Below are 113451 nucleotides of genomic sequence, written 5' to 3'. Positions count from 1 at the left end.
TATCGTACATATCCATTTAGGAAGCGCCTCCTTCAATTTCCGTTTTGTCACACAGTTCGAACAGCACCTTGTGTGCGGAAGAAGGATGAATAAACGCAATGGAAGCACCGCCGGCACCTTTTACCGGTTCTTCCTGAATCATTTTGATGCCTGCATTTTTAAGCTCACCGATCCGCTCTGAAATTCCTTCCACGCCAAGGGCGACATGATGAACCCCCTGCCCCCGTTTTGTGATGAATTGCCTGATCGGGCTCTCTTCACTTAACGGTTCAAGCAGCTCGAGGCGGCTCTCACCAATTTTGATAAAAGCCACCTTTACGTTTTGTGAAGGCACTTCTTCAATAGCTTCAAGTTTCAAACCAAGCGTGTTCACGTAAAACGGAAGTACTTCGTCCAAGGATTCAACTGCTATTCCAATATGATCGATTTTTTTGGGAGGCTCCATGCCGATTGAAGCGGGATAGCCGTCCCGGGCACGAACCGCGGCTTCAATGAACTTTGCCGTTTCAATAGTGGGTGTGCCAGGAGTAAATATTTTTTGGACGCCTGCCGATTCTAGAAACGGGATATCCTCCCATGGAATCACACCTCCGCCAACGACGATGATATCACCCGCTCCGCGTTCCTTTAAAAGAGCCATCACTTCCGGAAACAGTTCATTATGGGCACCTGAAAGACATGATAATCCAATGGCATCCACATCCTCCTGCACGGCGGCTGCCACGATTTGCTGCGGCGTCTGACGAAGCCCTGTATAGATAACCTCCATGCCATAATCGCGAAGAGCCTGAGAAATAACCAGCGCTCCCCGGTCATGCCCATCCAGGCCTGGTTTCGCAACCAGCACACGTATTTTCTTATTCATTATTCATCCACTCCTGTCTGTCTATACTCCCGTATACTCTCCAAACTCTTCCCGAAGAATGCCGCAGATTTCTCCAATTGTGCAATAATCACGAACACAGTCCACAATAAGCGGCATCAGGTTTTCTGTCCCCTTTGCTCCTAGACGCAACGCTTCCAACCGAGCGCTCGCTCGGTTTTGGTCCCTTGAGTTCCGCAATCGCGTCAGTTTTTCCTTCTGCTTTTCACCGAGGGTCGGGTCTACACGTAAGAGTTCCGGCCTCACTTCATTCTCAAGGGTGTACGAGTTCATCCCGACAATGATTTCTTCACCTTTTTCGATCGCCTTTTGAGTTTCATAGGCTGTATGATGAATCTCCCGCTGCATGTATCCTTGCTCGACCGCGGCCACTGCTCCGCCAAGGGATTCAATTTTCTCGAGATATTTTCCAACCTCTTCTTCCATGACATCGGTCAAGTGTTCCACAAAGTACGAGCCGGCAAGCGGGTCCACCGTGTCTGCCACGCCACTTTCATGAGCGATGATCTGCTGCGTCCTGAGCGCAATTCTCGCAGAATCTTCGGTAGGAAGGGCGAGGGCCTCATCCCTGGAATTGGTATGCAAACTTTGTGTTCCTCCCATAACCGCAGCCAGCGCCTGCAGGGTAACCCGAACAATATTATTGTCAGGCTGCTGTGCAGTCAAGGTGGATCCCCCCGTCTGGGTATGAAAGCGAAGCTGCCAGCTTTTCGGATTTCGGGCGCCATATGTATCCTTCATCAATTTTGCCCAGATTCTCCTGGCAGCACGGAATTTGGCAACCTCTTCAAAAAACTGGTTATGAGCGTTAAAGAAAAAGGCCAGTCTCGGCGCAAAATCATCAATGTTCAAACCGGCTTCAATCGCGGCATCCACATAGGCTTTGCCATTGGCAATGGTAAAGGCAAGCTCCTGAACTGCATTAGCTCCTGCTTCCCGAATATGGTAGCCTGATATGCTGATCGTATTCCATTTCGGCACCTGTTCTTTACAATATGCAAAAATATCGGTAATCAGCCTCATGGAAGGCTTGGGCGGAAAAATATACGTCCCTCTTGCAATATATTCTTTTAAAATATCATTTTGAATAGTACCAGATATCGTTTCCGGCGAAATTCCCTGCTTTTCAGCCACCACGATATACATGGCAAGGAGCACGGATGCCGGAGCATTGATCGTCATCGACGTGCTCACCTGGTCAAGGGGGATCTCCCGTAAAAGCGCTTCCATATCTTCGAGCGAATCAATGGCAACTCCTACTTTCCCCACTTCTCCCTTGGACATGGAGTGGTCGGAATCGTAGCCAATCTGTGTTGGCAAATCAAAAGCCACGGAAAGACCGGTTTGCCCTTGCTGCAAAAGGTAACGAAACCGCTTGTTCGTCTCTTCGGCTGATCCGAACCCGGCATACTGCCTCATGGTCCAGTAGCGAGCCCGGTACATGGTCGGCTGTATTCCCCGCGTATATGGATATTCGCCAGGAAGTCCGAGTTTTTCTATATCATAGTTTTCCTGTTCTGCACCGTAAAGTCGGCTGATTTCAAATTTGGAACTGGTCTCGAATCGTTCCTTTCTCTCTGGAAACCGCTGCATGCTTTTCTCTGTGGCCAGCTTCCACTTTTTCACTCGCTCCTGATGTTTTATCATATGGTTGCCTCCTGTCACCTATCATTCGACATTATCTTCCCTATGATTACTTTCTTTTTGAAAACGCTTTTTCCTTCTTTTTCTCTCAAAATAATGAGAAAACGCAGGAATCCTTGTAACATGGTTCAAATCTTTGTACAATAACAGTGGATAAGGAGGGTTGGTATGTCCCAAAAAGTAATCAAGACCGTCGTTTTTATCATGCTGGCATCCTTGCTGCTGACAACCTTGATGGCCGGAATCAGCGCTTTCTTTTAATAGTAGAGATAAAAAAAAAATAAGCCTTGTCGGCTTATTTTTTTATTATATGTCGCTTTTCTTGAAAGCTTTTTTGATCAGAAGGTAGCGTTCGATTTCGTTCAGGAGATGATGAAGCTTGGAGCGGGTTTCAAATTCCGCCCGGTTTTTTGGCAGATCCATCTCACGGAATTTATCTCTCATCTTTTCAATGCTGTCCAGGTAAATGACCGCCGTATTTCCGGGATGAACCGCTTCGCTCAGTTCACCAAAGAAGTCTCCGAGAATATAGCCCTGTATATACCGCTCATCAATGGATGACAAAATGGGGATCATCCGTTCAATCAGCTCCAGTTGTTTTTCCCTCATTTTGAAATAATGATAATACTCATTTTCATAACGAACTGTATGATTCTCCACGTCACGGAACGCAAGGTCTTTCCCTTCATCAATCAGCTGTGCCGATCTCGTGATCTCTTTTCCGTCCCACAAATGCTCATGATCATACAAATAGGCACGAAATTCAAGAAAGATGGCTTTAAACTGATCCTCAAGGTCCCCTTGAATCTTTTTGAGTGTAAGCTCCATGCTTGGCATATAGAGGTTAACCAGCAGTGCCATACCGATTCCGATGGTGATCAGCGCCACTTCATTTCCGGCCGCCTTCCAGCTGATATATTCAAGGGTATACAAATGAAGGATGATAACCGAGCTTGTAATGATCCCCTCTTTTAAATTCAACCCGACAAGTACGGGAAAAAACAGCAGGATCAAAAGTCCAATGCTCCAGGGATGGTAACCAAGTACGGTGAAAAAAATGGCCGCGAACACAATGCCGATGAGACAGGCGGCAAAACGCTCCCAGGAGGTGATCAGGGATCTCTTCTGGGTAACTTTAACGCATAGAATCGTCAGAATTCCTGCCGAGCTGTAAAACTCAAGACCGAGCCATTGAGCGATTCCGATCGCCAGTGCCGTTCCAATTGCTGTTTTTATTGTTCTGTAGCCGACTTTAATGGCTGGCATAGCTGTCTTCCTTTCTTACATTCTCCGTTACACAATACTTATTATCTTGCAGGACAAACATAAAAAGCGCAAGTTTCTTTGAGGCCTAAATATAAAAAAGAAGAGACCCTTTAAGGTCTCTTACAGTACTTTTTCAAGAAAAGCTTGTGCTCTTTCGCTTTTTGGCTTAGCGAAAAATTCTGCCGGTATGGCATCTTCCACGAGGATACCGCCATCAAGAAACAATACCCGGTCTGCCACTTCCTTCGCAAATCCCATTTCATGGGTCACGATAGCCATGGTCATTCCGCTTTGGGCGAGTGATTTCATGACATCGAGCACCTCTTTTACCATTTCGGGATCTAGTGCAGAAGTAGGTTCATCAAACAGCATCACCTCAGGGTTCATGGCCAGCGCCCGGGCGATGGCCACACGCTGTTTTTGTCCTCCGGAAAGGCGGCCAGGATATTCTCCTTCTTTGTCCGCCAGTCCCACTCTTTTCAGCAATTCGCGGGCCGCAGCTTCCGCTTCTCGCTTTGCCGTTTTGTTCACAGTAACCGGCGCATACGTCAGATTATCCAGAACGGTCATGTGCGGAAACAGATGAAAATGCTGAAAGACCATACCAATCTTCTTGCGCACCTGCTGGATTTTGGATGCCTGGGTTGTAACCTCTTGGTCTTTGAACAGAATCGTTCCTTCTGTTGGTTCCTCCAGCATATTAATGCAGCGGAGAAAAGTAGATTTACCGGATCCCGATGGCCCGATCACAGCCACGACTTCTCCCTGTCCGATTTCAGTTGAAATGCCTTTAAGGACTTCGTTTTTTCCAAATGTTTTATGAAGGTTTTCTATTTTAATCACCGCGGCTCATTCTCCTTTCAAGCATGCGTCCAAGAACCGTTAACGCCATCACCATTAAATAGTAAATGATCCCCGCCGTAATCAGCGGCTCAAAGTAACGATAGGTGTCTGCACCTACGATTTGGGCACGTCTCATAATATCCGTCGTACCAATTACGGCAATAATGGCCGATTCTTTGGTCAGCGTAATAAACTCATTCATCAGCGCCGGCAGTATATTTTTTAATGCCTGCGGTAAAATGATCTGGCGCATCATGGAGCCGTATGAAACACCGAGCGCCATGGAAGCCTCGCGCTGTCCTTTATCCACCCCGTTGATTCCTGCACGGATAATCTCTGAAACATAAGCTGCAGAATTCAGTCCGAACGTCAGCACACCGGCCAGGAATGGCTCGATTTTATAGCCGGTCAGCTGAGGAGTGGCATTGTAAATAATCAAAAGCTGAAGAATGAGCGGTGTTCCCCGGAAAATCGAAGTATAAGCATCGGCTCCCCAGCGGAGAACATTCACTTTGCTGATTTTAAACAGCGCAAGGATTGTTCCGAGTACAAACCCCAATAGAATGGACACGACCACAAATTTAAGTGTGGTCAGAATTCCTTTTAAGATGTAGGGAATAGAAGGCATGATGGTTGAAAAATCGACGATTGATTTCTTTTCTGCCTTTTTCTCTGTTTTAGGTTCAAACCATTTCTTCGCGTATTGATCGAGCTCCCCGTTCTTCTTCATGGCTGCAATTTCTTTGTTGAACTTCTCCGTCAGGCCGCTGCCTTTTTGGAGGGCTACCGCCGAACCCGCAGAAGCAGATCCGGGGATGACAAACGAACTGAGATCTGGGTTTTTGTTCAAATATTCAATGGCGACTCCGTCTTCGATGACAGCGGCATTAAATCGTTTAGACATAATTTCCTGTACTAGATCTGGAACTTTATTTCTTTTTTCAATGGATACATTGTCCACTTTGTCCGCGATTTTCTTTGCTTCTTTTTCCTGTATGGAACCGAGCTGCACACCAATCGCTTTTCCTTTGAGGTCCTCAATCTTCTTGATTTTCGGATCGTTGGTAACGATTAGTTGTTTCGCTTTATAATAGGTATCGGAAAAATCCACTTTCTGCTTACGTTCGGCATTGGGCGTCATTCCCGCCATGACGAAATCAACCCGCTTTGCATCTAAAGCAGGCACCAGACCGTTAAAATCCATATCTTTAATCACGAGATTATAGCCGAGCTTGTCCGCAATATGTCTGGCCACATCGACGTCAAAACCAATAATTTTGTTGCCTTTCACCGTATCGATATACTCATATGGCGCGTAATCAGCAGATGTTCCCATGACCAGCGTTTTATTGTGTTTCTCCTTAGCTGCCGCCTGATGCTGTCCTGGCAGTACGTTCCCAGCCAGACTGAAAATGAGCAGCAACGCCAGCGTCAGCAGCACGTGCGTTTTTTTTAACATTCGTTATCCCCCTACTCTCTGATTGATCTCTATTTGAAATTTATACATTCATATTTATTCAATATAATGCATTTTAACACAAAAAGTGAGGAAAGTAAGTTTTTTGATAATTCCGAATGTATTTCTATACATTGCTATGTATAATTTACGCATAAAAACGCCCCCGTGGTTTTTCCAAAAAAAACCCCTGTCCCGGAAGTTCGGGACAGAGGTTTTTTTATCTTATTTACAGTAGGTGTTAAATGCATCAATCAGCTTGTTGACGACTTCCATTGGTTCATGGCCTTCAATCTCGTGGCGCTGCACCATCATTTGAATCTCTCCGTCTTTCATAAGTGCGAACGAAGGAGAGGAAGGAGGGTAACCTGTAAAATAAGATCTTGCATGCTCTGTTGCTTCTTTATCCTGTCCGGCGAATACGGTAACCAGCTGATCCGGACGTGCACCTTGCTTTACGGAATAGGAAGCAGCAGGACGCGCAATACCGCCGGCGCAGCCGCATACTGAGTTGATCATCACAAGAGTAGTTCCTGATGTGGCAAACGCCTTATCAACATCGTCAGGTGTCGTTAACTGGATATATCCAGCTTCCACGATTTCCTGGCGGGCAGCTTCCACAGCATCATTCATGAAAAAGTTAAAGTTTAAGTTCATTGAAGACTCCCCTTTCTGTTTTTATTTTACCCGTTTTCTTCCGGAATACAAAGAAAAGACGCTTATCCGAAGCGTCTTTTCTTTAGGGGGTTATGGGGTATGGAGGTGTTGATAGTTATTACATACCCTTTTACCCTTTCCATAAACCCCTATTTTAATAAATCGATGTATTGTCCGGTGTAATGCTCTCCAGCCGTTTCTTGAGGGAGGCGAGGAATCTGCCGCACACTAAACCGTCAAGTACACGGTGATCGAGAGACAGGCAAAGATTAACCATGTCCCGTACCGCGATCATTCCGTTGTTCATGACAACAGGGCGCTTGACAATCGATTCTACTGAAAGGATGGCAGCCTGAGGATAATTTATGATTGGTGTAGACATGACAGAACCAAAGGAACCTGTGTTATTCACCGTAAAGGTTCCGCCTTTCATATCGTCAGCACCGAACCGGTTGCTGCGGACCTTATCCGCCAATTCTTTCACTTCCCGGGCAACGCCTTTAATGCTTTTTTCATCCGCATTCTTAATAACCGGAACGTAAAGAGCTGTTTCGGTTGCTACAGCAATGGAAATGTTGATGTCTTTCTTCTGGATGATTTTATCCCCTGCCCACATGGAATTCAGCTGAGGGTATTCTTTGAGGGATTCTACCACAGCTTTGATAAAGAAAGGAAGAAAGGTCAGATTGTATCCTTCTTTCGATTTAAACTCGTTCTTAACACTATTGCGGTATTCAACCAGATTTGTGACATCCACTTCAACCATCGTCCAGGCATGCGGTGCTTCATGCTTGCTTCTCACCATATTGGCCGCGATCGCTTTTCTGACGCCTGTGACCGGAATTTCTATATCACCAGGCAAACTTTCAATAGATGGTGCAGATTTAGGAGCCTGCTGTTGAGGAGCAGGTGTTTGTGCTTCAGGGGCCTTGACATTTGCCGCTTCCTGAATTGGTGCTTCAGCTGCCGGAGCCGACCCAGGTACTGGAATCGATCCTGATTCAATCAGTTTTAACAGATCTTTGCGGGTAATGCGTCCGCCCATTCCTGTCCCTTCCACCTGGTTCAGGTCAATGTTATGTTCGTCTGCGAGTCGGAGCACGGCAGGAGAAAAACGGCTTCCTGATTTTTCGCGTTTCGGACGGCTTTTTTCCTCAGCGTCCGCACCCTTTTCAGGGTGGGTAACCTCTTGTTGAACAGGTGCAGCTGCTGTTTCCTCTTTCGGTTCAGCCTGGGCATTTCCGCCTTCTGTATCGATATAACAGATCAGCTCACCTACAGCCAGAGTTTCCCCTTCCTGCGCAACCAATTCTTTTATGGTTCCGGTAAAGGAAGAAGGTACTTCGGCATTCACTTTATCTGTCATCACTTCAGCCAGCGGGTCATACTTTTTCACCTGATCGCCTGGCTGAACAAGCCATTTGCTGATGGTGCCTTCTGTTACGCTCTCCCCGAGCTGGGGCATTACAATTTTTTCAGTAGCCATGTGTTCACCCTCCTTGGCGCTGCTGTTTAAAATTCAGCAAGTTCCCTCATTGCTTTTTCTACCTTTTCAGGATTCATCATGAAGTATTTTTCCATAGTTGGCGCATAAGGCATCGCTGGCACATCCGGCCCCGCAAGCCGTTTGATTGGCGCATCAAGCTCAAACAAACAGTGCTCTCCAATAATGGCTGCTACTTCACTCATAATGCTTCCTTCTTTATTGTCTTCAGTAACGAGCAATACTTTCCCTGTTTTGGAAGCTGCTTCAATGATCGCTTCCTTATCCAGCGGGTATACAGTACGCAAATCAAGAACATGCGCTGAAATACCGTCTTTTTCCAGTTTTTCGGCAGCTTGCAATGCAAAATGTACACATAATCCATATGTAATAACGGTGATATCATCACCTTCACGCTTTACATCCGCTTTTCCGATTGGCAGTGTATATTCTTCCTCTGGCACTTCTCCTTTAATCAGCCGGTACGCTCTTTTATGTTCAAAGAAAAGAACCGGATCCTCATCGCGGATAGCAGATTTAAGGAGACCCTTTACATCATATGGCGTAGAAGGCATTACAATTTTCAGGCCAGGAACATTGGCAAATAAGGCTTCTACGGATTGAGAATGATAAAGTGCTCCATGCACGCCGCCGCCATAAGGAGCACGAATGGTAATGGGGCACGTCCAGTCATTGTTGGACCGGTATCTGATTTTTGCCGCTTCCGAAACGATCTGGTTCACGGCAGGCATGATAAAGTCAGCAAACTGCATTTCTGCAATCGGCCGCATTCCGTACATGGCAGCTCCTATTCCTACTCCTGCAATTGCGGATTCAGCAAGCGGCGCATCAATCACGCGGTCCTCGCCAAATTCTTCAATAAGCCCGGCGGTAGCACGGAATACGCCTCCGCGCACACCAACGTCTTCTCCAACAACAAATACTTTATTATCACGCTGCATCTCTTCGCGGATGGCCTGTGTTACGGCATCGATATAAGAAATAATCGGCATAACTTCTCCCCCCTACTCTGCAAAAACATGGCGCATGGCAGATTCAGGATCTGCATAAGGCGCTGCTTCTGCATAGTCAGTTGCTTCATCAATAATGGCTGCAATTTCCTCATGACACAGTTTTTCATATTCATCGGAAAGAATGCCAGCTTCTTTTAAATATTTAGCGAAAGTAAAGATTGAATCCTTTGCCTTTGCTTCTTCCACTTCTTCTCTTTTGCGGTAAGCCCGGTCATCGTCATCACTGGAGTGAGGAGTCAGCCGGTAAGATACAGCCTCGATCAACGTAGGTCCTTCCCCACGGCGGCCCCGGTCTGCAGCAGCCTTCACTGCTTCGTATACGGCAAGGGGATCGTTTCCATCCACGGTTACACCAGGAATTCCGTAACCGACGGCCCGGTCGGACACATTTTCGCAAGCGAGCTGTTTTTGAATCGGGATAGAAATCGCATACTTGTTGTTTTCGCACATAAAGATGACCGGAAGCTTATGTACACTCGCAAAGTTAATACCCTCGTGAAAGTCTCCCTGATTGGATGATCCTTCTCCAAAGGTTGTAAAAGTGACAAGGTCTTTTCCTTCCAGTTTACCGCCAAGCGCCATTCCTACCGCATGAGGAACCTGAGTCGTTACCGGGGACGATCCTGTAACGATGCGGTACTTCTTGCCGCCAAAATGCCCCGGCATCTGCCGGCCGCCGCTGCTCGGATCTTCGGCTTTGGCAAAACCGGAAAGCATGAGGTCTCTGGCCGTCATGCCAAACCAAAGAACGACTCCCATGTCACGGTAATAAGGAAGTACATAGTCTTTTTCACGGTCAAGCGCCATTGCTGCTCCCACTTGGGCAGCTTCCTGACCCTGGCAGGAAATGACGAACGGAATCTTGCCCGCTCGGTTGAGCAGCCACATGCGTTCGTCAATCTTCCTTGCCAAGAGCATTGTTTTATACATTTCGAGGACATTTTCGTCCGTTAATCCTAATCTTTCATGTCGGTTTTCACCCATGATAGCTTCCCTCCTGTTTTTAGAAATGAATCGCCTTTCCATCCACAGCCAATGCCGCCTCTCCAAATACTTCGGACAGCGTTGGGTGAGGATGAACCGTTTGGGCAACCTCCCAAGGTGTAGCGTCAAGCACCCTTGCAAGCCCCGCTTCTGAGATCATATCAGTGACATGAGGGCCTATCATGTGGACGCCGAGCAGATCATCAGTTTTTTCATCCACAACCAGCTTGACAAACCCATCCGACTCACCGTAGACAAGTGCCTTCCCGATGGCTTTGAACGGAAACTTTCCAATCTTGACGCTATATCCTTTTTCTTTGGCTTCTTTCTCAGTATATCCAACACTGGCCATTTCAGGATTAGAGTAGATGCATTTTGAAACCATGGAATAATCCAGCTTGTGAGGCTTCTCGTTGGAGAGATGCTCAACAGCAATCATTCCTTCGTGCGAAGCCACATGAGCCAGCTGGAGGCCACCGATTACATCACCAATCGCATAAATATGGCTTTCTGCGGTTTGATAATATTCATTCGTTTCGATGAAGCCTTTTTCCAACTTTATGCTGGTGTTCTCAAGGCCGATGCCTTCCACGTTGGCCTGTCGTCCGACAGAAACAAGTATTTTATCCGCACTGAAGGTTTTCTGACCGTTTTTATGTTCGGCCTCAATTTGCAGGCCGCCTTCTTTTTTCAGTGTTTCAGGCAGAACTTTGGCACCCGTAACCAGTTCAATTCCTTTTTTCTTCAAAATGCGCGCAGCTTCTTTGGAAATTTCCTCGTCTTCAGTAGGCAGAATGCGGTCCGCGTATTCCACCACCGTAACCTCGACGCCAAAATCATTCAGCATTGAAGCCCATTCAATTCCAATGACGCCTCCCCCAATAATGAGGATGCTGGCTGGGAGCTCTTCCATTTTGAGTGCATCATCGGAGGACATGACATGTGTTCCGTCAAGGACCAGACCCGGAAGGTTGCGCGGCCTTGAGCCGGTCGCAATGATAACATTTTGCGGAATCAGCATCTCGTTTTCATCACCGTTGTTTAATTCCACCGAAACGGTTCCCGGCATCGGAGAAAAAATGGAAGGACCCAAAATACGTCCAATGCCTTCATACACCTCAATTTTCCCTTTTTTCATCAGATGTTTGACACCGTTATGAAGCTGGTCCACGATTTTTTGTTTACGCTCCTGGACTTTCATAAAATCAAGCGTAACACCCTCAATGGATACACCGTATTCTGCTGCTTTCTTTGAAGTAGAATACACTTCGGCACTTCTCAGCAGGGCTTTGCTTGGAATGCATCCTTTATGAAGGCAGGTACCGCCAAGCAGCCCTTTTTCAACCACTGCTACTTTTTTCCCAAGCTGAGCGGCGCGAATAGCGGCCACATATCCGCCTGTTCCGCCTCCAAGGATGACTAGATCAAAATCAGTTGCCATACAGTTCTCCTTTGTATCGTTAGTTTGGACTTAATACACCTGTTGCGCCGTATTCTTTGGCTTGTTCCTCGCCTCTCAGGACACGGAGTCCTCCTTCAGCGAGCGCCTGAAGTTCGTTTTCTCCTGGCTGTACAATGACATCCGCTATCCATTCTACACGTTCCATAATTTTTTTCACAAATTCTTTGCCATAAGCAAGTCCCCCAGTGATAATGATGGCGTCCACTTTACCGCCAAGAACTGTGCTTTGAGCTCCTATTTCTTTCGCTACCTGGTAAGCCATTGCGTCATAGATCAATTTGGCCTGTTCATTTCCGCCAGCAATCATTTCTTCTACTTTTACCGCATCATTGGTACCCAGATAGCCGACCAGTCCGCCTTGTCCCACAAGTTTTTTCAGCAGTTCTTCTGCATAGTATTCCCCGGAGAAGCACAGCTCTACCAAATCACCGATCGGCACCGTTCCTGCGCGTTCCGGTGAAAAAGGGCCTTCGCCGTGAAGGCCGTTATTTACATCGATGACTTTGCCCAGCGCATGGGCGCCAACAGTAATGCCACCACCCATATGCGTAACAATTAAATTCAGATCATGGTAGGAACGTCCAAGCTGTGCAGCCACTCTTCTGGCCACGGCTTTTTGGTTTAAAGCATGGAAAATACTTTTACGCTCAATATCCGGGATTCCGGAAATCCTTGCGACTGGCTGGAGCTCATCGACAACAACAGGGTCAACGATCAAGGCAGGAATGTTTAGTCCTGAAGCGATCTCAAAGGCAAGAATGCCGCCCAGATTGGATGCATGCTCGCCTGCGTATCCCTCCCTCAGATCAGCAAGCATAGTCTCATTCACATGATAGGTACCGCCTTCAATCGGCCGAAGCAGCCCGCCGCGGCCAACCACGGCATTCAGCCTGGAAATATTGATCCCTTCATGATCAAGAGTTTCCAGTATCGTTTGTTTGCGAAAAGTATACTGGTCAATAATTTGTTCAAATAAAGCAAGACAATCGCTGTCATGGCGAATTGTTTTTTCAAATACGGCACGTTCATTGTCGAAAATCCCGATTTTGGTAGAGGTTGATCCCGGATTAATGACAAGCAGACGATGTTCTTTCAAAGGCACCATATAAACCTCCAATTCACTAACGCGATTAACGAGTTCTGCTGGACAAAATATGACGTTCATTGAGAAGGAACTGGCTTCTTGAATTGCGCATTCTCTCAATGCGTTCCTCGGCCAGACGGTCTGCCGCCAGATAAGTCGGAATGTGATCGCGCTTTGAGATTTCGATAACTTTGGCAATGTTGTCATAAATGGTTTCTACTTTTTTCATTGCACGGTCCCGGTTGTATCCGTTCAGTTCATCTGCTACGTTAATTACTCCTCCTGCATTGATCACGTAATCGGGTGCATAGACGATTCCCATTTCATGTATGGCATCCCCGTGGCGTGTTTCACGCAGCTGGTTGTTTGCCGCACCTGCGATCACCTTTGCTTTAATTTGGCCGATGGTTTGATCATTGATGATGGCTCCAAGTGCACAAGGTGCAAAAATGTCACATTCCACTCCGTAAATCTCATCAGGATCAACGGCTGTTGCCCCAAACTCTCCCACAACACGGTCAACAGCTTCTTTATTAATATCCGTTACAATCAGCTTTGCACCTTCTTCATGCAGGTGGCGGCAAAGATTATAAGCAACGTGTCCCACACCCTGAACAGCAATAATTTTGCCTTCCAAAGAATCTGTTCCAAATGCTTCGTTCGCTGCAGCCTTCATTCCGCGGTATACGCCATAAGCGGTAACAGGTGAAGGGTTTCCAGAAGAGCCAAACGCCGGAGAAACGCCTGTTACAAAAGGTGTTTCCTGATAAATGATATCCATGTCCTCAACAGTTGTACCAACGTCTTCTGCAGTAATATAACGGCCATTCAACCCTTGGATATAGCGGCCAAAGGCGCGGAACATTTCTTCGTTTTTATCTTTTTTCGGATCTCCGATGATAACCGTTTTTCCGCCACCCAAATTCAGTCCGGCTGCGGCATTCTTATAAGTCATTCCTCTTGCAAGACGAAGTGCATCTTCCAGTGCGTCTTCCTCGGATTTGTACGTCCACATTCTTGTGCCGCCAAGGGCCGGTCCAAGCGTTGTATCGTGAATCACGATAATCGCTTTTAATCCTGATTGTTTATCCTGACAAATCACCATTTGCTCATAATCGTACGTTTCCATGTATTTAAAAATTTCCATTATAATTCCTCCTAGATGTTTTTATATTGTAATGTCTTCACCGCAAGCGCGATGGAGAATAATTTACTTTCTGCACTGTCGGCTCTTGAAGTTAGCACGATGGGTGCACGGGCGCCTGCAATGACTGCACCGACTTTTGCTCCGGAAAAATAAATGAGAGACTTGTACAGGGCGTTGCCCGTTTCAATGGCCGGGACAAGCAGGATGTCCGCCTTGCCCGCCACTTCACCTGTAATTCCCTTATGTTCTGCCGCTTCAGGTGATATGGCATTATCCAAGGCGAACGGTCCTTCAACGATACAGTAAGAAATTTGGCCCCGCTTGTTCATTACAGTCAATGCGCTTGCATCAAGCGTTGCCTGCATGGAAGGATTTATCGTTTCAACCGCTGCGAGAACAGCTACTTTCGGCATCACCACTCCAATTCCTTTGGCAATCAGGGCTGCATTTTCAATGATTTGTGCTTTTTGCTGCAAATCAGGATTAATATTCATGCCTGAATCGGTCACAAAAATCAGACGGTCATAGCCAGGAACCTCAAACGCAGCCACATGGGATAATATTTTACCCGTGCGAAGACCAGCTTCTTTATGAAGAACGGCTTTCAGCAAATCCGAAGTGGGAATCATCCCTTTCATCAGAATGTCTGCTTGTCCGCTGCTTACTCGTCTGACCGCTTCCAATGCTGCCTGATCAGGACTTGCTTCAATGACCTGCAGGTCCGATGCCTCCCCGAAGCTATGCTGTTCCAGCAAAAATTTTATTTTTTCAGCATTCCCGACAAGGATAAAGGATGCGATACCCCGTTCGTAGGCCTGTTTGACAGATGCAATAACTTCTTCATCTTCTGCAGCAGCAACTGCAACTGCTTTCTTATTTTCTGCAGTTATGGAGTTCAGCAGATGTTCTAGTTCCAATGTTCAGCCTCCTTTATGCCGCCCTGCTTATATATTGCAAGAACCGTGCCAAAAAATAAATGTTAATGTATATGGTTTAAATTTCATTTACCTATGAATAGTATTGCACACTATGAAATTTTTTGCATGCAACACACTTCAGTCTTCTGTTTGAATTCCATATTTCTCAAGTTTGTAATACAGATTTCGAAGCGATATACCAAGAGCTTTTGCACACTTTGTTTTATTTCCATCAACCTCCGCAAGCGAGTCAGATAGTATTCTTTTCTCCACTTTGTCCATTTGTACAGATAGCGATTCTATGTCTTTTGGCGAAATCATTCTTTTGTGCGAATCTTCTTGTTTGATTTGTGACGGCAAATCAATATGAACGCCGTTGATTTTTTGTTCATGCGGTTCCATATGAATCATGGCTCTTCCTAAAACGTTCTCCAGTTCCCTTACGTTGCCGGGCCACTCATACTGTTTTAGTATTTCTTCCGCCTGCTCTGTTATTTCTTCAATATTTTTTCCATAATCCTGATTGAGCTTTTTGATCAGATGCTCAGCCAGCATCCGGATGTCCTGTTTACGTGCTCTAAGTGGCGGAATATAAATTGGCATGCGATTCAACCGGTAGTACAAATCCTCGCGAAAAGCACCATCAGCTATCTTTCTTTCAAGGTTAATGTTTGTCGCTGCAATTACCCTTACATTAATGGAAATGGACTTGGTGCCCCCTACTCTCCGAATTTCTTTTTCCTGAAGCACCCGAAGCAGTTTTGCCTGCATCGCCGGTGCCAGCTCCCCGATTTCGTCAAGAAAGATACTTCCTCCATTCGCCTCTTCAAACAAGCCTCGTTTTCCACCGCGGAGCGCTCCGGAAAACGCGCCTTCCTCATATCCAAACAGCTCGCTTTCAAGCAGCGATTCAGAGATGGCTGCACAATTGACTCTTATAAATTTGTTGTATTTTCTGCTGCTTCCGTTATGGATGGCATGAGCGAAAAGCTCTTTTCCCGTACCGGATTCCCCCCTGAGCAGGACAGTGGCAGGTGTGGAAGCAGCAAGTCTTGCCTGTTCCACCGCAAATGTCATTTCCTCGGATTCGCCTTTTATGTCTTCAAAAGTATATTTCGCTTCCAAAGTCCGGATAATCTGGCGGGCACGGCTCAATTCTTCTGTCAAAGATTTAATCTCCGAAACGTCGTGAATGACACCCACACTGCCTTTTAGCACCCCGTCAACGATAATGGGAGCCACATTCACTACAACGTCCCTTTTTTGCGGTCCAACCTTCAAACGGGCTCCCCTCACAGGTTTTCGGGTTTTCAGCACCTGCATATGTATACTTTCTCCTTCTGAAATATCAATGGTTGCAGGTTTTCCAATCACCTGATCGGATTTCAGGCCTGTGAGCTTTGTATACGCAGGGTTTATCATGATTCCCTTGCCTTCTTCATCCACGACAGAAATGGCTTCTTCTGATGATTGAATAATCGCATGAAGCATGGACTGAATGCTTTTTAAATTGGTAACCTCCTCAGCCATGTTGATCATTTCCGTGATATCCTTAAACACGGCAAAAGCACCCATTTTATTTCCATATTCATCGATGATCGGAATGCGGGTGGTAATGATTTTGGTACCGTTATCCAATATTTGTTCCTGATTGATTTCTTCTTTCCCCTCGATCATGACACGCGGCAGCTGGCTGGAAGGAATGACATCCTGTACCGGTTTGCCCAACACTCGTTCTTGATCCTGCCCCGTCATTTTCGCTGCACTTTTATTAAACAGCGTGACGTTAAACTTATCATTTATTGCAATCATTCCATCATGCGTCGAATCCAGAATGGTGTTGATTTTATGAAGCTTATTACGGTAAGAAGGAATGGACCCTTCGCCGCCGGACAAGGAGTGAAAGAATTGCCAGGCGGTGGAAGATGTTACAATGCTAACATTGTTTTTAAAAATATTTTTTGTATCATGATGATCCAGCCGGCCGGAAAAATCGATCACAAGCTCAACATCGGAAGCTGCTGCTTCGGAAAGCGTCTCCCTGATCGGAATATCATACTGGTCTGCCAGGCTGCTCAATTCTTTTGTAGATTTTGCAACGATCGAACAAAGTTGCAGCACATGGGAAGATGCGAGTAACTGCACCAAGGATTCAAAATGCTCTCCTGTCCCATAAATGACAGCTTTTTGCATAGGCAACTCCTTCTCTTTGCAATTATTTTCATACTTTTATCATACTGGTTTATGAAAAGGTTTGCAATATCAGTCTTTCCATGTGTACAACCCTTCCAATCTAAAGTACAATGAGGATGGAAAAGGAGAGGACGTTATGCAGCGTTATATCGCCCTGTTGATTATGGTCATTCCAGGTGTTGCCGGAGTGATTGGTGTAAAACTGATGAGAGATGTCCTGTTTGGCATTTTGCATCATGGGTTTTTCGCCCTCTGGTTTCAGTTTCTGGGCGGATTGGTTCTTTTTGCAGCTGGTCTTTCGTTTGTCGGAGGCTTCATTTTTTATCGGGACCGGAAGCGAAACAAGGTTCAAAACCGTTTTCAACGCAAATAGTCCGCTGAAGATCATTCTTCAGCGGACTATTTATTATGGTGTGTTTGATTATATAAGATAGGGAAGGAATACTGGATTAGGATAACTAACTTTTGGGATTATACGGTCATCCCTGATTTATGCTCAATTCTTAGCTTATCTGCAACCATCGCAATAAATTCGGAATTGGTAGGTTTGGCTTTGGACATGGAAACGGTATACCCAAACAGCGATGAAATGCTGTCAATGTTGCCCCGGCTCCAGGCGACTTCAATCGCATGCCGTATGGCCCGTTCCACCCGGCTGCTGGTGGTGTTAAACTTTTTGGCAATGTCCGGATAAAGAACTTTTGTAATGGATCCAAGAAGCTCTATGTCATTGTAAACCATGGAAATCGCCTCACGCAGATACATATATCCTTTAATATGCGCAGGAACGCCAATTTCGTGAATGATACTTGTAATGCTCGCGTCCAGATTACGTGGCGGCTTGGAGGAATTCACCGATGCTGACGATCGTGCTGACGCCGGACGCTGGACAAACGAGTGGTCCGTTCCACAAATTTGGCGGATCTGGCTTGAAAGATTATCCATATCAAACGGTTTCAGGATGAAGTAAGATGCTCCCAGATCCACTGCCTTTTTAGTCACATCTTCCTGACCAAAAGCCGTCAGCATGATAACATTAGGTTGTGGAAGATGTTCACTTGAACGGATCCTCTCAAGAACGGCGAGACCATCAAGATGAGGCATGATGATATCCAAAACGAGAACATCAGGCTGTTTATCTTCAAGGACATTCAGGCATTCCTGGCCATTATAGGCCACACCAATCACTTCCATATCATCCTGGTTTGCCAAATACTCTTTCAGCAAACTGATTAATTCGCGGTTATCATCAGCCAAACAAACTTTTATTTTTTGCACGAATATTCCTCCCTATCCAACATTTTCTCTTTTACACTTTAAGATTTCCACAAAAAACCTGTTTTCCCTTTATTTTTTCTCAAATTATTAATTTTGGTTACTATAGCACATTTTCTCTTCAATTATCTTCGGTTTTCGACATCCTTTTAATTTTTTAACCACGCTTGTCGAATTTTCTTTATACTCACTATTGTACAAAAAATTCATAAAAAAGTCTATGTGCCTTCCGATGAAACGAACAGAAAAAAGCAGAGGCGGATTAGCTCGCCTTCTGCTTTTGCTTTCCATATATATCAATCCCGGCTTCATCAAGCATCCATTCAATGTGAACACCATATCCTGATGTGGGATCATTGACAAATACATGAGTAACGGCTCCAATTAGTTTGCCGTTTTGAATGATCGGACTTCCGCTCATCCCCTGTACGATTCCGCCGGTTGCTTTAAGCAGCCTTGGATCGGTAATTTTAATGACCATTCCTTTTGTAGCTGGAAATTTCTGAGGAATAGAACTGACCACATCTACTTGAAAGGCTTGAACTTTGGTGCCGTTCACGACCGTAAGAATCTTAGCTGGCCCTTCCTTTACCTCATGCGAAAGTGCGACAGGTAATGGTTTGTTCCAATTTCCATTGGATAACCCTTCACTAAGCTTTCCGAAAATCCCAAAGGGACTGTTTCGGGAGATGCTTCCAATGCTTTCGTTTTCATCAGTGAACCGTGCGAGCTTTTCGCCCGGATGTCCGTTGCTTCCCTTTTCAATGCTTGTTACTGTTGACCGGAGTATTTCTCCTTTATTGACGACAATCGGCTGCTTCGTATCCATATCTGAGATCACATGACCGAGAGCTCCGTATTTTTGTGTATCCGGATGATAAAATGTCAGTGTGCCCACACCTGCTGCAGAATCCCTGATATACAAGCCGATGCGATAGGATAAATCATGCTTATCCTGAAGAGGCTGAAGCTGTCTATGATACGTTTTTTTGTTGCGGATCAGTGTTACATCCAGCTTGCTCCCTGTTTTCCCCGCTTGTCTTACGAAAGGAGCGACATCACCCATCCTGGCAATACTTTCTCCGTTAATTTTGGTGATAATATCACCAATTTCAATATTTGCGATTTCACCTGGTGACTTTTGTCCTTTTTTCGTGTCCACTAGATGATGGCCTACGACCAATACACCCAGCGTGTTTAATTTAACCCCGATGGATTGCCCCCCGGGCACAACCCGCAGCTCCGGCAATGCGTTTACCCCAATTTTCTTTAACGGAAAGCCCCCTGCTTCAACTGTGACCACAGAATCACCATCCTCTACTGCATGAACAGAAAATGAGTGCTGGCCTTTTGATTTACCGACCGAGAAAATCGCTTCGTTCTTATCGGATGATACAACATCAGTCCCAGCAGGGAGGTGAGGAACCGCACGTTCCTGCCCATTGAATACCTTTATGGCTGAAGGAAGACCAACATAGTCCTGAACCGGCTTCAAAAAACCGATTCCCACCAGGCATCCAAGGAGAATCACACCAAAAATCCGCCTTATTTTATCTTTAACCATCTTTCACTCTCCTCGCTCCTTACCCACACCTCCAACATGGCTGTACTACTAATTTTGCCTTAGAACTGTAAGATTATAACCGCATAAAAAGAAAAAGCTATCCTGAAATGGATAGCTTTACATACGTATAACAAGAAAGAGCTATGAGGTTTTTTTTATTTCATCCGCCAGATCAAGAAGCTCCCTTGCATGCTGTTTGGTCAATTCGGTAATTTCCACACCTGAAATCATCCGGCCAATTTCGTTGACCTTTTGACTGGTTTCCAGTGATACAACATGAGTGGTGGTGCGCTTGTTGGTGGTTTCTTTTGAAATATGCAAATGGGTATCCGCCATGGCAGCCACCTGCGGCAAATGCGTAATACACAGAACCTGAGAGCCTTCGGACACCCTGAAGATTTTTTCAGCAATCGCCTGTGCGACTCTTCCGCTGACACCGGTATCCACTTCGTCAAAAATGATGGCTGTGATGCCCTGATGCTCTGAAAAAATGGACTTTAATGCAAGAATAACCCGGGAAAGCTCCCCGCCCGATGCCACTTTGGCAAGGGGCTTTAATGGTTCACCGGGATTCGTTGAAATGAAAAACTCTGCATGGTCGCTTCCATACTTTCCAAAATCCTGCTCACGCACTGCACCTTCCTCCCCTAAAGAGGAAATCCTTATGTCAAACACCGTTTTTTCCATATAGAGTGATTTAAGCTCCTGATGAATATCTGCGATCAGGCTTTCTGCAAGTTTTTTTCGTTTTTTACTTAACTTCATCGCGTTTTTATGCAGCTGCTTTTCTTTTTTCTGCAGCTCCTTACGAAGGCTTTCAATATTACCGTCCTTGTTCTGGAGCATGTCGAGTTCTTTTTCAATTTTAGCGGCATAGTCCAGGATCTCATTTACACTGTTGCCGTATTTTCTTTTCAGCTTGCTGATCTCATTTAGCCTTGTTTCAATAAAATCCAGCCTTGCCGGATCAAACTCCATCGTTTCAAAGTAATTGCGAATGGTAAACGCCGCTTCTTCGAGCGCATAAAAGTGATTGGCGACATTTTCCTGCAGCTTATTCAGTTCGTCATCCAGATCGGCCACATTCTGCAAATGGCTTAATGCGACAGATACATTCTCAATCCCTTTGTTTTCTCCGTACAGAGATTCATACGAATCCTGAAGACTGTTGAACAGCTTTTCGTAATTACCGAGCTTCAGCTTCTCTTCCTGCAGCTCATCATCTTCATTCGCAAGAAGTTCCGCACTGTTGATCTCCTCCAGCTGGTATTGGATTAAATCCAGCCGCTGATTCATCTGCTGTTCATTTTCAGTCAAGTTCCTCAACTGCTTATGAAGATCCTTATAGTTTGCATAAACCGACTGATATTGGGCGATCAATTGCTCCATTTCTTCGCCGCCAAAGCTGTCCAAAAGCGACAAATGCATCTCCGGCTGCATAAGGTATTGGGTTTCATGCTGTCCATGGATATCCACCAGCGATTGCCCAATATCTTTCAGCAGCGTAAGCGTCACAAGCTTGCCATTGATCCGGCATACACTTTTTCCTGATTCCATAATGTCTCTTTTTAAGACCACCATGCCGTCGGGAATATCAATTCCCAACTCTTCCGCCTTCGCATAAACAGGATGCGGAGCATCCACCAAAAACAGGCCTTCGATCTCCGCTTTGGCCGTTCCATAACGCACGAATTCAGAAGATCCTCTTCCTCCTATAAGCAAACCAATAGCGTCAATAATAATGGATTTACCTGCACCTGTTTCACCCGTTAAAACCGTTAATCCTTTATTAAATGAAATGGTTAATGCCTCTATAATCGCAAAATTGCGGATGCTTAATTCTGCCAGCAATACTATCACACCTTACCTTCTATGCTTTTTGCGCCAAATGGCGCCGGGTCGCTACAGCATGTCCAAAAACCGTTGCGAAACATCCGGAGAAACATCCTTTGAACGGCAAATCACGAGGATCGTGTCATCTCCGCAAATCGTTCCCATAATGTCCTCCCAGTCCAATTTGTCGATGAGCGCACCGATGGCATTTGCATTCCCCGGAAGCGTCTTCATAACAATCAGATGGTCAGCCTGATCAATGCTCACAAAGCTGTCAATTAATGTTCTTCTCAGCTTTTGAAGCGGATTGAACCTTTGGTCAGCGGGGAGACTGTATTTATACCTTCCATCCGACATGGGTACCTTTACGAGATGCAGTTCTTTAATATCACGGGAGACCGTTGCCTGCGTCACATTAAAATGAGCATTGCGAAGCTCCTCGACCAGGTCATCTTGTGTTTCAATTTCTTTATGTGTAATGATTTCCCTTATTTTAATATGACGTTGGCCTTTATTCACATCTTTCACCTCATTTACGAACAAATCTGCTCATATTCTTAAGTATCTGCTCTTATCTTATAATATTGTCACTAACTTGTACATTCTTTACAGCTATCCTTACCTTAACCGGTATTTTAGAAAAAAAACCCGTATCACATGTTTGTAATACGGGTTTTGTGCATTATTCGCCGTCGTCTGCTTTTTTGAACTGTTGATGAGCTTCTTCCACGACGCGTGAAATCTCTTTCGTTGAAAATAGTTCACCGTCCACTTCTTTTGCTTTAAGATGTACCAGAAATTCGATGTTTCCTTCGCCGCCGGTGATGGGAGAGTGGGAAAGACCGCTGACGCTGTACCCTTCATTTTGCGAAAACTGAATAATCTCCTCGATAACCCTCCGGTGAATAGCAGGATCCCGTACAATGCCTTTTTTCCCAACGTCCTCTCTGCCCGCTTCGAACTGCGGTTTGATCAGCGCCATGACGCTTCCACCAGGCTTGATGATGTTTTTCAGGACAGGAAGAATCAACCGTAACGAAATGAAAGAAACATCAATGGATGCAAAATCTGGAAGCCCCTTATCCAGATCCTCCGGCTTTACATATCTAAAGTTCGTTCGTTCCATAACAGCAACCCGGTCATCCTGGCGAATCTTCCAGGCGAGCTGGTTATAGCCTACATCCAGGGCATACACAAATTCAGCACCGTTTTGCAGGGCACAATCTGTAAATCCGCCGGTTGAGGCTCCTATATCGAGCACCGTAAGACCCTTCAAATCAAGATCAAAAACTTTAATGGCCTTCTCAAGCTTCAGCCCACCCCTGCTGACATAGGGAATAACATTTCCCTTTACCGACAGAGGGGCTTCCACATCAATCTTTACACCAGGTTTGTCTAAACGTTCACTGCCGGAATAAACCAGTCCCGCCATGATGGAACGTTTTGCTTTTTCTCTTGTTTCGCTTAATCCACGCTCTACGAGCAAAACGTCGATTCGTTCCTTTTTCATGTATACAAACCCTTTTTCTTTTTATCGGAAACCAATTTTTTTGTCCGCTCAACAACAACCTCGGTCGTCATTCCAATTTCTTCGAGAAGCTTTGTCACGCTCCCGTGTTCAATAAAGCAATCCGGAATTCCCATTCTGTCCACAATGGTGGAATGGAATTGATGATCATTGGCATACTCCAGAACGGCGCTTCCAAAGCCGCCCTGCAGCACCGCTTCCTCAATCGTCAAGATGGGAAGGTCCTCCTGCAGGATTCCCATCATCATCTTATGATCAAACGGCTTGATGAACCTTGCATTGACGACTCTCACTGAAATCCCTTGTTTTGCAAGAATCTCCCATGCTTCAAGTGCCATCGGAATGGTCGTTCCAAAGGTTAGAATGACAGCATCACTGCCTTCTTTTAACACTTCCCAGCTGCCAATTGGAATTTCTTCCAAATCAGGATCCATTTCAATGCCTATGCCGTTTCCCCGCGGGTAACGAATTGCAATTGGGCCGTCATCGTATTTTACAGCAGTATTGACGAGATGCTGAAGTTCATTCTCGTCTTTCCCCATCGCAATGACCATATTCGGCACATGGCGCATAAAGGCAATATCAAAGACACCCTGATGAGTTTCTCCATCGGCACCCACAAGTCCGGCGCGGTCGATCGTGAGAATAACGTTCAAATTTTGTCTGGCTACGTCATGCACAAGCTGATCATAAGCCCGCTGAAGGAACGTGGAATAAATCGAAAGCACAGGCTTCATGTGTTGCGTGGCCATCCCGGCTGCCATGGTCATGGCATGTTGTTCCGCAATTCCGACATCAAAAAGCCGGTCTGGGAATTTTTCTGCATATCCCTGCAACTGTGACCCCAAAATCATGGCTGGAGTAATAACGACAATCCGTTCATCGGTCTCAGAGAGCGTGCAAAGCGTATCGCTTACGAGCCTGCTGTAAGAAGGCGCTGCCTGTTTTGCCTTGATTTTCTCACCGGATTCAATCTTGTAGGGCCCTACACCGTGCCAGTGATCAATGATATCCTGTTCTGCGGGTTTGTACCCTTTGCCCTTTTTGGTTAGTACATGAACGATTACGGGACCTTCTGTCTTTTTGGCATAGCGGAGGTTCTCCTCCAGATCTTCCAGATCATGCCCGTCCACTGGTCCAAGATAGGTGTAGCCAAGTTCCTCAAAGAACATGCCAGAAACGAGCATATATTTCAGGCTGTCCTTCACACGTTCGGCCGTGGCTGCCAGCTTCCCGCCAAAGGCAGGAATCTTGCGGATCAGTGATTCGAGTTCATCCTTGGCCTTATTGTACTTCTTGGCGGTTCTCATACGTCCGAGCACACTGTGAAGCGCACCCACATTTGGCGCGATGGACATTTCATTGTCATTTAAGACCACAATTAGGTCTTTCTTTTCATGACCGATATGATTTAAAGCTTCAAGGGCCATGCCTCCTGTTAACGCACCGTCCCCGATGATCGCAACTACCTTTTCATCGGTTCCTTTCAAGTCACGCGCAACCGCCATGCCCATCGCAGCAGAAAGCGATGTGGAGCTATGACCGGTTTCCCAGACATCATGCTCGCTTTCAATGCGTTTCGGAAAACCGCAAAGGCCTTTATACTGGCGTAGTGTATCAAACTGGCCGGTTCTTCCGGTCAGAATTTTGTGGATATACGCTTGATGGCCAACGTCCCAGATCAACTTGTCCTTTGGGCTGTCAAAAATTTTATGAAGAGCAAGAGTCAGCTCAACGACCCCTAGATTTGCCCCAAGATGCCCGCCGGTTACGGATAATTTGCTGATTAAAAACTGCCGAATCTCAAGCGCAAGTTTTTTAAGCTGTTCTTGATCATAATTCTTTAAGAACTGAGGGTTTTGAATCTCTTCCAGTTTCATGGAAAATCCTCACTTTCCAATTTAGTTCCTTCTCTTTCCTCTCTTAGAAGAAGTACCAAATAATCTAATCTTTAATTTTTCCTCAAAAAAATATAATAAACGGCCCACTTGAAAAATAATGGCTGTCGCATGATGGATGGCATAGGACTTGCCGAACGCCTTGCCTCCAACAGTTATGGCCGCAATGATTCCTGTAAATAAAATGGATATGGTATGTTCAAACAACGTTCCCTCTCCATGCCCGAGCGTCATCGTTAATTCAATGATAACCGCTGCGGAGGCCGTACCACTGATAATTCCCGAAATATCGCCGATGACATCATTGCAAAAGTTGGAAACCCTGTCCGCATTCCGGGTGATCTGGATCGCGTGCCGGGAGCCTGGAACTTTTTCTGAAGCCATGGCATGAAAAGGCACTTCGTTGGCTGCTGTGGACGCTACTCCAATAATATCAAAAAACACACCTATAAGAACAATAATTAACACAATCACCATACCCATGCCCCATGATACACCACTTAGCATCAAGGTGGAAGCCACTGAAAAAATTGCCGCTAACACTAGGGTGATAACGGCAATGCCTGTACTCCATTTTATCGATTTATGAAATGAATGCTTCATAAAAAACTCCCGGATAAAATGAATGCCTTACGCTTAACCAGGCGTAAGGCCTCATTTGAATTATGTATGAGGAGTGGTCATTCAAAAAGTAAACGCTGCGGCTTAGGTCCAGTAGGTTTTCCCAAGAGGAAACGAATTTGTCGCCAAATTCGCGGTTTCCCTTTACTTCCTCCTTAACGCAGTCGCCTGGCGTTAGACTGGATTGCCACTTAGTCCGCACTATAATCCTTTTTGAATGTCGGTGGGAACAGTCTAGGAGTTTTCCTCAACAGCCCTTCCCCATTTCCCTAGCCTCTTTTGCAGAGCTGATTTCATATGGCATAAACAAAGATCCAGCGGCCAACCGTCACCCGTTTCCATGTCCATAATCCCCTCAAACTCCACTCAAGGCAGGCTACGCTGCTTGTTTCCGCTCAAGGATTGAGCAGAACAAAAACAGGTTCAAACCCCATTTCACAGCAAGGTATTAGAACACAAGCCGCAAAGATGGGGGCCTCCGCGGAAGCAGGGTCATCGCCCACATGCCATTGTGGATCGCCCTGCGACCTTAACTCCCAGCGTCAACCCAAGGCTGGGCGCCTCAAGCCGGCACCAGGAACTTCATCGATGTGCCCTTTGGCGGATTTTTAGGCCCGCCTTCAGGAATGGGAGACTGACTAGAATACTGCACCACTCCAAAATATTTCTTATCATACCATAAAATCGGACAGCCAACAATAAGCCCAAAACCTTAATGGTTTCTATTTACAATATAATCAGCTATGCCTTCAAGTATGACTGGATCTACATCCGCTTTTCTCAGATTTTCTTTGGAGAGCATAAGATGGCGGGCAAGCTGTTCTTTAGCACCGTCAAGTGTGAGCAGCTTCGGATACGTACTTTTCATATTGTGCTCGTCACTTCCTGCCAATTTCCCCATCAGTTCTGAGTCCCCCATCACATCGAGGATATCGTCCTGAATCTGAAATGCGATGCCAAGATGTCGGCTGAACGCCCTAAGCTGTGCCAAATCGTGTTCGGAGGCATTGGCCAAAATGGCGCCAAAAAGGACGGACGCCTCAAGAAGACGGCCCGTTTTTCTTTCATGTATGGATTGAAGCTCATCGAGAGTAAGATCCATGTTTTCCGATTCCATGTCCACGGTCTGACCCGCCACCATTCCTTCAGCTCCGGCTGCTTCAGCCAATAAGGAAAGAAGTTCAACTTTATGACCGGAGGTATACGTGCTGCTTTGGGCAATCAACTGAAAACTCATGGTCAAAAGGGCATCACCGGCAAGAATAGCGGTCGCTTCTCCGAACATTTTATGATTTGTGGGTTTTCCCCTTCGTAAATCATCATCATCCATGGATGGGAGATCATCATGGATCAAGGAATAGGTATGAACCATTTCAAGCGCACACGCCGCCTCCATCCCTATTTCAGCTCTCTGTCCGAAGGCTTCCAGCACGGAGAGCGTTAATATGGGGCGAAGCCGTTTCCCTCCAGCTTCAAGCGAGTAAAGCATGGCTTCCTTCAAACGGGATGGAATGGCTTTATCCTTTATATAAGAAGGAAGGTATTCATCAATCAAATGTTTTTTGTCTTTCAGGTAATCTTGTATCTTCATCTATTGTTCATCGTCCTTAACAAGAAAAGGTTCGGACTCTCCATTGTCTTTCATGATTGTATCCATTTTCTTTTCGATGTTCTGCAATTTGGAATGGCAGACCTTCGATAAAGCCATCCCTTGTTGAAACAAATCGATGCTTTCTTCCAATGGAACGTCTCCTTCTTCCAGACGCTCGACGATTTGCTCCAACTGTTCCATCGCTGCTTCAAATGTAATATTTTTTTGTTCAGCCATTGTTTTTCTCCTCCAATCCCCATACCTGGCAATCCAGTTTTCCATCCTGAAGCCTTACAGTCACTTTATCTCCAGGCTGGACTTGTCCCACACTCTTTACAAGTTGTTCTTCTTCTGTATAGACAAGACTGTAGCCCCTCTCCATAACAGCGAGCGGGCTAAGTGCGTTCAAACGCGACAGCTTCCCCTGGAAGCCTGTCTGGCTGTTTTTTAATTGCTGCAGCATCGAGCGTGAAAGCGATCTTCCCAGCTTCGATTGTCTTTCTTTCCATTTCTGAATCTGATCCGCCGGTGAAAAATAAGAAAGCTGTTTCTGACGCTCACTTATCTTGTTCTTTTGGAAATCAATATTCCGCTGGACTTCACGTGTCATGGATTCCATCACCCGGTCCAGTTCTACCTCTTTTTGCTTGATGAGTTGATCTGGATAGCGGAAGGCATACGATTTCTGCAGCCGTGACAGCTGTGTTCGGTATTGGGCAATCTGCTCACCCATCGCACGCCTGAGCCTCATCGTCCGCTGCGTAAGCCTGTCTTGAAGTTCATCCATATGGGGCACCGCTAATTCCGCTGCCGCAGTAGGTGTAGGGGCCCGCAAATCCGCGACAAAGTCGGCGATTGTAAAGTCGGTTTCATGGCCGACTGCCGAAATAACAGGGATCACTGACCGGTGAATCGCTCGCGCCACCACTTCCTCATTGAAGGCCCACAGCTCCTCGATTGAACCTCCCCCGCGCCCTACAATAAGTACATGCGCGGAGCCGGCATTCGCCTTTTCAATCGCTGAGGCGATAGAAGCAGCTGCTCCTGCCCCCTGGACCAAAACCGGGTATACCGTCACCTTGGTCACGGGAAATCTCCTCTTGATGGTGGTAATAATATCCCTTACCGCAGCACCGGTCGGCGAAGTAATAACACCAATTTCAGAAGGAAAGGATGGAATTTCTTTTTTGAAGTCAGCATCAAACAGACCTTCTTCTTCCAGCTTCCTTTTCAGCTCTTCATAGGCAAGAAAAAGGTTCCCCACACCATCCTTCTTCATCGATCTGGCATAAAGCTGATACTGTCCCTGAGGTTCATAAACCGACATTTCACCCTGAATCAAAACCTTCATCCCGTTTTCTGGCTGGAAGGAAAGAAAGCGGTTGTTGCCGGCAAACATGACAGCATTCACTCTGCTGTGTTCATCTTTCAGCGTGAAATACAAATGGCCGCGGCTATGTCGTTTCACATTGGACAGTTCTCCGCGGACCCAGACATTATTGAGATTTTGGTCTTCTTCAAATACCCGCTTAATGTAACGGGTAACCGAACTTATCGTTACATAACGGTCATTTTGCACAGAAATGTCTCCTTATTTTGAAAAATGCTGTACGACTTTGACGAGCACGCCATTAACAAAACGCCCTGACTCTTCTCCACCGAAGACCTTTGCAAGTTCAATCGCTTCATTCATGGAGACATTAACCGGAATATCATCAAGAAACTGCATTTCGTAAACAGCGAGACGCAATACCGCTTTTTCCACATTTGCCAGCCGTGAAAAACTCCAGTTTTCCAGATGGCTGGAAATCAGTTCGTCGATTTCCTTTTTGTGTTCCATTGTTCCAAAAACAAGATGGTGAAGGAATTCGTCCTCTCTTTCTCCTTCTTCCAAAACATGCTTTATGGCAGCTTCCGGTTCAATATCACTCACTTCGATTTGAAATAAAGACTGAAATGCCTTTTCTCTTGCAAGTCTACGTTTCATCTTTTACGTCCTTTCTGCTTCGTACCTTAATATAAATGAAATCATATCACATGTAGTAAAAGGTTAACAACGCAGGTTCCAGATTTACTGCAATACAACTCATTTTTCTCAAAAAAATAAAGGGGATATAAGAATCCCCTTCCTCAATATGCTTCAGGTGCTTCCAGCGTCTTCTCTTTGGCTGTGTCAAATTGCACGCCAACGACAAAAATGTTGATTTCACTGGCTTCAAGGGCCGTCATATTCTTCAATCCCTGACGGATATGATCCTGAATATTCTGAGCCACTTCCGGAATGGAAACCCCATAGTTCATGATCACATAAACACTGATGGCGATTCCTTCTTCACCAAGCTCAACTTTCACACCCTTGCTGTGGGACTTCTTGCCGAAACGTTCCGCTACGCCGGTTGCAAAATTCCCTCTCATGGATGCAACACCTTCAACATCCGAGGCTGCAATGCTTGCAATCACTTCAATCACTTCAGGTGAAATTTCCACCCTTCCAAGTTCTGAATGATGTTCTTCCATCTCAAATGTAAGCTCACTCATTGATTACACCTCCATGCCTAATTAACCGACTTTGACGTCAAATCATGAATCTCTAAAAACTTTGTATTAAAGTCGCCGTTTACAAACGTCGCGTGGTTTAAAAGACGCAAGTGGAACGGAATTGTTGTATGCACGCCTTCAATGACAAATTCATTCAACGCCCTTTTCATGCGATCGATCGCTTCCTGTCTCGTTTTTCCGTAAGTGATCACTTTCGCAATCATGGAATCATAATAGGGAGGTATGGTATACCCCGGGTAGGCGGCAGAATCAACCCGGACACCCAAGCCACCGGGAGGAAGATACATTTCGATTTTCCCTGCTGATGGCATAAAGTTTTTATCCGGATTTTCCGCATTGATACGGCATTCAATCGACCATCCCTGAAACTCGATATCTTCCTGTGTAACACTTAGATGTTCACCTGAAGCGACACGAATTTGCTGTTTGATAAGGTCAATGCCTGTTACCATTTCTGTAACGGGATGTTCCACCTGGATCCTTGTGTTCATTTCCATGAAGTAAAAATCACCGGTATTATGGTCAAAAATAAATTCTACTGTGCCGGCACCTGAATAGTTAACAGCCTCTGCAGCCTTAACCGCGGCCGCACCCATTTCTTGGCGTTTTTCAGGAGAAATCGCCGGTGATGGTGTTTCCTCAAGAAGCTTTTGCAGTCTTCTCTGGATGCTGCAATCCCGTTCTCCAAGGTGGATCACGTTCCCATAGTTATCTGCCAGCACCTGGATCTCAACATGGCGGAAATCCTCAATGTATTTTTCAATATAAACTCCCGGATTACCGAATGCTGTAGCGGCTTCCTGCTGGGTGATGTTGATTCCCTTCACCAGTTCAGCTTCTGTTTTCGCAATACGGATTCCTTTTCCGCCTCCGCCGGCTGTTGCTTTTATAATTACAGGATACCCAATTTCTTCCGCAAGTTCAATGGCTTCATCTTTTCCGGAGATGATGCCTTCAGAACCCGGAACAATCGGCACACCTGCTTCTTTCATGGTCGCTCGGGCAACGTCTTTTATGCCCATCTTATTAATGGCATCAGCGCTCGGTCCTACAAACTTCACATTACATTCAGCACAAATTTCCGCGAAATCGGCGTTCTCCGCCAAAAATCCGTAACCCGGATGAATCGCATCGCTACCTGTCAGCATTGCTGCGCTCATGATGTTGGTAAAGTTCAGATAGCTGTCCTTGGATGATTTCGGACCAATGCAATACGCTTCATCGGCCAGGCGGACGTGAAGCGCATCTTTGTCCGCTTCCGAATAGACAGCCACCGTTTCGATATTCAATTCCTTACATGCTCTGATAATCCGGACAGCAATTTCTCCCCGGTTGGCAATTAGCAGCTTTTTAATCATGTTGGACACCTCTATTCCGCTTTAACTAAAAAGAGGGGCTGTCCATATTCAACGAGCTGCCCGTTTTCAACAAGGATTTCAACGATTTCCCCATTTACTTCTGCTTCAATTTCGTTAAACAGCTTCATCGCTTCAATGATGCAAACGATGGAGTCTTTGCTGACCTTATCTCCTATTTTCACATAGGCAGGGTTTTCTGGTGAAGGTGATGCATAAAAGGTACCTACCATCGGAGATTCCACTTTATGTAAATTCGCATCTTCCTGTGTCTTTTCCGCAGCTGAAGCCTCAGGCGTTTCTTGGGGGGCTGGCTGTGCCGGTACGGATGGCGCCGTTTGTGCTGGAGGCGCAAAAGGAACTGCGGCAGGAGCTTGCGGTTCAGCAGCCTGCTGAATTTTTACTTCATTTTTCTTCAGGACAATTTTTTCTCCGTCATTTTCAAATTGAAATTCATCAATACTGGATTTGTCAATTAGTTTAATCAATTCTCGGATTTCTTGTATCTTCAACACGCTACTTCCACTCCTTTGTTCATCTATAAACGGTGTTGTAAGCTTTGATTTAGTACCTTCTTTTGTTACCTGGTACTAGCAAAGCATATCATAATCGAGGATCAAATAATAGTTTTAATCGCTCTACAAGTACATACTACACGAAATCAAGCTGTTTTGTAAGCGTTCCCTCCTCATTTTCTCTATTAACAGCTTGACCAACGTTCCGCTTTCACATACCCTGTATAAGAATGGAAAAAGAAAAGCCGGGGATCATTTCCCCGGCTCATTTTGATTTACTTTGAAACTCTACTGCTACCTGTTTGTTGCCCAATTGTTCTTCTGCCTTCTTCATAATGGCTACTGCTTCTTTGGAAGATTTCTTGCCCTTTACTATGATTCTTACTTCATTATCCATCGTATTGACCAATGCATCGTCATATCCCATCGTCTTGATCAGCGTTTCCAGGGTGGATTCCTTCATTGTAAGTGACTGAAGCTCGGAAATCTTGGCAAGCGCTTCTGCCTGAACTTCTGCAGATGCATTCGGTGAGGCAATGGCCGCCGTATACTGGCTGCTCAACTCATCACGGCTTTCATCCCTTTTCATGCGCAACGCTGTAAACAAGTCATCACTGGCAGCAGAGGTGACCGCCGCATCGGAGTTTTTCTTCGATTTTGCTCCCTGCTCCTGCTTGGCCGTGTTTTTCCCTTTTTCAAGGTAGGCCAGATCATCCCCTGATCCCGGGGCCGTAATATAATAGACGGACAAAACAATGATCAAACTGAGCATGGTCAGCAGCCAGACGGTTTGTTTTTTTAATAGCATTCCTTATTCCCCCTCAAATTTTTTCGGTATGACCGAGACTTTGTCGCTTCCAATATCAAATACTTTGGTTACAGCATCGATGATCATTTCCTTGACGCGCAAATTTTCAGCGCCTTCTGCCGCAACGATAACTCCTCGAACCTTTGGTTTCTCTGTTGTAATCACTATGGGTTTTTCTTCATCCCCACTTTTTATGGTCACTACTTCTTCATCGGTTTTATAATCGTTAATTGTGCGTTCTCCCCCGTTTTTATCGGATTCTTTTGTTGTCTGGTTCTGCCTCCTCTCATTCTTTTGAATTTCTTTGATTTCTGTCGTGTCAAGCGTTACCATAACTTTGACTTTTTGCACACCGGATATCTGTTCAAGAATGTCCTTCAGCTGTGTGGCATAAGTGTCTTCAAAGTCCCTGAACTTTTTGGCGGAAGAGGTTCCTGATGATTTAAAGACTGTCTTTGATTCATCCGGCTTTGTTACGGACATGGCAGGAAGGTTGGCCTGATCCCCGGAAGATGGAGTAAAAAGCTTGCTGGCAATCATAATGGCAAATCCCAAGAGCAGCAAAATCCATATATAAGGAGGAGGCCCTTTATTGCTTTTGACTCCCGGAAGCACGTCCATTAATTTCTGAAGCCATCCTTTACTTTTTTTCTCCATGCTCTTCTCCTCCTTCCGTAAAGATCACTACATTTTTTTCTTTCATCTGCCATTTTTTCGCCAGGAACGCTTGCACAGGCTTGGACTGAAATGGTGCCCGTTGTTCCTGGACAGGTTGTTCCGCATTGATTTCCACATTCTTTACAGCAGGAACAGTAATCTGTTTTTCGTTCGCTGCCGCTGCCAGGGTAACCTGAACCGACTGGATATCATCAGGATTCGATGTGTTGCCGGCAGTCTTTTTCGGAACCAGAACAAGATCGGAAATGGTTACTTCATAGCGGGCCTTCAACTCCTCTTTCACCAGGTTCTCCATGTGGACACGCGTTTGTTCTAAAATATATGCAGACTGAGAGTCTTGTATTTCTTTTTTCTTTGTATCTATCGAATTTTTTATCTCGCTCTCTTTGACTTTTGAATCAATGCCAATCTTCTCGAACACCTTGTCGACGTTGGAACCGGCGACTTTCAGGAGTGGATTAAGAATGGCAAGAATGAGAAGAAGGCCGACTACCATTTTGATATATTTCTGAAAGCCATTATTCGGCAAAAGCAGATCGACGATGACAGAAAGCAGAATAATCAGCACGATATTCGAGATCCAGTCGGTCAAAAATTCCATACCCGCCTCCTGCTATCGAATCATTAATGATAGATTGCCCGCAGCGACAATAACAGTAACAGCGATAAAGAACATGATGGATACTGTCGCAAGTGCCGCAAAGATATAAAATACGCTCTTGCCGATAATGCCCAGACATTCAATGATCGGCCCGCCTCCCAGCGGCTGAAGAACGGCGGCTGCAAAGCTGTAGATCAAACCGATGGCCAGCACTTTGATGGCCGGAAACACAGCCAGCAGAAAAAGAATAGCCACACCGGCGATGCCGACTGTATTTTTGAGTAAAACAGATGCGCTCATTACCGTATCGGTCGCATCGGTAAACATCCGCCCCACCACCGGAATAAAATTGCCTGTGATAAACTTTGCGGTTTTCACCGTTATGCCGTCTGCTACAGCCGTCGTAGCCCCCTGAACAGAGATCACACTGAGAAATACGGTGAAAAACACAGCCAGCGCCCCCATGCCAAGAGACCGGAGCAGCTTGGCCAGCTGAGTGACTTTATGGTGTTCGGACAACGTGCTTACAATGCTTAAAAGGGCCGAAAGAAACAACAGTGGAAGTATAAAGCTATTGATCAGAATGGAGCTTGAATTTACGAGAAACACAATAATGGGATGAAAAAAGGCAACGGATGTAATGCTTCCCACCGTTGCCATGAGCGCCAGCAGGAGAGGCACAAGCGCCATCATAAAGTTCATCATGGTTTCAATGGCTTCCTTGGAATACTGCATGGCAACATGAAAGCTGTTCAGGGCCAGGATGATCAGAACCATATAGATAATTGCGTAAGCAACCTTGCTGACACTGTGATGCTCAAAGGCATTTTGGATCGTCTGCAGCAGCATGCTGAACACTGTCAGCAGAATAAGCGTTCCGAGCAGCTTTCCCTGCACAAGAATTTCATAGAATAAATATTTTAAAATGCCAATGGCCCACGCCTTGATGCTAAACTCTTTTTCTCCTTTCACAAATTCGAGCAAGGTGCCCTTTTGTGTCTCCGGCAGAAACCCTCCATATTCATTCATAATGGTTGTCCAATACTCTTTAATATCATCTATCCCAAGCTTGGACAGCTGTTCGTTCATAATGTTCTCGGTCATTGAGGCTGCCTGCACAATTTCCCCGCCGCTGTTCCACAGGTAAAATCCCAAAAGCAAGCAGAGCAGTACAACCACCTTTTTAGGTTTTGTTTTTAACCATGCCGTCTTCCTCACCTCCTATCTGGGGATCAAGTTAATGACCGTTTCAATAATGATAGATAAAATCGGCAACGCCATCACCAGTATCAAAATTTTCCCTGCCAGTTCTATTTTTGCTGCTATAGCCCCCTGGCCCGCATCCTTTGTAATTTGCGCGCCAAATTCTGCGATGTACGCAATGCCGATAATTTTCATGATGGTTTCTACATACATCAAATTAATATGGGCTTCCTCCGCTAGGTGCTGAAGCATTCGTAGTACGAGGGCAATCTGATCGATTAAAAAAAGAAAAATGGAAATTCCGATAACGAGTGTCAGTAAAAAGGCAAAGGAAGTCTTTTGTTCTTTCAGAATGAGGGCAAGAAACGTACCGATCAGGCCTAATCCGACAATTTGAAGAATTTCAATGTTGGATACCCCCTTCAATTTTGAAAAAGAAAAACGCCCTTCACTTTTTGAAATAAATCACTCAAGAGCGAAATGACAATAAAAAGTGCGACGATAAAGCCCAGCAGCGTAACCCAATTCGCATAATCTTCCTTACCCACCATTTTTAAAACACTGTGAAGCATCGCTACCACGATGCCAAGACCGGCGATTTGAAAAACGACATTAACGTCAAAACCCATCTGTTTTCCTCCCATGCCTACACCAATAGAATTATGATCAGCAGCCCCAACAGGATCCCCAGGCTTTTATACATCTTTTCGTGTTTCAGTTGAGCTTCATTCGCTTCAGCGAGTTCCCGCTCCAGGTGAGCCAGCGCGAGCCGGATCTGTTTTTGCTGATTTTCCCGGTCATGCCGTCCCAGCGTTGCTCCAAACTGTCTGAGAATTTCAATCTCTTCTTTTTTAAATGATGAGGCCGCTGACAAGTGAGACAAGCCGTTTTCCCATGCTTCCTGGACCGAAGATACGGACGCTTCAAGCGACTTGCCCGCATGAAGGAAAAATTCAGCCACCGGCCCACTGAGCTGCCTGCTGAGATGCAGAAACGCTTCATCCAGAGGGATAAGCCCGTACATGATCTCAGCTTCCAGCGATTGAAGGCCGACTTTCAGCTGCCTGAGCTGCTTTGGCCGCTCACGCACTTTTTTAGCCAGTTCGAAGCCAATCCATGTGGTTGAAATAAAAATACAGACAGCACCTAGCCAGCTCATAAGCTGCTGCTCCTTTTTTCCATCGGAAGCGGCTTCCTGTCCCTGTCGTAAACTCCCTGAACCGTGCCGGGTCTGCCTGTCCGAGTCAGTTCCACATACCGGTCAAACAATTTCATTTCCGCAAGAGGAAAAATTGCGGGTCTCCTCAGGGCTTCCTCAAGTGAGTAACCATGCACGGTCATCATCATTTGCACACCCGCATTCATTGCTTCAAGGATGGCGTCAACATCTTCTTTTCTGCCGATTTCATCCACAATCAACACTTCCGGGCTCATCGAACGGATCATCATCATCATTCCCTCGGCTTTCGGGCAGGCATCAAGAACATCCACCCGTTCACCCAACACGAATTGCGGGATCCCTTTTACGCTTCCTGCAATCTCGGACCGTTCATCCACAATGCCGACTTTGCTTGAGGGAATATTTTTCGTACGGCAGCCGGCACTGGCCGTTCTGGCCAAATCCCGAAGCAAAGTGGTCTTACCGGTTTGCGGAGCTCCGACAATTAACGTATTAAGCCAGTGTCCATCTTCATAAAGTCTGGATACCAGGCGATCTGCACTTCCGATTTTTTGTCTGGCGATACGGATGTTGTAGGAACCGATATCCCGTATCGCTTTCACTTCTCCTTTTTCTGTGATCACCTTTCCTGCAAGTCCGACCCGATGTCCCCCCTTGATGGTGATATAACCTCTTTTCAGTTCCTCTTCAAGGGCATAGAGGGAATACCGGCTCAGTTTATTAAGAAGCTGTACCCCGTCTTCTGGCTGTATAATATATGGGCCGTCACCTGCAAGGAGAAATTCCGGCCGTCCATTGATAATGAGTTCAAGCGGTTTCAGCAGGCGGAACCGTATTTCTTCGATCCGCTCCTTACGCTCCTCCGGAAGCTGCATGATAAGCTCTCCAACCGCTTCCGGCAATACGGCTAATACCTGTTCCAAGTGCACCACCCCAAAAAGAAATTGCTATTATACCTTATGGCTTGTCATCCCCCAATATGACTCTCAGCCGCAAACAAAAAAGCTTCACTCCCTTTAGGGAATGAAGCTTTAGATTTTTCTTTTTCTATGCTCTTGAAACGTAATCTCCAGAACGTGTATCAATGATTAACCGGTCTCCCTGATTTATGAAGAAAGGCACCTGAACAATTAAACCTGTTTCAAGCGTAGCCGGTTTTGAACCGCCGGAAGCTGTGTCTCCTTTGATGCCAGGCTCGGTTTCCGTTACTTCCAATTCAACCGTGTTTGGCAGCTCAACACCAATGGTTTCTCCTTGATATTGCATGATTTGGACCACCATGTTTTCAAGCAGAAACTTCAATTCGTGCTCAAGCTGTGCAGAGGAAAGCTCGGTTTGCTCATATGATTCGTTATCCATAAACGTATGTGTGTCACCGGAAGCATACAAATATTGCATCTTTCGGTTTTCAATGTGGGCTTTGGCTACTTTTTCACCGCCGCGGAATGTTTTTTCCTGAATGGATCCTGTACGAAGGTTACGAAGCTTGGAACGTACAAACGCCGCTCCTTTTCCTGGCTTCACGTGCTGGAACTCCATTACCTGCCAGATTCCGCCGTCTACTTCAATGGTCAAGCCTGTTCTAAAATCGTTTACTGAAATCATCGTTTTTCCTCCTGATTATCTATCCTAAAATAAGAAGCTCTTTTGGAGAATGTGTCAGTGATTCGTTGCCTTCTTTCGTAATCACCGCATCATCCTCAATTCTTACACCGCCAAGACCAGAAATATATATGCCTGGTTCTACAGTTACAATCATTCCCGGCTCCAATACCACTTCCGAATGGATTGCCAGACTTGGTCCTTCATGGACCTCAAGGCCAATCCCGTGTCCGGTGGAATGACCGAAATGCTCGCCGTAGCCTTTTTCCGTGATATAATCCCTTGTTAAGGCGTCTGCCTGTCTGCCTGTCATTCCCGGTCTAATTCCCTGCATACCCCTTGCCTGTGCTTCATAAACCGTTTCATAAATGGTTTTAAGCTCTTTGGTGATCTCACCAACAGCAACGGTCCGGGTAATATCTGAGCAATAGCCTTTATAGTATGCACCAAAGTCTAGGGTGACCAATTCTCCTTCGCTGATTATCTTCTCCGATGCCCTGCCATGGGGAAGCGCGGACCGGAAGCCTGAAGCAACTATAATATCGAAAGAAGAAGAATCAGCGCCATTTTTCCTCATAAAGAATTCAAGTTCATTTGAAACGTCCAGCTCAGTGACTCCGGGTTTTATGTATGACGTGATATGCGAGAATGCCGCATCCGCAATTTGCGCAGCTTCCTTTAATATCTTAATCTCTGAATTATCCTTAATCAAGCGTAATTTTTCAATGAGACCCGAAACCGCTACAAGCTCTGTCCCAACACCGACTGCATACTTTTCGTACGTTTTAAATCCTGCAAAGGTAAGGTGATCCTGTTCAAACCCTGCTTTCTGGATGCCCATTTCCTTCAGCGTAGCAGCCACTGTTTCCTGAATGGACGTGCTGTGTCTGATGACTTCAAAATCTTTGGCTTGCTCTGCCGCCTGATCGACATATCTGAAGTCAGTGATCAGCCTTGCTACTTTTTCGGAGATCACAAGAACACCTGAACTTCCAGTGAACCCGCTGAGATACCTTCTGTTAATCGCGGATGTGACAATCAATCCATCGATCTGATGGTTTTCAAAACCATTTCTGAGTTTCTCCAGTTTTGACATGCCTTTTCCTCCCTGCCTCTATTTAATCACACGCCAAGAAGCGCCAATACAGCAAGTTCGTAGCCCTTTACACCCAGTCCTGCGATCTGGCCCGCTGCGACAGGTGCGATGACGGAATGGTGGCGGAACTCTTCTCTTGCATGAATATTTGAAATATGTACCTCAATAACCGGGATATTCACACTGGCAATAGCGTCACGTATTGCATAACTATAATGAGTAAACGCGCCTGCATTCAGCACAATGCCTTCAAACTCGTCCTCTGCAGCGTGAATCCAATCCAGAATATCGCCTTCATGATTGCTTTGCCGGCAAACTGCGGAGGCCCCGTTTTCTTCCGCAAACGTGATCAGACGCTCTTCAATGGAGGCCAGGTCATTCTTGCCATAGATGCCGGGCTCTCTTTTGCCAAGCCTGTTTAAATTCGGGCCATTTATAACTAGTATCCGTTTCATCGATTGTCCCCTCAAAAAAATAGAATGTTCCATGAACATTCTATCACACCCCTATTTTTTTGAATAGTTAGGTACTTTGTCCGTTTTCGGCTTCTTGTCGTTCCTGATATTCAAAGGAAATGGAATAGCCTACAAATACTCCATACAAAATGTACAGGCACAACGTGGTGGATATCGTATTCCTGCCTATTTTATTCATTGGCTCAAGGTCAGGGAAAATGGGATGCAGCAAATAGAAAACGAGTACCCAAAGAAGAACTCCGAAGAAAATACCGGCAAACTTACTTTTTATCCGAGAAAAAAGAAACCGGTAAACAATAGCGACCAAAATGGAAAGCAGCGCAATGACTACTACACCGATCAATTGCCCTAACCACTGGCTTTTCCATTTTCCCAATGCCCAGGGAGCGAGGATCAATGCCGGTCCAATTTTGGACAAGTTTAAGTAGTATGCAAAAAAGCCGATGAACCCCCAGAACAGGCCGCCAAAAAAGCCCACACTCACCACCCTGCCCATGAAAGAACTTGGTTCATCCCGCTTGTTTTTATCTCTGTTCATCTCATACATTTATAAAGTACACCTCCATTTTTAGTATGTCCCTTTTTCTTCATCTCTTATCACTATAGGATCTATTAATATTCCGTGTTAAAACTGTATAAAATGGGAAAAATAAAGTTAAAGCACGATTGCCTAGAGGTTTATAGCGTTTTCCTGTAGAATTAAAGTTATAAACAATAAGGTAGAGGTGTAGAAATGACAGATCAGAAGAAACCGGCATACGGCGGCCAGGCCGTCGTCGAAGGGGTTATGTTTGCCGGCAAGCACACATACGTCACCGCCATCCGCAGAAATGATGACAGCATTGATTATTACGAAGTGCTCAAGCCATACAACCCTTGGATGAACAAAATAAAAAAGATTCCTTTCCTCCGCGGAATCGCAGCGATTCTGGAAGCCAGCTCCAACGGCACCAAGCATCTGAACTTTTCCACCGAGCGCTACAATGTAACACCGGGAGAGGAACTAAAAAAGGAAGAACCAGCTTCATCCAAGGCCATGTTCATTTTTAGCCTCGCGGTTGTCGGGGTACTGACTTTCCTCTTTGGAAAATTTGTTTTCACTCTTGTACCCGTATTCCTGGCAGAAGCTTTCCGGCCTTGGGTTCAAAGCCATGTTGGCCAAAACCTGCTGGAAGGATTATTCAAGTTTCTTTTTCTTCTCTCTTATATTTACTTTGTGTCGATGACTCCTACTGTAAAACGGGTATTCCAGTACCATGGGGCCGAACACAAAGTCATTAATGCCTATGAAAACGGCTATGAACTTACCGTGGACAATGTCAAGAAGCAGTCACGTCTGCATTACCGGTGCGGCAGCAGCTTTATACTGTTTACGGTAGTCGTTGGAGTTGTTGTCTATCTGTTTGTACCGTCTGACCCTTTGTGGCAGCGTGTGATATACCGGGTCGTCCTGATCCCTGTGGTCCTTGGCATCTCCTTTGAAGTCCTGCAGATCACAAACAAACTAAGAAACATTCCTGTGTTGCGTTATCTCGGATATCCGGGATTATGGCTTCAGCTTCTCACAACAAAGGAACCTGACCGAAAGCAGACGGAAGTAGCGATTCTTTCTTTTACCGAAATGCTGAAGCGGGATGAGGAGCATGAAAAAAGTAAAATTGAAAACACTACTAAAATCGTTTAATTTTCCAAGGAGGTGAACCTGTTGCACCGAAGATCATTTCATCCAGTGATTTGGGTTATTATCGTGTTGGCAGTAGTTGGACTTGTTTCACAATTGTTTACTTCACCTCGAAATTTATTTACGCAGCTGCTAGTGGCCGGTTTGGTCATAGCTGTCATCTATTTCATTTTCCAGCGGTTCCGCCCGGGGGAAAATGGAAAATATAAAAAGGCTGTCAAGCAGTCCAAACGGAAATACAGCCAAAGCGTTGTTCCGGTCAAAAAAAATACTTCGCCCAATAAACCGGCCGCGTTTAAAAAGCGGAGAAGAGAGCATAACCTTACCGTTATCGAAGGAAAGAAAAATAAGAAAAAAAATCGAGCTTCGTTCTAAGCTCGATTTTTTTGTGGCGTCCATATTTTTTTGCCTGCAATCCAACGGTTCAAAAATGCTGCTCCCTGCAAATAACCAAAATCCATGAGCGCATTTTTGGTTTCTTCCGTCAGATCAAAGTCAACCACGGAAATCTCTTTTACCGGTATGAAAATAATATCCCTGGCATCGTAGTTGGAAATATGCCGGTTATCGTGCGCCTCCATCATTGTCTGAAACAAGGCCTTAAACAGGTTAAACGCGTTGTTTACCTGATGGGCCTGGACCTTTCCATAGGAGCTGCTAAGCTGAAACCCGAGGACAGGCCGCTCTGATGTCCGGTCTTTGCGCTGAAACAGCCACATCGGGAAATTGCTCAACACACCCCCATCGACAATATAGCTTTTTTGACCAATCCGGTTGTATAGCTTGATTGGGTAAAAAAAGTATGGGATGCTGCAGCTCATCCGTACCGCACGGGCAATTGGAAACTTTTCTTTTAGCAGGCCGTATTCCTGGAGATCATCTGGCAGCACCACCAGCCGGCCACGAGTGATATCTGACGCTACTATTTTCAGTGAACCTTCGGGAATATCAGCAAAGGTCTCAATGCCCTTTGCCTTTAACAACTCTTTAACCCACTTTTCAAGTGCATCCCCTTTGTACAACCCCAACTTCCAGTATACCTTCAGCCAGTTCATGAATGGCACCGGCACCAGCGATTTTTTTTCGTCCATAAATTGCTTGAGGTCGGCTGTATGAATCAATGTTTTCATTTCACTTGAACTGTACCCTGCGTTCAACAGACAAGCAACCAGCGCCCCTGCACTTGTTCCGGCAATCCGATGGAACGAGATTCCCCGTTCTTCTGCTGCCTGAATGGCTCCGATCAATGCGATAGCTTTAATGCCACCGCCCGAAAATACGCCGTCAACCTTCATCATGCACTCCCCCCATCATTATCCTAATCATGAGGGGAAGTACAATATTCGATAAACGGCGAAATAAAAACAACCACAACAGAGTTATGATTGTTCCTGATTTCTTTGCTGCACTTCTTTTAGTGCTTCAATGCGTTTCGGATCTTCTTCAAAATACTGCAAAAGGTCTCCGATCCTGTCAATGGCATTCCAGCTCAAATGATGCTCGATACCTTCCACATCTTCAAAAATATTCTCTTCATCGACGCCGATGACCTTGAGAAGCCCTTCCAGCAGATCGTGCCGATAAACAAGGCGTTTTCCTAGTTTTTTTCCATTTGGAGTTAATACAAAACCGCGATACTTCTCATAAACGAGGTATTTTCCTTTATCCAGCTTTTGGATCATTTTCGTAACGGAGGAGGGGTGGACTTCCAGGCTTTCGGCAAGATCTGAAACCCTTGCGTATCCCTTTTCTTCAATTAACGCGTATATTCGTTCGATATAATCTTCCATGCTCGGTGTTGGGGGCATGCTGTTCCCTCCGATTCATTCTTTCACTGTTCTGTCTAAAATTTTACTATACAAAAGATAGTGTGACAAGGGAGTTTGGATTTTATGAGTCCCCTCATAAAAAAAGAGGCAGACCCGTGGGTCTTGCCTCTTCAATAAACGTACCGTTTACAGTCCGCATTTCAGCTGCGTGTTGCAGTTTGTGCAAGTATTGCAGCCGCCGATTTCTTTAACTTTTCCTTTTCGGCATACAGGGCATGTATTGCCCACTTCGTTTCCGACCGTAACATCGGTGGAGCGAAGATCCGTAATGGTGTCCACCAGAACGACCTTGCTCTTTTCCTCTTCGCCGAGATTCATCTCGGTTTGCTCAAAGGATTCTTCCGCTTTTAGGGTAAGCACCTGTGCATCACGGCTTCCGTCTACATACACCGTTCCGCCTTTTGCTCCGCCCTTGTAAAGGCGCTCATACACTTTTTTCACCTGGTCCACAGAGTAGCCTTTTGGCGCGTTCACTGTTTTACTGATCGAGCTGTCCACCCAGTTTTGGATGACACATTGAGTATCAGCGTGTGCTTCCGGTGAAAGTTCCATGGCTGATACAAAGAATTCAGGCAGGTTGTTTTCATCCGCCTCCGGATTGTTGGCCAGGTATTCATTTACAATGTCAGCCTTCACTTCAATAAATTTGCCCAAACGTCCGCTTCTGAAATAAGAGAAGGAGAAGTAAGGTTCTAATCCTGTGGAGACTCCAACCATGGTTCCTGTGCTTCCAGTTGGCGCCACAGTAAGCAAATGGGAGTTCCTGATGCCGTATTTCAAGATTCCTTGATGGATATCTTCCGGCAGTTTTTTCATATAACCAGTTTTGATAAAGTTTTCACGAAGCTGTTTGGTTTCTGCTTCTGTCTTGCCCACCAAGAATGGAAAGCTGCCTTTTTCTTTGGCCAGCTCAATCGATGTGCGGTAAGCGGTCGTTGCAATAGTTTCAAATATCTTATCAACCATAGCACTTCCTTCTTCAGACCCGTACATCGTTTCGCAATAGATGAGAAGATCGTGAAGACCCATGACTCCAAGACCGACACGGCGCTCGCCAAGAGCCTGTATACGGTTCGGCTCAAGGAAGTACGGAGTCGCATCGATTACGTTATCCTGCATGCGTACGCCAACTTCAACGGTGCGCTCCAGCTTCTCAAAGTCAATCGTTTTATTCACTTTGTCCGCCATGTTGCCAAGGTTAACTGCAGCAAGATTGCAGACAGAGTATGGTGCGAGAGGCTGCTCGCCACATGGGTTTGTTGCGACTACCTTCTGGCCGTAAGCAACGGCATTGGTCTTGTCGTTGGCATTATCGATAAAGAAGATACCAGGCTCAGCAGAATAAGTAGCACAAATGTTAATCAGGTTCCAAAGCTCTCTTGCCTTAATGCGCTTGTAAACACGGATGCTGTAGCCTTTTTCTTCCCAGACACGAACATCTCCTGTTTCATGCCATTCTTCGTTGTAGGCTCTCATTTCTTCCGGTGTGTAATTTTCAACATTTGGGAAGCGTAAGGCATATTCCGCATCCTTTTCTACGGCTTCCATAAAATCTTTAGTAATGGTTACAGAGATGTTTGCCCCAGTAAGGAAATCCGGATTATGGACGCTGTATGTTCCGCCGTCACGAAGCATACGCTCCGCTTCGCGATGAACATCCGCATCAAATCCGCCTGTCCCCGGGATTTCCTTGTAACGGAGAATTCCCTCGTACATTGCTTTTTCCGTTGGAGTAAGCGGCGTAAATTTCAGCTTGTCCTGAGCGACCTGCTTAATCTTTTCATCCTCGGTGTTTTCAATAAGGTAGCGAAGAATTCTTGGGTTTTGCATTTTTGAAATGATGAAATCAATAATATCAGGGTGCCAGTCCGCGAGCATGATCATCTGTGCACCTCTGCGAGACCCGCCCTGCTCTACCAAATGCGTTAGCTTCGCAATATCATCCAGCCATGAAACCGAACCGGACGATTTTCCGTTAACTCCGCGGGCAAGCGCGTTTTTCGGACGGAGGGTGGAACCGTTCGTTCCAACACCGCCTCCGCGGCTCATAATCTCCATCACCTGCTTGCGGTGATCTGAGATTCCTTCACGGGAGTCTCTCACGTATGGCATCACGTAGCAGTTGAAGTACGTAACGTCCGTTTCCGCCCCGGCACCGTACAGAACACGGCCGGCAGGAATGAAGTTCATCTCGGAAAGTTCCTTATAGAACTTCTCAAAGGATTCCAGGCGCTTTTCCTCGGTCGTTTCGACGCTTGCGAGCCCTGTTGCATTCCTCTTGGCAATCTGCTCATAAAAAACCTCAAGCGGCTTGTCCATCACATCAAGCGAACGGTTAATGATGCCTGATTCCGCTTCTTCCGGCTTGTCGAGCACCGCTTTAAATTCATCTTCCACACGCACACGAGCTGTTTTCGCTTCCCAATCGATGCTAACGATGTATCCAAGCCCTCTTGCCGGGAATTTCGGATCTTCTTTTACCGTCAGAACGACAAAGTCTCCTTCCTTTAACGTTTTTCTTTCGGTATCTTTAAAGCTGTATCTGTCCAGCATGACGAGCCGTGATACACCCTTATGTGCTGTTTTCATGTCGCTGGTTACCGGATGTACTTGAGGAAATTGCTCAATATCCTTATTCAGCATTTCAATGTTGATTCCTGAAGGGTCACTTACTGCTACTCCCATCATTCTCCTCCTCGTAAGTAAAATAGAAGACTCTATCTATATGTTGTATGTAGTTTAGTTACCACTATACTATATATAGGTAAACCTGTTGTCAAAATATTTATGTTGTCAAACTTGGAAAACCACGCTTTCGTAAGAAAAACAGTGAATGAATTGTTTTTCTTGTCTCAAACCACCTTAAATCCCATAGATTTAAAGATTGAAAAATGTCCGCTTTGGAAGAACGTTGAAACCACAGGCTTTTTGGAGTTGGGTCAAAAAAAGCCCTGAAATTTTTTTCCGTCTTGACATCCAAAAATAAAAACCGAGACAACAAAATCTTGTCCCGATTTTCGCCTTATCTTCTGAACGTCCACTCTTTGCTTCTATATCTAGTTTCTGCAATCTGTTCAACTTCTCGTTTTTGCTCGTCGCTTAACTGATACGGCTGCAAATCAAGATTCAAACCGGATTCAAAGCCGGCATGAAAAGCTTGTTTAGCCTCATCAGGCGTGACCGGTTTTTCACGGAGCTCATTCATCGCCACCGCTTTGCTTTTAAATGCTCTTTGCATTCTCTCCCTCACCCGGTCGCTTGGATAGACAAACAGGTCAAACAACTTGTCTTCGTCAAGATCCAGCAAGATGGAACCGTGCTGGAGGATCACACCTTTTTGTCGGGTTTGGGCACTGCCGGCGACTTTTCGTCCTTCCACCACGAGCTCATACCAGGAAGGAGCGTCAAAACAGACGGCAGAGCGGGGATTTTTCAAGCCCGCTTTTTCTTCTTCCGTACGGGGAATGGCAAAATAGGCTTCGAGGCCAAGATTACGGAATCCCTGCAGAATACCTTCAGAAATGACACGGTACGCTTCAGTTACCGTTTTTGGCATGTTAGGATGCTCTTCACTCACGATCACACTGTATGTAAGCTCCTTGTCATGGAGAACGCCGCGTCCGCCGGTTGGCCTGCGCACAAAACCAAGTCCGTAGTGTTTTACCGCCTCAAGGTTGATTTCCTTCTCAGCTTTTTGAAAATAACCAATGGACAAGGTTGCGGGATTCCATCCGTAAAACCGGATAACAGGGGGAATCTTTCCTTCGCTGTGCCATGTCAGCAACGCTTCATCCAACGCCATATTGTAGGCTGGATCGCAATTTCCTGAATCAATGAATAACCACTTTTCTCTTTCCATATAACTATCTCCTTTTTGATACCTTACTAGTTTATCAAAACTATACCTTCTGTCAAAACACAAAGTACTGCCAATTTTTAATATTATTCTTTTGATTCTGGCGGTCGGTGAAGATATAATTAAAGGAGATATAAAAAAGGAGTGCAAGCATATGGAATGGATTATCGTTCTTGTTATTTTGGCAGCCATACTTGTTTATCTCGTAGTAACTGCCCTGAACCAAAAAAGATTCTTGAAGACGTTGAGTGAAGAGGAATTTAGAGCTGGCTACCGAAAAGCCCAGCTGATTGATGTGCGTGAACCGGATGAGTTCAAAAAAGGGCATATCCTTGGCGCTAGAAACATTCCCCTTACTCAGATGAAGCAGCGAAAAATGGAAATTCGCCCGGACAAGCCGGTTTATCTATATTGCGAAAGCGGCATGCGCAGCGCCAGAGCGGCCCAATTCTTGCGAAAAAACAAATATACAGATCTTTCTCACTTACGAGGCGGATTTAAAAAATGGACAGGCAAGGTAAAATCTTCATAAACGTAAATAAAAGGTTCGGGATCATTTCCCCGAACCTTTTTTCTATTACTCTCTACTTAACATATCGTAATACCGGTTTACGGGCAGCCATTGCTTCATCCAGCCGCTTAACGACAGTGGAGTGAGGCGCTTCCTGTACAACCTCCGGTGACTCTTCTGCTTCTTTTGCGATTTGGATCATAGCATCGATGAATTCATCGAGCGTTTCCTTGGATTCGGTTTCCGTCGGCTCAATCATGATCGCTTCTTCGACAGACAGCGGGAAATAGATCGTAGGCGGGTGATATCCGAAATCAAGCAGGCGTTTCGCCATATCCAAGGTTCGAACGCCAAGCTTCTTCTGCCTTTTTCCGGACAAAACAAACTCATGCTTACAATGCTGGGTGAACGGCAGATCAAAATGCGGCTCAAGCCTTCTCATCAAATAGTTGGCATTCAGCACCGCATACTCGGACACCTGTTTCAGTCCAATCGGTCCCATTGTGCGAATATACGTATACGCCCGAACATTGATGCCAAAGTTTCCATAATACGGTTTTACCCGGCCAATGGACTGTGGACGGTCGTATTCAAACGTAAAACCTTCCCCTTTTTTCATCAATACCGGCTTCGGAAGGAATGGAATCAGATCCTTTTTCACCCCAACAGGTCCGGATCCCGGTCCGCCCCCGCCGTGCGGTCCTGTAAAGGTTTTATGCAGGTTAAGATGGACAACATCAAAGCCCATATCCCCCGGACGGGTATAACCCATAATTGCGTTCATATTCGCACCGTCATAATACAGCTTTCCGCCTGCTTCATGAACGATTGCCGCCATCTCAAGGATGTGCTCTTCAAACAAGCCGAGCGTGTTCGGGTTCGTCAGCATGAGTGCAGCTGTATCTTCCCCGACCACACGTCTCAGATCATCAAGATCCACCAATCCGCGGTCATCTGATTTTACAGTGATCGAGTCAAAACCGGCGACTGTTGCTGATGCAGGATTAGTTCCGTGTGCGGAATCGGGTACGATGACCTTCGTGCGCTTTTGATCTCCATTGGCTTCATGGTAGGCACGGATCATCATCAGCCCGGTCCACTCCCCATGGGCACCGGCAGCAGGCTGAAGCGTCACTTCATCCATTCCTGTAATTTCGGCCAGTGACGTTTGCAGGTTATACATCATCTCCATGGCACCTTGAACTGTTTCTTCTTCCTGAAGCGGATGAATTTGTGCAAAACCGGCATAACGGGCCACATCTTCATTGATTTTCGGATTGTATTTCATCGTGCACGAGCCGAGCGGATAAAATCCTGAGTCAACGCCATGATTACGTTTGGAAAGCGCGGTATAGTGACGCATGATTTGCAGCTCGGAAACTTGCGGCAGCTCGGCATGTTCGGTGCGGACGTAATCATCCGGCAGCAGCGAACTGAGGTCTGCTTCCGGAACATCGAGAGCCGGGAGACTGTAACCCACTCTGCCTTCTTTCGATAGTTCAAAAATAAGTAACTGATCTTGAGTGTTCATTATAGCCCCTCCAATACGGTTGCCAGTTTATCAATCTCGCTTTTTGTTCGCAGTTCGGTTACGGCAATCAGCATATGATTTTCGAGTTCAGGAAAGTCCCTTCCAAGGTCATAGCCGCCGATCATTCCGTGTTCAAGCAGCTTTTTATTGATTTCTTTGACCGGACCATTAAGCTTCACGACAAATTCATTGAAAAATGGCGCTTCATATGGAATGTTGAATCCTTTTTCCGAGAGAATGTTTTTGGCATAGTGTGCTTTTTGGATGTTTTGAACAGCAACCTCTTTTATTCCCTGCTTGCCAAGGGCTGTCATGGCTACAGATGCAGCCAGCGCATTCAGCGCCTGGTTGGAACAAATGTTGGACGTCGCCTTATCACGGCGGATATGCTGTTCACGCGCCTGAAGGGTTAAAACAAAACCGCGTTTCCCGTTTTCGTCCACCGTTTGGCCGACAAGCCGTCCCGGCACCTTTCTCATCAGCTTTTTGGTTACAGCAAAATAACCGCAGTGCGGGCCACCGAACCCCTGAGGAATTCCAAATACTTGTGCATCACCTACAACAATGTCCGCTCCGAATTTTCCAGGAGGCGTCAATACACCGAGAGAAAGCGGATTGCTTGAAACGACAAACATCGCTTTTTGGCTGTGAACGATTTCTTCGATGTCCTTTAGCGGTTCGACCTGACCAAAGAAGTTCGGATATTGAACGAGAACACAGGCTGTTTCATCGTCCACCGTGTTTTTCAATTCTTCCAGATCCGTCAATCCATTCTTGGTGCCCACTTCCACCACTTCAAGTCGCTGTCCGTTGGCATACGTTTGAAGCACTGCAAGTGATTCGGGATGGACACTTTTGGATACGATGATTTTTTTGCGTTTTGTTTGTCCTGCAGAAAGAAGAGCAGCTTCTGCAAAAGCGGTTCCGCCATCATACATCGAGGAATTCGCCACATCCATGCCTGTCAGCTCACAGATCATTGTTTGAAATTCAAAGATTGCCTGCAGCTCCCCTTGCGAGATTTCCGGCTGGTAAGGAGTATAAGCGGTATAAAATTCAGAACGCAATGTCACATGGTTTACAATAGAAGGCGTATAGTGATCATACACCCCGGCTCCCAAAAAGCTTGCATACTCCTTGGTGTTGATGTTTTTTTGCGACAGCATAGACATATATTTTACAAGCTCCGGCTCAGGCAGTGCAGGTTCGATCTGCAAATCGCCTTTAAAACGAACGTTTTCTGGAATGTCTTTAAACAGTTCTTCTGTGGATGAAATGCCGGCCGCTTCCATCATTTCCTTTTTGTCTTGCTCGGTCATTGGCAAATATCGAAATGTCATAACTGTGTCCTCCCTTTGGGGCTTTGATTAGCTGCGTTTATAAAATGGCGATTTTACAACAACCGCCTTCAAGCGTTTTTGTCTGATTTGCACGTCGACTTCGGTTCCTAATTCGGCAAATTCCGTTTTTATGAGCGCGAGGCCCAGATTCTTCTTCAAGGTTGGTGATTGTGTTCCGGTTGTAACCTCACCAATCCGTTCGCCATCCTTGAACACTTCATAATGAGAACGCGGAATCCCTTTATCAATCATCTCAAGCCCGACCAGTTTTCTTGGTGCTCCTTCTTCCTTCTGTTTCTTCAACACGTCTTTGCCGATAAAGTCAGTTTCTTTATCCGTTTTTACCGCAAAACCGATCCCTGCTTCGATCGGAGTAATGTCTTTTGTGAGCTCCTGTCCGTAAAGCGCAAGTTTTGCTTCAAAACGGAGAGTATCACGTGCACCCAATCCGCAAGGAACCACACCCTCTTCTTTGCCCGCTTCAAGAATCATATCCCAAAGCTTGACCGCCGCTTCAGGAGAACAATAAATTTCAAATCCGTCTTCGCCTGTATAGCCCGTGCGCGATACGAGCGCATGGATACCCTGAAGGCTGACATCACGTTTGAATTTAAAAAAGCCAATGGAGGACAGATCGGTCTCTGTCAGCTTTTGCAGAACACGTTCCGCGAGTGGTCCCTGCAACGCAAGCTGGGCCGTTTCTGCAGAAATATTGGAAAGCTCGACCCCTTCACCAAGATGGGACTGTAGCCAGTCAAAGTCCTTTTCGATGTTGGAGGCATTGACAACAAGCAAGTAGTGCTGGTCGCTGTACTTATACACCAACAGGTCATCTACGGTGCCGCCGTTTTCGTAGCACATCACGGTATACTGAGCGCCGCCATCCTTTAATTTGGAAAGGTCATTAGTAAGCATGCGCTGCAAAAAGGCGCTTGCCCCTTCTCCTTTTACTTCAAATTCTCCCATGTGCGAAACGTCAAACAGCCCCGCTTTCGTACGAACCGCTTCGTGTTCCTCACCAATACGGGAAAACTGGACAGGAAGCTCCCAGCCTCCAAAGTCAATCACTTTTCCGCCATGCCCTTTGTAAATGTCAAAAAGTGGTGTGCGCTTTAAGTCCCTCATTACGTTTCCTCCCTTTCATCCATCATTGGTAATATTCGAAAAATTCCAAGTAAATAAACCATCGCCTGCAGAATATGGAAAATACAAAAAAGGACAGAGAAATACCATTAGTCAGGTATCCCTCTGTCCTTCAACCAGTAAGTTTGGAAAGGGGCATGCCCCTTCGTTTCTTCGTTGGTGGTCCATAGTGGACGCTCTCCAGAGACGCGTCAAACAAGAGTCTTTTTGCCTGAGAGTTTCGCTCCTGCTTGCTCCTTCGGCGCTACCGAAATAGTCTCTCCTCTTGCTTTCATTCGCAAGTATGTTATTTTTGTCCGTCGTCCATACTAGTAAATAGGTTTTGCCTTGGAAACACATTATTATCCTATCATTATTTTAGTTTAAAAAGCAACGCAATTTTGAGAATTGAAAACCGCAGTGTGCAAGCGGATTATGATACATAGAAAGGAAAGCGGCCATGAATCTTAATATCAACTTTAACCGGGAATGGCATGACGAATTTATTAAACGGATGGATGATGATGGCCCCTGGACAAAATGGGAGTTATATAACCTTGCGCTTGAAGCGGAAAAGAATTTATCCATCCCTGATTTTCTCGGTCTTCAGGCTCCGGGACATCTTCCGCAGCTTACCTTCCTTCCCCATCAGCTTGAGGTTGCAAAAACCGTGATCGAAAAAATGAACGGCAAAGCCATTCTCGCCGATGAGGTCGGGCTTGGAAAAACGATTGAAGCCGGGCTGATCCTGAAGGAATACATGATCAGGGGACTTGCCAAAAAGGTCCTTATCCTCGTACCCGCTTCCCTTGTTCTGCAATGGACAGGAGAATTAAACTCCAAGTTTTTCATTCCTGCGGTGGCGCAAAAAAAATCATACGTTTGGGAGCAGTGCGAGGTGGTCGTATCCTCCATCGATACCGCAAAACGCCAGCCTCACCGTGACATTGTCCTGAACCAGGATTATGACATCATCGTGATCGATGAAGCTCACAAGCTTAAAAACAAAAACACGAAAAACTATGAATTTGTTCAGCATTTAAAAAAGAAATTCTGCCTTCTTCTCACCGCTACACCGGTTCAGAACCGGGTAGAAGAAATCTTTAATCTGGTTTCCTTGTTAAAACCAGGACATCTTGGCAATCAGGAAAACTTTGATAAAGACTTCAGGAACGACAAGCATTCCTTGAAGAACGAGGAAAAGCTGAAGCAGCTCGTAAATAAAGTGATGGTCCGGAACCGAAGAGAAGAAACAGGGCTAAAATGGCCCAAACGGTTTGTTAAAACCATTCCGATCACCCTTTCAGAAACTGAGCGTAATTTGTACAGCAGCATTTCCGAACTTAAGGAATTGCCTCAGTTCAGCCGAAGCAAATTTTCTGTGCTTACCCTGCAGCGCGAAGTCTGCAGTTCTAGAGAAGCCTGCTTCATGACACTGAAGAACATGCTTCAAAAAGACCCTTATTCCGAACATACCATTGTTCCTGTCATGAAAAAAATAGAAGAGGTCACCCAAAATTCCAAGGCGATGAAAACGCTCGAGCTCGTGCAATCGATCAATGACAAAGTGATTATCTTTACCGAATATCGGGCCACCCAGCTCTATCTGCAATGGTATCTGCAGCAGCATGGCATCTCTTCAGTTCCGTTTCGCGGCGGATTTAAACGGAGCAAAAAAGAGTACATGACCCATCTGTTTAAAAACCATGCACAGGTGCTTATCGCCACAGAAGCCGGCGGAGAAGGAATTAACCTCCAATTTTGCCAGCATATCATTAACTACGACCTGCCGTGGAATCCGATGCGCATTGAACAGCGGATCGGCCGGATTCACCGGATCGGACAAAAAGGCGACGTTCATATTTATAATTTCGCAACAGAGAATACCATTGAAGAACGGATATTGAACCTTCTCTACAACAAGATCAATCTGTTTGAAAGCGTAATTGGTGAGCTCGATGAAATACTGGCTAAATTTGAACTAAAAAACATTGAAACTTACATTTCTGATATTATGCTGAACTCGGAAAGTGAAGGGGAGATGAAAGTGAAAATGGACAATCTTGCCTCGCTGATCAATCTCGGCGGAGGCATAAAAAAGAAAGGCTGGGAAGAACATGCAGCAGCACGAGATTCATCATTTTCTTGAACGGTATTTTGAAGCCAATGAATGCACGGTGGAAGCAAGACATCCCAGTTATATGAAGATTCAGCTGACCGTGGAACTCGATAAGCTATTGATGAACCGACCGTTTTACTGGCATTACCTGGAGAAAACCGGGGGCGTTCCCAATCCACTGACCCTCACACTTGTAACGGGCCAGCAAACGCCTCCCGACGGCGGCGGAGAGTTTATCCATTTTGGTTCCCCCCGGCTACATCAAATTTTTGCTTCCACCAAGAAACTGGGGTCTTTCATTCGGATGTATGAATCCATCACCCAGCATTCCGGGCAAAACATTGCTCTTCATCCGTGGCTGTGTGTGAATATGAAAACCTCTTATCAGTGCGACCGCAAAAAAGACCGTATTTCCTCCTATGGCATCCATCTCATTACGGGACGCATGGTAGAGTCTTTTCATGAGAAGCTCTCAAAGCTTCCGCTGACCCGCAAGATTCCTGACTTCTGTTACACCCTTTCCCCCTTCATCCGGCCCATTAGCGGGTTAAAACGGATCGAATCTCTTGTGGAACAGGAAATCAAGCAGGATGACCACAGCTGGGCGGAAGATGCGAAGGCAAGATGGCGTGAAGACGAAGACCTTTTGGACCGCTTTTATGAAGATGAAGAGGAAAAGCCGGAGTACTACCACGTGGAAAAAGAAGCACTCCGTACCCAGTATGAGCCAATAATCAGCGTGGATATCATAAACGGCGGATTGTTTTATTTGTCTGAGACAGCCCTGTCATAATCGTGGAAACCAAAAAGGAGGCTGCAATCAGCCCCCAATGTAAGACATCTCAATTTTCTTTCTTGTGGCCGCGCCCTCCCGGCGTTCGTCGGAGTAACGGTCAGTACGGTTTTTCCAAATTCGGGAAATAAGTGCATCCAGTTCTAGATCTGTTGCCCCTTCTCGAAGGGGTGTTTTTATGTCGGTTCCGTTCGAAGCAAATAGGCAGGTGTACACCTTGCCGTCAGCAGACAGCCTCGCTCTCGTGCAGGAGGAACAAAAGGAATCGCTGATCGATGAAATGATGCCAATCTCATTTTCTCCATCAGCAAACTGATAGCGGGAAGCAACCTCACCATAATAGTTTTCCCGCACGGGTTGAAGAGGCAGTTCGCTTTGAACGTTCTTAAGAATTTCTTCCTTCGTCACGACTTCTTTCATGTTCCATCCGTTCGTTGTCCCTACATCCATAAATTCAATAAACCGAAGAATATAAGGAGTGGATTTAAAATACTTGGCCATAGGGAGAATTTCCTGTTCGTTCACTCCTTTTCGGACCATCATGTTGACTTTCACTTGCAGGCCCGCTTCATGAGCAGCCCTCATACCTTCAAGCACCGGTTTCACCCCGATTCCCCTGCCGTTAATTCGGCCAAAAAGATCGGAATCAAGAGAATCAAGGCTGACGGTCACGCGATCCATTCCGGCTTTCTTCAGGTCATGGGCGACACGAGGCAAAAGTACACCATTTGTTGTAAGAGCAAGATCTTCGAGCCCCTTGAGCTGGTTCAGTTCCCCAATGAGCTCCGGAAGGTTCTTTCTCATCAGCGGTTCACCGCCCGTGATTCTCAGCTTGGTCACACCTGAAGCAACAAAACGCTCAGCAACCTTTATAATTTCATCAAAGCTTAAGAGCTCTGTCTTTTCCAAAAAAGGATAATCCTTGTCAAAAATTTCTTTCGGCATACAGTACGAACACCGAAAATTGCATTGGTCTGTTACTGAAATCCGCAAATCTTTCAGAGGCCGTTTCAGCCGGTCCAGCAATGTTTTTTCATTTCCCATCATTACCACACTTCTTCATTTTTAGGTTAATTCAACCCTATCATATAATTTTAAAAATGAACAATGTTAGGATTGTGCAGGCAAGACTACTTTTTGTTCTTTTTAAATACCATTCCAAGCGATAACGGAAGCATTCCAAAAAGCGAAACGAGAACTGGCTGTTTTCGCTCCGCTTTTTGCTCTTTCAAATACAGTTTTTCCTCTTGTGTCCGGCTCAGCCGTTTAACAAGAGACTCGATCAAAAATTTAAAATACGCGTTCACGGGAAACCACACCTTTTTTATCGTTTGTCCCCAGTGTATCCCATTTCAGAGCGCTTTAACCTTGCTGCAATGCGTTCGGCCGCTTCCTCTGGGTGGCATCCTCCGGTCTCGAGCGCCCAGTGGCAATCCCGGTAAATCGGAAGCCGCGATTCATATAGCTTTTGCATTTCCTTCTTTTTTTCCTGGTTAAACAGTGGACGGCTTGTGTCTTCTTTCAGCCGTTCAAAAATAGTTTCCAGGGAACAGCTCAAAAAAATGACAAATCCGTTCTCCATCATAAATTTCCGGTTTTCCGCGGAAACCGCAAGACCTCCGCCTGTCGTAATGACGGCATCTTCCTTTGGCAGTTCAGCAAGAATGGCAGCTTCATAGCTTCGGAAAACTGCTTCACCATCTTCGGCGAAGATTTCGGCAACCGTCTTACCGTATGTTTCTTCAATCAAACGGTCCGTATCAATGACCGGCAAGTCCAGCTCTTCACCGAGCAGTGAGCCCACTGTCGTCTTGCCGGACCCCATGAATCCTGTTAAAAATATCGGCTTCAACTTGTACCCTCCACCCACTTGGTAATCGTTTTTGTCTCGCTATTATAATATATAATCACGCTTTTTGTCTGAAGGTTTTTCAAAATGGCCGATAATTTTAGCTCAATCACAGGAAGGCCTGTCTTGTTCATCTGACAGTCCACTACTCCTTCACGGAACTCAAACCGGCTTGCCGGTACATTGTCCTGCTTCAAAGTCAGGAGGAGTTCACTGCTTGTTTTCTCAATCATCTGATCGAGCTGAAAGCGGTGTTTCTGGTCCGCTAAAAATTGCTTTTCTCCCAAATACATAAAGAGCTGATGAGCAGTCAGCATGGAAATGATCAGACAGAACACCAGCACCACCGGAAAAATATATCCTTTTTCATTCATGGAGACAGCCCCGTCTTTCGGACAAAAACGCGCTTATACACATGGGAAGCCGTATCGATAATCACCAATGTAACAGCCGAATCTTTTATGGAAGGCCGGAATTGCTTGACGGAAAACAGCCACGTCTCATATCCTTGTCCATTGATTTGTTTGCGAATTCTGTTTTGATAATAAGAAAAGCTAATCTGCTGGCCGGATTCTGACGAAAGAAGCAACCGGTCAGCATTCGCTGTAACTTGATTGGCTTCCCGGATCAACGGGCCAATGGACATATAGAAAGATTCCAGCTCTTCTGCAGGAACCCTGTTCTCCATTGGAGGGGAAAGAACCTTTATTAAAAGGGGAGAAAGCAAGGCAAGCATCAGAAAAATAGCAAGAGCAATTACCGTTTCGATCAGGGTAAAGCCATTTGGTTGACTCTTTTGATTACACCACATTCACTGTACATCCTTTTATTTTTACCGGTAAATGCAATACAAGGCGCTCCTTCCCGGAAATCCCATTTGAATTCCCCTGTTTCTCCTGCCACTGCCCCTTCTTCCACCTCACTTCCATCACTAAGCTTATTGGCCAGAAGCTCTAACGCTTCCCTTTGCTGCTGAAGGGTGAAGCGTTCATGATAAATCCGGTAAAGCACGGGAGCGGCGGCACCGATCACGATCGAAAGCACACTCAAGGCAAGCAGTGTTTCCAAGAGATAAAAGCCATTACAATCTCTCCACATAAAACCGCCCCTTTCCCAGCAAAAACACTAGTCGGTATTTCCCGGCATCCGTTTTAATCAGCAATGTGCCCGATGAACTGATGTTTCCGTTTTTCGTGTACGTAATTTTCATCGTCATGGTGGAAGATTCCACATCAACCTGATCCGCATATATTATCTCTTTGAATACACTGCTCGTCCCGCTGCCAACCACATAACGATGCTGATCAGGGTAAATATGCAAGAAAACAACCTTTTGCTGCACCACAGCTTGGCGCTGTGTAAAGTACAGATCTCTTTTCAACTGTTCCAGGAAAAAGTGCACCTCCCTGCTTTTGTAGTAGCTTTGCAATGAAACTGCGGTTACTCCAAGCAAAATGCCACCGATCGATAATACGATCAACAGTTCAACCAAGGAGTATCCGTTTACTTCAGTTGCCCGCTTCAACCACTACTCCGTTTTGAAGTTCCAATGCTTTGCCGCTTGGACACTTTACTGTATCTACATAATCTTCTGTTACCAGTGTGCTAAGGTCAGTCAGTTTGGTCCCTTTTTCCGCTTCATATGCGCCAACCTGCCCCTGAACAAGATCAATCGTCGCCTTGCAGCCAATATCCTTTGCAACACCCAGATTCTTTGCCATGCTCGGTAAGGCGATCAAAAGGAGTACAGAAATAATGAGGAGCACAATCATCATTTCGATCAGGGTGAAACCATCTTCGCTTAATTCTTTCATTAACCCACCTCTTTTATTGAATGGAATCCATCATGTTAAACATCGGGAGCAGCATCGACACAAACATAACCAGAATGGTGCTGCCGATAAAAAGGAACAGTACCGGCTGCACGATGACAATGTACCTGGACAATTTTTCTTCTGCATAACTCATCAGCATTTCACTATAGTCTATCAACTCTTTGCCAAGCAGCCCCGACGTGTGACCATGCGCAACAATGACAGAGAGTTCCGGAACAAAATAACGTCGCTGTGCAACAATGTCCTCAAACTTTAAACCGTTCAGCAGATCCTGCTTCATCTTAGCGGCCTCATACCGAAAAAAACGCATGTATTGATTATCTTCAAGGATGACGAGCGCATCATTGATCGCCAGCCCGCCTTTCAAAAGACTTCCAATCTGTACGGAAAATTGATGGGTGATCCATACAGCAAGAAGTTTATTAAACAGCGGAATACGGAGAAGAAAGCGGATTTGTCTCGATGGGTGCATATTTTTTGATATAAAAAAATAAACCGTACCAGTTGCTGCAGCTCCTGCTAACATCCATCCCAGAAAGAATGGAAGCTTTTTTAATAAATTGATCATGAAGGTTGTAAACCAGGGGAAATCAATGTTCAATGAGGAATACAGAGAGAGAAAATGAGGAATAAGCAGGCGGAACATTATGAAACAAACGGATAGAACAATAAAAAACAGAAATACAGGATAGCGCACAGCCTTTAAAAACCGTTCTTTTATCTCTTCTTTTTTTCTGAGCATCTTGCCGCCTTCCATTACACTAAAACACAAATCACCATGCTTTTCGGATAGCTCCAAAAACCCTAAAACTTCACTTGAAAACTTTTCTGAAGCCAGTGCTTCATGAAGAGAATATCCTTTAACAAGAGAATCATACACCCGGTACAATCCCTTTTTCATCCACTGATGTTGATGAAGTTTGAGAATGCTGATCGCCTTGGGAAGTGTGTAGCCCTGTTCGAGCAGCCGGCCCAGACGGAGCAAGAAATCTCCCTGCTGCTTTTTGGTCCAACTTCTTTCCCTTTTTCTCATCGGTCCACTCCCCACCTGTGAAGAGTGTTCATCGGCAGAAATCCAAGCGCCATTCCCTGTTTCATAAAATAATTCAGTGTTCGTAAACCATCCGGCCGATCCGAGTTGCCCCGGATCCATTCCATCCCTTTTTCCAGCCCGGATTCTGACAATAATTCATATAACCCCATTCGTTTGTCATGTCTTCGCATAAAGCAATATGGCTCACAGCGGGTTCCGCAATACGGACAGGTTAGCGAAAGCAGCCGCTGGGAAACAATGCCAAGCAATGTTTGCTCAATTTCCTGGACCGAAAGCCCAAATTCGACCAACCGGTACAGGCAGCCGAGTGCATCTTCCGCATGCACGGTAGACAAGACCAGATGCCCGGTCATTCCCGCCCGGATGACCAGCTTCGCTGTTGTTTCGTCCCGGATTTCTCCGATCATGATCACATCCGGATCATGGCGAAGCAGTGATTTAAATCCTTCACCGTAAGTAATCCCTGCTTTTTCATTTACTTCCATTTGCAAAAAAAGATCCATTTTCTTTTCTACCGGATCTTCAAGCGTCAAAATATTTATGGTGTCCTTGGTTTGAAGGTATTGAAGAAGAGAATACATAATTGTAGTTTTGCCCGAGCCGGTAAGTTCCGACAGTAGGGAGAATTCTATAAACCAAAAAAAATAACGTCAATTGGACGTTATGGTCATTAAGTATTCCGCTAATAATTGCAGGCTTTCTGGTGTCGGTTCGCCTTCAGTTGTTACGATGATTTCCTTTATTTTTTTCATTTCCGTTCCTCCACGCTTCTTTGATGAAACGTATTGTATTGAGGAAATCTGAAATGTAAGGTTGATTTTAAAATTTATTTTTTGAATATTCATATTCAATTTTAAACGCTATAATACATATAAAGGAAATTATCTTGAACGAAGGACGGAAAATATGCAAAGCAAATATTTAACTTTTAGTTTTTCAATTTCAATTTTAATAGTAGCTTTTGCTCGAGTCAGAGGAATGGACGTTAGTCCTGGTGTTATGGTCGGTTTCACCATCATTTCTTACTGTTTCATACTTGAAGAATTTTTTAATTTTGGTGCCAATCGTTTTCCGTGTTTAAAATATGGGGAAGGGGCTGCTATAATTAGCGCTCTTCCTATGGCTCTTATATTTGGATATAAATACAATGATAGCCCTGTAGCTCCACAATTTATTGACGGTTTATCACTTATAGCATTAGCATTAACTTTCTTACTGTTATCTCTAAAAAAATAGCCGCCAACCATTTTGGACAGCGACTACTTTCAATAAATTACCACATATTTAATAGAAGTTTAAGGAGACATAAACAAAAAAAGACCGAGCCCAAAAGGACTCGGTAAATGTTACTTATTGTTAAAAATTCTTGGTGGCGCTTTGGGATTAGTATCCCAACCTGCAAATGGAATGGCACATCCACTGTTAATGTATATAGTGGCTTTAGCATCGTCCAATGTATAAATATTTCCATATGCGTAGCTGTATGAGGGTTGATTGTAACCGCCACCTTCGACAAGGGATGTGATAAAAATTACTTTCGTAGCCATTTGGCTTCCTCCTATAAATTTCTCATGAAATGGTAATTTTATTAGAATTTAAAACAAGGAGCCCGTTAATGGACTCCCTGCTTCATCAAGCTTTTGATTTTTTACGTTGCTTTGGTTTATCCTGCGTAACAGGTTTAACATCGCTCAGTGCTTCAGCAGATGCGGTAACTACGTTTTCCTGTTTGTCTACTTCTTTAACTGGGTTCTCCACTTCTTTAACAGCTTCAGTAGCTGGTTCTGAAGATGCAGTTACTTGTTTTACATCAAGCCGAACAAAGCAATCTTTATTAATTACTTTTCCTCCAACATATGCATCCATCTGATATACTGGTTTGCCAGCTGCTTGCCGGTTTGAATCTGTTGTTTTAAACAAATCAAATGAACGAACTTCTTTATTTATTTTATTTCCGTAGATATCCTGAGTAATTTTCTTCAGTCCTTCAGAAATAATTGTTTTATATCCTTCGAACAAATTACCAAGTAAGATACGTTTTGTATCGGCATTATCGTTTACAAGGATTGGATAACCGCAAAGAAAATATAGATTTTTACCGCTAAATTCATCCTTAACCAATTTCAAATATTCAGAGGGAAATTCTGTTTTATTAATTAAAATTTGATTGAATACATTTGTGTGCATGATAAAAACAGCACCTTCACGATATTCTTGATTCAACTTGCTTATCAAGGTCAAAACATCAACTAATGAAACAGCATCTGTCCCCACTGTCGAAATAATGTTATAAACAGAATTATCATCGTTTAAATTATCCATATTTCCTTCTGGCGTAAGCATGCAATAATTTATACTGTCTTCAATTCGTCCAATTAACTTTCTTTCAAAGCTTTTCTCTTGGTCTTCCAGAACTGATTTTTCTAAAAGCAATTCGGAAACTTCGATAGCATGACCGATACGGTCTGTTTGTATAGCTACTTTTGTTGCTGTAAAATCACCGAGCTTTAAATCTACCATTTCGCCTACAAATAAATTTTCCTTGTAATTTTCTCCGTCTTCAAGCAATACTTCGATTTTACCGCCACTTTGGACTACAATATCAGTTCTTGTAACGAGAGAATGTTTTCCGCCCATTTGTTTAACCTTTTCACGAATCAAATTAATTGGCATGATTTTTAGTGCTGTTGAACTGTTCACTGTCATTGCCCGCTCTTCTTCTTTTTCTTTTACTTTAGTTGCAGTTGCCTCTTTTAATTGCGATTCCATTTGAACAATTTCTCCTTTAAGTATATTAACCAGTTCAATTGCTTCGTTATCACCATTAGCGACTAACATTTCAGCTAGTTTTAAACTGCTTCTCGTATTTTCAATTTTTTCCGACAATGGTTGTTCATCTTTACGTTCTTCGTCCTTCTTTACTTCAATTGGTATTTCAACGTCTTCAACGACTTCAATTGAACGAGCAGCGATAGTCGACTGAACATAAGCAGGATTTCGAACAGCAGATACTTCACCAAGGTAAATATCGCTAATTGAACGTTGATACATTCCATCACTCATTTTCTTCCAGCTATCCTTAATTACTTGCATACCAAAGCTCATGTTTTGAATGATTCCATCTTTAATGAGCGTGTGATAGTCACGACCCCAACTGGTATCGCTGATTATTGCTTCCATATACAACCCTTGGTCATCTTCTCGTAAAGTTAACGAGCCATTTTTGGTAGATGAAAGAATTTTTGCATTATCATGTTCAGCTAAAAAATGAATTTCATTTCCATTTTGAAGCGCTTTACGGAAAGCACCTGGTTCAATTTTTTCAATAAATTTTCTTCGGCTACCCAATGGTTGACTCCATTGGTTTGTTTTATTCACATAGCCAGAAACTTTAAGCCCTTCATCGGTGCTGTCTAATTGAAGCTCATTCAATCTGACTTCCATTTTTTTAATCGTCATGTAAACAATCTCCTTATAAATTTAATTTCAAATAAAAAAGCAAGGCCATCTGGCCCTGCTGTTAGTTTTGGAGGAGTGACATGAAGAATCATGTCACGGTGGAAATTATGTTTCTTGAAAGCGTGTTGTGTTAAAAAAACACCAAGCTACACTGTCATTGTTCAAAATAATATGGAGTACCATTTTGCTTTCTAAGCGGAAAAGTTTTTGACAGTGTACCTTGCTGTCTTTCGACAACAATATATTACTTCTTCCAATGATGTCTTACGCAACCGATAGTTACTGGTGGCTTATCCCATTCTTCAAGCACTTGATTTAAAAATACAAGTGTTTCTTTTTGTGTATATTTATCACTTTGACAAAGCTGAACAACCGCTTTCTTAACTTCCGATTGGACATTTCTTTTGCTAGATTTGTTCTCTACTTCTGTTAATTTATTTAATACTTGAATTAAGCTATCCATTTTCCTTCTCCATTCAATTTCATATTATTAAAGATGTATAAGAGATGTCGAAACATCTTCTTAATATATATACAGTGCTAACAACAAAGTAAGCTATTATTTTTAATTTTTTTTACATTTTTATATTTAAAGCCAACCGATATAATGGAAATATAATGTAATTGGAGGAATGTAAATGAGCAACCGTTTGGACTATGCAGATTATCCAACTCATGAACAATGGAATAGGTTATTTGACAGGAAAGGAGCTTCTTTTCGAAAAATACTACTGAAAGAGAAAAGCGGTAAACAAACATATTCCATCCTTGGAAGTGAAGGAATTATGAATTTACAGCTAGATTTTTGGATAAATGAATACAATCAGAAAGCTTTTGATTTAATTAATAACTATATTCTTGTAATGCACCATTACGGGAAAGGGATTCCAGACACCGAATGGGTTGCTAGCAATGAAAACGGTGGTGTTACATACTTCCCGCATTTCGAAGAAAAGCATGAGCATATTATCTATTGGTTTCACTTTTATATGGACAGTTATTACCCGAGGTTTTCAAGTTTGCTTGATACTATATACCATATTATTAATGTTAAAAATTACTTAGGAATTGAGCCGGTGATGGGATTTAACAGTAAAGTTTCAAAAGCATTAAAACCCATTGATGAAGAGCTACATAATTATCTTCAAAGTATTCGACAAAATGATATATACAAATCAGTCGAACACTTTCGTAATGATATCACCCATAATTTCAAACCAAATCATGTTAACTCAGGGATTACACAAAGAAATGAAAATGGACAGCTCATTATTTCAGGTGGTGTAGGTACCTATACAACTACTACCGATTTTGTGGTAAACATTGAAGCTAGTATTGATTTGCTGGCAGAAATAATTGATACCATTAGAGATAAATTACAAGCCGACTAAAATGAAAAGGATAGCACAAGTGGCTATCCTTAACTATTTTCTTTTAAAAGCATGAGTAATGGGTCTTCCGCTTCTTCTTTAGCTTTTGCATTTAATTCACCCAATTGGGCGTTTGACAATGTCGATAAGCCAAGTTGACTACAACATGATTTATATGCTTTTCTCAGTTTGTCCTGCGTTCTAACGGTTGGATGCTCTTTTGGATTTCCTTTATGGTCAAAAATCAAAATACCATCACGGTTTAATATTTCATTACATTCATACAATTGGCTCAAACATTTAGCAGTTATCGCAAGCAACATAATGTCTAAATCACACAGTAAACCACTTGCTTCCATTTCCCTGACCAAAAATTTATAATACGCCTTTGCCAATGAGTCAAGATTCTCTGGAGGGTCTTTAACTTTATCCGTACTCCCCATTAATTTCCGTTCAGCTTCATTACGAATTTTCAGTTCAGCTTTATTTTCTGAACGACCTTGTTTCAAAGATGCGGGTTTTCTTGGTCTTCCTACTTTGTAATACATAATTAATCGTCCTTTCAATTTTGTTAAAAAAGTTAATTTAGGGAGATGTGGTGTGAGTGGAGAGGCAACTGGTCCTCCATTCTTCAAAAGCATTTTCCAAATTGACCTCAGGGGGCTAGCCTAATCAAATAAAAATACCAGCATTGATTTATAACACTGGTTCAGCTTCAAGCTAATTTGATATTTGTTCTGCTCGGCGTATGATTTGTTCCCAAACCAAGCTGTCCTTCTTAAAAGCATCATCAAATGCCTGTCCTTCTCCTGTATCAAATCGTTCATGGGCATCCATATAATGAATAGCTTTAACAACACGAGCCAATGATACATACCTTTCATCAGCTGAGAACTCATAGCGCTTAACCAAGAAGCGACTGATTAGCTCCATATTGTTGTTATTGGAACTGAAAAGGATTTTACTAACCTTATTGAAGACCTGGATTATGTTTTTCCATTGTGTCTCCGTGCCAACGAACTCCATTTCAGCTGTAAATTTACCTTCCGTGACAGCTTTAATCCACAACAGCGCTCGTTCAATATCTTCTTCTTTCTTTGCCTGTTTTTCGGCGAAAGATAATCTCTTATCATTGGGTAATACAATATACGTTTTCATTAAAATGACTCCATTCTCAATATTTGTTTTAGTTTGCATGGTTCGTTTATATCAGTACAGTATGTGTACGTACTGAACAAAGGAGTAAGGTGATTTTATAAATATTTCGAGTATTTTATTTCCTGCTCTCTCATCTGTCCTTCAGGCGTTTTATAATACTTGAGCCGTTCAAGGTATTTAGCGTCTCTGTAGCTTTGTCTTTCTTTCATGTAATAATCTGGAGTGTATATCCTTCGTTCCAGTTCCTTCATATCGTACAGGTCGCCATTTTTCAGACGACCCTCCATCTCTTTCTGCTCTTTGCGTTCTTGCCTTGCTTTGATTATATAATCAGGCCATTCACGCTTCTTGTGTTTATATTTGATTGTTGTTACTTCCATTAATTTTTTCCTCCATAGTATATTGGCAACCACGTTTGTCGCTCCGCTGCACTTTTCTTGGCACACTTGTCCACCACATAATCACGAGAAATGAGTGTACATTCATTTTTAGCACGTGTTATCGCTGTATACATCATATTGCTGGTGAGCATTGCTTCCACTTCATCAGTGACAATGGCAATTACAGAATTGAAACCTGAACCTTGCGATTTGTGGACGGTGATTGCGTAAGCGAGTTTTAATTTTCTCCAGTTTTCGCTTTCAATTCCAACTTCGCCTATCCCAGCAAAATCAATTACCATGTATTCTTTATTGATAAGTTTTACAATCCCGATATTTCCATTAAATACAGGGTCTCCGCCATCTTCGCCATCAGCATTTAAATTTTGATATAGATTTTCAGACAGCATGACTTTAGAACCTTCGTAGATTTTAAATTTAACGCCTCGGTCTTTGCTCTCGTAAAAGTTTGGCGAGAATATTTCCAAATGCTTTTGAATGCTCACATTGATTTTCGCAACGTCTGCATTTTTTAAAGCAATGATTTGAGTTTCCAATATATTTCCATTGTTGTTTTTGAGCATCCTGTCAAATTCTTCAATAATTTCTGGTCCTTTGGCAGAATGTAAGTGTTTAAAATCTTTCCCAAAAGTGTTCAACTTGGGCATGAAATTTTGATTTTGGCGAATCATAGTTGCGGCTGCTAATGTTCCCGACTCACTTGCTTGTCGATAAACTTTGGTTAACTTTTTCGATGGGATATTTCCAAAATTCAGCAAATCAGTAAATGCCTGTCCAATCCCGATTGGTGGCAATTGAGCATCATCACCAACAATAATGAAATGTTTAATTTCAGAACTTTCACTCAATATCTTTAAAATATTGAACATGATTGTTCCACCGACCATGGACGCTTCATCCAAAATTAATACGTCCTTTTTCATATCCATATTCGTGGCATTTAAGTACGGATTGGAAATATCATGCTTGATTAATTTAAATTCGCTATCATCATCATCCTCAACATCATCAGTGTCCATTTTTAAGAAATCAATGCCATTGTACCAACGATGTATGGTCTTCGCTTCCAACCTTGTTGTTTCTTCAATCCGAAGAGCTGCCTTACCTGAAAGCGCCACTTGGTCAATACCATAATTCATTCGCTTAAAGATTTTTGTGATGATACCCAATATTGTGGATTTACCTGCTCCTGCATTACCTGAGATAACAGATACACCATTTGTGCATGCCATGTACACTGCTTCGCGTTGCTCGTCAGATAATTGAATTGGTGAAGAATTTATCACATCTTCAATAATTTCCGCTGGTGTTGAAATCCTCGGTTTCAGGTTATCAATCAATTCGGTGATAATTTGATAAATTCCAAACTCAACATCATGAGCAACTTTCAATCCCATTTTATTTGGTACTTTGTGAATCGCTTTTTTAAAACTCAAATAACTTAGCGCCGATTCAAAATGCTTTTGATTAAAACCTTCGCCACAGTTGTTAATCAAGTAAGGAATAACATAAGTGTCGATTTGATTAAATGTGAAGTAGGAATCGTCTTGGAACGGCTGGTTATAGTAAGCAACGATTAATGACGCAATCCTTTTTTCATTTAAGAAATCAATGCTCCGAGCACGACCTATTTCTTCTGCTTCATGGAAACTTAATACGCCATCCAGATAAAAATCGTACATGCCAGCGTTATCGAGCATTTCCATTATCAAGTCCATGTCGTTATATTGGAAATAAATGTCTTTTGCTTGTCTGGGTGTAAACCCTAAAGGCGTTAACTTCATTATTGCTTCTTGCCCCTGAATCCTTTCCCCATAAAGATGATAGTAACTTTTCAGTTTCCCCTCGGTCATACCCTTGATGTTCATAAATTCAATTGAATATTTATTTTCAAAAGCCTCGATAACTGCTTCAGGCGTTTTAAAATATTCAATCATTCGCTCTGCCATTAGTTCGCTCATGATTAACCCTAATGCTTGTTCAAGACCGTCCAGTGTTTTGGTGTTGAGTACCATTTCCATTTTTTGTACTACGAATTGTTTTCCGTATTTTCCATTTTCGTAATATCCTTGAAGATTGTATTTCGCTTTGGTGTCAATTCCCGTATTGACTGTTGCATCTGCAATGAAACCAAAACTTTCATATTTACTTTTCTTTTTTACCCCAGTGGATATTGTGCCAACTGTCCACGTTCCTGCTTCCACTACTGTTAATCCGCCTTTCGGATAATTAATTCTGTTGAATCGTACATTGTTTAGTTCTTCCATTTTTTTGTTGTCCTCCTGTTTTTCAGATAACAGGATTGTATTGACTTTTTTTCGAAAAGCAGGTCGACTTTAGTCCTATTTTTTTAACATATTTTTCAAATAACGTGTTTCTTCATTAAAAGGCAACATAAACAATCTTGTTTTAAAAATAAATTTTGATTTTATCCTTACTTCTCAAAAGGACTTCAATATAACAGTAGTATCAAATCAAACGGAGGCGTTACATATGTACACGAAAGCGTATTATGAGATGCAGTTGGAGACTTTTAAGAAGCTCAAGGAGAATTGTACGAATAAGGGGACACTCGTTAAATTAAATCGAGTCATTAGCAAATATGAAAGCTACATCGAGAAGTATGATTCCACAAGTCAGTCTGTTCCTGAAGAAGAGTGTCATTGTACATTGTGCGTTTTGCAAGGATAAAAACGCTACAGAATCAATCTCCTATAGACTTATATATCTATAGGAGATTGAACTTGTAGCGTTTCTAAAAATCAATCATTCAAGGAGACCCAGTATGAAAATTATTTTTGAAGACGGTATAACCAAAACTGTATTAACGTATCAGGAGTACGTTCACCTCAAAGGTAACGAATCTCAAATTAAAAAATTTACTGTAGACGGAAAATTGCCCACCAATCAGCTGAGAGCAATCACGACTCGCTTTTTGGAAGAATACACTTCTGTGGAACCTCAAGGGAAAGGAAAACAGACTGTTTTCATCTTGGGAGAAAAACGTCAAGTACCTGTGCGGCTCGATAAACGTCAAGATAATAAAGGTAATGAATACCAAACCCCAATAGCCAAGCCTGTTGAAAATATGATTGTACGTATGCTTTTGGAGAATGAAAAAACATACAAAGGCGCCATGAGCAACATTATGTTTCATTCAGGATTAGCAGGACACTTCATTAGCTATTCGAAATCTCCAAGCAATGCACCGACTTTCATGAAAATACTCGGAGAAGCCAAAATAATTGATAAGCATCCGTTTTTTATTAATCATGTATTTAACAGAGAATACGCAACTTTAGAAAACCAAATCATCTCAGCCTTTAACCGTATGGAACGAAGCGGGATTATAAACTGGAGCAAAAAGAAAGTTGGCGTAATCAAAACATTTAAACCAAAACTCGGTAAGCTTACTAACAAGCCAATAGTTGATGGTCAAAAAGTACAAGGTTCTTATCAGGAAATTTATAAAGAGCTTAATGATATCGAGGAACAAGAGCTTGCTAAAGTAGAACGTGAGCTCCAAGAAAAATATAATATCGAACCCACTGATATTATTTACAGGAAAAATTCCAGCTACGTTAAAGCTTACCAATCAGAACTCAAGGAGAAATTCCAGGAGTTGGGTTTCGATTATTATTACACTTGCTATTTTCTTTACCTGAAAGCATCAAATCAACGAGTAAAGAAAAAATACAATTTTAATGATGAACTTCTTGATGACCATTACTATAAATCAGCGATTGGCTATTCCTTGAAAAAAGCAGATGATTATCAAAATTCCAAGCTTGAAACAAAAGAAATTGGTTTTGGCACATTCGAGCCCATTGGATTAACCCCAGTTAAATCAGAAATATATAATGGCACATACCTGAAGTCATATACGGAAGTTGTACATCATACCCTCCCTGAAGATTTTCGTCATTTATTACCTTTAGAACAAAAGCCAAGGCTTCCTGAATAACCGTTCCTGTGGAGCGGTTTTTTTATGGCCTGATTTCTTCTTGATAGCCAAAATTAGCTCATATAATATGTAAGTAACTTACAAAAAGGAGGATTTATTTATGCACAAACATTTTGTACCTACTGCCATTGCCGCTTTGAAGTTGATTTTCTTTCGAAAGACGACCAAGTCGAACTGGTTGGCATTAAAGACCTTGGAGTACTATTGCGATGAATTGAATTTGCTTGCAGATGCTGAAACTGTTGCATTTCACGTTGAGGCACAATCGGCTTTTGCACTCGTTCCCCAATTCAGGAAATTAGATTCGATGGCGACTAATGAAATTGAGAAGTACCTGCAAGGTAGGAGATAGCCACATTGCGACTGTCTCCAAGGTACGAATAATATCCGTACTTTTTTATTCAGTTAAAGTTGTTATACTTAATGAGTAAGACAAATACAAAACAGAATAGGAAGTTTACGAAATGACTGAGCAAAAGACAACTGAAAAGAAGACGGCAGCAAAGAAAAAGAAGGTGCTCACAGCGTCAGCAGTAGTTGTGTCAATTGGTTTGCTAATCGGAGCATGCGATGCTCCAGACAACAACGATAGTAAGACAGCTGCTAAACCGAAAGTAGAACAGAAGAAGGAAAAGAAAACAACAAAGAAAGTTGAAATTAACGACTTCACCAAAATGTTGCCGGCAATCAGCAAATTGGCTGATAATAAACAGATGACAAAGCAAGAAAAATATGACAAGCTCATGAAATTAACTTCATCATACAAACCGAACAAAGAGGACCTTGAAACCTTCCGAATGATTACACGGTTCGGAGCGGAGCGAATTGTAAAGAAGGACAAAAACTACAGCATTGCCAAAGAAAAAGAAGAAACAATCCTTCGAGCGTTATTCATCTATCGGGTGCTGGAAAAACATTACGAAACTAAACCATACGGTTTGCTAGGAATTGACGTGCTACAAGTCAATAGAGATTTATACCTCGGGCGTGAAAAATTGGACAGCCCGTGGGGAAGAAGCAACGTTGCACAAATCAAAAAGGATTTAAAAGCATTTGAATAAAAAACGGCATCCTCCTCTCAAGGAAGTATCGGCTTATATAAAAAGAGCGTCAGTTTATAGCTGGCGCTCTTCTTTTTTGTTTTTAAAAATATTCTTTAATTTAGGTTTGTTAATGACTTTAAAAGTCCTTCTTATCTTGTCAGCCCGAATGAGTCGTCTATCAATTTGCATGGGTGTAAACCTTTGTATCCGTCTCTTCTTTTTAACAATTTCATAATGGAAACTTGCTGTTAATCTTTTTTCATCAAAGGTAAGGTTAGTCGCAATATAAATTCTAAATATAATCTCCCATGATTTAAAATTAACATCATCATATTTAAAAAATAATTTAAAACTTGCATGTTCATATTGACGATTATTTTTACTAAGGAAGAAATTATTAAGTAAAATTATAATATATTCTGGTATTTGAATATCTGATTTATTATTTGGTTGAATGGAATCAATATGTTGGGAAAAAGGAACAATCTTTCTGTGATAATAACTTTTAGCTTTTTCGAATTTTCTAACAACTGTTAAATCGTGAAACTTTCCATCTTTAGAAACCGTCATGACATAACTGTTGTCCATATCTTCATGAGGAATTTCTTTTAAATAATCTTCTAAGTTTTCAAATTGAAAATAATAATCGATATTAAATATCGGTGTTGTTCCGTAATTCCAGATAGGTACTTTGGTATAACTGATTGAGGATTCTGAAAAACCACTCTGGAACTCCCTTTCACCTTCCCAATCTTTAACAATATGTGATAAAAATAAATTTATATTTTTTATTCCTGGTGCTACTACAGCTTCTTTATTCCGCTTGTCTCTCTTCCCTTGAGCATAAATTGATACCCACGAACCTATCGATGCAATAGCAGCGGCTGTAGCTGATATCACAGGAGCCCATTCTTTAATGTTCAATTCCTTCTCCCCTTGAAATTGAAGTTTTATCAGTAAAAATCTTTGATTTTATATTTCTTTTCAACGGTGGCAAGATATTTAGTTGCATTTTTGTTGAACTCCTTGGCAAGTTTGTTAACGTTTCTATAATTATTTAGTAGGATACTTGTGTGCATAGGAACTGGTTCATTAGCAACTTGTGTATGAGTACTTATTGTATAATTTAATACATCCAAGATGGAATAAAATCTGCTTATAAAATCGTATGGTATGTTTGCTCTTTCTTTATGAAATTTTTTGCTAGCTTCTTCTAATATTTCGTTTTTTAAACTATTCATGGTGTCAACGAAAAAATTTTTGTCTTTATCTGCATAATACAAATCTACCATTTCTTTTACAACTTTTTCATATGCTTCAAAAGTTTGAAGCTCAGAAATTATCACCTTCATAGCACCATAACACCGAAAATTATATTCTTTATTTTTTTGATATGTATTATAAGCTAAGATTCCAACAGCAACAGAGCCGGAAATGAGCGTGCCTATTAGTGAGCCATAAAAAGCTGGCGGTATTCCAGTTGATGATTGAGCAGCTGCTAAAATAAGCATCTATCCTTCTCCCCTACCACTTTTTTACCCAATTGTACCATAATTATGAAAATTAAAAGGAATAAATTCCTATCATGTCGAACATTTCTTAGCGGGAGGTGAAATACATATGGAACTGAAAGATAGAGCGTCTAACGTTAGTGATACCCTTCATTTCATGGTAATACGTGACATACTTATTGAAAATGGATTTACCACCACTGAAAACTTTTATCAAAGAATACGAGACAAAATGGAACAATTATCTTCAATACCAGAAGACATAAAGAAAGAAATCCTTGAGGATTTAAAAGGCAGATAAGCAGAGCGTCCCTTCTAGGGGCGTTTTATATTCTGAAAAGCGCCGTTGACATATTTCAACATAATATGCTAAGATGTGCTTAATTACATAAAAATTCCCTTAATTACGAATAAACTAAATTTCGGGGGAATGAACAATGGCATTTGTTTTTGAAGGTAAGGATTTGGAGCGTCTGGTTGATATGAAATTCGCAGAATTAGAAGAAGCGTTCGAAGAGAAACTCGGAGACGATTGGGAAGATTATGTGGATGACATGAAAATGGATGAACATACTTATGATGATGGAGACCATTATTACATTATTGCGATATTCGACTTGTCATGTTCAATGACTACGATAAGATGCAATAAATATGGTTACAATGTTCATTGGGGAAGCAGCACTCCAGTTTATATCAAAACAATAATTGAAAATGTCATGAGCGGAGAATAAAGTTTCATTGGTACTTTAAAAGACACCAGTTCATTTGAGCTGGTGTCTTTTTATTAGTTTTAACTTAAAATAAAGAATTTTCTATAAAGGTCACTATCATTCGTAAAATTTAGAATTATCAACTTCAATGTCATCTGCACCTATATGAATTTCAAGGGGGTAATTAACATCTACTGTTGTTTGTACCTGATATGGGTAGGAGCTTCCAACCCTTACCCCATCTCCCCTTCTATAATCTCCATCAGAACCGTATTGATGCTCAACATCTATATAGCCATTAATTTCAATACTAATGATAGAATCATTTATATCATCAATTGTTATGTGGTCTATACCTACATAGTCAATTAAATAATGTGTTGCTAAAATATCTATTTCATTAATTATTCCAGAATAAATGGCATCATTAATTAAGTCACTCACCCTTATTTCATACGCCTGTTGAATTTCCATTCGAAATTCTTCAATGGTGTTAATAAAATCATTAAATGATTCAAGTGTCATACGAACCAAATTTTCCCCAGTCCCTGGCGTTAAATAAAATGTATCTTGATTTATATGGGTGTATTTACTTAAAATATCAATTACTTTTTTTAAGCTCTTAACAATATCGTTTATATCTATATTTAATTCTTCCTCAATAAAATCATCTGATATTCCACCCTTAATCGCATACAACATCCTTTGAATTCTCGTTATTCCATCCTTTTTGTCGGTCTCATTAGTATACCATTGGCAGTTAAGAACTTTCTTATTAGGAGACAATCGATGCAAAATAATTCTGGTTAACTCACGAAATGTTAAAGCAAATGTATTAAATCGGAGAGGATTATTTTTTTCATCTAATCCCTTTAAAGCAGCATTAACCAAATCTAGCTCAAACTTATTAAGTAATTTACTATTTACTGAATTTGCTAATTGGCTGTACATTATTTACCTCCCTATTTTCATTTAGATTTTCATCTGTTTTTTTAGTTTTTTATATCGTTGTTTAAATTTTCTTAATATAAATAGTATTGGCAAATCATTGGCGAAATATAACCCAATTTTTGGAGGTAAATTCCTAACAATATTCTTGCTATCATTAATTACAAAGTTATACATGACTGCCATTGTGAAAAAAAGAAAGTTTAAATCCTTGTAATAAGTTAAAGGAGCATTTAAATTTATTTCCAATACCACTTCCGAAAAATTCTTAAAGTCAACTTGTTTAATCTCTTTATTTACCGTTTTAATAGCCAATTCTAAATTTTCTTTTAAATATACATAGTCATTTTGGGATAACAATTTTCTAGCGTTTTTTCTTTCTATCCCTTGTGTTTTACTTAATATTTCTTCTACCTTCTCTATATATCTATTTATGTAAATTTGCGCCTTATTGAAATCAAGATAAAAAGGTATATTATTTAACTTTTGTGCCTTTTTCACTTGCCATATTGCAATAAATATAGCTCCTACCAAACCTACAAAAGAACCTATACAACTGCTTAAAGTACTCATCCAAAATCCCATTCATACTTACCCTTTCTATAAACAAAATATTTACCCTTTACAATTATACCAATTATTTCAATTTGCGGGATGAATTTTTTTACCCTGAATACTCTCTTGCTACTCAATTCGTTATTGAAACGTATTGTTCAGCGTTAAGGCGTATTTTCCTTAGACTTTGAGTCAATTTGTTCATGAAACACAAAAAACACCGTAGCAACGAAACTACGGCGTCTGGAGCGATTATGATATGAATTTGATATTCAACTTCGGAGCAACATCTTCGCCTTTTGGGTACGTCCAATCAATTTGTTCAATGAGAATGTGCAAGCTTCGGTTCAATTGCTCATTGGTCATACCTTCTCCGTCAATGATTTCCCAGTTCCCCATCAGATACTCCATGTGCTTTTTCATATCTTGCAAGGTCGCTAATTTCACCTCAGGGTTTTCCTTCTTTAATTTCTCAAGCTCCTTCTGCAAATGCTCGATTTCTTCCTCCCGCTTCTTTTTCCGTTCACGAAATTGATTGAGCGTTATTTCATCTTCTTCATATAACGGAAGCAGTTTATCAAGTGCTCGTTCAGCTACCTGAATTTGCTTATTTATCTGCGTTCGTTGATATTCATTGTGATTGGTGTTATCCGCTTGTTCAGCAAGCTTTATCACTTCGACAAACCCTTTACTGTAGCGGGTAACTTCTTCTTTAATCATTTTCATTACTGGCAAATACGGAAATGCTTGGTTGCCACATTTTGTACAGGATTTCAGATAATATTTTTGAACTTTTTCGGTGAACTGAGCGCCTTGAAATTTTCCGCATACACCACAGCGTAAAAGTTTTGTAGTCGGATATATACTGTTTTTGGCTCTCGGAGCTGCAAAAGCATATGTATTCACAATGCGGTTAGCTTTTTCCCAAGTGACTTCATCAATGATGGCAGTATGAGCATCTGGTATCCGCTTCCATTCATCCTTTGGACGTTGTTTAGTTTTTTTTCGTTTTTGGTCTTTTCTGTACTCATCGAGCGATTCATATTGATGATAGACCAACGTGCCTTTATAGGCTTCATTGTTAACAATTCGCTCTATTGCTCGGAAGTTAAACTTGCTTCCAGTCTTTGTTTTTACACCCATGTTGTTTAAAGCTGTAAAAACTTCAGAAACAGTTTTTCCCTCGATAAGTGAATTGAAAATAAAATGAATGTGTTTTGCTTGCTCGTTGGGAACCAATTTTCTTGTTTTTGTGTCTTTGTCATATCCCAGTGGTGGTTTTCCATGCGCCCACAATCCTTTTTCAGATAAACCATTTTTCCCGTTCATTAAACGCTCTCTGATTTTCATATATTCGTGCGCCGAAAACATGTCTTCCATGTCTTTATACAAACTGTCCGTAGTTGAATTTAAATCATAAATCCTGTCAGGCGTTACAAGTAAGACACGTTTTCTTTTTATTGTTTCTTGTACTTGTGCCTGAGCGAGTTTGTTCCTCCCAAGCCTGTCTGTAGCATGAACAACTACAGCATCATACTCATCCAATTTTTCCAGCATAGCATTCAATTGTTCATTTATATTTTGGCTTGAACCAATTTCTTGATAAATTGTATGTTTCCAATTTCGTTCATTACACAGCTTGGTTAACCTGCGTCTGTGAGTGTCCAAAGTTTCTTCAATTCCTTTTTTTTCTTCATCACGTGACGCTCTTAAATATATAGCTACATTTTTTATGTAATCGTTTGTACTCATTGATATATCGAAACTCCTTGATATTTTTGTGTCTATTATATCAGATTCTCCCCACTAACGGAACTTGTCGGACCAGAAAAGAGGATAAGTCCGCTTGAGCGGTTGAGTAATGAATGAAGGCCTTTCAGGGAGTGAGGAAAAAGAGCAAGCGATTCGAAATGGGCTGGTCCACTTTGGGGGAGCAACCGGATCACTAGACTTTCATGGAAAGCCGTTGGCAGCGTGGAGAGCCGGAGATGAAGGAATGTTCCGTTCAGATCAAGGTCCATCGAGCCGTCCTGGGGCCTGCGCTTTTCTCCAATGTCCATTCCGGCCTTAAATTTAAAATGGGAAACGAGCCGCTCGAAAAACACGTACGGGACTTTTTCAATCGGGTGCAGCTGACCGTCCACCCGAAGCTGGATCATCCCTTGATTGCGCAGGGGTACAAAATGGATATCGGAGGCATTGGTTCTGGAGGCTAGCTGAAGCAATTCTTTGCTTTTTGATTCAATTGGCAATGAACTATCACCTTCTTTCTGTGGTTTCTGATTCAATTCGACAGGATACAAGCATTCCCTTTTAAAAAAACATCTTTTTTTGTATATTTCGTTCGACACGAGCCATACTAGAAGTAGTGCCGATGGGCTATAGCCAAGTGGTAAGGCAACGGACTTTGACTCCGTCACTCGTTGGTTCGAATCCAGCTAGCCCAGCCATCTTTTGTGAAAGAACACCTACTTTGTGTTCTTTTTTTGTTTTTCCAAATCCAGTTAGATTGGCATTTACAATTGTGTAAAAATTCATATATAATACAGGTGAGTTCTTCGGTGAAAAGGGAGGGATACATATGGCAAGAATGTACAAGGTTTTGGGCTTTTGGACTGGAATTATTGCAGTAATGGCCTATCTTGGAGATCTGACTGACATGTCTCTATTATTTTTGGGCCAAACCATTTTATTTGTTTCATTAAGTTACCTGAATTTATCTGAGCGTATGTATATTTATATTTTTGGCGCTTATTTAACAGTCTTTTTTGTCGGCTTTACATACTGGACAACATTCATGATGACTCCCGGTGGCGGTCACTAAAGAAAAGCGTAAGTGGCCTTTAAAGTCTGACAAGCGCTGGAGGTCTTACACAACAACACGCTTTTTGTGTTGTGGAGTAAGAGTGAAGCGACCGATGACGAAATGGAATTCAATTTCGTCTTTCGAGGACTTATGCTGAAAACGAGTTTTCAGCCCTGGACGCTGAAGCTGGACATTACTTCTACGAAAAAAAGAAAACGGTTGCTTAAAAGCAGCCGTCTTTTTTTTGGATCAATATTTGAAAATACCGGCTGATGCTGTGGTCCATGATCAACGAGCGGATCGCACGGTTTTTTTTATGTTCAGAAGAAAAAGGATCCTTGCTTACGTTTTCAGCCAGGTGATGCAGTATCCCGTTTTCCAGCAAAAATTCCTGCTGCGATTGGAAGCTGGATGTTGGACATCCATAATCTTCCCCCACTTTTCTGATGCAGTCCCAGTGAACATGGGAGGTCAGATCCATCTCTCCCGGATAAGACAGCGGATTTGGAATGAGCTGGTGGCGGTAATAGCCCCGCAAGCTTCCTTCACTAATCTCCGGCTGCCGCCATTCCTCTTCTGAATAACCATAATCAACAAAAACCACATATCCGCGCCCTATCCATTCATACAGCTTACCGAGCCAGCTGGTCATAGCAAGCGGAATTTCCATCGTTTGTCCGGGTTCCAGTTCTCCATGGTATTCCTCGATCCACTTCCTAAGTTGATCATCCGCACGGACAGCAACATCGATAAGGTCCCCAGTTTCGTTCAGAGACACCTGAATTTCTTTCAAACCGCTTGATGTTTGCCTGACCACATGAACCGGCATGGCATCGAGCAGCTCATTTCCAAAAACAATGCCATGAAAAAAGGGACACAAGGACTGAAATTCCTCAAGAGTTGAATAGTGCGACCAAGAATGATTTTCGAGCTTCCTGCCGATTTGTTCCGCATGATACGGGCTCGATTCGATCACCACATACTCCAGTGCCGGGTATCCTTTCGCCTGCCATTCGTCAAGAACGCTTCTGGCAAAGGAGCCGTCTCCTGCCCCGATTTCGCATAGGACATATGAAGATAATCCGAGCTCCCTGAACATGAAATAAAAAACATCGGCCCAAATGGCGCCATACACCGCGGAAGCTGAGCTGCTCGTATAAAAATCCCCGTTCCGGCCAATTTTTGTTTTATTCTTTTGATAGTAACCATGTTCCGGATGATACAGAGCCATTTCCATGAATTCCGCATAAGTGATGGAGCCGCCTGGGGCATTTTTTATGCGTTCCCGGATGACGGAGAGCATATCAAAAACCGCTTAAGAAAGGATTGGAGTCCATTTCGGCACCAATGGACGTTTCCGGGCCATGGCCGGAAAGAACGAGCGTTTCTTCAGGAAGATGTAAGAGCTTGTCGTGGATACTTTTTAGTAAAAGCTCGTGGTTGCCGCCGTACAGGTCGGTCCTTCCAATGCTGCCGGAAAAGAGCGCGTCTCCCGAGAAAACAACCTCCTCTTCTTCTGCATAATACGAAACACTTCCCGGGGAATGCCCCGGTGTTTCAAATACTTTAAAGGTAAAGCTGCCGATTTTTAACTCACCCTCCTCAGTAATCAGATGGTCAGCATCCTTGGCGACAATTCGCTGCATAAAATGAGCCGAACCGTTTTTGCTCGTGTCTCCGAGCCAGTCCTCTTCCTTCTTATGTATGTAAACCGGAATGCCCCATTTTTCACGGACTTCATCCACTGCACCAATATGGTCAAAATGCGCATGCGTCAGAAGGATGGCAAGCGGCTTAACTCCCCTTTTTTCGATCAAGGAAATGATTTTCTTGCCTTCACTTCCCGGATCAAAAATGATTCCTTCCTTTTTTTTATTCCACAATACATATGTATTTTCCTGAATAGGGCCGACCGTCAATCGTTCCCAACTCATAGCTATCCCTCCATTGCAATCTGTTTCTCCCTATTTTACACTAAAAACAAAAACGATGTGGAGGAAAGACATGTGACGCTTTGCTATGGGATTGAAATGAAACCGAACATCACCAAAAAGCCGGGTGCTCTTGCTCAGGTGGTCAGAAAGACGGCAAGCCTCGTTTCGGTTTCAGACAGGGACGGTGAGATTGCCATTGTTGAAACCAAGGAAGAAGCGTTGCGGTTAAAGGAGTATTATGAATCACAAGGCATGTTTGAAGATATCCATCCACTACTCCGCATGGAAACGTTCCAGCCGACCGATCGCTTTTACGATTACGGGCTTCTTTCCGCTGCACATCACTATTACCTATATGGGGATCTCACGTTCGGTTTTCACCTTTCAAACCCGCAGTCCGGAGAGACGGACCAGTTTTTGTTTCAATTGGAGGAGCATCTGCTTGGAACCGAAAGAAAAAAACAAAAGGAAATCTATTATGCGGACCGGACTGAGCGGGAACTCATTGAAAAATATGCAAGTGCTTACAATGTCTCCATTACGGTAGATTTGTGAAAAAAGGACACTGTACAAACGGTTACAAAACAAGTAAAATAGTACAAGGTAGTATCCGTCTGATTTGCTATACATAGGAAATTTAGGAAGAACTTAGATTACTACAGAGTAAGGGGGCATAGGATATGGGATTAGCCATCATTTTTGCTATTGTAACGATTTTAGCTGCTCTAGGTTTACTGCGTTCTTTAAAAATTAAAAATATGTTAGGTTCCGGTTTTGCATTCCTTACATTGGCCGTATTCGGCTGGTTTACCGTTATGACCTTTATTGATGTGTTCACAGGCGGAGGCTCTTCAGGTCACTAAACCAACTAACAAAAACCCATCGCGCACTTCCTGTGCCGATGGGTTTTTGTTTTTTTATTTCATTTGGGCTCTGACACTCTCAAGCTTCGATTTCATCGTGGATGGCTTGTCTCTGCGGTCATCAATGCGGATATTGGTGGCCACGCGCTCGATCCCCTGAGCAAAAGGAGCCTCATGCATATCTTTGATCACTTGCAGCAGCACCTCCAGCTCCCCTTCAACAATCGTGTTCATGGGTGTCAGTTCATAGTTGATCTGCTCTCCATAGCTTTCCAGTACACGCTGAATTCCGGCCACATACTTGCTGACACTGGGAGTCTCTGTCCCAATCGGAATCACGGTAATATCAATAATGGCCATTTTTCTTACCTCCATAAATATGAATTCCTTATCAGTTTATCATGTTTCCTAGCAATTCGAAAAAACGAACGTAAAGTGAGAGGTTAAGAAAATCAGCAGAAAAAAAGACACCCGGGAAGCCCCTGGTGCCTGGCGGAAAAATCTTCATTTTTACATATAAAGACCCGCAAGAAAAATCCCGAGTGTATCCTCGTAGATTTCATCAAACTGTGAGAGCGGCAGAGGATTGACTCCGTAGCCGAGTTCAATTGTAAAGCCCGGACGGCGAAATTCCTGGATGAACCAGTCTTTATAGCCGGCAAAACTGTCAACATACTGTACAGCTTTGTAGCCGCTGACTCTCTCAAACTCCCGGGCAATGTCTTCCGCTTCAGGCGGTTCTTCCTTTTCAAACCCCCAGTAAAACTCCTTCCCCTGTGTATGGAGAGCAATGACCCGGTCAAAATCCTCCTCGAAGGCGAGATCTGCCATCGCCCGGGCTTCCGGCTCGGAAAGCGGATAGTCCCCGGGATAATCCCTTGGGGCCGCTTCCTGCGGCTTCCGAACTTTTTCTTTTTCCCAACGGGCTGGAAGCTGATTATTCAGGTCTACTCCCCGGATATTGGCTTTCCAGTCTTTAAAGTCAATTGACTCCTTATTTAGGGACTTAACAAGACTATGAAAAGGTTCCTGCACAGGCGGTCCATGCAGCACAAGATCCACGCCGTCCGGATCCACCATTGGTACAGCAGACAGTGTTGTTTGTTCATAGAGAGTAAGCATATTCACCCCGCGGATCGGGATGTTGTTGGTAAGAGCGAGCAGGTAATCATTCAAAAAGGTCATTAATATCCCCGTAGTAATCCATTCATTTGCATGAAAAGAAGCATTAACGTGCACTTTTTTTGTTCCTCTTCCCCATTTCAGCTGAACTAGTTCTTTTTTTAAAACCGAGTGCCCAATGATATCACTCTGTATAAAGGGATACAGTTCACATACCTTCCGAAGGTCCTTTTGAAGCGTAGGATAGTCATAAGGTACGCCTGAGGAGACCACTCTTCCTGATGCACGCTTTGGCACGAACAACCTTTCACCAATCTGAAGCGACTGGATATTAACGAGCGGATTCAACAAACATATGGCATCTGGGTGAACACGGCAGGTTTGAGAGATGGAATGTACTGTATCTCCATGATTGATCGGTATACCCTCTGCAAAATATCCAGGCAGCCGTACGAAAGATCCCGGCTGCAACGCGTCCGGATTCAGGTTAGGGTTGGAATCAAGCAGCAGCTGCAAGGGGAGATCGAATAATTGGCTGTAGTAGGAGAACGTATCTCCTTTTCTTACCGTTATCTTCATAAGCTCCTCCTCCTGTATTTCGCTTCTACCTTTCATATTATTCGTCTCACACAGAGGATATGAAAATAAAGAAAACCATGCTTGAGTCATAAGCATGGTTTCTTCTTAACGTTATTTGATTACATTACCGTTTCTTCATGAAGGGTCTTGGCCATATAAGCTCCACCGTAGACACCGGCATCGTTTCCTAAGGAAGCGATCGCAAACTCTGCTCCTTCTTTCACAAGGGGAAGGGCGAACTTTTCAAAGTTTCGTTTAACCGGGTCAAGGATTTTATCCCCTGCTTTTGACACACCGCCGCCAAGAACAATTTTTCCAGGGTTGATGGTACATCCAAGGTTGGCAAGCATAAAGCCGAGGTGATAACCGACAAGCTCAAGCACATAAAGAGCCAGCTCATCTTTTTGGTCAGCCGCATCAAAAACATCCTTGGCCGTGATACCGCCTTCCTTTTCCTCTTCCTTGTGCAAGAGCGAGTCAGGATAATTCTGCAGTCCTTCTCTGGCCAAACGGCAGATGCCTGTTGCCGAGGCCACTGTTTCGATACATCCTGTCTTTCCGCAATTGCATGGAGCACCACCTTCAGGAATCGCTGTGATGTGGCCGATTTCCCCGCCCATGCCGTTTTTGCCGTGAACAATTTTTCCGTTGGAAACAATTCCGCCGCCGACTCCCGTTCCGAGCGTGACACAGAGAAGATCTTTCGCACCATCTCCGGCGCCTCTCCACATCTCGCCTACAGCAGCCAGGTTAGCGTCATTGTCCACGACTACCGGAAGACCGGTTTCCATTTCCAAGCGTTCTTTTAACGGAAAGTTCACCCAGCCGATATTGACCGCGTGGTAAATGAATCCTCTCGACAAGTCAATAAATCCAGGGGCACCCATTCCAATGCCATGGAGTCTCGACTTGCTGGCTCCAAGCTCTTCCAGCACAGAATCAATGCTCTTGGCGATGTCCTTTGTGATGTTCTTTCCTTTTTCCGAAATATCCGTAGGAATTTCCCATTTTTTAATCAGGTCGCCATAATCGCTGATGAATGCCATCTTGATTGTTGTTCCGCCCAAATCTACGCCTACATACCATTTCTCATCCATTGCTGTCACCCTTTATATGAATTTTAATTAGCTGTATTTTTGCATGTTTGACTTGATCACAAGAAGCGCCATCTTATAGTCCTGCCGATCCATCATCCCTGACTCATACAGAGATCGCACTTCTTCCTCCATCAGTTCCAGGTCCGCGAGGCGATGGCCTGTATAAATGAAGATGCCAAACCTTTTTAATAGCTGCTGTACGTCGTATAGCGTTTTCATTTTATCACCCTGCTTATTATAGCAGAGACTGACGAAAAAAACCGCTGAAAAGACAGCGGTTTCTTTCGCTTTTTATGCAAGTTCCGATTGTACGTAATGAAGGAGCAAATTTGCCGTATGGCGAAGCGAGCTCACATGGGTGCGCTCATAGGCATGGGAATCGGCAATTCCTGCCCCGACAAGTCCATGCTTGATATCAAAGCCTGCCTTGATTGCCGCCGAAGCATCGGAACCATAATAAGGATAGATGTCCACGCGGTAATCGACACTGTGTTCCTGAGCAAGCTTCACCAAATGTTTGCGCAGTTCGTAGTGGTAAGGGCCGCTTGAATCTTTCGCACAAATGGAAACACTGTACTCGTCGGTGGATTGTCCGTCTCCAATGGCGCCCATGTCAACCGCGATGTATTCTACTGTCTCTTCTGTGATATTGGAATTGCCTCCATAACCGATCTCTTCATTGTTGGAGATCAGTAAATTAACAGTATAAGGAAGTTCGATGTTGTTGTCTTTGATCAGCTTGATGAGGTGCATGAGGATGCCGACACTGGCTTTGTCATCCAGATGCCTGGATTTAATAAACCCGCTTTCCGTGATTTCCACACGCGGTTCGAAAGAAACAAAATCTCCTACAGATATGCCGAGCTTTTCTGTTTCTTCTTTTGTTTTTACTACTTCATCAATCCGCACTTCGATATTTTGCTCATCGCGCTTCGCATCGCCGGCATCTTTATACACATGGACCGAGGTCTGATGCATGAGGATGGTACCTGTATACGTTTTTCCGTCTGCTGTATGAATCTTGCAATATTCACCTTCCACAGCATTCCAACGGAAACCGCCGATCATCGTGAGCTTCAGTCGCCCGCTGCTTTTGATTTCCTTCACCATCGCTCCAAGCGTATCTACATGAGCCGTCAGCAGACGATGCTTGCTGTCGTCTTTTCCTTTCAGGGTGGCTATCAATCCCCCTTTATGGTTCAGGTAAAACGGCACATTTTCTTTCTTGAGAAAATCACTGACATAGGAAATGGCATCCCCTGTAAAGCCTGAAGGGCTTGGAATGCTGACCAGATCCTTAATGTTCTGTACAATTTCTTGTTCATTAATCATTAAATGCCTCTCTCCTATCTAATTCTTCTTTTAACGATTTCTTTTCGTTCCTCTCATTTCCTTCTTCTTTCTTTAACGTTTGCTGCATACACATGGAACAACAGTCTGTCCAACGGGGTGGTTATAAGATGAAAATGAGAAATTGGCTCGGCATTGTTCTTCCTGCATTTTTCGCAATCCTCTTTTTTATGTATCTTTTTGGCAAAGAACCTGTAAAAGAAAGCATCATTTTCTTTCCGATTGATAATCAGGTCTATTTTACAAAAGCCAATACAAGCGTGCATTTGAGCGGTTCCACCCCTGAAAACTATACTCTTCAGTGGAACGTGGCTTCTGAAACCAATCAGCCGGTCTATCTTCGTCAGGATATCTCCCTGTTGTATGGCAACGGCGTCCTGGCCAGCACCATGAATAAATGGAAACAGGATACCAAAAGCATCGAAGAATCCAAAAAGGTGTCCGGACGAAATGAACGGCTGTCCCAGAGCGTCAGTTTTCATTATGCCGAAATCCACAAAAATGAAAACACGTATCGAAGTGCCCAGGACATGAGCGGACAAAGTATGTACATCTATCAAAAGGGAGCTTCCTTCGCGTCGTTCCAAAAGCCACAAACACAGGCAGAACGGACTGCGAAAACTAAGCTGGATGTTAAAACCTACTCTTATCTGCAAAAAACATGGAACGGCGCAAAACAATTTTACAATGTAACCGGTGCAAATTACTACTCTGTTGCTCTCGCAGACCTGCCTCAATACCAAAAGAAGCCTCTCCCCGGCTTTACACAGGACCAAACCAATAAGATTATTGGAAACTTGTGGGAAGGGCTCTACAAAAATTATTTTCTCGGGGTGAAGAAAAGCAACGGCCAAAAGGTCAGCCCGGTCGGCAGCAGTATGCCGCTGATTATGTTCAGTAAAGACAAAACCCATCTGATGGTGTTGTTTAAACTGAAGGATGGGGAATTCATCCAGCTTATTCAATATACGAGATAAGAAGTTTGTGCAGTTGACAAATGGAGAAGGCTGCATGTAGGGCATTCTCTGTTTTTGCATTCTGGGTTGTCATCCAGATGGCCTCCCATCCCGCTTTTTTGGCGGGCAGGATATCAAGCTCCCACGTGTCACCCACGTACAAGGGATGTTTGCAGCCGGATTGCTTTTGAACAAGGGAGAAAATCTTGGGATCTGGTTTTTTTAATGGCATCGTATCCGAAATAAAAACCGTTTCGGAAGATATCCAGTGATCAAGTGATAAAGCCTTTATTTTTTTCTTCTGTAGCACCTCTTCCCCGTTGGTAATGATCCCCGTAAGGATCTGGTGGTCCTTTAATGCTTGAAGCAGCCCATCCATACCGGCGAAAAGCACACAATAGGAAGAAATATAATGGCGAAGAAGTTGTTCAAACGAGAGGGCATCTCTGGAAACTGATAACAGCCCGCACTCCTTTAAAGAGTGTAAAAATCTCTTTTTCTGATAAGCGGACCGTGAAAGTTGACCGTTTTCATACTCTCCCCAGAACCGGTCACAGCAAGATTTAAAGCGCCGGAACCATTGTTCGGCGCTTGTTGCTGCCTCTCCAGTAATGTTCCCTTCTTTCCAGAGTTCTGTAAAGCTTTGAAGAGCAGCTAGCCGGAATGCCCGTTCATAATCATATAGCGTATTATCCAAATCAAAAAAGACAGCATCCACTTTCATGACGATAAAAGAAGAGGCGCAAAAAAGCGCCTCAAAACATTTCTTTCATAAATTTATCACGGACACCTGGAAACGACATCATTTTGCCAACCGCCACACGCCGGATCAGTGGCACTCCAAGTATGACGTTCAGCAGCCGGTATCGATATTGATAACCAATCAGAACCAAAGCAACAAAAAGGACAAGCTTGATGAAAAATCTGGTCACAGAACATTCCTCCTTGTCCTTACTTTTTGCATAGATACCTGAAATTATTCGAATCGCCCGTTTTCGATATATTGCTTGTACTCATCAGCCGTGTTGATGTTGATAAACATCTCCTGAGGAAGATCATAATCCTCTGCCTCAACAAAAATGGTATTCACCGACTGCAGCAAGCCGTACATGCTTCGCCTTTCCTCCAAAAGCAGCCGCACAATGTGACTCTTGCAGCTTTTATGATAGATGGCGGCGAGCGGTTGATTTCTGCCTGCGGCCACAGGAACAACAGCCTGGGTTCCCGGTTTCTGATCTGCTATGGAGAACAGCTTCTCAAACAGGAGGGGCATAACAAACGGCATATCACAGGTCGCGACCGCATACCAATCCGACTCCTCTCCGCTTTCCATCCCCGAAAGAATTCCAGCAAGTGGCCCTTGACCCTGATACTGGGGAAAGTCGAATATTAATTTTGCATCTGCATGCTTCATTCGGTCCGATATGTCACTCCGTGATACGATGACAACCTGATCCGTTATTTGTTTCAAACAACCAACCGCAAGTTCATAAAAATACCTATCTTTATACCTTGCGAACGCTTTATGAAACGGAAAACGCGTCGATCCGCCCCCTGCCAGCACAATGCCTGTCCTGTGTAGCTTCCTTAAAGAACCCAAAACATCATCACCCCTGCCGCGACACCTGCCAGCGTGCTCGAAATAAAATTGACCGTGTTATTGTTGACCGAAGACCAGCCCTTGATTTGTTCAGTTGGTACCCCGCAATGTATGTGCACTTCAACTTCAGCTCCGCATACTGGACAGCGAAAGCCAAGCTGCACCGTGCCTCCAATAATAGTATCGAGTATATTACCGAGGAATCCTCCTAAAAAAGTTATAAGGAAAACATAAAAAGCCCATTTGCCTTCAAAAAACAACAAAGCACCTGTGACACTGATTAAGAGCGAGCCCAACGCAGCCGCTGTCAGTCCGAGTGCAGAAACAGCTCCTGATATTCCCCGTTCCACCCGGGTTCTGCGCAAGATATGATACGGCTCACCTTTTGAAAGAACACCAACTTCTGAAGCCCACGTATCAGCAGCCGCTTCTCCCAGACTGGCAATAAACAGGGCAAGCCAGAAAGGATGTGAAAAAAACAGAAAACCTGCACCCGCCAGAAACGCAGCCCCTCCGTTGGCAAAGACCTGTCCTGCATTTCTTCCCTTTGATTCAACCGACAAAGTGCGCAGCTTCTTCTTTTTCTCTTTTCCCCATTTGCTCAATAATGATGAGCTGATAAAGAACAACAGCAATAAACCCAAGCCCCGATATCCAAAAGCCGCGCAAACCACTACGCCAATCCCCCAGCTCGAAAATGCACCACCCAGTGTCAGCATCCGAATCTTATAAGCAATCGCGACAAACAAGGCGAGAACCACCATAAAAAGGGCAAAAGCCATCACCTTCCGTCCTTCTTGAGGCCTTTATCCGTAATAATGTACTCCACAGGTATATCAAACGGTTCAACCGGAATACTGTTCATATACTGAATATCAAAGGCAAGTGAAACGGTTGTGCCATGGTAACCGGAGAGATACCGGTCATAAAAACCACCCCCAAATCCAATGCGGTAGCCTTCGGGATTAAAAATCAATCCAGGAACAACCATAAGATCCATATCCTCCGGCGGTGTAAGTTCTGTTATGCCCATGATTGGTTCATAAAGATCCATATAGACATTTTCAAGTTCCTGGAACGATGTAATCCGATGAAAATCCATCAGCCGTTCACCGACCGTACTGCACTTTGGCACACTCACCTTTTTTTCATCATCCCATGCTTTTTGTATGATCTGTTTCGTATCCACTTCAAACCCTCTGGAAACCGTAATTCCAATATGCTTTGCGTTTTTCCATACCGGCAGGCTGAACAAATGCTGAGCGATATCTCCGCTTTTTCTTTTATGTACGGCCGGATCGAATGAAAGGAGTTGATCCTTCATCATTTTGCGCAATTCCTTTTTTGTTTCCATGAGCAGCTCCTCTTATGTGTGATTAATATTCTTATTTTACCAGGGTCCGCGCCATGAAAAAAGCCGCCAGTCTTCCATAAGGAATGTGGCGGCCTTTCGTACATTACTTCGTTTCACGGTGCAATGTGTATCTTTTTAGTCGTGGGCTGTATTTTTTAAGCTCCAGACGCTCTGGGTTATTACGCTTGTTTTTCTTAGTGATGTAATTGCGATCACCAGTCTCAGTGCAAGCAAGAGTGATGTTTACACGCATGTATTTTCCCTCCAAACCTTAACCATTACAAAAATGGTGTACTGCTTTGATTGATTTGTTTCCAAATTAATTCATACTTTAATATAATAGCAGACACAGTCAATTTCAGCAAGTGGTATTTATTGAAGACGTTCATAAGCTTTCATGTAATCCACGACCACATCAGCAAACGTGGCGTGAGACCAGGTCAGCGGTGCCACTGAGAGCGGATCACCGGTAAAAGGATGCAGTTGTTCGGGAAGAACTCCACTCGTAAACGCATGGTCAGCGACCCAATCAAGATAGTGCCGGCATTCCTGCAATTCTGATAAACTCTGTGCCGTATAGATCTTCCACTTTGCCAGCCAAAGAGTGCAGATGATCCATGGATTACCGGGAACTTTATCCACCTCATGGGTTTGCTGGAAATAATAATCGTTAAAATAACGGGCAACACCGCCGACATCCGTTTTGATATAGAGCTCACGCTCAATCGCTTCCATGGTGGAACGGATGCGCGGATCATCCGGAGAAAACACCCCAAAGGCAAACAAGCCGTAAATGCTGCTTTCAATCGTATAATCTTTTTTGATTTCGCGCGTTTCTTCATCAAGGTAGATGCCGCGCAGGAACCGGCCCGCCTCTTCATCATACAGATGCGCCTCTATCCCTTTTTTCACGCGCTCGGCACCCGTTTTATAACGAGCTGCCCGGTCATCCTCCCCAAATAAAAGAGCAAAATTATGGGCAGCCATCAAACCGCCGTAAACACCCGCACATGTAAAAGAAAAAATGCCTCGTCTTTCTTCCCAAAGATCGTACGAAGGGTTTGGCAAGTCCAGCGCTGCATCCATGAATCCCAGCAAAAAGCGGGCTCCTGGTCTGACCAGCGACCGGTAAAGTGATTGTGCAAACTCGATGTCCCCCGTCTCTTTGTAATGCTCCCAGAACGCCCATAATACGAGAGCTGTTTCATCCTCCTGGATGGGCAGCTGCTCTTTGCCATTCTTTGCGATGGTAGGATGCCAGCTGGAACCAATGGAACCGTCCGGATTGTATTTATGATGCAAATAGCCTTCCTTTGTCAGGACATCGGAACACCTTCGATAGAAGTTTTTCACCATTCCCTGGTAACCGGACTTGGCGATCGCCGCCGCAACAAGCGCCCCGTCCCTCGGCCACATATAGCTGTAATGGTCCCGGTTATATTGCTGGATATCAGAATCATTTGCAGCCATGATATAGCCATTCTCATTGGTTTGTGTCCGTACCACAAGAAGGCTTCGTTTATAGAGGGAGAGAATCTCATCGCTCAGGTCGGTTTCAGGAAAGTGAGACTTGTTTGCCCACCTTCGCCAGTAGATTAAAATTTTATCTATCGTTAAAGAAGGACCGATTTCCTGGACATAGTCATTCAGGGCAACCACTTCTTCGCGGTTGCGGCCGATCGTCATCCAATAAAAGGCTTCAACCGTCTGCTCGCCGCCTACCGTATGCTCCACGGAAAAGGTGCTGTCGACAGACCCCTGTGCAATAGGATTGATATGAAGAGAGCCGTCCTCCGCATCCTTCCATGTTCCTTCTGCACTTTGAAACCGTTTAATCCCGGTCGTATACTGCGAGATGCCGTTGTTGCCAAAAAGGGCGTTAAACAAAAAGTAGCGGTTCTTTTTATAGTGGACGATGGATTGTGAATCAGGGGCAAAATAGGCCGTGTCGCCGACCTCTGTTTCATAAATATTAAGATCCTGGTGAAAAAACAGCCTGATCTTTTTTTCGTGAGGTGTGGTATTCGTCACTTTAATTCTTCGAATAAAAATGTTTTCACGCTGATGAACTCCGTCCTCAAAAACAAGACGGAGGCCCATCTGCTTGTTTTCTGCTGTACAGCAGGTCACAAGAGAATCTTTATGATAATCATTGTGAATCGACCAAGATTCAGAGGAAAGCCAGGAGAATTGGCCGTCTGACCAAATCCCCACTCTGTTGGCATGTCCTTGTACGTGATTTTGTTGTCCGACATATGGGTAATAGATATCTCTGATCTGAAGGTGCCGATCGATGTTAACGAGAATCTTGCCGTTTCCGGCCACAAGCTCCCTTGGCATATGGGATCAGACCTGCTGGTACTGCCGGATTTTATTAATAAATTCCGCTGCAGCTTCCTTCGCTTGATCCATATCTGATCCTTGGGAATAGACGGTAAAGATCGGCTGCTCTACATCCGGAAGGATCAGCGTCCAACCGCCCTCAGGATGAAAGACTTTAATCCCGTCGACCAGTTCTACATTATTATCCCGGATATCCTCCATTAACCGTCTCATGACTTTTCCTTTTTTATCCCATGGACAAGGTACGTATTCTCTTAACATATTCACATTAGGCAGCAAATCGACCAGTTCGGACAACGAAATTTGCTGGGTCGCCATCATCTCCAAAATGTGAATAAGCGCATATTGTGCATCGTATTGGAAGTTCATCACTCCGCTGCCCACTTCCATAATCGACCGTGGATTCGCTTTTGTACGGATGAGCCTTCCATTCAGACGACCGGCCAGGCTGTCAAGGTCAGATGAGCCATAAATCGGAATCGCCATTTCATTTTGTTTTCCTTCATAGAAGGTAACCAGAACATACAGAGACAGCATTGTTTCTTCATCAAGCAGCTTTCCGGATTCAGTGATCAAGCTGAGTGTTTCTCCGGCTTCTCCAACGAGAATTCCAAGATTGGCATTGGTCACTCGTACGAATGATGCCATTTCCTCTGCTCCTGTCTGGGATGGTACGGTTAAAAATTCGCAGTCCAGCTTGTTGAAAAGAATCGGAATAAAACTTAAATATGGCTGGTGGTTGTAGTTTACGACAATTCGAAATTTGGAATTTTTGATGCGCTTCGTGTTCACCGTGTGAAGGAGCGCTTCGATATATTCTTCATTTTTGAAATTGTTGTGTGTCCCCTTTCCGATCATATCAAAGGCTGCACGGCGATAATCTTCCTGCCAATAAGCGTTTTCAATCTTTCTCTCGAGATCAGGGTGGATGGGAAGGCCTTTATGATCATAAAATTCAATGAACACTTGCTTCTCTCCGCCTCTGTTAGAGAACCGGATGTATACGCCGCCTTGCAGGTTGTCTTCTTCAATCGCAAATCTCACAACAGGAGCTACGGTCGGGCTGGTGTCGCATGTGTTAATTCCTGAAGACAAAAGCCCCTGAATGAATGCCCCTTTGATCAGTTCGGAAAAAGAATGGGAATCGCTTGCGATGGCGATATGGCATCCGTGGGGAAGCACTGCGCCATAAGCTGAAGCAAGTCTTGCAATATAATCTGGTGTAATTTCAACGTTGGCAATTCCGGAAACCCCGCGTCCGCCGAATAGCGATTTAGTGGCTTTTCGTCCCCAAATCAAAGATGTATGAACGAGTGCCTCATCATAAATTTCTTTTTCTGGCCAAATCTTCACTTCCGGTTTTAATGTGGAGCGTTTTCCGATTTTGCAGTGGTTTCCAACAACTGCATGCTCATAAATGGTCGCTCCCTGTTCAACCATGATGCCATTGGCCAGCGTGGCGCCTCTAAGCTCACAGTCTGAACCCACATACACATCATGCCAGAGAATGCTCTTCTTCAAGGATGCATGGGAGGATATCACATTGTTTCGGCCGATAACAGTGTAGCTTTTTACATCTGCACCTGAACGGATAACCGCTCCGTCTGCTATATGAACCGGGCTTTCCAGCTTCGCTCCGTCCTCAATGACCACATTGTTTCCTACCCAGATTCCTTTATCGATTTCGTGCCCCGAAAATGGCAGGTTAACCTCTCCATCCAGCATGTCGCGGTGAGACTGGCGGTATTGCTGCAGGCTGCCAATATCGGACCAGTATCCATCAGCAGGGAATCCGTACAATGGACGCCCTTCTTTCATGAGAAGAGGGAATAAGTCTTTACTGAAATCTGTTTGTACATCCTTATCCATATAGTTAAAGATCTCCGGCTCGAGAACATAAATTCCGGTGTTGACTGTATCACTGAAAACCTCGCTCCAGCTTGGTTTTTCAAGGAAGCGGATGATTTCTCCATCCTGATTGGTCATAATAACGCCGTATTCCAGCGGAGATTCCACCTGTTTCATAAAAATAGTCACGAGTGAATCCTTTTCAGCATGATAATTGATGCCTTTGGATAGATCAAAGTCGGTTAATGCGTCACCGCTGATTACAATAAAGCGCTCGTCCAAAAACTCCTCGGCATTTTTAATACTGCCTGCAGTTCCGAGTGGAGTGGTTTCCTCAAAATAATGAAGATTCACCCCAAAATCACTGCCATCGCCAAAATAATTTTTGATCGCTTCTGGCATATAGTGAAGCGTGACAGCAATGTCCGTGATGCCATATTTTTTTAGTAATTCAATACTATACTCCATAACAGGCTTATGAAGCAGCGGCACCATTGGTTTTGGTAAGTTACAAGTTAACGGACGAAGACGGGTTCCCTTTCCCCCAGCCATTATTACACCTTTCATTTAGACACAGCCCCTTATACCGGATTTTTTTGTAAACATTGTTGATACAATGCGCTAGTTTGTTGAGCAATTTTATTCCAGTTAAAAACAGTTTCCGCTTCTCTTTTGCCGTTGCTGGCGAGAGTAAGCCTCAGATGTTCATTTCGAGCAAGCGAGAGGACTGCCCATGCTAGGCTTTCTGCATTACCCGGATAGATTTTCAATCCGGTTTCTTCATGCCGGACAATGTCTTTCAAGCCGCCTGTGTCTGAAACAACGGTTGCTTTTCCTGCAGCCATTCCCTCCAGTGCCACAATGCCAAAAGGTTCATACAAACTTGGGAACAATGCGATATCACATTCAGACAGCAGCCGATTGCGGTCTTCATCCGACACAAAACCGCTGAAGGTGACAGTGCCTTCCAGTCCTTCCTGATGAACCCGGCTGCGGTATTCATCAAGCATCGGCCCTTTGCCGGCAATGATAAATTTGATATTTTGATTTTGCTGCCTGATCAGATGAGCCGCATCAATGATGGTCTGAAACCCTTTTTCTTTTACGACACGGCCGACGGAAAAGACAAGCACTTCATGCGGTTCCTTAAACCGGTAGCCGTCGGTCACTTCTTCCGTTTGTATTAATTCAGGATCGACCCCGTTTGGAAGAATCGTTATCTTATCCTCCGGAACGCTGAAGACGGTCGCCACTTCATCTTTCATGTATGGGCTGCAGACAATGACTTCGCTCGCTTCATAACAGAGCTCCCATTCCTTCTGATTGATCTCGTACTGAAGCGAATTATGAATGCCGTTGTTGCGCCCATGTTCCGTGGCATGGATGGTGGCAATTAACGGAATGTTCAGTTCATGCTTCAGACCCTTGGCCGCTACACAAACGAGCCAGTCGTGCGCATGGATGCAGTCAAAGTTAATTTTCTTTGCCAATTCCCTTCCCTGATCCGCGATGGCCAGATTCAAACTGCCTGTCCAATGGAAAAATTGATCAGTTTGTGGCTGATTGGATTGTACACGGTACACATGAATTCCCTGATTCACTTCGTAGGACGGGTAACCATCCACATGACAGGTGACAACGTGTACCTCCTGACCCTGTTTTACAAGCGTTTTGGCGAGATCGAATACGTGCCGGGCCAGTCCGCCGACAACCATTGGCGGGAACTCCCAAGAAAGCATTAAGACTTTTAATTTGTTTGTTTCAGAAACGGTGCTGTGATGTTGTTGGATATATTGGTCATGAGGAGTTTCAAAATAGCTGGTATCAATATCGTTTAAAAATGGAAAGTCCTGTTCAAATGCTTCTATTGATGCTGTGTCTTTAGGTGATTGGTTTAACATTTCTCTAATGATATGGAACCGTTCAATATGAGTGTTGAACCGCTCATTCGCATATTGTGCTGCCGTCTCATTGTCGACTATAAATGCCCAATCTGAACTTGCAGCAAGCATCCATTCCCGGATCATCTGCTTGAGGAAGCGTTTGGTTACCGGTGTCAGTGGCGAATGTGTAGCAGCTGCTGTAATGATTTCTCTTTCGCATTTATGCAAGTGGCGGTACATCCAGGCATTTTTTTCGTTCAGCCAGACTTCTCCGTACTCATTCCTGCCCCATGTCGAAAACGAGGCATGCACCGTTTGCAAGTCCTGATAATGACGGTTGATGAACGAAGCCGGCGTAATCCATTCCACCCTACCCTTGCAGGCTTCCTGAACAGCGGATATCCAGTCTGTTCCCTCATACCACCAGTGGCCGAATAACTCTGCGTCAAAAGGAGCAGTAATGAGATGCGGAGGATAGCATTCTTCTTCTTTTTCGCTGAGCGTATGTTCCAGTGTTTGAACAAAATGCTCCGCATGCTGCTGCACTTTTCCTTCCGCCCATTCGCGAACATAAATTTGCTTTTGTTCCACAGACCCCGTGATCCTGTGATATTTCAAGCCAGTGTCAATCCTGATTCCCTCGGGGTGAATGTGAGGAAGGATGTAATCAAGATCCCTGTTATAAGCAATATCGCGGTAAAACTCCCGATAGTCAGGGTCTCCAGGGTATCCGTCAACTGAACTCCATACTTTTCCTGATATTTCGCGGTTTCTTGGAAAGAGCGCGACGCCGTGCGGTGAGAATACGGGGGAACCAATACCTCTTGTCGCTTTTGGACTGCTGTTCAGGAGAGTTTGTTCATCTACAAACGTATATCTTATGCCTTTTTGATGGAGCAGTTTATCAATGCCAGGAGTATATGCACACTCAGGCAGCCAAAAGCCTTTTGGCAATTCACCGAAGTATTTCTTAAAAGTTTTGATTCCCATATCCACCTGCGCTTCCAGTGCTTCATGCGTTTGAATATAAGGCAAAAAGGCATGAGTTGCTGCAGTGGTAAAGCATTCAACCGCTCCACGCTGGTGATGATACTTAAATCCATCGAGCAGATTCTGATTCCATTTGAAGAACGTCTCTCGGATTTTCTCATAACGGTCGCTGTAAAACCGAATCACTTCAGTTTCTTCTTGATCCAGGGATCGAAGCTTTTCTTTTTTGATTAAATGATCGGTGCTGTCCAAATACTCCAGATATCTTCGTTGAAGCACAGGATCTGACAGCATCTCCATTACTGGGGGAGAAAAGGAAATACTCCACGTAAAACCTTCAGGCTGGCGGTCCAGCGCCCAAAGCAACGGGATGTAGGTTTCTGTCATTGCTTCAAATACCCATCGCTCTTCCAGGCGGTTGGCTTCCTTATGCTTAACGTATGGAAGATGGGCATGCAGTATAAATGTGAAATATCCACTTTTCATAGGTTAAAAGCTCCTATCTGATTTTTTGATAGTATGAATAGCTGCTGAAATTCTCCATCCACTCCGGCTCATGTGCATTGCCGTTTTTCCAATTCACCACGTTTTGCATACGGTGATCGTTCGCAGCGTCTCTCGGGGTTTCAACAGGATTTGATCTCAATACGGTAAAGAAGCTTCCATCGAATGTTTGGGTGCCAATATCAACCACATACGTGCGGTCTGGTCCCAAATGCTGCAAAAACCAATTGTTCGTCATTTCCGGAAGGTCAATTTCAAAGCTGCGATGAGAGTTATGTCCTTGGAAGATGATATCTGTAACATCGTAGATTTTCATCTTTTTGGGAAGACGGCTCCAGCTGGTTCGGAAATGATGCTCTACCATTTGTCGCTTCATGGCTGAAATGCTCCAGTACACAAAAATACTCGTGGGGGACTGCACCATTGCAAATAGAGTATCTTCGTCAAATTCATACGGCATTATCCAATGAATCTTTGGCTGTTCTACAATATTTTCCCTCGGTTCATCTGGCTTTTCCTGAACGGTGCTTCCCTTTTTACTGTTTGGCTCCATTGCTTTTCCAGCCTCCTGGCGGTATTTGTTCCACCGATATTGGACTTTGCCGATCGAGAGATTCATCCTGTCGGCAATCTGCTGAAGGGTCAGCCCTTTTTCCTTCATTTTGACAATTTCATTAATCATTTTCTTCACCCCGGTTTTTTGTCTCCAATGGCTTACCACTGCTACTAAAATACTTTTAAAAGCCTACCGATTTATTTGAAAATATCGTATCATTATGCATTTACTTTCACAATATACAGAATTTGTAGAATTTTGTTGGTTGCTTGTCCTGTCTGCGAAAATCAATAATGTAAATTTTTTGTAACCGCTTAAAATCACCTTATTCGACGAAATCAAGGGTTTAATTGACAAAATTCTACAAGAAACGCCCCATTTTCCTCTGCATGCTGGAGATACCGTCGAATTTCTCGTCGAAATACCGCAAAAAGTTTAACGATTTGGCGAAATATCTACATTTCAGCGGAATACTATGGTATAAAAAATAGGGGGCAGGTTAAACTTGAGGAGGTTTTATATGAATATCATTATTTTTTCCTTGTTGGCTTTAGGACTGATTCTTCTTGCCATCTCTTATCGCAAAGATAAAGGAAACAATCTGGAGGTCCAGCTGGAGAACTTTTCAATACAGATTTTAAAAGAAATGTACCAGCTAAAAAAGAAGCTAAAGGTCATTGAAGACGCAATGCCAACGCAAGATAAATCTAAATACTAAAATACTGGGGATTTGAGAATGACAAATACAACACTACGAGGTTTCGCTGCCGGATTGATTGTATCTTCCGGATTGATCGCAGGCGTATACTATTCACAAACGCCTCCCGAAAAGGAAGTAAAAGCGGAGTTAAACGACAGCACGGTCAATACATATTTACATTCAAAAAGTATGACAGCTATTACAACCGAAGAACTGCAGCGTCTGAAGGAAAACAGAGTGGGAGCGGCTCCCGCTCCGAAAGAACAGGACAACTCTGAAGAAGCAAAACAAGAGAAGCCAAAGGTTGTTAAAGCGACTCTTCATGTTACAAGAGGTATGAGCACTGGAGAGGTTTGTGACTTTCTCGAAAAAGAAAATATCATTAAAGACAGCAAGTCTTTCCTGAAATACTTGCGGAAAAACAAGCTTGAAGGCCAAGTCCGGTTTGGTACATTTAAAGTCAACAGCAGCATGGACTTTAAAAAACTGGCCGATGCCATCACATAACATTTATAAAACATTTAAAAAGGGAGCCTGCAGCGTGCAGGCTCCCTTCTTTGCATCTATTCGTTTAAACCGTAGCGCTTGCCTTTCACAAGGAAAATAATGCTTTCGGCAATATTTGTGGCATGGTCCGCTGTACGTTCGATATAACGGCACACAAACGACAGCTGCGTAATCTGGGCAAGAGATTCGGGATGCTTGGTCATCAATTCCAAAAGCTCCCTGATGATTTTTCCGTAGAGCTCATCAACGGAATCATCTGTATCAGCAAGATTCTTCGCCAATACCACATCTTCGTCCACATACGCTTTAATGGAATCGGTGAGCATGCCAATAGCAATTTCCGCCATCCGCGGGAGATCAACCAAAGGCTTAATTAGCGGCTTTTCTCCGATACGAATGGTCGATTTAGCGATATTCACTGCAAAATCAGCCATCCGTTCCACGTCGGAAGAGATTTTTATTGCCGCAATGATCCTGCGTAAATCAGAGGCAACCGGTGCCTGCTTGGCGATCAGCAGAATGGCTGCATCATTGATTTCATCCTCCAGCTGATTGATCCTCTGGTCATTCTCAATCACTTCAAGTGCTTTGTCTACATCCTGTTCTTTAAGAGCTTCAATGGATTCTTTTAATGCATGCTCAGTGAGTTCTCCGATTTCCACAAGCATCGCCTTTAATTCGTTCAACTGAAGCTGAAAATTTTCCCGTACAACCATCTGCTTGTCACTCCTCTAGTTTTTATCCAAATCGCCCTGTAACATAATCTTCAGTCCGCTTGTCAGAAGGAGCCGAAAAGATCTTGTCTGTCTGATCATATTCGATCAACTCACCCATCAGGAAGAAGGCTGTTCGGTCGGAAACACGCGCTGCCTGCTGCATGTTGTGCGTAACCATGACAATCGAATAATTTTTTTTCAGTTCAAGTGCCAGTTCCTCTATTTTAATGGTGGAAATGGGATCGAGTGCCGAAGTCGGCTCATCCATCAAAATGACATCCGGCTTTGTAGCGATGGCTCTCGCAATACATAGACGCTGCTGCTGTCCCCCTGACAGACCCAAAGCAGATGTATTCAGGCGATCCTTCACTTCATCCCATAAGAATACATCTCTTAATGAACGTTCTACAATTTCGTCCAATTTTCCTTTTTTCTTCATCCCATGGATTTTTGGCCCGTACGCCACATTTTCGTAAATGGATTTCGGAAACGGGTTGGCTTTTTGAAAAACCATCCCCACCTTTTTCCGCAAATCCACCAGATCCACCCTGTCATTCAGCAGATTCGTTTGTTCATAGTTAATTTCACCGGACATTCTTACACCGGGGATATTTTGAATCATCAAATTCAACGTTTTAATAAACGTAGATTTCCCACATCCCGAAGGTCCGATGATGGCTGTAATTTCGTTATTGTAAATCGTAAAGTCAATATCTTTTAGTGCAAGGTTCTTGCCGTACCATAAATTCAAATTTTTGATATCAAAAACCGCTTTTTCTGTTACTGGTGGTGTAGCTGTTGCTTGTCCCATTTTCATCCCCCTTATCCGAACCGTCCGGTAATGTAATCTTCCGTATCTTTTTTAGATGGATTGGTGAAAATTTTATCGGTCTTATCAAATTCCACTAGTACACCATTTAAGAAAAACGCAGTCTTATCCGATATACGTGAAGCCTGGTGCATGTTATGCGTCACGATGACAATCGTATACTCTTTTTTCAGTTCCATGATCAAGTCTTCAATTTTGGCATTGGAAATCGGATCGAGTGCAGAAGCAGGCTCATCGAGCAACAGAATATTCGGTTTCATGGCCAGTGTCCTGGCTATGCACAAACGCTGCTGCTGTCCTCCCGACAAAGAAAGCGCTGATTCGTGCAGCCTGTCTTTTACCTCATCCCACAATGCAGCTTTGCGTAAACTTTCTTCAACAATTCCATCCAGCTTTTTCTTGGAACGGATTCCGTTAAACTTTAGCGCATGAACGATATTGTTATAAATGGACTTTGGAAACGGATTTGGCTTTTGGAACACCATCCCAATTTCTTTTCGCAATGCCACAACATTGATGTCATCACCAATCAGGTTAACATCATCATACTGGATCTCTCCTGTGCTCCGAGCACCCGGAATAAGATCATTCATCCGATTGATTGAGCGCAGAAATGTGGATTTCCCGCACCCTGAGGGTCCGATCAATGCAGTAACCGCATTTTTTCCGATTGAAAAACTAACGTCTTTTACTGCATGGTTCTCACCGTAATAAATATTTAAATGCTTTACATCCAGAGCAGCCGGCTTCATCTCTGTATTTTCTGATCGCGGCTGTTCGGCAATACGTGTATTTGTTTGTTTTGGTTCCATCACAGTTTTCATGTTACCCCACCTAATTTCTAAAATTTATTTAGAAGCTGTTATCTTTTTGTGTACGACACTGCCAATCCAGCGGGCAAGCAGGTTAAATATCAGCACAGAAATGATCAGCACAGCTGAAGAGCCATCCGCCACTTCTCGCACATCCGGGATGAGCCCTTGTGTGTTGACAGCCCAAATATGGACGGCAAGGGTTTCGGCCGGTCTGAAAATATTCAATGGTGATGTCGAATCAAACGGATTCCAGTTGGAAAAATCAAGAGTAGGTGTTGTTAATCCTGCTGTAAACAGCAATGCAGCTGCTTCTCCGAATACACGCCCGGAAGCAAGAATCGCTCCTGTTAGAATGCTTGGAAATGCCGCCGGTAAAAGAACCGTTTTAATGGTGTGCCAGTGAGTGATACCAAGGGCAAGACTTGCTTCTTTTTGATCTCTGGCCACTGTCCGCAATGCGTCTTCACACACACGTACCATGACCGGAAGATTGAAAACAGTAAGGGCAAGCGCACCCCCGAGGATGGAATAGCCCCAGCCCGTCAAATTAACGAACATAAGCAAACCAAACATACCGATGACAATAGATGGAAGTGAAGCCAGCACTTCGATACACGTCCGGATGGCATTCGTCAGCCTGCCGGGACGCGCGTATTCAGCCATGTAAATACCGCCTCCAAGACCTAGAGGTACAGTGAACACCATCGTCAAAAACAGGATATAGAAGGAGTTAAATAGCTGGTTGCCGATTCCCCCTCCTGCTCTGAACGAGCTGGACGGTGAGGTTAAAAAATCTAGATTAAGTTTGGAAAATCCGTGAAAAATGATATAGCCAAGCAGTCCCACCAGAACGGTGACGATGGTCGCTGCAATCAAGTAAAAAATCGTGGTTGCAATACGGTCAGCAACTTTACTGTTCATTAGAACTGCCTCCTTGAAGAAAGATAACGGATCAACAGGATAAAGATAAAGGACATGACCAATAGAATCAGGGCAAGTGACCAAAGAACATTGTTTTCAACACTTCCAAATGTCGTGTGTCCCATATTCAGTGTAATAATGGTCGTCAATGTAGCCGAAGGGTCCGTGATGGCTGAAGGCAATGAACGAACATTACCGATAACCATTTGAACCGCAAGAGCTTCTCCGAAAGCCCGTGCCATCCCGAGTACAATAGCTGTTAATAGCGTAGGCATAGCTGCCGGAATAAGTACTCTCCAGATCGTTTGCCAACGGGTTGCCCCAATCGCATATGAGGATTCTCGTAATCCTTTCGGAAGGGAGCTCATTGCGTCTGTTGCAATACTCGTTACAGTAGGCAAGATCATAATGGAGAGAACGATCATCCCAGCGAGCAAGCTGAATCCTTGTCCGCCAACAGTATCCCGAAGGAACGGAACAAGAACAGAAAGGCCGATGAATCCATAAACAACAGATGGAATACCAACAAGCAGCTCGATAACCGGCTGAAGAATCTTTTTTCCCCAAGAAGGAGCAATCTCGGTCATGAAGATGGCACCGCCAATACCGAGCGGAGCCGCTATTAAAGCGGAAAGAATAGTCACTGCAAAAGATCCCAGTATGAACGGAACTGCACCATACAATGGATTCTCTGCCGTTGGATTCCACTTCGTGCTGGTTAAAAATTCATATATACTTACGCCGTTGCTGATAAATGCCTGCAACCCTTTGGACCCAAGAAAAATGGTAATCGCAATGGTCGCCGAAATAATCAATAGAGCACTGGCCAACACCAGGTATTTTCCCCGCTTCTCTTTTTGTAGTGCGGATTTGTTTGATTTCTTTAACAGCCTTTGGCTGGCTGCCATGGTCATTGTCTTGTTATCCATTTTCGTACCTCCCCAAAACGCCCTAACAGGGTAAATATCCATTATGGTTTGGACACTTACCCTGATAATAGGCTTCTTAATGGTTCACTCTGTTACTTTTTTGTAACTTTTCCTTCAGCATCACGTTTTACTTCCATTTTGCTTGCAGGAATATATCCTTGCTCAGGTACAAGATTGTTTTGGATATCGTTGCTCATCATATAGTCAAGGAACTGTTTTTCCAATCCTTTAGGCTCACCTTTTGTATAAGAATGCTCATAAGCCCAGATTGGGAATTTACCTTTTTGAACATTTTCGTCTGTCGGTTTTACACCATCAATGCTAAGTGGAGTAACACCGCTTTTGTCCGTGAAGTAAGAGAATGCAAGGTAACCGATAGCTCCAGGTGTTTCTTTGATCAATTTTTGTACTGTGTTTGATGAATCTTCTGTTGCAGCACCTTCGACTGGTTCTTTTCCATCAAGAGCATATTTAACGAAAGTAGCTCGTGTTCCGGAAGAATCGGGACGGTTAATCAATGCAATCTTTTGATCTTTTCCGCCAAGTTCTTTCCAGTTTTTGATTTCACCAGTGAATACTTTGATAAGGTCTTTTTTAGAAATATCCTTGATACCTACTTCAGGGTTAACAGCTGCAGACATACCAACTACTGCGATTTGGTGATCTTTAAGCTTGTCCGCTGGGATGCCTTCTTTCTCTTCAGCAAAAACATCAGAGTTACCAATCTTAACCGCGCCTTCTGACACCTGGCTTAAGCCTGTTCCGCTTCCGCCGGCTTGTACTTGAATATCAGCATCAGGGTTCTTTTCTTTGAATTGTTCTGCTGCTGCTGCTACAAGCGGCTGCATTGCACTTGAACCGGAAACCACGATTGAACCGGAAGCTTTTTTCCCTCCGCCGCCATTCGCACTGTTGTCTTTATTATTGTTTCCACATGCTGTGGCAACAACCAGGATTAATGCCATTACTGCCAAAAGATAAACGGATTTCATTTTTTTCATTGTCTTTGGTCCCTCCAAAATGTTTTAAAAGATTTTTTGTTGATAGAGATTTTGCTATTTCTATACTGTCGTTGTCTCTATCGCCCACCCCCAACAATCGGTTAATCACTTCACATCTACTACAATAAGCGAGCATTATTAACGCTGTTTGAACCTAATGTTAAGAGATTGTAAAGAAAGCACGACATCTGTACTAGTGTTTCTGCCTAAAAACTATTTATGCACAAAAAAAACGCGCCCAAAGGACGCGTTTTCTTTACAAACAGCTAGTTATTTCGTCTTATTTCCGTCTTTTTTTAATTTAAAGTAGGCATCAAGTGCCCCTGAACCGATCTCAAGGTTGATTGAACCTTCACGGACTTTTGGAACCACAACCGCAAAAGAGACTTCCGGGTTGTCATACGGTGCATAACCAACAAGGGTTTTATTGTTTAATCCCGACTTAACATCAACCTGAGCGGTACCTGTCTTTCCTGCCGGCTGATAACTCTTGTTTTTAAAATACGCAGCCGCCGTACCATGGCTTCCCACCATAACCTGGCGGAAGCCCTGATGGACCACATCGAGGTATTCTTGTTTCATTTCAATTTTGTTCATAACATGGGGTTCAAATTTGTAATCCAATTTGCCAAGCTTTCCTGGCTGAGTGGAAGGTTCCCGTACTTCTTTTAAAAGATGCGGCTGCATTCGGTAGCCATTGTTGGCAATGGTCGATACATACTGAGCCATCTGCAGCGGTGTATACGTATCAAACTGTCCGATGGCAAAGAACATCGCCTGGGCAAGCTGATCGCTCATACCTGTGTTATAGCCTGTCGCTTCAGAAGGCAAATCAATTCCTGTTGGTACGCCGAGACCGAATTGGCTGTATGAATCCCGCAGTACTCTGAACGCCTCGTCCACGTGATGGTCAATAAACCGTTTATGTGAATAATCATAGCCAGCAAGCTTCATTGCGACATGCCACATATAAACGTTGGAAGAAGCCTCGAGTGCCTCCACTGGTCCGATGCTGCCAAGACCTGAGTGGGCAGATTTCATTTTCCTTCCGTCACCGAATACGAGCGGAGCATCGTAGAAATGCGTGGCTGGTGTAATCGCTCCCTTCTGCAGTCCAGTGAGCACTGTCGCACCTTTTACGGCAGAACCCATCTCAAACGAGTTATACACCGTACCGAATGGCGCGTTTTTATATTGGCCGGTTTTTGTATCGTATTTTTTTCCCGCCATGGAAAGAATCTCTCCATTTTCGGGATTCATCATAACGACATAAGCTTCCGTAAGATCCCGGTTGGCATAGGCAGATCCGCCGGATTTTGCTTTTTTCATGGCCTTTTCAATCACGTCTTCCACTTTTTGCTGAAGCTCCATATTAACGGTTAGCGTAAGGTCCTTGCCCCTTGAACCTTCTACTTCTACCGGTTCGCCAACCGGGTTCCCTGCTTTATCGGTTACATATCTAACACTTGATTTTTTTCCTCTGAGCAACGATTCGTATTGCTCTTCAAGAAAACTGGTTCCGACTAAATCATTTCGTTCGTTTCCTCGTGATAAATAAAAATCCATTTTACTGGAAGGGATTTGTTTGACCTGTCCAAACAACGCTTTGAACGTATCACCATATGGATAATCCCGTTTGGCATCGGGCTTAATATCAATGCCGGGCAGATCGGAAAGATGCTCACTGATTGTGGCGATCTCCTTTTGTGATGCACCGATTTTAATACGCTGTGGTGTCAGGGCATATCCGCTGTCCATTTCCCTCTTGATCGCCAGTACCTCAATTTGATGAGGAGTAAAGGAATCAAGATCCTTTTTGGTGATCCGGTCAAGCATAAGCTTGTAATACTGATCATCATTCAATTGCTTCTTTTCAGCGGGCGAAATGCGGCTTTCTACTTCCTTTTGATGCAGAAAGATAAAATAATCCTTTTTATCCCGCTCTGTTACATTTTTTGTGTCCTTTTTGATATAGCCAGCCAACTTTTCGGCAATCGCTTCACGGTCTTCCGCACTTGTTTTTTGTGTACGTGTATACGTAATGGAATATACCGGTTTATTATCCACCGCTACACGGTTTTCAGTATCCATCATCTTCCCTCTCGGAGCATCCAGCCGTGCGGTTACATTTTCCTTTTTATCCGCGGAGCGCTGATACTCTTCCCCCTGGACAATCTGTACATACCCCAGACGGAAAATTAAAATTGAGAAAAGAAAGAACACCGCAAGAAATAAGGCGTTCAGACGTATAGGGACATGATTCTTTTTCTTCGTTTCTTTGGTCATTCATTCCACCCTTACCTATGTATGGAAAGAGTTTCTGCTCATTTCCATTTTCCACAAATTGATTTACTACAATAATAGTAACAGTAAATCACTGTTTCGGAAAGAAAAATGTCACACTCTGCTGCCGTCTTCTCGATCTGTATTGTTCTGTGAGTAGTTGGATACAATGTCTGATTTTGGAAGGGTCGAAAATCGAATGGACCGCACACAAAAGTAAATGACAAAATGCCCGGCTCCAAGGATTGGAAGCAATAGAGGAATGCTGTAGTCCCCATTAAAGAACTGAATCGTGATCAGCAGAATAACAATCGAAAGGATTCGTCCCGCATTTAAAAAAAGTTCTCTCACAACAATATACTCCACTCTCATCGGCCCTGCATTGTCACATCTCCCGATCACATCATAAGTCAGAGAAACATATGGCACGAGAAGAAGAGGATAGGCGATCGAGATCACAACACCATAAAACATTAAAAGAGGAAAGGTGACATTCATTAAAAACAAGAACGGCGAAAGAAACAGGATCAACCCTCCAACAAAGATGGATTTTTTCCTTCGTTCCTTGTTCATGTACCGGGATACAACAAAATAGCCGATAAAAGATACTGCCGATTGAACAAGACCGAACGTGCCAAGCGCAAATTCACTGTCTGAAATAATATAAACCCAGATGACGATCAAAAAGATAAATGTGCCTTCTCGAATCCCTTGAAAAAAATGGGCATACAAGATTCGCGCCCAGTTTCGATTGTATGCCCGGGATTTAAGGATTTGCCATATATGAAACTTCCCTTCGGCTTTTTGCCGCTTCAAGAAAAAGCTGATGACTACAGCTGTAAAAAACAAAAACAACGAGACGGTAAAAATAATGCGATAGCCAGTAAACTTATCCAGCTGGGAAATTAAGAATCCCGAGGTTATAGGTCCAACCATACCTGATAACGAATTGAATACACCAAGATAACCGTTAAAGGAATCACGCGTGTCCGGCTCAGTCACTTCAAACGTCAACACGTTAAAAGCCAGCCAGTAGAACCCTGAGCCCGCACCAAGAAGACCTCCCAGCAAGAGAAGACGCTCGCTTGCCTGTTCTCCCAGAAAAAGCACAAACAAATAAAACAGCGACAGGATGGTAACACCAATTCGAAGTACAATAACCCTGTCAATTTTTTTGGTTAATCTCCCCGCAATAAAAAAAGCAACAGGCTGAATGCACACAATGGATAAATTATATAGAGCAATGTCTCTCAATTCTCCCGACTGTTTCCACAAATAAATGTTAACGAATGTATTGGACAAAGCGGTGCTCAGCGCGAACAGTCCGCCAATCACAAGCAATAAAAGCAATTCCTTCGTTCTGTCTGTATCTCCGAACAATTTAAATTTCATAATCTCGCCCCTTTGCAATTCACATGTAGTTTTCACCACTTATAAGGGGCTATTCGCCAATCGGAAAATTGGTTTTTATTGTAATTCCAATAAAAACAAAAGCCGGCTCCCCTGAGGAAACCGGCTTTCACCTGAAATACTTGCTTATTTTGCTTCGTTGTAGCGTTTTTCAACTTCATCCCAGTTTACAACATTCCAGAATGCGTTGATATAGTCAGGACGCTTGTTTTGATACTTAAGGTAATAAGCGTGCTCCCAAACATCAAGTCCAAGAATTGGTGTTTTGCCTTCCATTACAGGGTTGTCCTGGTTGGGAGTGCTTGTTACTTCCAACTCACCGTTATTTACAACAAGCCATGCCCAGCCAGATCCGAAACGGCCTTTTGCAGCGTTCGCGAACTGCTCTTTGAAAGCTTCAAGGCTTCCAAATTTGTTGTTGATGGCATCAGCCACTTCACCAGTTGGCTCATTGGATCCGCCTGGTTTAAGGATTTCCCAGAACAAACTGTGGTTCGCATGCCCGCCGCCGTTATTGCGTACAGCCGTGCGAATGTTTTCTGGCAGAGAATCAAGGTTTTTCAGAATGTCAACCAAGTTTTTGCTTTCAAACTCGGATTGGCCTTCAAGAGCTGCGTTCAAGTTGTCAACATATGTCTTGTGATGACGGTCATGGTGGATATTCATCGTATCCTCATCAATGTGTGGTTCAAGTGCGTTTGCGGCGTAAGGTAAAGCAGGCAGTTCAAACTTTGCCATGATACATCTCCTCCTTGATATGTAGTTCATTTTTTATTTCATTTTGGGAAACCCCAAATTGAAAACTTAGTCAACAAGAATGTTTAATAAGTAGCACAACACATACATTATCAGATTTACCCTTATCTTTCAACGATAAACCCTTATTGGAAGAAGCTTATTTTTTACGAGGGAATAGAGCGCTATGCCTTGTTTTCATTGAAATGGATTAAAAAGCGGTAAATTCCCTGCAAAATGCACAGTTTTGCAATTTTTTTTGTTAATCTTCGACTGGAGAGTAACAGACCTCTCCCTTTTGGAATGAAATTTTGTCTTAAATGTCCATACATTAGCGGATGATATTTAATTATTCTCAAAACTCCTGTGTTTATTCTCAAAATGAACCGATTTATTCTCAAAATAGCCCCTTTTACTCTCAAACCGTATATGTCGACACTAATCAGCATATTCGACGCATTTATTTTGAAATGTTGTAAACAAAAAACCTTTGCCAAAACGGCAAAGGTTACGTATGTATAGAAATGGTGGCTCGAGACGGAATCGAACCGCCGACACGAGGATTTTCAGTCCTCTGCTCTACCGACTGAGCTATCGAGCCACTTTGGTTGCGGGGACAGGATTTGAACCTGCGACCTTTGGGTTATGAGCCCAACGAGCTACCAGACTGCTCCACCCCGCGATGATATTAAGGTTTTGGACGATGAGTCCGAGTTTGTTGTCTCTTCCTCTACACGCTGTTTCTTGAAGTGTATCCGTCGAGACAAGCCATCATTGGTGCTGATTCACCGTCGTAGGCTTGCTCCACCCCGCGATGATATGTTACGAATGTTATTCCTCTTTACAAAGTAAATGGAGGAGGTAGAGGGATTCGAACCCCCGCGAGCCGCTAAGCCCCTGTCGGTTTTCAAGACCGATCCCTTCAGCCAGACTTGGGTATACCTCCGTATGATTGTATGTGGTGGACCCTGTAGGACTCGAACCTACGACCAATCGGTTATGAGCCGACCGCTCTGACCAACTGAGCTAAGGGTCCATGTGGTTTTATTTAGTATATCATATATGTAAGTATAATGGGGCGACCGATGGGAATCGAACCCACGAATGCCGGAACCACAATCCGGTGCGTTAACCACTTCGCCACGATCGCCATCGCCTAAAAAATATGGTAGCGGCGGAGGGGATCGAACCCCCGACCTCACGGGTATGAACCGTACGCTCTAGCCAGCTGAGCTACACCGCCATAGTTGGCTCCACAGGTAGGACTCGAACCTACGACCGATCGGTTAACAGCCGATAGCTCTACCACTGAGCTACTGTGGAACAATTATGTTGTCCTCTAAGGGACAAGAATTACTATATCATTTTTCCATTATGTAAGTCAACTCTTTTTTCAACAGCCTTGGTTGGCCGTTGTCGAGAAGACAGATATAAATATAGCATGTTCCCATCCGCTTAGCAAGCACTTTTTTATAAAACCACATACAAAAAGTATCCAATCATAATCAATTGAATGACGATCTTAACTACCGTCCCTCCCAAAAAGCCAAGGACCGAGCCTACACCGACTCTGAAGGCATCCATGGGAGATTTGCGTCCAATAACGAGTTCAGCCAGAAACGCCCCGATAAATGGACCGGCAATAATACCGGCCACCGGAATGACAAACGGACCGACAAGCAGGCCGATGGTACTCCCCCATATTGCCGCTTTCGAACCTCCCCGCCTTTTGACTCCATATAAATTGCTGACATAATCCACAACAAACAAACTCGCCAGCAGAACGGACTGCACAACGATAAAAAAGATCGTGTATGAGTGAAAGGAATAAAACAAGCCATACAAAACAAACCCCAGTACAAGAAACAGTGCGCCTGGCAAAATCGGATAGATTAAGCCTGCAAAGGCCAACAGAAAAGACAAGATGATCAGCGTCCAATATAAATAATCCAACGTTTCACCTCCAACTATCCTCGCATTTTTTATCGCTCAAGAACAGCTTCAGCAATATTGACGGAATGATCACCGATCCGTTCGAGATTGCTGATGAAATCAACATAGACAACACTTTCCTGGCCGGTGCTCAAATTATTGTTGATATCCTGAATATGCTTCTTTCTCAACGTTCTTTCCATTTCATCAATATCATCTTCAATGGACAGTACCTCTTCAGCCATGAACTTATTATTGGTCTCAAGCGCCTTAATGGCCTTTTCCAGACACGACTGGGTAAGAATCATCATATTCTCAAAATCCCTGGAAGTGACCTCTGAAAGCTTAATATTGTTTCTAGCCATAAAACAGACCAGATCAATCATATTTTTCATATGGTCCCCCACTCGTTCGATATCCTTGCAGAGGTTGAGCAGCATCGTATGCTCAGTTGATTCGTTTTTTGAAAGAGAATGAATCGATAATTTTACGAGAAATTTTGTGATTTGTCGGTCAAACCGGTTAATTTCCTCTTCATACTGCATGGCAGTGTCAGCATAACGGTTTTTTCGTGTTTGAAAAAAAAGCAACGCCAGTCTAAGGCCATCCCGGGAATAGGCCGCCATTTTCAGCAATTCCTGTCTCGCCTGATGCAAGGCAAATTCAGCTGAACTGTTAATCACTTTTTCATCCAGCTTCACCGTTTGGGTATCAACGGTCCATTCATCATCCCTGATCAAACGGGTAACAGCATAAACCAACAATGAAATGAACGGAAACAAAATTATGACGCTTGCGACATTAAAAAAGCCGTGTGCAAATGCGATTTCCATCGCCGGCTGTAAATTCATCGTGCGTGCGAACCATTCAATAATGCTTTTGTAGGGGATAAAGAAAATGAAAAAAATGACGGTGCCGATTACATTAAAAAGCACATGAACGAGCGCCGCACGCTTGGCATTCTGAGAAGCTCCGATGGCTGCAATTACTGCGGTGATGGTTGTTCCAATGTTTTCACCAAACAATACAGCAAGGGCACCGTTCAGATGAATCCAATCCATGGAAAACATTTGTTGAAGAATTCCTACAGTTGCACTGGAGGATTGCATAAACATAGTAGCTAGTGTCCCAATGGCTATCCCCAAAAAGGGCTGGTCATTAAGATGGTCATTTAAATTTTTAAAATCTAGGACTTGCAGCGGCTCAATTCCCGATGCCTTCAACTGTATTCCAAAGAACAGTGCGCCAAGTCCAAAAAGAATTCGTCCAATGGAAATATATTTATAGCTGCGAATAAAGAAAACAAAGAATCCACCCACTGCGAGCAAAGGCAAACCGTAGGCTGCAGCATCAAAGCCAATAATAAAAGTGGTAAAAGTTGTGCCTATATTAGCTCCCATAATGATTCCCACTGCCTGTCTCAATGTAAGCATGCGTGCATTAACAAGTCCGACAGTCATTACAGTGGTGGCGGAGCTGGACTGAATTAATATCGTAAAAAACAGACCAGTGAGAACCCCTGTATATGGATTTGTTGTTAAACTGTCAAGAATGTTTCGTAGCCGGTCTCCGGCAGAATTCTGAAGCCCTTCGCCCAAATATTTGATTCCAAAAAGAAAAAGGCCGAGTCCGCCCAAAAACTGAAACAGCATATCCTGAACACTCAATGTATTTGACAACCCCTTTTTACTAATCATCCTTCTGATATTATCTAGTTTTATAAATGTTCTGTAAAGATGCTTCCGAAAACCTTAACAAACCAATGGCTGCACATTGTTTGTTTTCTCATTATTCGCTAAAATTAATAGAGACCATTTAGGAAATGAGGAGTTACATGAGAATTGTCAATCATTTTATTAAGAGTCTGTATTCCCCGCAGACTGTGGCGCGTCTACGCTTTCAAGGGGTTGGAAAAGCAATCGGATACATATTTTTTCTTATTTTTCTCACTTCCATTCCCTTTGGAATTACATTTTCCATGGCCTTTAAATCAGGCACCGAGGAATTTGAGCAATCCATGAAGTCCGATATACCTGATTTCACGTTAAAGGATGGAAAGCTTTCTTCACAGCTCAAAAAGCCCGTCATTCAAACCGATGACAATCAAACCTTTATCTTTGATACCACGGGAGCCGTAAAGGAAAGCGACCTTAATAAGTACAATGATGTCATTGCCATGTTAAAGAACAAGGCGATCATTACATCGGGTGGTGAAACCCAAGCCTTTCCGTATCAGACGCTTGGCGATATGACACTGACCAAACAGGATGTGAGTTCCTGGATCAATAAACTTTCGGATTTGCTTCCTATTTTGCTTCCATTGATTTTTTTGTTCATTTACCTCTTTACTGTAGCCATGAAGTTTATTGGCGTAACTGTCCTCGCCGTCATCGGCCTTGTTTTGCAGAACATCAGCCGCCGAAGCCTTAATTACAGAAGATTGTGGGTCATGTCCGCCTATTCCGTTACCCTGCCTACGGTTTTCTTTGCGGTCATGAAGCTTTTACATACCGAGGTGCCCTTCTCTTTTATCATTTATTGGGCAGTGGCTTCCCTCTTCCTACATCTTTCCATTAAAGAAACACCTGATCCACAAGCATAAAAAGAGGAGCCGGTTTCGGCTCCTTTTCGTATGGCCTTTTACTTTTGGAAAAGACCTTTTATGCCATCTATGATGGAAATAATGAAATCAATGAATTTTTGAAGAAACGATTGTGTTTCTTCTTTATTGAGAAAACCATCAAGATTATCTCTGACGTTATGCAGCTGGTCTTGAACGCTATCCCAGTTAATGTTCAAATCCTTCATTTTATTAAAAAGGGAAACCAAGCTGTTTAATTCATCATCTGTCAGTGTGATTCCCAGTCGTTCAGCTACGCGTTTGATCAAATCACGGAGTTCATCCTCGCTCTTTACCGGATGATCCGCAAGCTCTTGCTTGATTTCGGTAATCAGCTGAGTCGCTTCTTTTGTTCCAATACGGTCACCAAGCTGAGCGGTTTTAACCACTTCCTCATTGGCTACCTGCTTTTTTTCTTCGGGAATGTTTACATCTGCTTTTTGTTCATATGCTTTTAAAATTCCTGTAAGGGCGGCTGTACCCGATACCTCAAATGGGGCGGTCACATAAATGTCGGCGTCTTTAACACCCGCGGTAACAAGAGCATTCACAATCATGCTGTCTGTTACCCAATTGATGTTTTTAGCTTCAACATGAAGCCCTTTCCCCTTTTCTGCCAGGGTAACTTTTGAAGATGAAATCGCCCGGGTGCCCAACTGGGCCTTTGAAACATATTTACCGAGATATTGATGTTCCTCCTCGTTCGTTACGGTAACAGTATCCACATCTGAGGATACGCCCATTTCATTCAAAATTTTTGTTTTTTGATCCGGAGTCAAATCTTCCCCCAATGTAACGATGACATCACCGGGAGCTGCGTCAGCAAATGCTTTTAAAGGAACCATAAAAACAAGTGCAAGCAGCATTGGAATTAACCATTTTACATTCCGATTCATGTTTATACTCCACCTCATAATTTGTTTTTCCCATCTGTACCCATGTATCTTTCTCTCTCTTTTTAAGATACATCTCCCATTTTACACCACACATCTTTCTCCCCGCAAACTTATCCTTGAAGCTTCAACAGCGATAAAAAAGGAATAAATTGATCGCTCGTACATATACATGTCCTAAATAAAGGAGGACAAGCTTATGAAAAAGTTTATATACATTTGCCTCACCCTTGTTGTCGTTTATACGATTGCCTATGATCTAAAGGTTGGTACCCTTCAGCCGTACAATCAAAAGGCTGCTCCTGTTGCCGCAATTAGTATCCAAAATAGCACACCTTATCAAAAGGTCAAAATTTCTTCCGGAGATACAGTACTGTCAGTGATTGAAAGACTGAATCCATCCTCCCTTTCCAAACCGATCCCCGACCTGGCAAAGGACTTTCAGCGTTTGAATCACGGAATACGTCCGGAAAGTATCCAGGTGGGCAAAAGCTATAATTTTCCGGTATATAAAAAGAATTAAAGGACTCGTTTCCTTGCCAAACTAAAGACAACCTTGCTAAAATAGACTATTGTACAGATGGAAAAAATCTGTTGTTATGAATAAATAGAGATTAAAGGAGCGGTTCACCTATGAGTGAAATTACGCATCGTTCAAAAACAAGACCTGTGAAAGTCGGCCCTTTAACCATTGGCGGAAACAATCAGGTTATTGTTCAAAGTATGACAACAACGAAGACTCATGATGTGGAAGCAACTGTTGCTGAAATCAAACGCCTGGAAGAGGCAGGCTGCCAAATTGTGCGTGTCGCCTGTCCTGACATGCGTGCAGCAGAGGCTATTGCTGATATAAAGAAACAAATCTCCATCCCTCTTGTGGTTGATATCCATTTCGACTACAAACTGGCTCTAAAAGCCATTGAAGGCGGAGCAGATAAAATCAGAATCAATCCGGGAAACATTGGACGCCGGGAAAAAGTGGAGGCTGTCGTTAAAGCAGCAAAAGCCAAAGGCATTCCAATTCGAATAGGTGTAAACGCTGGTTCTCTTGAAAAAAAATATCTTGAAAAATACGGATATCCAACAGCGGAGGGAATGGTCGAAAGCGCCCTTGACCATATTAAAATCCTTGAGGATCTGGACTTTCACGACATCATTGTTTCCATGAAAGCATCCGATATCAATCTTGCCATTGAAGCGTACGAAAAAGCTGCACAGGCCTTTGACTACCCGCTTCATCTCGGTATTACCGAATCCGGAACACTATTTGCCGGAACTGTAAAAAGTGCTGCCGGAC

At 43.6% G+C, this 113451-nt stretch carries 123 protein-coding genes, 8 tRNA genes and 1 riboswitch (2 of these 132 cut by a window edge); of the genes, 24 read left to right on the top strand and 107 right to left on the bottom strand.

What is annotated here, in order from left to right:
* The 3 genes in view from DMO16_RS02430 to DMO16_RS02420 are tightly spaced (at most 21 nt apart) and all read right to left on the bottom strand, a layout consistent with a single transcriptional unit that may run on beyond the window.
* Positions 1 to 16: the start of an acyl-CoA carboxylase subunit beta gene (locus tag DMO16_RS02430; RefSeq protein WP_061970890.1), read on the bottom strand. Its footprint begins 1535 nt before the window's first position; only the first 16 of its 1551 coding nucleotides appear in the window; the start codon lies at positions 14 to 16; its stop codon lies beyond the left edge, outside the window.
* On the bottom strand, positions 17 to 865 hold the full coding sequence (mce, locus tag DMO16_RS02425; RefSeq protein WP_061970891.1) for a methylmalonyl-CoA epimerase: 849 nt from the start codon (positions 863 to 865) through the stop codon (positions 17 to 19). It lies immediately after the preceding gene.
* A gap of 21 nt (positions 866 to 886) precedes the next feature.
* Positions 887 to 2476, bottom strand: coding sequence for an acyl-CoA mutase large subunit family protein (locus DMO16_RS02420; protein ID WP_425590056.1), 1590 nt, complete (start codon positions 2474 to 2476; stop codon positions 887 to 889).
* Positions 2477 to 2695: 219 nt separating this feature from the next.
* Between DMO16_RS02420 and prli42 the strand changes: the two genes are divergently transcribed.
* Positions 2696 to 2788, top strand: coding sequence for a stressosome-associated protein Prli42 (prli42, locus tag DMO16_RS24095; RefSeq protein WP_156412565.1), 93 nt, complete (start codon positions 2696 to 2698; stop codon positions 2786 to 2788).
* Between the two features lie 45 nt (positions 2789 to 2833).
* Here prli42 and DMO16_RS02415 read toward each other — a convergent pair whose 3' ends face one another.
* The 12 genes from DMO16_RS02415 to DMO16_RS02360 all read right to left on the bottom strand — a co-directional run bounded on the left by DMO16_RS02415 (position 2834) and on the right by DMO16_RS02360 (position 17053).
* Entirely contained in the window at positions 2834 to 3793 is a 960-nt protein-coding gene (locus DMO16_RS02415; RefSeq protein ID WP_129475154.1) for an aromatic acid exporter family protein, read from the bottom strand.
* Between the two features lie 120 nt (positions 3794 to 3913).
* Entirely contained in the window at positions 3914 to 4636 is a 723-nt protein-coding gene (locus tag DMO16_RS02410) for an amino acid ABC transporter ATP-binding protein (RefSeq protein WP_129475152.1), read from the bottom strand.
* The gene (locus DMO16_RS25100; RefSeq protein WP_061970898.1) at positions 4629 to 6095 is read right to left on the bottom strand and encodes an ABC transporter substrate-binding protein/permease; all 1467 of its coding nucleotides are present in this window, start codon (positions 6093 to 6095) and stop codon (positions 4629 to 4631) included. The genes DMO16_RS02410 and DMO16_RS25100 overlap by 8 nt, the downstream gene beginning before the upstream one ends.
* A 222-nt stretch (positions 6096 to 6317) precedes the next feature.
* Positions 6318 to 6749 carry a BrxA/BrxB family bacilliredoxin gene (locus DMO16_RS02400; protein WP_061970900.1) on the bottom strand — a complete coding sequence of 144 codons (432 nt, stop codon included), beginning with the start codon at positions 6747 to 6749 and terminating at the stop codon, positions 6318 to 6320.
* A 154-nt stretch (positions 6750 to 6903) separates the two neighbouring features.
* Positions 6904 to 8235, bottom strand: coding sequence for a dihydrolipoamide acetyltransferase family protein (locus DMO16_RS02395; protein ID WP_129475150.1), 1332 nt, complete (start codon positions 8233 to 8235; stop codon positions 6904 to 6906).
* A 26-nt stretch (positions 8236 to 8261) separates the two neighbouring features.
* Complete coding sequence (locus tag DMO16_RS02390; protein WP_061970906.1) at positions 8262 to 9245, bottom strand: alpha-ketoacid dehydrogenase subunit beta; 984 nt, start codon at positions 9243 to 9245, stop codon at positions 8262 to 8264.
* Positions 9246 to 9257: 12 nt separating this feature from the next.
* Positions 9258 to 10250 carry a thiamine pyrophosphate-dependent dehydrogenase E1 component subunit alpha gene (locus DMO16_RS02385; RefSeq protein ID WP_061970908.1) on the bottom strand — a complete coding sequence of 331 codons (993 nt, stop codon included), beginning with the start codon at positions 10248 to 10250 and terminating at the stop codon, positions 9258 to 9260.
* A gap of 19 nt (positions 10251 to 10269) precedes the next feature.
* A complete protein-coding gene (gene lpdA / locus DMO16_RS02380) occupies positions 10270 to 11691 on the bottom strand; it encodes a dihydrolipoyl dehydrogenase (RefSeq protein ID WP_129475148.1) in 1422 nt (473 codons plus the stop codon).
* Positions 11692 to 11710: 19 nt separating this feature from the next.
* The gene (gene buk, locus DMO16_RS02375; RefSeq protein ID WP_206738043.1) at positions 11711 to 12817 is read right to left on the bottom strand and encodes a butyrate kinase; all 1107 of its coding nucleotides are present in this window, start codon (positions 12815 to 12817) and stop codon (positions 11711 to 11713) included.
* A gap of 25 nt (positions 12818 to 12842) precedes the next feature.
* Positions 12843 to 13943, bottom strand: a complete 1101-nt coding sequence (bcd, locus tag DMO16_RS02370; protein ID WP_061970915.1) for a branched-chain amino acid dehydrogenase — start codon at positions 13941 to 13943, stop codon at positions 12843 to 12845.
* A gap of 11 nt (positions 13944 to 13954) precedes the next feature.
* Complete coding sequence (gene yqiS, locus DMO16_RS02365) at positions 13955 to 14860, bottom strand: phosphate butyryltransferase (RefSeq protein ID WP_129475146.1); 906 nt, start codon at positions 14858 to 14860, stop codon at positions 13955 to 13957.
* Positions 14861 to 14998: 138 nt separating this feature from the next.
* Positions 14999 to 17053 (bottom strand): sigma-54 interaction domain-containing protein, encoded by a 2055-nt coding sequence (locus tag DMO16_RS02360; RefSeq protein ID WP_129475144.1) that lies wholly within the window; start codon positions 17051 to 17053, stop codon positions 14999 to 15001.
* Between the two features lie 136 nt (positions 17054 to 17189).
* On the opposite strand from DMO16_RS02360, the gene DMO16_RS02355 reads away from it, so the two are divergent.
* A complete protein-coding gene (locus DMO16_RS02355; protein ID WP_129475142.1) occupies positions 17190 to 17426 on the top strand; it encodes a DUF2627 domain-containing protein in 237 nt (78 codons plus the stop codon).
* Between the two features lie 98 nt (positions 17427 to 17524).
* Here the strand turns inward: DMO16_RS02355 and spo0A are convergent, their stop codons facing one another.
* The 26 genes from spo0A to DMO16_RS02225 form a co-directional block, all read right to left on the bottom strand.
* Complete coding sequence (gene spo0A / locus DMO16_RS02350) at positions 17525 to 18331, bottom strand: sporulation transcription factor Spo0A (RefSeq protein ID WP_061970925.1); 807 nt, start codon at positions 18329 to 18331, stop codon at positions 17525 to 17527.
* Between the two features lie 259 nt (positions 18332 to 18590).
* The gene (spoIVB, locus tag DMO16_RS02345) at positions 18591 to 19892 is read right to left on the bottom strand and encodes a SpoIVB peptidase (RefSeq protein ID WP_129475140.1); all 1302 of its coding nucleotides are present in this window, start codon (positions 19890 to 19892) and stop codon (positions 18591 to 18593) included.
* A gap of 141 nt (positions 19893 to 20033) precedes the next feature.
* On the bottom strand, positions 20034 to 21743 hold the full coding sequence (gene recN / locus DMO16_RS02340) for a DNA repair protein RecN (protein ID WP_061970930.1): 1710 nt from the start codon (positions 21741 to 21743) through the stop codon (positions 20034 to 20036).
* Between the two features lie 51 nt (positions 21744 to 21794).
* Positions 21795 to 22244: a transcriptional regulator AhrC/ArgR gene (ahrC, locus tag DMO16_RS02335; protein ID WP_061970932.1), complete on the bottom strand. Its 450-nt coding sequence runs from the start codon at positions 22242 to 22244 to the stop codon at positions 21795 to 21797.
* 163 nt (positions 22245 to 22407) lie between these two features.
* A complete protein-coding gene (locus DMO16_RS02330; protein WP_129475138.1) occupies positions 22408 to 23235 on the bottom strand; it encodes a TlyA family RNA methyltransferase in 828 nt (275 codons plus the stop codon).
* Entirely contained in the window at positions 23232 to 25133 is a 1902-nt protein-coding gene (gene dxs, locus DMO16_RS02325) for a 1-deoxy-D-xylulose-5-phosphate synthase (RefSeq protein WP_061970936.1), read from the bottom strand. The genes DMO16_RS02330 and dxs overlap by 4 nt, the downstream gene beginning before the upstream one ends.
* A gap of 21 nt (positions 25134 to 25154) precedes the next feature.
* A complete protein-coding gene (locus DMO16_RS02320; RefSeq protein WP_061970938.1) occupies positions 25155 to 25754 on the bottom strand; it encodes a hypothetical protein in 600 nt (199 codons plus the stop codon).
* A gap of 730 nt (positions 25755 to 26484) precedes the next feature.
* A complete protein-coding gene (locus tag DMO16_RS02315; RefSeq protein ID WP_129475136.1) occupies positions 26485 to 27363 on the bottom strand; it encodes a polyprenyl synthetase family protein in 879 nt (292 codons plus the stop codon).
* Positions 27364 to 27600 carry an exodeoxyribonuclease VII small subunit gene (locus tag DMO16_RS02310; protein ID WP_061970942.1) on the bottom strand — a complete coding sequence of 79 codons (237 nt, stop codon included), beginning with the start codon at positions 27598 to 27600 and terminating at the stop codon, positions 27364 to 27366.
* On the bottom strand, positions 27593 to 28942 hold the full coding sequence (gene xseA / locus DMO16_RS02305; RefSeq protein WP_129475134.1) for an exodeoxyribonuclease VII large subunit: 1350 nt from the start codon (positions 28940 to 28942) through the stop codon (positions 27593 to 27595). The genes DMO16_RS02310 and xseA overlap by 8 nt, the downstream gene beginning before the upstream one ends.
* 12 nt (positions 28943 to 28954) lie before the next feature.
* The gene (nusB, locus tag DMO16_RS02300) at positions 28955 to 29350 is read right to left on the bottom strand and encodes a transcription antitermination factor NusB (RefSeq protein WP_061970946.1); all 396 of its coding nucleotides are present in this window, start codon (positions 29348 to 29350) and stop codon (positions 28955 to 28957) included.
* A 143-nt stretch (positions 29351 to 29493) separates the two neighbouring features.
* The gene (locus DMO16_RS02295; protein WP_061970948.1) at positions 29494 to 29901 is read right to left on the bottom strand and encodes an Asp23/Gls24 family envelope stress response protein; all 408 of its coding nucleotides are present in this window, start codon (positions 29899 to 29901) and stop codon (positions 29494 to 29496) included.
* 17 nt (positions 29902 to 29918) lie between these two features.
* A complete protein-coding gene (gene accC / locus DMO16_RS02290; RefSeq protein WP_061970950.1) occupies positions 29919 to 31280 on the bottom strand; it encodes an acetyl-CoA carboxylase biotin carboxylase subunit in 1362 nt (453 codons plus the stop codon).
* A gap of 11 nt (positions 31281 to 31291) precedes the next feature.
* Complete coding sequence (gene accB / locus DMO16_RS02285) at positions 31292 to 31792, bottom strand: acetyl-CoA carboxylase biotin carboxyl carrier protein (protein ID WP_061970953.1); 501 nt, start codon at positions 31790 to 31792, stop codon at positions 31292 to 31294.
* A 265-nt stretch (positions 31793 to 32057) separates the two neighbouring features.
* A complete protein-coding gene (locus tag DMO16_RS02280; protein ID WP_061970955.1) occupies positions 32058 to 32600 on the bottom strand; it encodes a SpoIIIAH-like family protein in 543 nt (180 codons plus the stop codon).
* Between the two features lie 3 nt (positions 32601 to 32603).
* Positions 32604 to 33257 carry a stage III sporulation protein AG gene (gene spoIIIAG, locus DMO16_RS02275; RefSeq protein ID WP_061970957.1) on the bottom strand — a complete coding sequence of 218 codons (654 nt, stop codon included), beginning with the start codon at positions 33255 to 33257 and terminating at the stop codon, positions 32604 to 32606.
* Positions 33241 to 33879, bottom strand: coding sequence for a stage III sporulation protein AF (spoIIIAF, locus tag DMO16_RS02270; protein WP_129475132.1), 639 nt, complete (start codon positions 33877 to 33879; stop codon positions 33241 to 33243). Before spoIIIAF ends, spoIIIAG begins: the two co-directional genes overlap by 17 nt.
* 12 nt (positions 33880 to 33891) lie before the next feature.
* Positions 33892 to 35058, bottom strand: a complete 1167-nt coding sequence (gene spoIIIAE / locus DMO16_RS02265; protein ID WP_082635755.1) for a stage III sporulation protein AE — start codon at positions 35056 to 35058, stop codon at positions 33892 to 33894.
* 42 nt (positions 35059 to 35100) lie between these two features.
* Complete coding sequence (gene spoIIIAD, locus DMO16_RS02260; RefSeq protein WP_061971686.1) at positions 35101 to 35490, bottom strand: stage III sporulation protein AD; 390 nt, start codon at positions 35488 to 35490, stop codon at positions 35101 to 35103.
* A 14-nt stretch (positions 35491 to 35504) separates the two neighbouring features.
* Positions 35505 to 35711 (bottom strand): stage III sporulation protein AC, encoded by a 207-nt coding sequence (gene spoIIIAC / locus DMO16_RS02255; protein ID WP_061970965.1) that lies wholly within the window; start codon positions 35709 to 35711, stop codon positions 35505 to 35507.
* A 17-nt stretch (positions 35712 to 35728) separates the two neighbouring features.
* The gene (gene spoIIIAB, locus DMO16_RS02250; RefSeq protein ID WP_061970967.1) at positions 35729 to 36241 is read right to left on the bottom strand and encodes a stage III sporulation protein SpoIIIAB; all 513 of its coding nucleotides are present in this window, start codon (positions 36239 to 36241) and stop codon (positions 35729 to 35731) included.
* The gene (spoIIIAA, locus tag DMO16_RS02245) at positions 36238 to 37185 is read right to left on the bottom strand and encodes a stage III sporulation protein AA (RefSeq protein WP_061970970.1); all 948 of its coding nucleotides are present in this window, start codon (positions 37183 to 37185) and stop codon (positions 36238 to 36240) included. The genes spoIIIAB and spoIIIAA overlap by 4 nt, the downstream gene beginning before the upstream one ends.
* Before the next feature lie 124 nt (positions 37186 to 37309).
* Positions 37310 to 37867, bottom strand: coding sequence for an elongation factor P (gene efp, locus DMO16_RS02240; RefSeq protein WP_061970972.1), 558 nt, complete (start codon positions 37865 to 37867; stop codon positions 37310 to 37312).
* A 19-nt stretch (positions 37868 to 37886) separates the two neighbouring features.
* Positions 37887 to 38960, bottom strand: coding sequence for a M24 family metallopeptidase (locus tag DMO16_RS02235; protein WP_129475130.1), 1074 nt, complete (start codon positions 38958 to 38960; stop codon positions 37887 to 37889).
* Between the two features lie 26 nt (positions 38961 to 38986).
* Positions 38987 to 39415, bottom strand: coding sequence for a type II 3-dehydroquinate dehydratase (aroQ, locus tag DMO16_RS02230; RefSeq protein WP_129475128.1), 429 nt, complete (start codon positions 39413 to 39415; stop codon positions 38987 to 38989).
* A gap of 67 nt (positions 39416 to 39482) precedes the next feature.
* A complete protein-coding gene (locus tag DMO16_RS02225; protein ID WP_241840419.1) occupies positions 39483 to 39974 on the bottom strand; it encodes a YqhR family membrane protein in 492 nt (163 codons plus the stop codon).
* 195 nt (positions 39975 to 40169) lie between these two features.
* Between DMO16_RS02225 and DMO16_RS02220 the strand changes: the two genes are divergently transcribed.
* Positions 40170 to 41120, top strand: a complete 951-nt coding sequence (locus DMO16_RS02220) for a DUF1385 domain-containing protein (RefSeq protein ID WP_129475124.1) — start codon at positions 40170 to 40172, stop codon at positions 41118 to 41120.
* 12 nt (positions 41121 to 41132) lie between these two features.
* Positions 41133 to 41492, top strand: a complete 360-nt coding sequence (locus DMO16_RS02215) for an SA1362 family protein (protein ID WP_240482246.1) — start codon at positions 41133 to 41135, stop codon at positions 41490 to 41492.
* On the opposite strand, the gene DMO16_RS02210 is transcribed toward DMO16_RS02215, so the two are convergent.
* The 4 genes from DMO16_RS02210 to DMO16_RS02195 all read right to left on the bottom strand — a co-directional run bounded on the left by DMO16_RS02210 (position 41489) and on the right by DMO16_RS02195 (position 46805).
* Positions 41489 to 42415 carry a patatin-like phospholipase family protein gene (locus DMO16_RS02210; protein ID WP_338082311.1) on the bottom strand — a complete coding sequence of 309 codons (927 nt, stop codon included), beginning with the start codon at positions 42413 to 42415 and terminating at the stop codon, positions 41489 to 41491. The two genes, DMO16_RS02215 and DMO16_RS02210, sit on opposite strands and share 4 nt — an antisense overlap.
* A gap of 81 nt (positions 42416 to 42496) precedes the next feature.
* A complete protein-coding gene (gene mntR, locus DMO16_RS02205; protein WP_129475122.1) occupies positions 42497 to 42925 on the bottom strand; it encodes a transcriptional regulator MntR in 429 nt (142 codons plus the stop codon).
* A gap of 147 nt (positions 42926 to 43072) precedes the next feature.
* A complete protein-coding gene (locus tag DMO16_RS02200) occupies positions 43073 to 45631 on the bottom strand; it encodes a vitamin B12-dependent ribonucleotide reductase (RefSeq protein ID WP_129475120.1) in 2559 nt (852 codons plus the stop codon).
* 337 nt (positions 45632 to 45968) lie between these two features.
* The gene (locus tag DMO16_RS02195) at positions 45969 to 46805 is read right to left on the bottom strand and encodes a lipoate--protein ligase family protein (protein ID WP_129475118.1); all 837 of its coding nucleotides are present in this window, start codon (positions 46803 to 46805) and stop codon (positions 45969 to 45971) included.
* Between the two features lie 151 nt (positions 46806 to 46956).
* On the opposite strand from DMO16_RS02195, the gene DMO16_RS02190 reads away from it, so the two are divergent.
* Positions 46957 to 47334: a rhodanese-like domain-containing protein gene (locus DMO16_RS02190; RefSeq protein ID WP_061970994.1), complete on the top strand. Its 378-nt coding sequence runs from the start codon at positions 46957 to 46959 to the stop codon at positions 47332 to 47334.
* Between the two features lie 52 nt (positions 47335 to 47386).
* Here DMO16_RS02190 and gcvPB read toward each other — a convergent pair whose 3' ends face one another.
* From gcvPB to gcvT, 3 genes are read right to left on the bottom strand one after another with little or no spacing between them, the layout of a single operon-like run.
* Positions 47387 to 48844, bottom strand: coding sequence for an aminomethyl-transferring glycine dehydrogenase subunit GcvPB (gene gcvPB / locus DMO16_RS02185; protein ID WP_129475116.1), 1458 nt, complete (start codon positions 48842 to 48844; stop codon positions 47387 to 47389).
* On the bottom strand, positions 48844 to 50184 hold the full coding sequence (gene gcvPA / locus DMO16_RS02180) for an aminomethyl-transferring glycine dehydrogenase subunit GcvPA (RefSeq protein ID WP_129475114.1): 1341 nt from the start codon (positions 50182 to 50184) through the stop codon (positions 48844 to 48846). The genes gcvPB and gcvPA overlap by 1 nt, the downstream gene beginning before the upstream one ends.
* A gap of 27 nt (positions 50185 to 50211) precedes the next feature.
* Positions 50212 to 51309 carry a glycine cleavage system aminomethyltransferase GcvT gene (gene gcvT / locus DMO16_RS02175; RefSeq protein ID WP_129475111.1) on the bottom strand — a complete coding sequence of 366 codons (1098 nt, stop codon included), beginning with the start codon at positions 51307 to 51309 and terminating at the stop codon, positions 50212 to 50214.
* Between the two features lie 207 nt (positions 51310 to 51516).
* A riboswitch (glycine riboswitch) is annotated at positions 51517 to 51602 on the bottom strand.
* A 164-nt stretch (positions 51603 to 51766) separates the two neighbouring features.
* On the opposite strand from gcvT, the gene DMO16_RS02170 reads away from it, so the two are divergent.
* The gene (locus tag DMO16_RS02170; protein WP_129475109.1) at positions 51767 to 53455 is read left to right on the top strand and encodes a DEAD/DEAH box helicase; all 1689 of its coding nucleotides are present in this window, start codon (positions 51767 to 51769) and stop codon (positions 53453 to 53455) included.
* Positions 53424 to 54218 (top strand): YqhG family protein, encoded by a 795-nt coding sequence (locus DMO16_RS02165; RefSeq protein WP_061971005.1) that lies wholly within the window; start codon positions 53424 to 53426, stop codon positions 54216 to 54218. The genes DMO16_RS02170 and DMO16_RS02165 overlap by 32 nt, the downstream gene beginning before the upstream one ends.
* A 27-nt stretch (positions 54219 to 54245) precedes the next feature.
* Here DMO16_RS02165 and moaA read toward each other — a convergent pair whose 3' ends face one another.
* From moaA to DMO16_RS02115, 10 genes are all read right to left on the bottom strand, one after another.
* Positions 54246 to 55265: a GTP 3',8-cyclase MoaA gene (gene moaA / locus DMO16_RS02160; protein WP_129475107.1), complete on the bottom strand. Its 1020-nt coding sequence runs from the start codon at positions 55263 to 55265 to the stop codon at positions 54246 to 54248.
* A gap of 83 nt (positions 55266 to 55348) precedes the next feature.
* Positions 55349 to 55525 (bottom strand): YqzE family protein, encoded by a 177-nt coding sequence (locus DMO16_RS02155; RefSeq protein ID WP_162264544.1) that lies wholly within the window; start codon positions 55523 to 55525, stop codon positions 55349 to 55351.
* 17 nt (positions 55526 to 55542) lie between these two features.
* Positions 55543 to 56070 (bottom strand): shikimate kinase, encoded by a 528-nt coding sequence (locus DMO16_RS02150; RefSeq protein WP_061971010.1) that lies wholly within the window; start codon positions 56068 to 56070, stop codon positions 55543 to 55545.
* Complete coding sequence (comGG, locus tag DMO16_RS02145; RefSeq protein ID WP_129475103.1) at positions 56067 to 56441, bottom strand: competence type IV pilus minor pilin ComGG; 375 nt, start codon at positions 56439 to 56441, stop codon at positions 56067 to 56069. Before comGG ends, DMO16_RS02150 begins: the two co-directional genes overlap by 4 nt.
* Positions 56438 to 56878, bottom strand: coding sequence for a ComGF family competence protein (locus DMO16_RS02140; protein WP_061971015.1), 441 nt, complete (start codon positions 56876 to 56878; stop codon positions 56438 to 56440). The genes comGG and DMO16_RS02140 overlap by 4 nt, the downstream gene beginning before the upstream one ends.
* Entirely contained in the window at positions 56836 to 57165 is a 330-nt protein-coding gene (locus DMO16_RS02135; RefSeq protein WP_129475101.1) for a type II secretion system protein, read from the bottom strand. The genes DMO16_RS02140 and DMO16_RS02135 overlap by 43 nt, the downstream gene beginning before the upstream one ends.
* Positions 57149 to 57592 carry a competence type IV pilus minor pilin ComGD gene (gene comGD, locus DMO16_RS02130; RefSeq protein WP_061971019.1) on the bottom strand — a complete coding sequence of 148 codons (444 nt, stop codon included), beginning with the start codon at positions 57590 to 57592 and terminating at the stop codon, positions 57149 to 57151. The genes DMO16_RS02135 and comGD overlap by 17 nt, the downstream gene beginning before the upstream one ends.
* Positions 57576 to 57881 carry a competence type IV pilus major pilin ComGC gene (gene comGC / locus DMO16_RS02125; protein ID WP_061971021.1) on the bottom strand — a complete coding sequence of 102 codons (306 nt, stop codon included), beginning with the start codon at positions 57879 to 57881 and terminating at the stop codon, positions 57576 to 57578. The genes comGD and comGC overlap by 17 nt, the downstream gene beginning before the upstream one ends.
* A gap of 13 nt (positions 57882 to 57894) precedes the next feature.
* Positions 57895 to 58935 carry a competence type IV pilus assembly protein ComGB gene (gene comGB, locus DMO16_RS02120; protein ID WP_164988839.1) on the bottom strand — a complete coding sequence of 347 codons (1041 nt, stop codon included), beginning with the start codon at positions 58933 to 58935 and terminating at the stop codon, positions 57895 to 57897.
* Positions 58932 to 59573 carry an ATPase, T2SS/T4P/T4SS family gene (locus DMO16_RS02115; protein ID WP_277873777.1) on the bottom strand — a complete coding sequence of 214 codons (642 nt, stop codon included), beginning with the start codon at positions 59571 to 59573 and terminating at the stop codon, positions 58932 to 58934. Before DMO16_RS02115 ends, comGB begins: the two co-directional genes overlap by 4 nt.
* 289 nt (positions 59574 to 59862) lie before the next feature.
* On the opposite strand from DMO16_RS02115, the gene DMO16_RS02110 reads away from it, so the two are divergent.
* Positions 59863 to 60192 carry a hypothetical protein gene (locus DMO16_RS02110; protein WP_129475095.1) on the top strand — a complete coding sequence of 110 codons (330 nt, stop codon included), beginning with the start codon at positions 59863 to 59865 and terminating at the stop codon, positions 60190 to 60192.
* Positions 60193 to 60302: 110 nt separating this feature from the next.
* Here the strand turns inward: DMO16_RS02110 and DMO16_RS02105 are convergent, their stop codons facing one another.
* From DMO16_RS02105 to DMO16_RS02095, 3 genes are all read right to left on the bottom strand, one after another.
* Positions 60303 to 60503, bottom strand: a complete 201-nt coding sequence (locus DMO16_RS02105) for a hypothetical protein (protein WP_129475092.1) — start codon at positions 60501 to 60503, stop codon at positions 60303 to 60305.
* A gap of 85 nt (positions 60504 to 60588) precedes the next feature.
* A complete protein-coding gene (locus tag DMO16_RS24090; RefSeq protein WP_164988838.1) occupies positions 60589 to 62415 on the bottom strand; it encodes an HK97 family phage prohead protease in 1827 nt (608 codons plus the stop codon).
* 244 nt (positions 62416 to 62659) lie between these two features.
* The gene (locus tag DMO16_RS02095; protein ID WP_129475090.1) at positions 62660 to 62878 is read right to left on the bottom strand and encodes a hypothetical protein; all 219 of its coding nucleotides are present in this window, start codon (positions 62876 to 62878) and stop codon (positions 62660 to 62662) included.
* Between the two features lie 175 nt (positions 62879 to 63053).
* Between DMO16_RS02095 and DMO16_RS02090 the strand changes: the two genes are divergently transcribed.
* Complete coding sequence (locus tag DMO16_RS02090) at positions 63054 to 63806, top strand: Cthe_2314 family HEPN domain-containing protein (protein ID WP_129475088.1); 753 nt, start codon at positions 63054 to 63056, stop codon at positions 63804 to 63806.
* Between the two features lie 29 nt (positions 63807 to 63835).
* Here the strand turns inward: DMO16_RS02090 and DMO16_RS02085 are convergent, their stop codons facing one another.
* The 4 genes from DMO16_RS02085 to DMO16_RS02070 all read right to left on the bottom strand — a co-directional run bounded on the left by DMO16_RS02085 (position 63836) and on the right by DMO16_RS02070 (position 67611).
* Positions 63836 to 64333 (bottom strand): phage terminase small subunit P27 family, encoded by a 498-nt coding sequence (locus tag DMO16_RS02085; RefSeq protein ID WP_129475087.1) that lies wholly within the window; start codon positions 64331 to 64333, stop codon positions 63836 to 63838.
* A gap of 172 nt (positions 64334 to 64505) precedes the next feature.
* Positions 64506 to 64943 (bottom strand): hypothetical protein, encoded by a 438-nt coding sequence (locus tag DMO16_RS02080; protein WP_129475085.1) that lies wholly within the window; start codon positions 64941 to 64943, stop codon positions 64506 to 64508.
* Positions 64944 to 65038: 95 nt separating this feature from the next.
* Positions 65039 to 65323: a hypothetical protein gene (locus tag DMO16_RS02075; RefSeq protein ID WP_129475082.1), complete on the bottom strand. Its 285-nt coding sequence runs from the start codon at positions 65321 to 65323 to the stop codon at positions 65039 to 65041.
* Complete coding sequence (locus DMO16_RS02070; RefSeq protein ID WP_129475080.1) at positions 65323 to 67611, bottom strand: AAA family ATPase; 2289 nt, start codon at positions 67609 to 67611, stop codon at positions 65323 to 65325. The genes DMO16_RS02075 and DMO16_RS02070 overlap by 1 nt, the downstream gene beginning before the upstream one ends.
* Before the next feature lie 518 nt (positions 67612 to 68129).
* On the opposite strand from DMO16_RS02070, the gene DMO16_RS02065 reads away from it, so the two are divergent.
* The 3 genes from DMO16_RS02065 to DMO16_RS02055 all read left to right on the top strand — a co-directional run bounded on the left by DMO16_RS02065 (position 68130) and on the right by DMO16_RS02055 (position 70369).
* Entirely contained in the window at positions 68130 to 69308 is a 1179-nt protein-coding gene (locus tag DMO16_RS02065) for a hypothetical protein (RefSeq protein ID WP_129475078.1), read from the top strand.
* A 100-nt stretch (positions 69309 to 69408) separates the two neighbouring features.
* Positions 69409 to 69660, top strand: coding sequence for a hypothetical protein (locus DMO16_RS02060; RefSeq protein WP_129475076.1), 252 nt, complete (start codon positions 69409 to 69411; stop codon positions 69658 to 69660).
* A gap of 112 nt (positions 69661 to 69772) precedes the next feature.
* On the top strand, positions 69773 to 70369 hold the full coding sequence (locus DMO16_RS02055; RefSeq protein ID WP_129475073.1) for a hypothetical protein: 597 nt from the start codon (positions 69773 to 69775) through the stop codon (positions 70367 to 70369).
* A gap of 54 nt (positions 70370 to 70423) precedes the next feature.
* Here the strand turns inward: DMO16_RS02055 and DMO16_RS02050 are convergent, their stop codons facing one another.
* Together DMO16_RS02050 and DMO16_RS02045 are read right to left on the bottom strand one after the other, a co-directional pair.
* Positions 70424 to 71275, bottom strand: coding sequence for a hypothetical protein (locus DMO16_RS02050; protein ID WP_129475071.1), 852 nt, complete (start codon positions 71273 to 71275; stop codon positions 70424 to 70426).
* A gap of 29 nt (positions 71276 to 71304) precedes the next feature.
* Positions 71305 to 71862 carry a hypothetical protein gene (locus tag DMO16_RS02045; RefSeq protein WP_129475069.1) on the bottom strand — a complete coding sequence of 186 codons (558 nt, stop codon included), beginning with the start codon at positions 71860 to 71862 and terminating at the stop codon, positions 71305 to 71307.
* Positions 71863 to 71971: 109 nt separating this feature from the next.
* Between DMO16_RS02045 and DMO16_RS02040 the strand changes: the two genes are divergently transcribed.
* Both DMO16_RS02040 and DMO16_RS02035 read left to right on the top strand, forming a co-directional pair.
* Positions 71972 to 72163: a hypothetical protein gene (locus DMO16_RS02040; protein ID WP_129475067.1), complete on the top strand. Its 192-nt coding sequence runs from the start codon at positions 71972 to 71974 to the stop codon at positions 72161 to 72163.
* Positions 72164 to 72299: 136 nt separating this feature from the next.
* On the top strand, positions 72300 to 72596 hold the full coding sequence (locus tag DMO16_RS02035) for a hypothetical protein (protein ID WP_129475065.1): 297 nt from the start codon (positions 72300 to 72302) through the stop codon (positions 72594 to 72596).
* A 96-nt stretch (positions 72597 to 72692) separates the two neighbouring features.
* Here DMO16_RS02035 and DMO16_RS02030 read toward each other — a convergent pair whose 3' ends face one another.
* The 4 genes from DMO16_RS02030 to DMO16_RS02015 all read right to left on the bottom strand — a co-directional run bounded on the left by DMO16_RS02030 (position 72693) and on the right by DMO16_RS02015 (position 76366).
* On the bottom strand, positions 72693 to 73526 hold the full coding sequence (locus tag DMO16_RS02030; protein ID WP_129475063.1) for a hypothetical protein: 834 nt from the start codon (positions 73524 to 73526) through the stop codon (positions 72693 to 72695).
* Between the two features lie 21 nt (positions 73527 to 73547).
* Entirely contained in the window at positions 73548 to 74108 is a 561-nt protein-coding gene (locus DMO16_RS02025) for a hypothetical protein (protein ID WP_129475061.1), read from the bottom strand.
* 222 nt (positions 74109 to 74330) lie between these two features.
* On the bottom strand, positions 74331 to 75830 hold the full coding sequence (locus tag DMO16_RS02020; RefSeq protein WP_129475059.1) for a recombinase family protein: 1500 nt from the start codon (positions 75828 to 75830) through the stop codon (positions 74331 to 74333).
* Positions 75831 to 75865: 35 nt separating this feature from the next.
* Entirely contained in the window at positions 75866 to 76366 is a 501-nt protein-coding gene (locus DMO16_RS02015; protein ID WP_241840417.1) for an ATPase, T2SS/T4P/T4SS family, read from the bottom strand.
* A gap of 87 nt (positions 76367 to 76453) precedes the next feature.
* Here DMO16_RS02015 and DMO16_RS02010 point away from each other — a divergent pair.
* Together DMO16_RS02010 and DMO16_RS02005 are read left to right on the top strand one after the other, a co-directional pair.
* A tRNA-Gln gene (locus DMO16_RS02010) sits at positions 76454 to 76528 on the top strand.
* A gap of 131 nt (positions 76529 to 76659) precedes the next feature.
* The gene (locus DMO16_RS02005; protein ID WP_061971029.1) at positions 76660 to 76902 is read left to right on the top strand and encodes a DUF2626 domain-containing protein; all 243 of its coding nucleotides are present in this window, start codon (positions 76660 to 76662) and stop codon (positions 76900 to 76902) included.
* A gap of 205 nt (positions 76903 to 77107) precedes the next feature.
* On the opposite strand, the gene DMO16_RS02000 is transcribed toward DMO16_RS02005, so the two are convergent.
* Positions 77108 to 78187 carry a class I SAM-dependent methyltransferase gene (locus DMO16_RS02000; protein WP_129475055.1) on the bottom strand — a complete coding sequence of 360 codons (1080 nt, stop codon included), beginning with the start codon at positions 78185 to 78187 and terminating at the stop codon, positions 77108 to 77110.
* A 1-nt stretch (position 78188) separates the two neighbouring features.
* Positions 78189 to 78818, bottom strand: a complete 630-nt coding sequence (locus tag DMO16_RS01995) for an MBL fold metallo-hydrolase (RefSeq protein ID WP_129475053.1) — start codon at positions 78816 to 78818, stop codon at positions 78189 to 78191.
* Positions 78819 to 78890: 72 nt separating this feature from the next.
* On the opposite strand from DMO16_RS01995, the gene DMO16_RS01990 reads away from it, so the two are divergent.
* Positions 78891 to 79373 (top strand): hypothetical protein, encoded by a 483-nt coding sequence (locus DMO16_RS01990; RefSeq protein ID WP_129475052.1) that lies wholly within the window; start codon positions 78891 to 78893, stop codon positions 79371 to 79373.
* Between the two features lie 125 nt (positions 79374 to 79498).
* A complete protein-coding gene (locus DMO16_RS01985; protein WP_061971038.1) occupies positions 79499 to 79681 on the top strand; it encodes a DUF2759 domain-containing protein in 183 nt (60 codons plus the stop codon).
* Between the two features lie 54 nt (positions 79682 to 79735).
* On the opposite strand, the gene DMO16_RS01980 is transcribed toward DMO16_RS01985, so the two are convergent.
* The 5 genes from DMO16_RS01980 to DMO16_RS01960 all read right to left on the bottom strand — a co-directional run bounded on the left by DMO16_RS01980 (position 79736) and on the right by DMO16_RS01960 (position 83811).
* Complete coding sequence (locus DMO16_RS01980; protein ID WP_129475050.1) at positions 79736 to 80041, bottom strand: MTH1187 family thiamine-binding protein; 306 nt, start codon at positions 80039 to 80041, stop codon at positions 79736 to 79738.
* 150 nt (positions 80042 to 80191) lie between these two features.
* Entirely contained in the window at positions 80192 to 81382 is a 1191-nt protein-coding gene (locus DMO16_RS01975; RefSeq protein WP_129475048.1) for a M14 family metallopeptidase, read from the bottom strand.
* Between the two features lie 119 nt (positions 81383 to 81501).
* Positions 81502 to 82479, bottom strand: coding sequence for an ROK family glucokinase (locus DMO16_RS01970; protein WP_129475045.1), 978 nt, complete (start codon positions 82477 to 82479; stop codon positions 81502 to 81504).
* Between the two features lie 27 nt (positions 82480 to 82506).
* Entirely contained in the window at positions 82507 to 82698 is a 192-nt protein-coding gene (locus tag DMO16_RS01965) for a YqgQ family protein (RefSeq protein WP_129475043.1), read from the bottom strand.
* 72 nt (positions 82699 to 82770) lie between these two features.
* Positions 82771 to 83811: a M42 family metallopeptidase gene (locus DMO16_RS01960; protein WP_129475041.1), complete on the bottom strand. Its 1041-nt coding sequence runs from the start codon at positions 83809 to 83811 to the stop codon at positions 82771 to 82773.
* A 128-nt stretch (positions 83812 to 83939) separates the two neighbouring features.
* On the opposite strand from DMO16_RS01960, the gene DMO16_RS01955 reads away from it, so the two are divergent.
* Entirely contained in the window at positions 83940 to 84806 is an 867-nt protein-coding gene (locus tag DMO16_RS01955) for a hypothetical protein (protein WP_061971049.1), read from the top strand.
* On the opposite strand, the gene DMO16_RS01950 is transcribed toward DMO16_RS01955, so the two are convergent.
* The 10 genes from DMO16_RS01950 to DMO16_RS01910 form a co-directional block, all read right to left on the bottom strand.
* Positions 84787 to 85509, bottom strand: a complete 723-nt coding sequence (locus tag DMO16_RS01950) for an HAD family hydrolase (RefSeq protein ID WP_129475039.1) — start codon at positions 85507 to 85509, stop codon at positions 84787 to 84789. The two genes, DMO16_RS01955 and DMO16_RS01950, sit on opposite strands and share 20 nt — an antisense overlap.
* A 31-nt stretch (positions 85510 to 85540) precedes the next feature.
* Positions 85541 to 85717, bottom strand: a complete 177-nt coding sequence (locus tag DMO16_RS24085; protein ID WP_164988836.1) for a hypothetical protein — start codon at positions 85715 to 85717, stop codon at positions 85541 to 85543.
* A 44-nt stretch (positions 85718 to 85761) separates the two neighbouring features.
* A complete protein-coding gene (locus tag DMO16_RS01945; protein WP_129475037.1) occupies positions 85762 to 86385 on the bottom strand; it encodes a molybdenum cofactor guanylyltransferase in 624 nt (207 codons plus the stop codon).
* Positions 86373 to 87167, bottom strand: a complete 795-nt coding sequence (locus DMO16_RS01940) for a DUF92 domain-containing protein (protein WP_129475034.1) — start codon at positions 87165 to 87167, stop codon at positions 86373 to 86375. Before DMO16_RS01940 ends, DMO16_RS01945 begins: the two co-directional genes overlap by 13 nt.
* Positions 87167 to 87739 carry a 5-formyltetrahydrofolate cyclo-ligase gene (locus DMO16_RS01935; protein WP_129475032.1) on the bottom strand — a complete coding sequence of 191 codons (573 nt, stop codon included), beginning with the start codon at positions 87737 to 87739 and terminating at the stop codon, positions 87167 to 87169. The genes DMO16_RS01940 and DMO16_RS01935 overlap by 1 nt, the downstream gene beginning before the upstream one ends.
* Positions 87740 to 87842: 103 nt before the next feature.
* Positions 87843 to 87992, bottom strand: coding sequence for a 50S ribosomal protein L33 (rpmG, locus tag DMO16_RS01930; RefSeq protein WP_061971060.1), 150 nt, complete (start codon positions 87990 to 87992; stop codon positions 87843 to 87845).
* A gap of 119 nt (positions 87993 to 88111) precedes the next feature.
* Positions 88112 to 90079, bottom strand: a complete 1968-nt coding sequence (locus DMO16_RS01925) for a glycoside hydrolase family 15 protein (RefSeq protein WP_129475030.1) — start codon at positions 90077 to 90079, stop codon at positions 88112 to 88114.
* Between the two features lie 6 nt (positions 90080 to 90085).
* Positions 90086 to 92497 (bottom strand): sugar phosphate nucleotidyltransferase, encoded by a 2412-nt coding sequence (locus DMO16_RS01920; protein WP_129475028.1) that lies wholly within the window; start codon positions 92495 to 92497, stop codon positions 90086 to 90088.
* A 14-nt stretch (positions 92498 to 92511) separates the two neighbouring features.
* On the bottom strand, positions 92512 to 95289 hold the full coding sequence (locus DMO16_RS01915) for a 1,4-alpha-glucan branching protein domain-containing protein (RefSeq protein WP_129475026.1): 2778 nt from the start codon (positions 95287 to 95289) through the stop codon (positions 92512 to 92514).
* 13 nt (positions 95290 to 95302) lie between these two features.
* A complete protein-coding gene (locus DMO16_RS01910) occupies positions 95303 to 95989 on the bottom strand; it encodes a DUF4912 domain-containing protein (RefSeq protein WP_129475024.1) in 687 nt (228 codons plus the stop codon).
* 394 nt (positions 95990 to 96383) lie between these two features.
* On the opposite strand from DMO16_RS01910, the gene DMO16_RS01905 reads away from it, so the two are divergent.
* Together DMO16_RS01905 and DMO16_RS01900 are read left to right on the top strand one after the other, a co-directional pair.
* A complete protein-coding gene (locus DMO16_RS01905) occupies positions 96384 to 96581 on the top strand; it encodes a hypothetical protein (RefSeq protein ID WP_061971073.1) in 198 nt (65 codons plus the stop codon).
* Positions 96582 to 96599: 18 nt separating this feature from the next.
* Positions 96600 to 97070: a hypothetical protein gene (locus DMO16_RS01900; RefSeq protein ID WP_129475022.1), complete on the top strand. Its 471-nt coding sequence runs from the start codon at positions 96600 to 96602 to the stop codon at positions 97068 to 97070.
* Positions 97071 to 97126: 56 nt separating this feature from the next.
* On the opposite strand, the gene phoU is transcribed toward DMO16_RS01900, so the two are convergent.
* The 18 genes from phoU to DMO16_RS01810 form a co-directional block, all read right to left on the bottom strand.
* On the bottom strand, positions 97127 to 97786 hold the full coding sequence (phoU, locus tag DMO16_RS01895) for a phosphate signaling complex protein PhoU (RefSeq protein WP_129475020.1): 660 nt from the start codon (positions 97784 to 97786) through the stop codon (positions 97127 to 97129).
* A gap of 22 nt (positions 97787 to 97808) precedes the next feature.
* Positions 97809 to 98597 (bottom strand): phosphate ABC transporter ATP-binding protein PstB, encoded by a 789-nt coding sequence (gene pstB, locus DMO16_RS01890; protein ID WP_241840416.1) that lies wholly within the window; start codon positions 98595 to 98597, stop codon positions 97809 to 97811.
* A gap of 11 nt (positions 98598 to 98608) precedes the next feature.
* Positions 98609 to 99367, bottom strand: coding sequence for a phosphate ABC transporter ATP-binding protein PstB (pstB, locus tag DMO16_RS01885; RefSeq protein WP_241840646.1), 759 nt, complete (start codon positions 99365 to 99367; stop codon positions 98609 to 98611).
* A 96-nt stretch (positions 99368 to 99463) separates the two neighbouring features.
* Positions 99464 to 100351 carry a phosphate ABC transporter permease PstA gene (gene pstA, locus DMO16_RS01880; RefSeq protein ID WP_129475016.1) on the bottom strand — a complete coding sequence of 296 codons (888 nt, stop codon included), beginning with the start codon at positions 100349 to 100351 and terminating at the stop codon, positions 99464 to 99466.
* Positions 100351 to 101265 (bottom strand): phosphate ABC transporter permease subunit PstC, encoded by a 915-nt coding sequence (gene pstC / locus DMO16_RS01875; RefSeq protein WP_240482305.1) that lies wholly within the window; start codon positions 101263 to 101265, stop codon positions 100351 to 100353. The genes pstA and pstC overlap by 1 nt, the downstream gene beginning before the upstream one ends.
* A gap of 107 nt (positions 101266 to 101372) precedes the next feature.
* Entirely contained in the window at positions 101373 to 102281 is a 909-nt protein-coding gene (locus DMO16_RS01870; protein ID WP_129475014.1) for a phosphate ABC transporter substrate-binding protein, read from the bottom strand.
* 270 nt (positions 102282 to 102551) lie between these two features.
* A complete protein-coding gene (locus tag DMO16_RS01865) occupies positions 102552 to 104567 on the bottom strand; it encodes a peptidoglycan D,D-transpeptidase FtsI family protein (protein ID WP_061971089.1) in 2016 nt (671 codons plus the stop codon).
* 111 nt (positions 104568 to 104678) lie between these two features.
* Positions 104679 to 105956 (bottom strand): MFS transporter, encoded by a 1278-nt coding sequence (locus tag DMO16_RS01860; RefSeq protein ID WP_206738041.1) that lies wholly within the window; start codon positions 105954 to 105956, stop codon positions 104679 to 104681.
* A gap of 144 nt (positions 105957 to 106100) precedes the next feature.
* Positions 106101 to 106712, bottom strand: coding sequence for a superoxide dismutase (locus DMO16_RS01855; protein WP_129475012.1), 612 nt, complete (start codon positions 106710 to 106712; stop codon positions 106101 to 106103).
* A 522-nt stretch (positions 106713 to 107234) separates the two neighbouring features.
* Positions 107235 to 107310 (bottom strand) — tRNA-Phe (locus DMO16_RS01850).
* 4 nt (positions 107311 to 107314) lie between these two features.
* Positions 107315 to 107391 (bottom strand) — tRNA-Met (locus DMO16_RS01845).
* 171 nt (positions 107392 to 107562) lie between these two features.
* Positions 107563 to 107655, bottom strand: a tRNA-Ser gene (locus DMO16_RS01840).
* Between the two features lie 13 nt (positions 107656 to 107668).
* Positions 107669 to 107745: transfer RNA gene (locus DMO16_RS01835), tRNA-Ile, on the bottom strand.
* Positions 107746 to 107783: 38 nt separating this feature from the next.
* Positions 107784 to 107859: transfer RNA gene (locus DMO16_RS01830), tRNA-His, on the bottom strand.
* Positions 107860 to 107875: 16 nt separating this feature from the next.
* Positions 107876 to 107952, bottom strand: a tRNA-Met gene (locus DMO16_RS01825).
* Between the two features lie 5 nt (positions 107953 to 107957).
* Positions 107958 to 108032 (bottom strand) — tRNA-Asn (locus tag DMO16_RS01820).
* A 147-nt stretch (positions 108033 to 108179) separates the two neighbouring features.
* Positions 108180 to 108662, bottom strand: a complete 483-nt coding sequence (locus DMO16_RS01815; protein ID WP_129475010.1) for a DUF456 domain-containing protein — start codon at positions 108660 to 108662, stop codon at positions 108180 to 108182.
* Between the two features lie 29 nt (positions 108663 to 108691).
* On the bottom strand, positions 108692 to 110308 hold the full coding sequence (locus DMO16_RS01810) for a Na/Pi cotransporter family protein (protein ID WP_347232823.1): 1617 nt from the start codon (positions 110306 to 110308) through the stop codon (positions 108692 to 108694).
* Positions 110309 to 110475: 167 nt separating this feature from the next.
* Here DMO16_RS01810 and DMO16_RS01805 point away from each other — a divergent pair, with 167 nt between their 5' ends.
* A complete protein-coding gene (locus DMO16_RS01805; protein WP_164988835.1) occupies positions 110476 to 111243 on the top strand; it encodes a DUF1189 domain-containing protein in 768 nt (255 codons plus the stop codon).
* 38 nt (positions 111244 to 111281) lie between these two features.
* On the opposite strand, the gene DMO16_RS01800 is transcribed toward DMO16_RS01805, so the two are convergent.
* A complete protein-coding gene (locus DMO16_RS01800; RefSeq protein WP_129475004.1) occupies positions 111282 to 112157 on the bottom strand; it encodes a DUF1002 domain-containing protein in 876 nt (291 codons plus the stop codon).
* A 196-nt stretch (positions 112158 to 112353) separates the two neighbouring features.
* On the opposite strand from DMO16_RS01800, the gene DMO16_RS01795 reads away from it, so the two are divergent.
* Together DMO16_RS01795 and ispG are read left to right on the top strand one after the other, a co-directional pair.
* Complete coding sequence (locus DMO16_RS01795; protein ID WP_061971107.1) at positions 112354 to 112677, top strand: hypothetical protein; 324 nt, start codon at positions 112354 to 112356, stop codon at positions 112675 to 112677.
* 110 nt (positions 112678 to 112787) lie between these two features.
* Positions 112788 to 113451, top strand: partial view of a flavodoxin-dependent (E)-4-hydroxy-3-methylbut-2-enyl-diphosphate synthase gene (gene ispG / locus DMO16_RS01790; RefSeq protein ID WP_090234370.1) — the 5' portion only. Its footprint extends 437 nt past the window's final position; the window shows 664 of its 1101 coding nt (coding positions 1-664); it begins with the start codon at positions 112788 to 112790; its stop codon lies off the right edge, out of view.

Origin of the sequence: Fictibacillus sp. S7, assembly GCF_004127935.1 — a bacterium.
Taxonomy (GTDB): domain Bacteria; phylum Bacillota; class Bacilli; order Bacillales; family Fictibacillaceae; genus Fictibacillus_C; species Fictibacillus_C enclensis.
Note: the sequence above shows the minus strand (reverse complement) of the source record. Positions and strands in the feature narration are given on the sequence as shown.

Excerpts from the sequence above, each read along its gene's own strand:
- DMO16_RS02025 (WP_129475061.1), bottom strand. The coding sequence starts at position 74,108 with ATGGGATTTTGGATGAGTACTTTAAGCAGTTGTATAGGTTCTTTTGTA.
- lpdA (WP_129475148.1), bottom strand. The coding sequence starts at position 11,691 with ATGGCAACTGATTTTGATCTAGTCATCCTTGGAGGCGGAACAGGCGGA.
- comGG (WP_129475103.1), bottom strand. The coding sequence starts at position 56,441 with ATGAATGAAAAAGGATATATTTTTCCGGTGGTGCTGGTGTTCTGTCTG.
- DMO16_RS01995 (WP_129475053.1), bottom strand. The coding sequence starts at position 78,818 with ATGAGTTGGGAACGATTGACGGTCGGCCCTATTCAGGAAAATACATAT.
- aroQ (WP_129475128.1), bottom strand. The coding sequence starts at position 39,415 with ATGAAACGGATACTAGTTATAAATGGCCCGAATTTAAACAGGCTTGGC.
- DMO16_RS01860 (WP_206738041.1), bottom strand. The coding sequence starts at position 105,956 with ATGAAATTTAAATTGTTCGGAGATACAGACAGAACGAAGGAATTGCTT.
- DMO16_RS02020 (WP_129475059.1), bottom strand. The coding sequence starts at position 75,830 with ATGAGTACAAACGATTACATAAAAAATGTAGCTATATATTTAAGAGCG.
- DMO16_RS02090 (WP_129475088.1), top strand. The coding sequence starts at position 63,054 with ATGAGCAACCGTTTGGACTATGCAGATTATCCAACTCATGAACAATGG.
- DMO16_RS01960 (WP_129475041.1), bottom strand. The coding sequence starts at position 83,811 with ATGATTAATGAACAAGAAATTGTACAGAACATTAAGGATCTGGTCAGC.
- DMO16_RS02055 (WP_129475073.1), top strand. The coding sequence starts at position 69,773 with ATGACTGAGCAAAAGACAACTGAAAAGAAGACGGCAGCAAAGAAAAAG.
- accC (WP_061970950.1), bottom strand. The coding sequence starts at position 31,280 with ATGATTAAAAAGCTGCTAATTGCCAACCGGGGAGAAATTGCTGTCCGG.
- DMO16_RS01980 (WP_129475050.1), bottom strand. The coding sequence starts at position 80,041 with ATGGCCATTATTGATATTACCGTGATTCCGATTGGGACAGAGACTCCC.
- DMO16_RS01970 (WP_129475045.1), bottom strand. The coding sequence starts at position 82,479 with ATGGATGAGAAATGGTATGTAGGCGTAGATTTGGGCGGAACAACAATC.
- DMO16_RS01965 (WP_129475043.1), bottom strand. The coding sequence starts at position 82,698 with ATGAAAACGCTATACGACGTACAGCAGCTATTAAAAAGGTTTGGCATC.
- phoU (WP_129475020.1), bottom strand. The coding sequence starts at position 97,786 with ATGGTTGTACGGGAAAATTTTCAGCTTCAGTTGAACGAATTAAAGGCG.
- DMO16_RS02075 (WP_129475082.1), bottom strand. The coding sequence starts at position 65,323 with ATGGAAGTAACAACAATCAAATATAAACACAAGAAGCGTGAATGGCCT.
- DMO16_RS02140 (WP_061971015.1), bottom strand. The coding sequence starts at position 56,878 with ATGTGGTGTAATCAAAAGAGTCAACCAAATGGCTTTACCCTGATCGAA.
- DMO16_RS02045 (WP_129475069.1), bottom strand. The coding sequence starts at position 71,862 with ATGCTTATTTTAGCAGCTGCTCAATCATCAACTGGAATACCGCCAGCT.
- DMO16_RS01925 (WP_129475030.1), bottom strand. The coding sequence starts at position 90,079 with ATGCCAAGGGAGCTTGTGGCCGGAAACGGCAAGATTCTCGTTAACATC.
- gcvPB (WP_129475116.1), bottom strand. The coding sequence starts at position 48,844 with ATGAACACTCAAGATCAGTTACTTATTTTTGAACTATCGAAAGAAGGC.
- DMO16_RS01985 (WP_061971038.1), top strand. The coding sequence starts at position 79,499 with ATGGGATTAGCCATCATTTTTGCTATTGTAACGATTTTAGCTGCTCTA.
- DMO16_RS01950 (WP_129475039.1), bottom strand. The coding sequence starts at position 85,509 with ATGAAAGTGGATGCTGTCTTTTTTGATTTGGATAATACGCTATATGAT.
- DMO16_RS02360 (WP_129475144.1), bottom strand. The coding sequence starts at position 17,053 with ATGCAAAAAGCTGTCATTTATGGGACAGGAGAGCATTTTGAATCCTTG.
- DMO16_RS02355 (WP_129475142.1), top strand. The coding sequence starts at position 17,190 with ATGCAGCGTTATATCGCCCTGTTGATTATGGTCATTCCAGGTGTTGCC.
- spoIIIAB (WP_061970967.1), bottom strand. The coding sequence starts at position 36,241 with ATGAGCTGGCTAGGTGCTGTCTGTATTTTTATTTCAACCACATGGATT.
- DMO16_RS01865 (WP_061971089.1), bottom strand. The coding sequence starts at position 104,567 with ATGACCAAAGAAACGAAGAAAAAGAATCATGTCCCTATACGTCTGAAC.
- DMO16_RS02415 (WP_129475154.1), bottom strand. The coding sequence starts at position 3,793 with ATGCCAGCCATTAAAGTCGGCTACAGAACAATAAAAACAGCAATTGGA.
- DMO16_RS01855 (WP_129475012.1), bottom strand. The coding sequence starts at position 106,712 with ATGGCAAAGTTTGAACTGCCTGCTTTACCTTACGCCGCAAACGCACTT.
- DMO16_RS02135 (WP_129475101.1), bottom strand. The coding sequence starts at position 57,165 with ATGTGGAGAGATTGTAATGGCTTTTATCTCTTGGAAACACTGCTTGCC.
- DMO16_RS02420 (WP_425590056.1), bottom strand. The coding sequence starts at position 2,476 with ATGCAGCGGTTTCCAGAGAGAAAGGAACGATTCGAGACCAGTTCCAAA.
- DMO16_RS24090 (WP_164988838.1), bottom strand. The coding sequence starts at position 62,415 with ATGACGATTAAAAAAATGGAAGTCAGATTGAATGAGCTTCAATTAGAC.
- mce (WP_061970891.1), bottom strand. The coding sequence starts at position 865 with ATGAATAAGAAAATACGTGTGCTGGTTGCGAAACCAGGCCTGGATGGG.
- DMO16_RS02080 (WP_129475085.1), bottom strand. The coding sequence starts at position 64,943 with ATGAAAACGTATATTGTATTACCCAATGATAAGAGATTATCTTTCGCC.
- DMO16_RS01870 (WP_129475014.1), bottom strand. The coding sequence starts at position 102,281 with ATGAAAAAAATGAAATCCGTTTATCTTTTGGCAGTAATGGCATTAATC.
- moaA (WP_129475107.1), bottom strand. The coding sequence starts at position 55,265 with ATGATGGGAAATGAAAAAACATTGCTGGACCGGCTGAAACGGCCTCTG.
- spoIVB (WP_129475140.1), bottom strand. The coding sequence starts at position 19,892 with ATGGTTAAAGATAAAATAAGGCGGATTTTTGGTGTGATTCTCCTTGGA.
- DMO16_RS02295 (WP_061970948.1), bottom strand. The coding sequence starts at position 29,901 with ATGAGTGAGCTTACATTTGAGATGGAAGAACATCATTCAGAACTTGGA.
- DMO16_RS01805 (WP_164988835.1), top strand. The coding sequence starts at position 110,476 with ATGAGAATTGTCAATCATTTTATTAAGAGTCTGTATTCCCCGCAGACT.
- DMO16_RS02070 (WP_129475080.1), bottom strand. The coding sequence starts at position 67,611 with ATGGAAGAACTAAACAATGTACGATTCAACAGAATTAATTATCCGAAA.
- comGB (WP_164988839.1), bottom strand. The coding sequence starts at position 58,935 with ATGAGAAAAAGGGAAAGAAGTTGGACCAAAAAGCAGCAGGGAGATTTC.
- DMO16_RS02165 (WP_061971005.1), top strand. The coding sequence starts at position 53,424 with ATGCAGCAGCACGAGATTCATCATTTTCTTGAACGGTATTTTGAAGCC.
- DMO16_RS02005 (WP_061971029.1), top strand. The coding sequence starts at position 76,660 with ATGGCAAGAATGTACAAGGTTTTGGGCTTTTGGACTGGAATTATTGCA.
- DMO16_RS01800 (WP_129475004.1), bottom strand. The coding sequence starts at position 112,157 with ATGAATCGGAATGTAAAATGGTTAATTCCAATGCTGCTTGCACTTGTT.
- DMO16_RS01955 (WP_061971049.1), top strand. The coding sequence starts at position 83,940 with ATGAAAATGAGAAATTGGCTCGGCATTGTTCTTCCTGCATTTTTCGCA.
- pstB (WP_241840646.1), bottom strand. The coding sequence starts at position 99,367 with ATGAAGCCGGCTGCTCTGGATGTAAAGCATTTAAATATTTATTACGGT.
- DMO16_RS01975 (WP_129475048.1), bottom strand. The coding sequence starts at position 81,382 with ATGAAGATAACGGTAAGAAAAGGAGATACGTTCTCCTACTACAGCCAA.
- DMO16_RS02315 (WP_129475136.1), bottom strand. The coding sequence starts at position 27,363 with ATGAAGATACAAGATTACCTGAAAGACAAAAAACATTTGATTGATGAA.
- DMO16_RS02195 (WP_129475118.1), bottom strand. The coding sequence starts at position 46,805 with ATGGAAAGAGAAAAGTGGTTATTCATTGATTCAGGAAATTGCGATCCA.
- pstB (WP_241840416.1), bottom strand. The coding sequence starts at position 98,597 with ATGGGACAAGCAACAGCTACACCACCAGTAACAGAAAAAGCGGTTTTT.
- DMO16_RS01920 (WP_129475028.1), bottom strand. The coding sequence starts at position 92,497 with ATGAAAGGTGTAATAATGGCTGGGGGAAAGGGAACCCGTCTTCGTCCG.
- DMO16_RS02210 (WP_338082311.1), bottom strand. The coding sequence starts at position 42,415 with ATGATGAAGGTTGACGGCGTATTTTCGGGCGGTGGCATTAAAGCTATC.
- DMO16_RS02320 (WP_061970938.1), bottom strand. The coding sequence starts at position 25,754 with ATGAAGCATTCATTTCATAAATCGATAAAATGGAGTACAGGCATTGCC.
- DMO16_RS02235 (WP_129475130.1), bottom strand. The coding sequence starts at position 38,960 with ATGTCAAAACTGGAGAAACTCAGAAATGGTTTTGAAAACCATCAGATC.
- dxs (WP_061970936.1), bottom strand. The coding sequence starts at position 25,133 with ATGAAACTGGAAGAGATTCAAAACCCTCAGTTCTTAAAGAATTATGAT.
- DMO16_RS02000 (WP_129475055.1), bottom strand. The coding sequence starts at position 78,187 with ATGCTCTCCGTCATCCGGGAACGCATAAAAAATGCCCCAGGCGGCTCC.
- comGC (WP_061971021.1), bottom strand. The coding sequence starts at position 57,881 with ATGAAAGAATTAAGCGAAGATGGTTTCACCCTGATCGAAATGATGATT.
- DMO16_RS25100 (WP_061970898.1), bottom strand. The coding sequence starts at position 6,095 with ATGTTAAAAAAAACGCACGTGCTGCTGACGCTGGCGTTGCTGCTCATT.
- pstA (WP_129475016.1), bottom strand. The coding sequence starts at position 100,351 with ATGAACAGTAAAGTTGCTGACCGTATTGCAACCACGATTTTTTACTTG.
- gcvT (WP_129475111.1), bottom strand. The coding sequence starts at position 51,309 with ATGAGGGACTTAAAGCGCACACCACTTTTTGACATTTACAAAGGGCAT.
- rpmG (WP_061971060.1), bottom strand. The coding sequence starts at position 87,992 with ATGCGTGTAAACATCACTCTTGCTTGCACTGAGACTGGTGATCGCAAT.
- DMO16_RS02095 (WP_129475090.1), bottom strand. The coding sequence starts at position 62,878 with ATGGATAGCTTAATTCAAGTATTAAATAAATTAACAGAAGTAGAGAAC.
- DMO16_RS01900 (WP_129475022.1), top strand. The coding sequence starts at position 96,600 with ATGACAAATACAACACTACGAGGTTTCGCTGCCGGATTGATTGTATCT.
- bcd (WP_061970915.1), bottom strand. The coding sequence starts at position 13,943 with ATGGAAATTTTTAAATACATGGAAACGTACGATTATGAGCAAATGGTG.
- DMO16_RS02390 (WP_061970906.1), bottom strand. The coding sequence starts at position 9,245 with ATGCCGATTATTTCTTATATCGATGCCGTAACACAGGCCATCCGCGAA.
- DMO16_RS02280 (WP_061970955.1), bottom strand. The coding sequence starts at position 32,600 with ATGCTATTAAAAAAACAAACCGTCTGGCTGCTGACCATGCTCAGTTTG.
- DMO16_RS01935 (WP_129475032.1), bottom strand. The coding sequence starts at position 87,739 with ATGGAAACAAAAAAGGAATTGCGCAAAATGATGAAGGATCAACTCCTT.
- prli42 (WP_156412565.1), top strand. The coding sequence starts at position 2,696 with ATGTCCCAAAAAGTAATCAAGACCGTCGTTTTTATCATGCTGGCATCC.
- DMO16_RS02330 (WP_129475138.1), bottom strand. The coding sequence starts at position 23,235 with ATGAAAAAGGAACGAATCGACGTTTTGCTCGTAGAGCGTGGATTAAGC.
- DMO16_RS02395 (WP_129475150.1), bottom strand. The coding sequence starts at position 8,235 with ATGGCTACTGAAAAAATTGTAATGCCCCAGCTCGGGGAGAGCGTAACA.
- DMO16_RS02220 (WP_129475124.1), top strand. The coding sequence starts at position 40,170 with ATGACAGATCAGAAGAAACCGGCATACGGCGGCCAGGCCGTCGTCGAA.
- DMO16_RS02110 (WP_129475095.1), top strand. The coding sequence starts at position 59,863 with ATGCAAAGCAAATATTTAACTTTTAGTTTTTCAATTTCAATTTTAATA.
- DMO16_RS02040 (WP_129475067.1), top strand. The coding sequence starts at position 71,972 with ATGGAACTGAAAGATAGAGCGTCTAACGTTAGTGATACCCTTCATTTC.
- DMO16_RS01915 (WP_129475026.1), bottom strand. The coding sequence starts at position 95,289 with ATGAAAAGTGGATATTTCACATTTATACTGCATGCCCATCTTCCATAC.
- spoIIIAG (WP_061970957.1), bottom strand. The coding sequence starts at position 33,257 with ATGGAGAAAAAAAGTAAAGGATGGCTTCAGAAATTAATGGACGTGCTT.
- DMO16_RS02225 (WP_241840419.1), bottom strand. The coding sequence starts at position 39,974 with ATGAACAGAGATAAAAACAAGCGGGATGAACCAAGTTCTTTCATGGGC.
- mntR (WP_129475122.1), bottom strand. The coding sequence starts at position 42,925 with ATGCCCCCAACACCGAGCATGGAAGATTATATCGAACGAATATACGCG.
- gcvPA (WP_129475114.1), bottom strand. The coding sequence starts at position 50,184 with ATGACATTTCGATATTTGCCAATGACCGAGCAAGACAAAAAGGAAATG.
- DMO16_RS02030 (WP_129475063.1), bottom strand. The coding sequence starts at position 73,526 with ATGTACAGCCAATTAGCAAATTCAGTAAATAGTAAATTACTTAATAAG.
- nusB (WP_061970946.1), bottom strand. The coding sequence starts at position 29,350 with ATGAAACGTAGACTTGCAAGAGAAAAGGCATTTCAGTCTTTATTTCAA.
- DMO16_RS02200 (WP_129475120.1), bottom strand. The coding sequence starts at position 45,631 with ATGGGAGTAGCAGTAAGTGACCCTTCAGGAATCAACATTGAAATGCTG.
- DMO16_RS02065 (WP_129475078.1), top strand. The coding sequence starts at position 68,130 with ATGAAAATTATTTTTGAAGACGGTATAACCAAAACTGTATTAACGTAT.
- buk (WP_206738043.1), bottom strand. The coding sequence starts at position 12,817 with ATGGTGCCTTTGAAAGAACATCGTCTGCTTGTCATTAATCCGGGATCA.
- DMO16_RS02085 (WP_129475087.1), bottom strand. The coding sequence starts at position 64,333 with ATGTATTACAAAGTAGGAAGACCAAGAAAACCCGCATCTTTGAAACAA.
- DMO16_RS02190 (WP_061970994.1), top strand. The coding sequence starts at position 46,957 with ATGGAATGGATTATCGTTCTTGTTATTTTGGCAGCCATACTTGTTTAT.
- DMO16_RS02310 (WP_061970942.1), bottom strand. The coding sequence starts at position 27,600 with ATGGCTGAACAAAAAAATATTACATTTGAAGCAGCGATGGAACAGTTG.
- DMO16_RS02385 (WP_061970908.1), bottom strand. The coding sequence starts at position 10,250 with ATGGGTGAAAACCGACATGAAAGATTAGGATTAACGGACGAAAATGTC.
- DMO16_RS02105 (WP_129475092.1), bottom strand. The coding sequence starts at position 60,503 with ATGGCTACGAAAGTAATTTTTATCACATCCCTTGTCGAAGGTGGCGGT.
- DMO16_RS01940 (WP_129475034.1), bottom strand. The coding sequence starts at position 87,167 with ATGGCTTTTGCCCTTTTTATGGTGGTTCTCGCCTTGTTTGTCGCGATT.
- DMO16_RS01795 (WP_061971107.1), top strand. The coding sequence starts at position 112,354 with ATGAAAAAGTTTATATACATTTGCCTCACCCTTGTTGTCGTTTATACG.
- DMO16_RS01910 (WP_129475024.1), bottom strand. The coding sequence starts at position 95,989 with ATGATTAATGAAATTGTCAAAATGAAGGAAAAAGGGCTGACCCTTCAG.
- DMO16_RS02400 (WP_061970900.1), bottom strand. The coding sequence starts at position 6,749 with ATGAACTTAAACTTTAACTTTTTCATGAATGATGCTGTGGAAGCTGCC.
- pstC (WP_240482305.1), bottom strand. The coding sequence starts at position 101,265 with ATGACCATGGCAGCCAGCCAAAGGCTGTTAAAGAAATCAAACAAATCC.
- DMO16_RS01905 (WP_061971073.1), top strand. The coding sequence starts at position 96,384 with ATGAATATCATTATTTTTTCCTTGTTGGCTTTAGGACTGATTCTTCTT.
- spoIIIAF (WP_129475132.1), bottom strand. The coding sequence starts at position 33,879 with ATGGAATTTTTGACCGACTGGATCTCGAATATCGTGCTGATTATTCTG.
- DMO16_RS02170 (WP_129475109.1), top strand. The coding sequence starts at position 51,767 with ATGAATCTTAATATCAACTTTAACCGGGAATGGCATGACGAATTTATT.
- spoIIIAC (WP_061970965.1), bottom strand. The coding sequence starts at position 35,711 with ATGGGTTTTGACGTTAATGTCGTTTTTCAAATCGCCGGTCTTGGCATC.
- DMO16_RS02060 (WP_129475076.1), top strand. The coding sequence starts at position 69,409 with ATGCACAAACATTTTGTACCTACTGCCATTGCCGCTTTGAAGTTGATT.
- efp (WP_061970972.1), bottom strand. The coding sequence starts at position 37,867 with ATGATTTCAGTAAACGATTTTAGAACAGGCTTGACCATTGAAGTAGAC.
- DMO16_RS02035 (WP_129475065.1), top strand. The coding sequence starts at position 72,300 with ATGGCATTTGTTTTTGAAGGTAAGGATTTGGAGCGTCTGGTTGATATG.